General features: G+C 60.2%; 92 protein-coding genes and 1 pseudogene (2 of these 93 running past the window's edge). 46 read left to right on the top strand and 47 right to left on the bottom strand.

Features of this window, described 5'->3' with window-relative positions:
- The 4 genes in view from gyrB to dnaA are tightly spaced (at most 38 nt apart) and all read right to left on the bottom strand, a layout consistent with a single transcriptional unit that may run on beyond the window.
- Window positions 1-973, bottom strand: partial view of a DNA topoisomerase (ATP-hydrolyzing) subunit B gene (gyrB, locus tag P3S72_RS00990; protein ID WP_276195575.1) — the beginning only. 1,445 nt of this gene lie to the left of the window's left edge; the window shows 973 of its 2,418 coding nt (coding positions 1-973); its start codon is at window positions 971-973; its stop codon lies off the left edge, out of view.
- Between the two features lie 4 nt (window positions 974-977).
- Complete coding sequence (gene recF / locus P3S72_RS00985) at window positions 978-2,081, bottom strand: DNA replication/repair protein RecF (protein WP_010565854.1); 1,104 nt, start codon at window positions 2,079-2,081, stop codon at window positions 978-980.
- A gap of 20 nt (window positions 2,082-2,101) precedes the next feature.
- Window positions 2,102-3,205, bottom strand: a complete 1,104-nt coding sequence (gene dnaN, locus P3S72_RS00980) for a DNA polymerase III subunit beta (RefSeq protein WP_276195574.1) — start codon at window positions 3,203-3,205, stop codon at window positions 2,102-2,104.
- A gap of 38 nt (window positions 3,206-3,243) precedes the next feature.
- Window positions 3,244-4,761 carry a chromosomal replication initiator protein DnaA gene (gene dnaA / locus P3S72_RS00975; RefSeq protein ID WP_247396743.1) on the bottom strand — a complete coding sequence of 506 codons (1,518 nt, stop codon included), beginning with the start codon at window positions 4,759-4,761 and terminating at the stop codon, window positions 3,244-3,246.
- A 585-nt stretch (window positions 4,762-5,346) separates the two neighbouring features.
- On the opposite strand from dnaA, the gene rpmH reads away from it, so the two are divergent.
- The 22 genes from rpmH to P3S72_RS00865 all read left to right on the top strand — a co-directional run bounded on the left by rpmH (window position 5,347) and on the right by P3S72_RS00865 (window position 26,080).
- Entirely contained in the window at window positions 5,347-5,481 is a 135-nt protein-coding gene (gene rpmH / locus P3S72_RS00970) for a 50S ribosomal protein L34 (protein ID WP_003213577.1), read from the top strand.
- Between the two features lie 13 nt (window positions 5,482-5,494).
- Window positions 5,495-5,902: a ribonuclease P protein component gene (rnpA, locus tag P3S72_RS00965; protein WP_276198016.1), complete on the top strand. Its 408-nt coding sequence runs from the start codon at window positions 5,495-5,497 to the stop codon at window positions 5,900-5,902.
- Entirely contained in the window at window positions 5,895-6,140 is a 246-nt protein-coding gene (gene yidD / locus P3S72_RS00960; protein WP_003213574.1) for a membrane protein insertion efficiency factor YidD, read from the top strand. The genes rnpA and yidD overlap by 8 nt, the downstream gene beginning before the upstream one ends.
- A 2-nt stretch (window positions 6,141-6,142) precedes the next feature.
- A complete protein-coding gene (gene yidC / locus P3S72_RS00955; protein ID WP_276195573.1) occupies window positions 6,143-7,825 on the top strand; it encodes a membrane protein insertase YidC in 1,683 nt (560 codons plus the stop codon).
- Between the two features lie 79 nt (window positions 7,826-7,904).
- Window positions 7,905-9,275: a tRNA uridine-5-carboxymethylaminomethyl(34) synthesis GTPase MnmE gene (gene mnmE, locus P3S72_RS00950; RefSeq protein ID WP_276195572.1), complete on the top strand. Its 1,371-nt coding sequence runs from the start codon at window positions 7,905-7,907 to the stop codon at window positions 9,273-9,275.
- 551 nt (window positions 9,276-9,826) lie between these two features.
- Window positions 9,827-11,719, top strand: a complete 1,893-nt coding sequence (gene mnmG, locus P3S72_RS00945) for a tRNA uridine-5-carboxymethylaminomethyl(34) synthesis enzyme MnmG (RefSeq protein WP_276195571.1) — start codon at window positions 9,827-9,829, stop codon at window positions 11,717-11,719.
- Window positions 11,716-12,360: a 16S rRNA (guanine(527)-N(7))-methyltransferase RsmG gene (gene rsmG / locus P3S72_RS00940; RefSeq protein ID WP_276195570.1), complete on the top strand. Its 645-nt coding sequence runs from the start codon at window positions 11,716-11,718 to the stop codon at window positions 12,358-12,360. The genes mnmG and rsmG overlap by 4 nt, the downstream gene beginning before the upstream one ends.
- 18 nt (window positions 12,361-12,378) lie before the next feature.
- Entirely contained in the window at window positions 12,379-13,176 is a 798-nt protein-coding gene (locus P3S72_RS00935) for a ParA family protein (RefSeq protein ID WP_276195569.1), read from the top strand.
- Window positions 13,177-13,185: 9 nt separating this feature from the next.
- Complete coding sequence (locus P3S72_RS00930) at window positions 13,186-14,058, top strand: ParB/RepB/Spo0J family partition protein (RefSeq protein WP_253400231.1); 873 nt, start codon at window positions 13,186-13,188, stop codon at window positions 14,056-14,058.
- 148 nt (window positions 14,059-14,206) lie between these two features.
- The gene (locus P3S72_RS00925) at window positions 14,207-14,614 is read left to right on the top strand and encodes a F0F1 ATP synthase subunit I (RefSeq protein WP_247396726.1); all 408 of its coding nucleotides are present in this window, start codon (window positions 14,207-14,209) and stop codon (window positions 14,612-14,614) included.
- A gap of 16 nt (window positions 14,615-14,630) precedes the next feature.
- Window positions 14,631-15,500 carry a F0F1 ATP synthase subunit A gene (gene atpB, locus P3S72_RS00920; protein ID WP_128591039.1) on the top strand — a complete coding sequence of 290 codons (870 nt, stop codon included), beginning with the start codon at window positions 14,631-14,633 and terminating at the stop codon, window positions 15,498-15,500.
- Window positions 15,501-15,633: 133 nt separating this feature from the next.
- Window positions 15,634-15,891, top strand: coding sequence for a F0F1 ATP synthase subunit C (gene atpE, locus P3S72_RS00915; RefSeq protein ID WP_002555987.1), 258 nt, complete (start codon window positions 15,634-15,636; stop codon window positions 15,889-15,891).
- A 57-nt stretch (window positions 15,892-15,948) separates the two neighbouring features.
- Window positions 15,949-16,419: a F0F1 ATP synthase subunit B gene (locus P3S72_RS00910; protein WP_015886647.1), complete on the top strand. Its 471-nt coding sequence runs from the start codon at window positions 15,949-15,951 to the stop codon at window positions 16,417-16,419.
- A 12-nt stretch (window positions 16,420-16,431) separates the two neighbouring features.
- The gene (locus P3S72_RS00905; protein WP_276195565.1) at window positions 16,432-16,968 is read left to right on the top strand and encodes a F0F1 ATP synthase subunit delta; all 537 of its coding nucleotides are present in this window, start codon (window positions 16,432-16,434) and stop codon (window positions 16,966-16,968) included.
- 21 nt (window positions 16,969-16,989) lie between these two features.
- Window positions 16,990-18,534, top strand: coding sequence for a F0F1 ATP synthase subunit alpha (gene atpA, locus P3S72_RS00900; protein WP_010565869.1), 1,545 nt, complete (start codon window positions 16,990-16,992; stop codon window positions 18,532-18,534).
- Window positions 18,535-18,584: 50 nt separating this feature from the next.
- Window positions 18,585-19,445, top strand: coding sequence for a F0F1 ATP synthase subunit gamma (gene atpG / locus P3S72_RS00895; protein ID WP_154741459.1), 861 nt, complete (start codon window positions 18,585-18,587; stop codon window positions 19,443-19,445).
- 27 nt (window positions 19,446-19,472) lie between these two features.
- On the top strand, window positions 19,473-20,852 hold the full coding sequence (atpD, locus tag P3S72_RS00890; protein WP_247406935.1) for a F0F1 ATP synthase subunit beta: 1,380 nt from the start codon (window positions 19,473-19,475) through the stop codon (window positions 20,850-20,852).
- Between the two features lie 44 nt (window positions 20,853-20,896).
- A complete protein-coding gene (locus P3S72_RS00885; RefSeq protein WP_247406932.1) occupies window positions 20,897-21,322 on the top strand; it encodes a F0F1 ATP synthase subunit epsilon in 426 nt (141 codons plus the stop codon).
- A 115-nt stretch (window positions 21,323-21,437) separates the two neighbouring features.
- Window positions 21,438-22,805, top strand: a complete 1,368-nt coding sequence (glmU, locus tag P3S72_RS00880) for a bifunctional UDP-N-acetylglucosamine diphosphorylase/glucosamine-1-phosphate N-acetyltransferase GlmU (protein WP_276195564.1) — start codon at window positions 21,438-21,440, stop codon at window positions 22,803-22,805.
- 229 nt (window positions 22,806-23,034) lie between these two features.
- A complete protein-coding gene (locus P3S72_RS00875) occupies window positions 23,035-23,802 on the top strand; it encodes a DeoR family transcriptional regulator (RefSeq protein ID WP_253400228.1) in 768 nt (255 codons plus the stop codon).
- 10 nt (window positions 23,803-23,812) lie between these two features.
- Complete coding sequence (glmS, locus tag P3S72_RS00870) at window positions 23,813-25,645, top strand: glutamine--fructose-6-phosphate transaminase (isomerizing) (protein ID WP_247408019.1); 1,833 nt, start codon at window positions 23,813-23,815, stop codon at window positions 25,643-25,645.
- 69 nt (window positions 25,646-25,714) lie between these two features.
- Window positions 25,715-26,080, top strand: a complete 366-nt coding sequence (locus P3S72_RS00865; RefSeq protein WP_276195563.1) for a hypothetical protein — start codon at window positions 25,715-25,717, stop codon at window positions 26,078-26,080.
- A gap of 364 nt (window positions 26,081-26,444) precedes the next feature.
- Here P3S72_RS00865 and P3S72_RS00860 read toward each other — a convergent pair whose 3' ends face one another.
- Window positions 26,445-26,669, bottom strand: a complete 225-nt coding sequence (locus tag P3S72_RS00860; RefSeq protein ID WP_276195562.1) for a hypothetical protein — start codon at window positions 26,667-26,669, stop codon at window positions 26,445-26,447.
- A 215-nt stretch (window positions 26,670-26,884) separates the two neighbouring features.
- On the opposite strand from P3S72_RS00860, the gene P3S72_RS00855 reads away from it, so the two are divergent.
- Entirely contained in the window at window positions 26,885-27,283 is a 399-nt protein-coding gene (locus tag P3S72_RS00855; RefSeq protein ID WP_096480654.1) for a helix-turn-helix domain-containing protein, read from the top strand.
- A 58-nt stretch (window positions 27,284-27,341) separates the two neighbouring features.
- Here P3S72_RS00855 and P3S72_RS00850 read toward each other — a convergent pair whose 3' ends face one another.
- The 11 genes from P3S72_RS00850 to P3S72_RS00800 all read right to left on the bottom strand — a co-directional run bounded on the left by P3S72_RS00850 (window position 27,342) and on the right by P3S72_RS00800 (window position 47,236).
- Window positions 27,342-27,872 carry a contact-dependent growth inhibition system immunity protein gene (locus P3S72_RS00850; protein ID WP_276195561.1) on the bottom strand — a complete coding sequence of 177 codons (531 nt, stop codon included), beginning with the start codon at window positions 27,870-27,872 and terminating at the stop codon, window positions 27,342-27,344.
- 1 nt (window position 27,873) lies between these two features.
- Window positions 27,874-28,248, bottom strand: a complete 375-nt coding sequence (locus tag P3S72_RS00845) for a hypothetical protein (protein ID WP_177000244.1) — start codon at window positions 28,246-28,248, stop codon at window positions 27,874-27,876.
- Between the two features lie 639 nt (window positions 28,249-28,887).
- Window positions 28,888-29,238, bottom strand: coding sequence for a hypothetical protein (locus tag P3S72_RS00840; protein WP_276195560.1), 351 nt, complete (start codon window positions 29,236-29,238; stop codon window positions 28,888-28,890).
- 1 nt (window position 29,239) lies between these two features.
- Window positions 29,240-30,523 carry a deaminase domain-containing protein gene (locus P3S72_RS00835; RefSeq protein WP_276195559.1) on the bottom strand — a complete coding sequence of 428 codons (1,284 nt, stop codon included), beginning with the start codon at window positions 30,521-30,523 and terminating at the stop codon, window positions 29,240-29,242.
- A gap of 287 nt (window positions 30,524-30,810) precedes the next feature.
- Window positions 30,811-31,251 carry a hypothetical protein gene (locus P3S72_RS00830; RefSeq protein WP_276195558.1) on the bottom strand — a complete coding sequence of 147 codons (441 nt, stop codon included), beginning with the start codon at window positions 31,249-31,251 and terminating at the stop codon, window positions 30,811-30,813.
- 63 nt (window positions 31,252-31,314) lie between these two features.
- Entirely contained in the window at window positions 31,315-31,842 is a 528-nt protein-coding gene (locus tag P3S72_RS00825) for a hypothetical protein (RefSeq protein WP_276195557.1), read from the bottom strand.
- 368 nt (window positions 31,843-32,210) lie between these two features.
- Window positions 32,211-32,609 carry a hypothetical protein gene (locus P3S72_RS00820; RefSeq protein ID WP_226501951.1) on the bottom strand — a complete coding sequence of 133 codons (399 nt, stop codon included), beginning with the start codon at window positions 32,607-32,609 and terminating at the stop codon, window positions 32,211-32,213.
- On the bottom strand, window positions 32,606-32,947 hold the full coding sequence (locus tag P3S72_RS00815; RefSeq protein WP_276195556.1) for a hypothetical protein: 342 nt from the start codon (window positions 32,945-32,947) through the stop codon (window positions 32,606-32,608). The genes P3S72_RS00820 and P3S72_RS00815 overlap by 4 nt, the downstream gene beginning before the upstream one ends.
- Before the next feature lie 49 nt (window positions 32,948-32,996).
- Entirely contained in the window at window positions 32,997-33,251 is a 255-nt protein-coding gene (locus P3S72_RS00810; RefSeq protein WP_276195555.1) for a MafI family immunity protein, read from the bottom strand.
- 5 nt (window positions 33,252-33,256) lie between these two features.
- Window positions 33,257-45,559 (bottom strand): hemagglutinin repeat-containing protein, encoded by a 12,303-nt coding sequence (locus tag P3S72_RS00805; RefSeq protein ID WP_276195554.1) that lies wholly within the window; start codon window positions 45,557-45,559, stop codon window positions 33,257-33,259.
- 24 nt (window positions 45,560-45,583) lie between these two features.
- Complete coding sequence (locus P3S72_RS00800) at window positions 45,584-47,236, bottom strand: ShlB/FhaC/HecB family hemolysin secretion/activation protein (RefSeq protein ID WP_276198015.1); 1,653 nt, start codon at window positions 47,234-47,236, stop codon at window positions 45,584-45,586.
- Between the two features lie 281 nt (window positions 47,237-47,517).
- Between P3S72_RS00800 and P3S72_RS00795 the strand changes: the two are divergent.
- Window positions 47,518-47,702 (top strand): annotated as a pseudogene (locus P3S72_RS00795) (hypothetical protein); the annotation flags it as partial.
- 181 nt (window positions 47,703-47,883) lie between these two features.
- On the opposite strand, the gene pbpC reads toward P3S72_RS00795, so the two are convergent.
- The 8 genes from pbpC to P3S72_RS00755 form a co-directional block, all read right to left on the bottom strand.
- Window positions 47,884-50,181: a penicillin-binding protein 1C gene (pbpC, locus tag P3S72_RS00790; protein WP_276195553.1), complete on the bottom strand. Its 2,298-nt coding sequence runs from the start codon at window positions 50,179-50,181 to the stop codon at window positions 47,884-47,886.
- Entirely contained in the window at window positions 50,162-55,963 is a 5,802-nt protein-coding gene (locus tag P3S72_RS00785; protein WP_276195552.1) for an alpha-2-macroglobulin, read from the bottom strand. Before P3S72_RS00785 ends, pbpC begins: the two co-directional genes overlap by 20 nt.
- Window positions 55,964-56,106: 143 nt before the next feature.
- Window positions 56,107-57,039 carry a phosphatidate cytidylyltransferase gene (locus P3S72_RS00780; RefSeq protein WP_247408497.1) on the bottom strand — a complete coding sequence of 311 codons (933 nt, stop codon included), beginning with the start codon at window positions 57,037-57,039 and terminating at the stop codon, window positions 56,107-56,109.
- A 1-nt stretch (window position 57,040) separates the two neighbouring features.
- Window positions 57,041-57,661 carry a lysophospholipid acyltransferase family protein gene (locus P3S72_RS00775; RefSeq protein WP_276195551.1) on the bottom strand — a complete coding sequence of 207 codons (621 nt, stop codon included), beginning with the start codon at window positions 57,659-57,661 and terminating at the stop codon, window positions 57,041-57,043.
- Between the two features lie 9 nt (window positions 57,662-57,670).
- Window positions 57,671-58,114 carry a hypothetical protein gene (locus P3S72_RS00770; protein ID WP_276195550.1) on the bottom strand — a complete coding sequence of 148 codons (444 nt, stop codon included), beginning with the start codon at window positions 58,112-58,114 and terminating at the stop codon, window positions 57,671-57,673.
- A complete protein-coding gene (locus P3S72_RS00765) occupies window positions 58,104-59,402 on the bottom strand; it encodes a phosphatase PAP2/dual specificity phosphatase family protein (RefSeq protein ID WP_276195549.1) in 1,299 nt (432 codons plus the stop codon). The genes P3S72_RS00770 and P3S72_RS00765 overlap by 11 nt, the downstream gene beginning before the upstream one ends.
- Before the next feature lie 2 nt (window positions 59,403-59,404).
- A complete protein-coding gene (locus P3S72_RS00760) occupies window positions 59,405-61,159 on the bottom strand; it encodes a bifunctional alpha/beta hydrolase/class I SAM-dependent methyltransferase (protein ID WP_276195548.1) in 1,755 nt (584 codons plus the stop codon).
- A 10-nt stretch (window positions 61,160-61,169) separates the two neighbouring features.
- Window positions 61,170-61,793: a CDP-alcohol phosphatidyltransferase family protein gene (locus P3S72_RS00755; RefSeq protein ID WP_276195547.1), complete on the bottom strand. Its 624-nt coding sequence runs from the start codon at window positions 61,791-61,793 to the stop codon at window positions 61,170-61,172.
- Between the two features lie 319 nt (window positions 61,794-62,112).
- Here P3S72_RS00755 and P3S72_RS00750 point away from each other — a divergent pair, with 319 nt between their 5' ends.
- The 8 genes from P3S72_RS00750 to cfaB all read left to right on the top strand — a co-directional run bounded on the left by P3S72_RS00750 (window position 62,113) and on the right by cfaB (window position 71,282).
- Window positions 62,113-64,038, top strand: a complete 1,926-nt coding sequence (locus P3S72_RS00750) for a protease modulator HflK (RefSeq protein WP_276195546.1) — start codon at window positions 62,113-62,115, stop codon at window positions 64,036-64,038.
- Window positions 64,039-64,050: 12 nt separating this feature from the next.
- A complete protein-coding gene (locus P3S72_RS00745) occupies window positions 64,051-65,040 on the top strand; it encodes a protease modulator HflC (RefSeq protein ID WP_276195545.1) in 990 nt (329 codons plus the stop codon).
- Window positions 65,037-66,071, top strand: a complete 1,035-nt coding sequence (locus P3S72_RS00740) for a protease modulator HflK (RefSeq protein ID WP_276195544.1) — start codon at window positions 65,037-65,039, stop codon at window positions 66,069-66,071. Before P3S72_RS00745 ends, P3S72_RS00740 begins: the two co-directional genes overlap by 4 nt.
- On the top strand, window positions 66,068-67,954 hold the full coding sequence (locus P3S72_RS00735; protein ID WP_276195543.1) for a cation-translocating P-type ATPase: 1,887 nt from the start codon (window positions 66,068-66,070) through the stop codon (window positions 67,952-67,954). Before P3S72_RS00740 ends, P3S72_RS00735 begins: the two co-directional genes overlap by 4 nt.
- 115 nt (window positions 67,955-68,069) lie before the next feature.
- The gene (locus P3S72_RS00730; protein WP_247404852.1) at window positions 68,070-68,321 is read left to right on the top strand and encodes a hypothetical protein; all 252 of its coding nucleotides are present in this window, start codon (window positions 68,070-68,072) and stop codon (window positions 68,319-68,321) included.
- Window positions 68,322-68,385: 64 nt separating this feature from the next.
- Window positions 68,386-69,231, top strand: coding sequence for a DUF692 domain-containing protein (locus P3S72_RS00725; RefSeq protein WP_247404855.1), 846 nt, complete (start codon window positions 68,386-68,388; stop codon window positions 69,229-69,231).
- The gene (locus tag P3S72_RS00720) at window positions 69,222-70,010 is read left to right on the top strand and encodes a DNA-binding domain-containing protein (RefSeq protein ID WP_276195542.1); all 789 of its coding nucleotides are present in this window, start codon (window positions 69,222-69,224) and stop codon (window positions 70,008-70,010) included. The genes P3S72_RS00725 and P3S72_RS00720 overlap by 10 nt, the downstream gene beginning before the upstream one ends.
- Before the next feature lie 87 nt (window positions 70,011-70,097).
- Window positions 70,098-71,282: a C17 cyclopropane fatty acid synthase CfaB gene (gene cfaB, locus P3S72_RS00715; protein WP_276195541.1), complete on the top strand. Its 1,185-nt coding sequence runs from the start codon at window positions 70,098-70,100 to the stop codon at window positions 71,280-71,282.
- 623 nt (window positions 71,283-71,905) lie between these two features.
- On the opposite strand, the gene cls is transcribed toward cfaB, so the two are convergent.
- Window positions 71,906-73,345, bottom strand: coding sequence for a cardiolipin synthase (cls, locus tag P3S72_RS00710; protein WP_276195540.1), 1,440 nt, complete (start codon window positions 73,343-73,345; stop codon window positions 71,906-71,908).
- Window positions 73,346-73,475: 130 nt separating this feature from the next.
- On the opposite strand from cls, the gene P3S72_RS00705 reads away from it, so the two are divergent.
- Window positions 73,476-73,997, top strand: coding sequence for a DUF3617 domain-containing protein (locus P3S72_RS00705; protein ID WP_276195539.1), 522 nt, complete (start codon window positions 73,476-73,478; stop codon window positions 73,995-73,997).
- A gap of 84 nt (window positions 73,998-74,081) precedes the next feature.
- On the opposite strand, the gene P3S72_RS00700 is transcribed toward P3S72_RS00705, so the two are convergent.
- Genes P3S72_RS00700 through folE2 form a run of 4 tightly spaced genes read right to left on the bottom strand, consistent with a single transcriptional unit; the run spans window position 74,082 to window position 77,393 of the window.
- Window positions 74,082-74,960 (bottom strand): metal ABC transporter substrate-binding protein, encoded by an 879-nt coding sequence (locus P3S72_RS00700; RefSeq protein ID WP_253400201.1) that lies wholly within the window; start codon window positions 74,958-74,960, stop codon window positions 74,082-74,084.
- An 11-nt stretch (window positions 74,961-74,971) separates the two neighbouring features.
- Window positions 74,972-75,838, bottom strand: coding sequence for a metal ABC transporter permease (locus tag P3S72_RS00695; RefSeq protein ID WP_276195538.1), 867 nt, complete (start codon window positions 75,836-75,838; stop codon window positions 74,972-74,974).
- Window positions 75,838-76,506 carry an ATP-binding cassette domain-containing protein gene (locus P3S72_RS00690; RefSeq protein ID WP_276195537.1) on the bottom strand — a complete coding sequence of 223 codons (669 nt, stop codon included), beginning with the start codon at window positions 76,504-76,506 and terminating at the stop codon, window positions 75,838-75,840. The genes P3S72_RS00695 and P3S72_RS00690 overlap by 1 nt, the downstream gene beginning before the upstream one ends.
- On the bottom strand, window positions 76,503-77,393 hold the full coding sequence (gene folE2, locus P3S72_RS00685) for a GTP cyclohydrolase FolE2 (protein ID WP_276195536.1): 891 nt from the start codon (window positions 77,391-77,393) through the stop codon (window positions 76,503-76,505). Before folE2 ends, P3S72_RS00690 begins: the two co-directional genes overlap by 4 nt.
- 128 nt (window positions 77,394-77,521) lie before the next feature.
- Between folE2 and P3S72_RS00680 the strand changes: the two genes are divergently transcribed.
- The gene (locus P3S72_RS00680; RefSeq protein ID WP_276195535.1) at window positions 77,522-78,724 is read left to right on the top strand and encodes an N-acetylmuramoyl-L-alanine amidase; all 1,203 of its coding nucleotides are present in this window, start codon (window positions 77,522-77,524) and stop codon (window positions 78,722-78,724) included.
- On the opposite strand, the gene P3S72_RS00675 is transcribed toward P3S72_RS00680, so the two are convergent.
- Window positions 78,721-79,089, bottom strand: a complete 369-nt coding sequence (locus P3S72_RS00675) for a glutamine synthetase (RefSeq protein ID WP_276195534.1) — start codon at window positions 79,087-79,089, stop codon at window positions 78,721-78,723. The two genes, P3S72_RS00680 and P3S72_RS00675, sit on opposite strands and share 4 nt — an antisense overlap.
- Before the next feature lie 139 nt (window positions 79,090-79,228).
- On the opposite strand from P3S72_RS00675, the gene zigA reads away from it, so the two are divergent.
- The 3 genes from zigA to P3S72_RS00660 are packed head-to-tail and all read left to right on the top strand — an operon-like array spanning window position 79,229 to window position 82,088.
- Window positions 79,229-80,437, top strand: coding sequence for a zinc metallochaperone GTPase ZigA (zigA, locus tag P3S72_RS00670; RefSeq protein WP_276195533.1), 1,209 nt, complete (start codon window positions 79,229-79,231; stop codon window positions 80,435-80,437).
- On the top strand, window positions 80,437-81,081 hold the full coding sequence (locus P3S72_RS00665) for a DUF1826 domain-containing protein (protein ID WP_276195532.1): 645 nt from the start codon (window positions 80,437-80,439) through the stop codon (window positions 81,079-81,081). Before zigA ends, P3S72_RS00665 begins: the two co-directional genes overlap by 1 nt.
- A gap of 44 nt (window positions 81,082-81,125) precedes the next feature.
- Entirely contained in the window at window positions 81,126-82,088 is a 963-nt protein-coding gene (locus tag P3S72_RS00660) for a CobW-like GTP-binding protein (protein ID WP_276195531.1), read from the top strand.
- Here the strand turns inward: P3S72_RS00660 and P3S72_RS00655 are convergent.
- Window positions 82,082-82,474 (bottom strand): DUF3301 domain-containing protein, encoded by a 393-nt coding sequence (locus P3S72_RS00655; protein WP_017850040.1) that lies wholly within the window; start codon window positions 82,472-82,474, stop codon window positions 82,082-82,084. The two genes, P3S72_RS00660 and P3S72_RS00655, sit on opposite strands and share 7 nt — an antisense overlap.
- A 117-nt stretch (window positions 82,475-82,591) precedes the next feature.
- Between P3S72_RS00655 and pdxY the strand changes: the two genes are divergently transcribed.
- Window positions 82,592-83,464, top strand: coding sequence for a pyridoxal kinase PdxY (gene pdxY / locus P3S72_RS00650; RefSeq protein WP_247402955.1), 873 nt, complete (start codon window positions 82,592-82,594; stop codon window positions 83,462-83,464).
- Between the two features lie 130 nt (window positions 83,465-83,594).
- On the opposite strand, the gene P3S72_RS00645 is transcribed toward pdxY, so the two are convergent.
- On the bottom strand, window positions 83,595-84,080 hold the full coding sequence (locus P3S72_RS00645; protein WP_276195530.1) for an acyl-CoA thioesterase: 486 nt from the start codon (window positions 84,078-84,080) through the stop codon (window positions 83,595-83,597).
- A 289-nt stretch (window positions 84,081-84,369) separates the two neighbouring features.
- Between P3S72_RS00645 and P3S72_RS00640 the strand changes: the two genes are divergently transcribed.
- Entirely contained in the window at window positions 84,370-86,121 is a 1,752-nt protein-coding gene (locus tag P3S72_RS00640) for a cation:proton antiporter (protein ID WP_276195529.1), read from the top strand.
- A gap of 74 nt (window positions 86,122-86,195) precedes the next feature.
- Here the strand turns inward: P3S72_RS00640 and P3S72_RS00635 are convergent, their stop codons facing one another.
- The 3 genes from P3S72_RS00635 to uvrD all read right to left on the bottom strand — a co-directional run bounded on the left by P3S72_RS00635 (window position 86,196) and on the right by uvrD (window position 89,980).
- On the bottom strand, window positions 86,196-86,603 hold the full coding sequence (locus tag P3S72_RS00635; protein ID WP_003213456.1) for an SMI1/KNR4 family protein: 408 nt from the start codon (window positions 86,601-86,603) through the stop codon (window positions 86,196-86,198).
- A gap of 134 nt (window positions 86,604-86,737) precedes the next feature.
- Window positions 86,738-87,607, bottom strand: coding sequence for a Tim44 domain-containing protein (locus P3S72_RS00630; protein WP_276195528.1), 870 nt, complete (start codon window positions 87,605-87,607; stop codon window positions 86,738-86,740).
- A gap of 189 nt (window positions 87,608-87,796) precedes the next feature.
- Complete coding sequence (uvrD, locus tag P3S72_RS00625) at window positions 87,797-89,980, bottom strand: DNA helicase II (protein WP_276195527.1); 2,184 nt, start codon at window positions 89,978-89,980, stop codon at window positions 87,797-87,799.
- Window positions 89,981-90,259: 279 nt separating this feature from the next.
- Between uvrD and P3S72_RS00620 the strand changes: the two genes are divergently transcribed.
- The 3 genes from P3S72_RS00620 (at window position 90,260) to P3S72_RS00610 (ending at window position 94,618) form a co-directional block, all read left to right on the top strand.
- Window positions 90,260-93,133 (top strand): EAL domain-containing protein, encoded by a 2,874-nt coding sequence (locus P3S72_RS00620; RefSeq protein WP_276195526.1) that lies wholly within the window; start codon window positions 90,260-90,262, stop codon window positions 93,131-93,133.
- 162 nt (window positions 93,134-93,295) lie between these two features.
- Window positions 93,296-94,162 (top strand): transcriptional regulator HexR, encoded by an 867-nt coding sequence (hexR, locus tag P3S72_RS00615; RefSeq protein ID WP_276195525.1) that lies wholly within the window; start codon window positions 93,296-93,298, stop codon window positions 94,160-94,162.
- Between the two features lie 258 nt (window positions 94,163-94,420).
- A complete protein-coding gene (locus P3S72_RS00610; protein WP_079444958.1) occupies window positions 94,421-94,618 on the top strand; it encodes a hypothetical protein in 198 nt (65 codons plus the stop codon).
- On the opposite strand, the gene P3S72_RS00605 is transcribed toward P3S72_RS00610, so the two are convergent.
- The gene (locus tag P3S72_RS00605; protein ID WP_276195524.1) at window positions 94,548-95,522 is read right to left on the bottom strand and encodes a LysR family transcriptional regulator; all 975 of its coding nucleotides are present in this window, start codon (window positions 95,520-95,522) and stop codon (window positions 94,548-94,550) included. The two genes, P3S72_RS00610 and P3S72_RS00605, sit on opposite strands and share 71 nt — an antisense overlap.
- A gap of 196 nt (window positions 95,523-95,718) precedes the next feature.
- Between P3S72_RS00605 and P3S72_RS00600 the strand changes: the two genes are divergently transcribed.
- Both P3S72_RS00600 and oadA read left to right on the top strand, forming a co-directional pair.
- Window positions 95,719-97,134 carry an acetyl-CoA carboxylase biotin carboxylase subunit gene (locus tag P3S72_RS00600; RefSeq protein ID WP_276195523.1) on the top strand — a complete coding sequence of 472 codons (1,416 nt, stop codon included), beginning with the start codon at window positions 95,719-95,721 and terminating at the stop codon, window positions 97,132-97,134.
- 11 nt (window positions 97,135-97,145) lie between these two features.
- Window positions 97,146-98,954 (top strand): sodium-extruding oxaloacetate decarboxylase subunit alpha, encoded by a 1,809-nt coding sequence (oadA, locus tag P3S72_RS00595; protein WP_247405731.1) that lies wholly within the window; start codon window positions 97,146-97,148, stop codon window positions 98,952-98,954.
- An 89-nt stretch (window positions 98,955-99,043) separates the two neighbouring features.
- On the opposite strand, the gene P3S72_RS00590 is transcribed toward oadA, so the two are convergent.
- The 3 genes from P3S72_RS00590 to P3S72_RS00580 form a co-directional block, all read right to left on the bottom strand.
- Entirely contained in the window at window positions 99,044-100,336 is a 1,293-nt protein-coding gene (locus P3S72_RS00590) for an autotransporter outer membrane beta-barrel domain-containing protein (RefSeq protein WP_276195522.1), read from the bottom strand.
- A gap of 133 nt (window positions 100,337-100,469) precedes the next feature.
- A complete protein-coding gene (locus P3S72_RS00585) occupies window positions 100,470-101,300 on the bottom strand; it encodes an amino acid ABC transporter permease (RefSeq protein WP_276195521.1) in 831 nt (276 codons plus the stop codon).
- Complete coding sequence (locus P3S72_RS00580) at window positions 101,297-102,118, bottom strand: ABC transporter substrate-binding protein (RefSeq protein WP_276195520.1); 822 nt, start codon at window positions 102,116-102,118, stop codon at window positions 101,297-101,299. Before P3S72_RS00580 ends, P3S72_RS00585 begins: the two co-directional genes overlap by 4 nt.
- A gap of 113 nt (window positions 102,119-102,231) precedes the next feature.
- Between P3S72_RS00580 and P3S72_RS00575 the strand changes: the two genes are divergently transcribed.
- Window positions 102,232-103,134 (top strand): homocysteine S-methyltransferase family protein, encoded by a 903-nt coding sequence (locus P3S72_RS00575; protein WP_276195519.1) that lies wholly within the window; start codon window positions 102,232-102,234, stop codon window positions 103,132-103,134.
- A 607-nt stretch (window positions 103,135-103,741) separates the two neighbouring features.
- Here P3S72_RS00575 and P3S72_RS00570 read toward each other — a convergent pair.
- From P3S72_RS00570 to P3S72_RS00560, 3 genes are read right to left on the bottom strand one after another with little or no spacing between them, the layout of a single operon-like run.
- Window positions 103,742-104,413: a GNAT family protein gene (locus tag P3S72_RS00570; RefSeq protein ID WP_276195518.1), complete on the bottom strand. Its 672-nt coding sequence runs from the start codon at window positions 104,411-104,413 to the stop codon at window positions 103,742-103,744.
- 10 nt (window positions 104,414-104,423) lie between these two features.
- Complete coding sequence (locus tag P3S72_RS00565; protein ID WP_247407830.1) at window positions 104,424-104,870, bottom strand: GNAT family N-acetyltransferase; 447 nt, start codon at window positions 104,868-104,870, stop codon at window positions 104,424-104,426.
- Window positions 104,867-105,505 (bottom strand): FMN-binding negative transcriptional regulator, encoded by a 639-nt coding sequence (locus tag P3S72_RS00560; protein WP_276195517.1) that lies wholly within the window; start codon window positions 105,503-105,505, stop codon window positions 104,867-104,869. The genes P3S72_RS00565 and P3S72_RS00560 overlap by 4 nt, the downstream gene beginning before the upstream one ends.
- A gap of 102 nt (window positions 105,506-105,607) precedes the next feature.
- Here P3S72_RS00560 and P3S72_RS00555 point away from each other — a divergent pair, with 102 nt between their 5' ends.
- The gene (locus P3S72_RS00555) at window positions 105,608-107,158 is read left to right on the top strand and encodes a PLP-dependent aminotransferase family protein (RefSeq protein WP_276195516.1); all 1,551 of its coding nucleotides are present in this window, start codon (window positions 105,608-105,610) and stop codon (window positions 107,156-107,158) included.
- On the opposite strand, the gene P3S72_RS00550 is transcribed toward P3S72_RS00555, so the two are convergent.
- From P3S72_RS00550 to P3S72_RS00530, 5 genes are all read right to left on the bottom strand, one after another.
- Complete coding sequence (locus tag P3S72_RS00550; RefSeq protein WP_276195515.1) at window positions 107,143-111,714, bottom strand: DUF6543 domain-containing protein; 4,572 nt, start codon at window positions 111,712-111,714, stop codon at window positions 107,143-107,145. The genes P3S72_RS00555 and P3S72_RS00550 overlap by 16 nt on opposite strands.
- 111 nt (window positions 111,715-111,825) lie before the next feature.
- The gene (locus P3S72_RS00545) at window positions 111,826-112,917 is read right to left on the bottom strand and encodes a polyamine ABC transporter substrate-binding protein (RefSeq protein WP_276195514.1); all 1,092 of its coding nucleotides are present in this window, start codon (window positions 112,915-112,917) and stop codon (window positions 111,826-111,828) included.
- Window positions 112,914-113,948, bottom strand: coding sequence for a histone deacetylase family protein (locus P3S72_RS00540; protein WP_276195513.1), 1,035 nt, complete (start codon window positions 113,946-113,948; stop codon window positions 112,914-112,916). Before P3S72_RS00540 ends, P3S72_RS00545 begins: the two co-directional genes overlap by 4 nt.
- 133 nt (window positions 113,949-114,081) lie before the next feature.
- Window positions 114,082-115,074, bottom strand: a complete 993-nt coding sequence (locus tag P3S72_RS00535) for an AraC family transcriptional regulator (protein ID WP_276195512.1) — start codon at window positions 115,072-115,074, stop codon at window positions 114,082-114,084.
- Window positions 115,075-115,133: 59 nt separating this feature from the next.
- On the bottom strand, window positions 115,134-115,343 hold the end of the coding sequence (locus P3S72_RS00530) for a DUF6543 domain-containing protein (protein ID WP_276195511.1). The gene runs 4,383 nt beyond the window's last position; 210 of the gene's 4,593 nt are visible here — the last part of the coding sequence; the start codon falls outside the window, past its right edge; the stop codon is at window positions 115,134-115,136.

Below are 115,343 nucleotides of genomic sequence, written 5' to 3'. Positions count from 1 at the left end.
AAATAATCGCAGTCAGACCTTCACGGGCATCGTCACCGGTGGTGGCAACTTTATGCTTCTTGGCCAGGCCTTCGGCTTCGATGTAGGTGTTCAGGTTACGCGTCAGTGCGGAACGGAAACCCACCAGGTGAGTACCGCCGTCGCGCTGTGGAATGTTGTTGGTGAAGCACAACAGGTTCTCGTTGAAGCTGTCGTTCCACTGCAGGGCGATTTCCACGCCGATGCCGTCTTCGCGCTGAACATTGAAGTGGAACACCTGGTTGACCGCAGTCTTGTTGGTGTTCAGGTATTCAACGAACGCACGCAGGCCGCCTTCGTATTTGAACAGCTCTTCCTTGCCGCTGCGCTCATCCTTGAGGACGATGCCAACACCGGAGTTGAGGAAGGACAGTTCACGAATCCGCTTGGCCAGGATGTCCCAGCTAAAGTGAATGTTCTTGAAGGTTTCAGCCGATGGCTTGAAGTGGATCTGCGTACCGGTAGATTCACTCTCGCCAACGATCCTCATCGGTTCTTGTGGAACACCATGGATGTAGGTCTGTTCCCAGATTTTGCCGCTACGGCGCACCGTTAGGATCAGCTCTTTGGACAGTGCGTTCACCACCGACACACCGACACCGTGCAGACCGCCGGAGACTTTATAGGAGTTGTCGTCGAACTTACCGCCGGCGTGGAGCACGGTCATGATGACCTCTGCCGCCGAAACGCCTTCTTCTTTATGCACGTCTACCGGAATGCCACGACCGTTGTCGCGCACGGTGATGGACTCATCCGGATGAATGATAATGCTGATGTCGTCGCAGTGACCGGCCAGAGCTTCGTCGATGGAGTTGTCGACCACCTCGAACACCATGTGGTGCAGACCGCTACCATCATCGGTGTCGCCAATGTACATACCGGGACGTTTGCGTACGGCATCCAAACCTTTCAGCACTTTAATGCTGGTCGAGTCGTACGTGTGTTCTTCGCTCATGCCTTCACTCCCGATGGTCGTGGGTCTGGGTGATACGGCCTTGTTCCACGTGGAACAAAGCGACTGGCGTTTCCGTCTGCCAGCCTTCCCTCAATAATTCGTGGTCTACACAGGTGATAAACACCTGGCAGCGTAAGTCTTCCAACAAGCGGCATAACGCACGGCGGTGTTGCTCGTCGAGTTCTGACGGCAAATCATCCACCAGATAAATACATTGACCGCGCCGGGCTTGGCTAACCAAGTGCCCTTGGGCGATACGCAATGCACACACCACCAACTTTTGCTGGCCGCGGGACAAGATATCCGCGGCATTATGTGCGCCTAACCGAAGACGCAAATCAGCGCGCTGGGGGCCGGCCTGGGTGTGGCCGATTTGCTGATCCCGCTGCAAGGACGTGGCGAGCACTGCGCTCAGTTCACGCTCTTTGTCCCAACCGCGGTAGTAGCTCAGCGTCAGCCCTTCGAGGTCTAACAACTCACTCAAGGTCTGCTCAAAGACTGGTTTCAAGGCTTTGATATAGGCACGGCGGTATTCATCTATTTCATCGCTGGCCAGGCACAGTTCCCGGTCCCAGGCTGCTTGTGAAGCGGCGTCAAGTGTACCATGCCGCAGCCATGAGTTCCGCTGCCGCAAGGCCTTCTGCAGGCGCTGCCAAGTGGCCATGAAGCGCGGTTCCACGTGGAACACTCCCCAATCGAGGAACTGCCTACGGATTTTCGGCGCGCCTTCCAGCAAACGGAAACTGTCAGGGTTGATCAACTGCAGCGGCAGGATTTCTGCCAACTGCGCCGCACTGCGGGCATTTTGCCCATCGATGCGGATCTGAAACTCGCCGCCGCGATCACGGGATATCCCCAGGCTGCTGTGGCCACCTTCAGCCAATTCGACCTGACCAAACACCGTACACGCCAATTGTTCGTACTGAATCACCGGCAACAGGCGGGCACTGCGGAAAGACCGAGCGAGCCCCAGCAGATGGATGGCTTCCAGCACGCTGGTTTTGCCACTGCCGTTGGCGCCATGGAGAATATTGATGCGGGGGGAGGGGGAGAAGGTCACCGGGTGCAGATTGCGCACCGCGGTGACCGAGACGCGACTGAGGGACATCTAGCTTCTGCTGAGCATGATTACAGACGCATCGGCATAACAACGTAAGCCGAGTCATCGTTGTCGGATTCTTGCACCAGTGCACTGCTGTTGGAGTCGGACAGAATCAGGCGAACCTGTTCGGTGGTCATCACACCCAGCACGTCCAACAAGTAGCTCACGTTGAAGCCGATTTCCAGCGAACCGCCGTTGTACTCGACGCCCACTTCTTCTTCCGCTTCTTCCTGTTCTGGGTTGTTGGCCTGGATCTTCAGTTGGCCGTTAGCCAATTGCAGGCGAATACCCCGGTACTTTTCGTTCGACAGAATCGCGGTACGGCTGAACGCCTCACGCAGGGCCTGGCGATCACCTACCACTAACTTGTCGCCACCTTTAGGCAGTACACGCTCGTAATCCGGGAACTTGCCGTCAACCAGCTTGGAGGTGAAGGTGAACTCGCCGGTGGTGGCACGGATGTGGTGCTGACCCAGGACAATGCTGACGTTGCCATCCGGCTCGGTGAGCAGGCGCGCCAGTTCGAGGATACCTTTGCGCGGCACGATCACCTGGTGACGGTCCGGCTGACCGATATCGGCCTTCATCGAACACATGGCCAGGCGGTGACCGTCGGTGGCCACGGCGCGAATAATGCCTTCCGATACTTCCAGCAACATACCGTTGAGGTAATAACGCACGTCCTGCTGGGCCATGGCGAAGCTGGTGCGCTCGATCAAACGGCGCAGTTTGCTTTGCTCCAGGCTACAGGTCAGCGAACCTGGGCCTTCTTCAACGGTAGGGAAGTCATTGGCCGGCAGGGTCGACAAGGTGAAGCGGCTGCGACCGGCCTTGACCACCAGCTTCTGCTCATCGACCTTGATGTCGATCAGCGCGTCGTTGGGCAAGCTCTTGCAGATATCCATCAGCTTGCGCGCGGGCACAGTGATCTCGCCAGGTTCTGCGGGCTCTTCCAGCTGAACACGACCCACCAGCTCGACTTCCAGGTCGGTGCCGGTCAGGGACAATTGCTGGCCTTCGACAACCAGTAATACGTTGGAAAGTACCGGCAAGGTCTGTCGGCGCTCGACGACGCCTGCGACCAGTTGCAGGGGTTTCAACAGGGCTTCGCGTTGAATGGTGAAGTGCATGGTCTAGTCCCTTGCCTTAATAAGCTGCGCTGGTGTCATCAAGTAGTCAGTGTACGCAGCAGGTTCTTGTAGTCCTCGCGAATATCCGCGTCGGATTCCTTAAGTTCGTTGATCTTGCGGCATGCGTGCAAGACCGTGGTGTGGTCGCGACCACCAAAGACATCGCCGATTTCCGGCAGGCTGTGGTTGGTCAACTCTTTGGAGAGTGCCATGGCCACCTGGCGCGGACGTGCCACCGAGCGCGAACGGCGCTTGGACAGCAGGTCGGAAATCTTGATCTTGTAGTACTCGGCCACGGTGCGCTGGATGTTATCCACACTCACCAGTTTGTCCTGCAGTGCCAGCAGGTCTTTCAGGGATTCGCGAATCAGCTCAATGGTGATGTCGCGGCCCATGAAGTGCGAGTGCGCGATGACCCGCTTGAGTGCGCCTTCCAGCTCACGCACGTTGGAGCGAATGCGTTGGGCGATGAAGAACGCCGCGTCGTGGGGCAGATCGACTTTCGCCTGATCGGCCTTTTTCATCAAGATCGCTACGCGGGTTTCCAGTTCCGGCGGCTCGACAGCCACGGTCAGGCCCCAGCCAAAGCGCGACTTCAAGCGTTCTTCCAGGCCTTCGATTTCCTTCGGATAGCGGTCGCTGGTCAAGATGACCTGCTGGCCGCCCTCGAGCAGGGCGTTGAAGGTGTGGAAAAACTCTTCCTGGGAACGTTCCTTGCGCGCGAAGAACTGAATGTCATCGATCAGCAAGGCATCCACGGAGCGATAGAACCGCTTGAATTCGTTGATAGCGTTGAGCTGCAGGGCCTTGACCATGTCAGCCACGAAGCGCTCCGAGTGCAGGTACACCACCTTGGCATTCGGGTTCTTCTTTAATAGATGGTTACCCACCGCATGCATCAAGTGCGTCTTACCCAGGCCAACGCCACCATAAAGGAACAGTGGGTTGTAACCATGCTTGGGGTTGTCTGCCACTTGCCAGGCGGCCGCACGGGCCAACTGGTTGGATTTACCCTCGACGAAGTTCTCAAAGGTAAAGGTACGGTTGAGGTAGCTGGTGTGCTTGAGCGCGCCTTCAACCTGCACGGTGCGCTGTTCGGCGCGAACCGGTGCTTGCTGGGAACTGGCACCCGCCATCGGATCGAAGCTGTCGCGGGACGGCTCTACGTTGGCCGGCGCGTTTTTCTGCGCCGAGGCTTTCGAAGCCGTCGACGCAGGAGTCGGCGTGTGGTTGACCGGTGCGGCCGCCGCCTGGGATTGCGACGCAGCCGCGGCCAATGGCGCATTCGGCGCAGCACGAGGGGCGGAGCTACGTTTGCTGCCTATTAACAGAGAGAGCACGGGCGCGAGGCCGTTGCCATGTTCATCGAGCAATTCGAGAACGCGGCTCAGGTATTTCTCGTTGACCCAGTCGAGAACAAAACGATTAGGTGCGTAGACACGCAACTCGTCGCCTTCGGCTTCGACCTGTAGTGGACGGATCCAGGTGTTGAATTGCTGGGCAGGCAGCTCATCGCGCAAAAGCTCCACGCACTGCTGCCAAAGTTCCACTGACACGGATATCCCCTAAGTTGAAAGCCGGTGAGGCAAAAACAGCCGCCATTGTAGCGGTCGGCCGTCCACTTATCCACATGTAGGTTGCGCACAGGCCAGCCAAAATCAACGTGTTAACGCGAATAAAGGCGACCAATGGTCTGTGCATAAGCTCTGTGGATAAGCGCCCCTAAGCTCGTTGCACAAGTGGGGTCGAAAGTCTGTGGGTAACTGGCCTGTGGATAACAACCCATTCCACCCACAGCTTATCCGACAGCGCAGCACAGGCAGAGCACCGTTTCTCCCCCGTGTTGTCATTCTCTGTACATCAAGTAGAATATGGCCTTGAGGTAGTTATCCACAGAAGATTGCCTGCCTAGCTTTTATAAGCTTTACAGAAAAGCTTTAAATAACTTCCTTCTTTATTTTTATATCTATGGCATTGCCTCTGTACGGCGGTCGGACAGAAAAGCGCTGATGGCCTGCAAAGAACTAATTCAAGGAAAAGCTGGTTGGAAATTGACCTAGAGGCTTGCTTTCTCTAGAATCGCCGGTCTCTTAAAACGGGGGCCATTCCGGCCCGTTGTGGACGAACCAGGTAACAACGCCATGAAACGTACTTTCCAACCAAGCACCATCAAACGCGCCCGTACTCACGGCTTCCGTGCTCGCATGGCTACCAAGAACGGCCGTGCTGTCCTGTCGCGTCGCCGCGCCAAAGGTCGTGCGCGTCTGGCAGTTTGATAATCCGGTACTGGTGGTGAGTCAGGACTTCAGTCGGGAAAAGCGTCTGCTAACCCCCCGGCACTTCAAGGCAGTCTTTGACTCCCCCACCGGCAAGGTTCCGGGGAAAAATCTCCTGCTCCTTGCGCGTAACAACGATCTGGATCACCCCCGTCTCGGGTTGGTGATCGGCAAGAAGAGCGTAAAGCTCTCCGTTGAGCGCAATCGCCTCAAGCGTCTGATGCGCGAATCGTTTCGCCTCCACCAGGACACTCTGGTTGGTTGGGATATTGTTATCGTCGCGCGCAAAGGCTTGGGGGACGTAGAAAACCCCGAATTGATTCAGCATTTCGGCAAGCTCTGGAAACGTTTGGCGCGTACCCGCACGCCAGCACCAGCAGTCAGCACCGAAACTGTAGGGGTAGACAGCACCGATGCGTAAACTGGCCCTCGTTCCGATCCAGTTTTACCGTTATGCCATTAGTCCTCTGATGGCCAACCACTGTCGTTTCTACCCCAGTTGTTCCTGCTACGCGTTAGAGGCCATAGAAAATCATGGTCTTCTGCGCGGTGGCTGGCTGACCTTTCGTCGTTTAGGTCGCTGTCATCCGTGGAATCCCGGTGGTTATGACCCGGTTCCACCTATCCCTACCTCCCGTTCTTCTTCGATGGCCGAGTAATCATGGATATTAAACGCACGATCCTGATCGTCGCCCTGGCAATCGTGTCCTACGTCATGGTTCTTAAGTGGAACCAGGACTACGGCCAAGCTGCCCTGCCGACTCAGAATGTTGCTACCAATCAGGCTGCGCCGGCTATACCGGACACCCCGCTGGGTAACAATGCGTCCGCGAGTGCCGATGTTCCCAGCGCGAATGGCGAGACCAGCACCCCTGTAGAAACGCCAGTTGTCACCAATAAAGACCTCATCCACGTAAAAACGGATGTGCTCGACCTGGCTATCGATCCACAAGGTGGTGATATCGCGCAGTTGAAACTGCCGCTGTATCCACGTCGCCAAGACCATCCGGATGTTCCGTTCCAGCTGTTCGATAACGGCGGCGAACGTGTTTATCTGGCACAAAGCGGCCTGACCGGCACCAACGGTCCGGATGCACGTGCTACCGGTCGTCCGGTTTATTCGACCGAACAGAAGACTTATCAACTGGCTGATGGCCAGAACCAATTGAACGTCGACCTGAAATTCAGCCTCGACGGCGTCAATTACATCAAACGCTTCAGTTTCACCCGCGGTTTGTACGACTTGAAGGTCACTTACCTGATCGACAACGAAAGCAACAAACCGTGGAGCGGCAACCTGTTTGCCCAGCTCAAGCGTGATGGCAGCTCGGATCCTTCTTCCAGCACCGCCACCGGCACCGCGACTTACCTGGGCGCCGCCCTGTGGACAAGTAACGAGCCGTACAAAAAAGTGTCGATGAAAGATATCGACAAGGGCGCGCTGAAAGAAACCGTTCAAGGTGGTTGGGTTGCCTGGTTGCAACACTACTTCGTGACCGCCTGGATTCCGAACAAGGGTGAAGCCAATCTGGTTCAAACCCGCAAGGACAGCCAGGGCAACTACATCATTGGCTTTACTGGCCCGGCGTTGACCGTCGCACCAGGTGCCAAGGCTGAAACCAGCGCGACCCTGTACGCCGGTCCGAAAAGCCAGGCAGTGCTCAAAGAGTTATCCCCAGGTCTGGAATTGACTGTGGATTACGGCATCCTGTGGTTCATTGCCCAGCCGATCTTCTGGCTGCTGCAACATATCCACAGCATCGTTGGCAACTGGGGCTTCTCGATCATCTTCCTGACGATGCTGATCAAGGGGATCTTCTTCCCACTGTCGGCCGCCAGCTACAAGTCGATGGCGCGCATGCGTGCCGTGGCCCCGAAACTGGCCGCGCTGAAAGAACAACATGGTGATGACCGGCAGAAAATGTCGCAGGCCATGATGGAGCTGTACAAGAAAGAGAAGATCAACCCGCTGGGTGGATGCTTGCCGATTCTGGTACAGATGCCGGTGTTCCTGTCGCTGTACTGGGTACTCCTGGAAAGCGTGGAAATGCGCCAGGCGCCGTTCATGCTGTGGATAACTGACCTGTCGATCAAAGACCCGTTCTTTATCCTGCCGATCATCATGGGCGCGACCATGTTCATCCAGCAGCGCCTGAACCCGACGCCGCCGGACCCGATGCAGGCCAAGGTGATGAAAATGATGCCAATCATCTTCACTTTCTTCTTCCTGTGGTTCCCGGCTGGTCTGGTGCTGTACTGGGTGGTCAACAACGTGTTGTCGATCTCTCAACAGTGGTACATCACGCGTAAGATCGAAGCGGCTACCAAAAAAGCCGAGGCGTAACTTACTCTGTGGATAACCACTCAAGACGCCCCCTAGTGGGGCGTTTTGCTTTCCGTCACTTTTGTTCTGGAACCTGCTGATGAGCGCTCCTCGTGAAACCATCGCTGCTGTCGCTACCGCACAAGGTCGCGGCGGAGTCGGCATCGTTCGAATTTCCGGGCCGCTCGCCGGCATGGCTGCCAAGGCCATCAGCGGTCGTGAGTTGAAGCCGCGCTATGCCCATTACGGCGCGTTTCTGGATGCGGACAACCAGGTGCTGGACGAAGGCCTGGCCCTCTATTTCCCTGGCCCGAATTCGTTTACCGGTGAAGATGTCCTTGAACTGCAGGGCCACGGCGGCCCCGTCGTACTGGATATGTTGCTGCAGCGCTGCCTGCAACTGGGCTGCCGTCTGGCCCGGCCGGGGGAATTCAGCGAGCGCGCGTTTCTCAACGACAAACTCGACCTGGCCCAGGCCGAAGCCATTGCCGATTTGATCGAGGCCAGTTCTGCACAGGCGGCGCGCAATGCCTTGCGCTCGCTGCAGGGGGCATTTTCCCTGCGTGTGCATAACCTGACCGAGCAACTGATCAACCTGCGCATCTATGTGGAAGCGGCAATTGATTTTCCGGAAGAGGAAATCGACTTCCTCGCCGATGGCCATGTGTTGGCGATGCTGGATAAAGTCCGCGACGAGTTATCCACAGTGCTGCGCGAAGCCGGGCAGGGCGCTCTGTTACGTGACGGTATGACCGTGGTGATCGCCGGGCGGCCCAACGCCGGCAAATCCAGCCTGCTCAATGCCCTAGCGGGCCGTGAGGCGGCGATCGTTACTGAGATTGCCGGCACCACCCGGGATATCTTGCGCGAACATATCCACATCGACGGCATGCCGCTGCACGTCGTCGACACCGCCGGCCTGCGTGACACCGACGACCAAGTGGAAAAGATCGGAGTGGAGCGTGCCCTCAAGGCGATAGGCGAAGCAGACCGCGTGCTGCTGGTGGTAGACGCCACCGCGCCCGAGGCATTGGACCCTTTCGCCCTGTGGCCGGAATTCCTCGAACAACGGCCTGACCCGGCCAAAGTTACCTTGATCCGTAACAAGGCCGATCTCACCGGTGAAGCCATTGCCATGGAAACCAGCGAGGATGGCCACGTTACTATCAGCCTGAGCGCCAAGTCGGCTGGGGAGGGCCTGGAGTTGCTGCGCGAACACCTCAAAGCCTGCATGGGCTATGAGCAGACGTCGGAAAGCAGCTTCAGTGCCCGTCGCAGGCACCTGGAGGCGCTGCGCCATGCCAGCACGGCGCTGGAGCACGGTAGGGCACAACTGACCTTGGCGGGGGCCGGTGAGCTGCTGGCTGAGGATTTACGCCAGGCACAGCAACTGTTGGGCGAGATCACCGGTGCGTTCAGCTCGGATGACCTGCTGGGACGGATCTTTTCCAGCTTCTGTATCGGTAAATAGTCCTTCGTTGTCCACAGACAGGCCATTCGAGCCTGTCTGTTGCTCTTGTTTCAGCCACCTCCCTCTCATTTTTTATTCATAACCAAGCCTTTGGTGGCTTCGCCGTGGGCGCAATTTGCGTTGGCGCGTCTATTTTTGTGGATTAAGCCCTGTGAATAACCGCCCCTGTGCTCGGTTGATAACAGGGCTTGAAACCTGAGTAAAAAACCCTCTGTGGATAACCACCTGTTTAATCCACAGGCTTAGAGCACTTATCCACGCCACTCATGGGCACATGACCACAGACTTTTGAATCTCTGTACACAACGTGAATTAAGGGTTGTAGAGATCTATCCACAGAAAGTAGGCTCAGTAGAAATAAACATAAAAACAAAGATTTAATATATTTCTCTCTTTTAATTTCTATTGTCTGTGATTCATCCACAGCTGGTTAAATTTTGTGCAAAGGGTTCTTTAGGAGGGGCTAAGTCCCTATACTGGCCGCCAAAGCTCTAAAACCAGCTCAACCAATCAATTCCTAATTACCTACATAAGCAGGCACGAGGTGCGTGGTGGATTTCCCTTCCCGTTTTGAAGTGATCGTCATCGGCGGCGGTCATGCCGGTACCGAGGCAGCACTGGCCTCAGCACGCATGGGCGTAAAAACCCTGTTGCTGACGCACAACGTGGAAACCCTTGGTGCCATGAGTTGTAACCCTGCCATTGGCGGCATCGGCAAAAGCCATCTGGTCAAGGAAATCGACGCCCTTGGCGGTGTCATGGCGATGGCCACCGACAAAGGTGGTATCCAATTTCGTGTGCTGAACAGCCGCAAAGGCCCTGCCGTCCGTGCGACCCGGGCACAAGCCGACCGCATCCTGTACAAGGCCGCGGTGCGCGAAACCCTGGAAAACCAGGCGAACCTGTGGATATTTCAACAGGCCGCCGATGACCTGATCGTCGAACAGGACCAGGTACGCGGTGTTGTCACCCAGATGGGCCTGCGGTTCTTAGCGGAATCCGTGGTGTTGACCACCGGCACCTTCCTCGGCGGACTTATCCACATCGGCATGCAGAACTATTCCGGTGGCCGAGCCGGCGATCCGCCGTCGATTGCCCTGGCACAACGCCTACGCGAACTGCCGCTGCGGGTCGGTCGCCTGAAAACCGGTACGCCGCCGCGAATCGATGGCCGTTCCGTAGATTTCTCGGTGATGACCGAGCAGGCCGGTGATACGCCGATTCCGGTGATGTCGTTCATGGGCTCGAAAGAGCAGCACCCGAAACAGGTGAGCTGCTGGATTACCCACACCAACGCCCGAACCCACGAAATCATCGCGGCAAACCTCGACCGTTCGCCGATGTATTCCGGGGTGATCGAAGGTATCGGGCCACGTTACTGCCCGTCGATTGAAGACAAGATCCACCGCTTTGCCGACAAGGAAAGCCACCAGGTCTTCATCGAGCCCGAAGGCTTGACCACTCACGAGCTGTACCCGAACGGGATATCCACATCCCTGCCGTTCGACGTGCAAATCCAGATCGTGCAATCGATTCGCGGTATGGAAAACGCGCATATCGTGCGTCCCGGCTACGCCATCGAGTACGACTACTTCGACCCGCGAGACCTGAAATACAGCCTGGAAACCAAAGTGATCGGCGGCCTGTTCTTCGCCGGGCAAATCAACGGCACCACCGGTTACGAAGAAGCCGGCGCCCAAGGTTTGCTGGCCGGGACCAACGCCGCGTTGCGCGCACAGGGCAAAGACAGCTGGTGCCCGCGTCGCGATGAAGCGTACATCGGCGTGTTGGTTGACGACCTGATCACCCTGGGCACCCAGGAACCGTACCGAATGTTCACATCGCGGGCGGAATACCGTCTGATCCTGCGGGAAGACAACGCCGACCTGCGCCTGACCGAAAAAGGCCGCGAGCTGGGCTTGGTGGATGACGCACGTTGGGCGGCTTTCTGCAAAAAACGCGAAAGCATCGACCTGGAAGAGCAACGCCTGAAAAGTACCTGGGTTCGTCCGGGCACTGAGCAGGGCGACGCGATCGCCGAAAAATTCGGCACGCCGCTGACCCACGAGTACAACCTACTGAACCTGCTGTCCCGTCCGGAAATCGACTACGTCGGTCTGGTCGAAGTGACCGGCGGTGGTGCAGACGATCCGCAGGTCGCCGAACAGGTCGAGATCAAAACCAAGTACGCCGGTTACATTGATCGCCAGCAAGATGAGATCGCTCGTCTGCGCGCCAGTGAAGACATCAAGCTGCCTGTGGATATCGATTACACCGGGATTTCCGGGCTGTCGAAAGAAATCCAAAGCAAGCTGGGGATAACTCGGCCGGAAACCTTGGGCCAGGCTTCACGTATTCCCGGCGTCACCCCGGCAGCCATTTCGCTGTTGATGATTCATTTGAAAAAACGCGGCGCGGGCCGTCAGTTGGAGCAAAGCGCTTGAGTTCGTTGGTCACCTCGCAACACGCCGAAGAGTTATCCACAGGAGCACGCCAGTTGGGCGTCGACCTGAGCGCCGCCCAGCATGAGTTGCTGCTGGGCTACCTGGCCCTGTTGATCAAATGGAACAAGGCTTACAACCTCACGGCAGTGCGCGACCCCGACGAAATGGTCTCGCGCCACCTACTCGACAGCCTGAGCGTGATGCCGTTCATCGAAAACGGCCGCTGGCTCGACGTGGGCAGCGGCGGCGGCATGCCCGGGATTCCCATGGCCATCCTGTTTCCCGAGTCGCAAGTGACGTGCCTGGACAGTAACGGCAAGAAGACCCGCTTCCTGACCCAGGTCAAACTCGAGCTGAAGCTGGACAACCTGCAAGTTATCCACAGTCGCGTCGAAGCCTTCACGCCGCAGCAGCCTTTCAACGGAATTGTTTCCCGGGCTTTCAGCAGCATGGAGAACTTCAGCAACTGGACCCGCCACTTAGGCGACCGTGACACCCGTTGGCTGGCAATGAAGGGCGTTCATCCAAGCGACGAGCTGCTAGCATTGCCGGCAGACTTCCACCTCGATAGCGAACACGCCTTGGCCGTACCCGGTTGCCAAGGCCAACGCCATCTGCTGATACTGCGCCGCACGGCATGATTGGGAACACAAGCAAGAATGGCTAAGGTATTCGCGATAGCGAACCAGAAAGGTGGCGTGGGTAAAACCACCACCTGCATCAACCTCGCAGCATCCCTGGTCGCGACCAAGCGCCGGGTGCTGTTGATCGATCTCGATCCACAGGGCAACGCCACCATGGGTAGCGGTGTGGATAAACACGGCCTGGAAAACTCGGTCTACGACTTGCTGATTGGCGAGTGCGACCTGGGCCAGGCCATGCACTATTCCGAACACGGCGGTTATCAACTGTTGCCGGCCAACCGCGATTTGACGGCGGCGGAAGTGGTGCTTTTGGAAATGCAGATGAAAGAAAGCCGTCTGCGCAGCGCCTTGGCGCCGATCCGCGAGAATTACGATTACATCCTGATCGACTGCCCGCCGTCGCTGTCGATGCTGACGCTCAATGCGCTGGTGGCCGCCGATGGCGTGATTATTCCGATGCAGTGTGAGTATTTCGCCCTTGAAGGCTTGAGCGACCTTGTGGATAACATCAAGCGCATTGCCGAACTGCTGAACCCGAACCTGAAAGTCGAAGGGCTGCTGCGGACCATGTATGACCCGCGCCTGAGCCTGATGAACGATGTATCGGCGCAGCTCAAGGAACACTTCGGCGATCAGCTATACGACACCGTGATCCCACGCAACATCCGCCTGGCCGAAGCGCCAAGCTATGGCATGCCCGCGCTGGCTTACGACAAGTCCTCCCGTGGTGCCATTGCCTACTTGGCATTGGCCGGCGAGATGGTTCGTCGTCAACGCCGCAACTCCCGTACCACTGCAGCCCAGCCAACTTAAGGAAACCCCATGGCCGTCAAGAAACGAGGTCTCGGACGTGGACTGGATGCACTGCTGAGTGGTCCGACTGTCACGACCCTTGAAGAACAAGCGGTACAGGCCGACGAGCGCGAGCTGCAGCATCTGCCGCTGGACCTGATCCAGCGCGGCAAATACCAGCCACGCCGTGACATGGACCCCCAGGCGCTGGAAGAACTGGCCAATTCGATCAAGGCCCAGGGTGTGATGCAGCCGATCGTGGTACGCCCGATTGGCGGCGGCCGCTTTGAAATCATCGCTGGCGAACGCCGCTGGCGCGCGAGCCAACAGGCCGGCAAGGAAACCATCCCGGCGATGGTGCGCGATGTGTCGGATGAAACCGCCATCGCCATGGCGTTGATCGAGAACATCCAGCGCGAAGACCTCAATCCGATCGAAGAAGCGATCGCCTTGCAGCGTTTGCAGCAGGAGTTTCAGCTGACCCAACAACAAGTGGCCGATGCCGTGGGTAAATCCCGCGTGACCGTGTCTAACCTGTTGCGCCTGATCGCACTGCCGGAAGTCATCAAGACGATGCTTTCCCACGGCGACCTGGAAATGGGTCATGCGCGTGCTTTGCTCGGTTTACCGGAAAATCAACAGGTTGAAGGGGCGCGACACGTTGTCGCACGAGGCCTCACCGTTCGTCAGACCGAGGCCCTGGTTCGGCAGTGGCTCAGTGGCAAACCTGCACCGGTCGAAACGGCCAAACCTGATCCGGATATCGCGCGTCTCGAACAGCGCCTGGCCGAGCGCCTGGGCTCTGCGGTGCAGATTCGGCATGGGAAGAAAGGCAAGGGCCAATTGGTCATCGGCTATAACTCGCTTGATGAGCTTCAGGGCGTGCTTGCCCACATTCGCTGAAACAATTGCTTATGTAGCGCGTGATCGGAAATCACTACCTGACAGTTGAATAGGGGCAGAACCGCCCCTATACTCTGCGCGCATTTTGTCGGCACAAATTATGCCAAGTTATTGATTTCCGGCAGCCGACCATTGAGGAGCAAGAGTGGTGGAAACCCGCACGCCAAACACGTCGTCGTTCCATCGCTTGGCGGTTTTCCCGGTGCTAATGGCGCAATTTGTCATTTTGCTGATCGCCGCACTGGCGCTTTGGTATTGGCATGGAGTCGTAGCCGGGTACTCGGGACTCTGCGGAGGCCTGATAGCCTTGCTGCCCAATATGTATTTTGCTCATAGGGCCTTTCGGTTTTCCGGCGCCCGAGCAGCCCAGGCTATCGTCCGGTCTTTTTATGCCGGCGAGGCGGGGAAATTGATTTTGACGGCAGTGCTGTTTGCACTGACCTTTGCAGGTGTGAAGCCATTGGCGCCGCTGGCTGTATTCGGCGTCTTCGTGTTGACCCAACTGGTCAACTGGTTCGCTCCCCTGCTAATGAAAACAAGACTTTCGAAACCTTAGGGCGTTTGAGGCAACCATGGCAGAAACAACCGCTTCGGGCTATATCCAGCACCACTTGCAGAACCTGACCTTCGGTCAGCTTCCCAACGGCGGCTGGGGCTTCGCCCACACCGCAGCAGAAGCCAAAGAAATGGGCTTCTGGGCTTTCCACCTGGATACTTTGGGTTGGTCGGTCGCATTGGGTCTGATCTTCGTCCTGATTTTCCGCATGGCGGCAAAGAAGGCGACTTCCGGTCAACCAGGTGCCCTGCAGAACTTCGTTGAAGTATTGGTCGAATTCGTCGATGGCAGCGTGAAAGACAGCTTCCATGGCCGTAGCCCGGTGATTGCACCGCTGGCACTGACCATCTTCGTCTGGGTGTTCCTGATGAACGCCGTCGACCTGATTCCGGTCGACTGGATTCCTCAGTTGGCCATCCTGATCACCGGCGATCACCACATTCCATTCCGTGCGGTGTCCACCACTGACCCTAACGCCACCCTGGGCATGGCCCTGTCGGTGTTTGCGTTGATCATTTTCTACAGCATCAAGGTCAAGGGCATCGGCGGCTTCATCGGCGAACTGACCCTGCACCCGTTCGGCAGCAAGAACATCTTCGTTCAAGCCCTGCTGATCCCGGTGAACTTCCTGCTGGAATTCGTGACCCTGATCGCCAAGCCGATCTCCCTGGCTTTGCGACTGTTCGGCAACATGTATGCCGGCGAGCTGGTGTTCATTCTGATCGCTGTGATGTTCGGCAGCGGTCTGCTCTGGCTTAGCGGCCTGGGCATTGTTCTGCAGTGGGCGTGGGCTGTGTTCCACATCCTGATCATCACCCTGCAGGCGTTTATCTTCATGATGCTGACCATCGTCTACCTGTCGATGGCGCACGAAGAGAACCATTAAGACCAGTCTCGACTAGTCTGATGTCCTTCCCGGTAAAACGGGAAGGTGGCCTGAAAGGGCTATGAAACGATTTGTTTTACCGCTTTAAAATCTAAAAAACCTAAACCATACGACGTAAAAGTCGGGAGGAAAGATGGAAACTGTAGTTGGTCTAACCGCTATCGCTGTTGCACTGTTGATCGGCCTGGGCGCCCTGGGTACTGCCATTGGTTTCGGCCTGCTTGGCGGCAAATTCCTGGAAGGCGCAGCGCGTCAGCCAGAAATGGTCCCAATGCTGCAAGTTAAAATGTTCATCGTCGCCGGTCTGCTCGACGCCGTGACTATGATCGGCGTTGGTATCGCTCTGTTCTTCACCTTCGCGAACCCCTTCGTTGGTCAACTCGCTGGCTAATCACTCGAATTTTCGAGTTGATTGGGGTGATGGACAACGAATGAGCGAGGTGTTGGCGTGAACATTAATGCAACCCTGATTGGCCAATCCGTTGCGTTCTTCATTTTTGTAGTGTTTTGCATGAAGTTCGTGTGGCCTCCGGTCATCGCGGCTTTGCACGAACGTCAGAAGAAGATCGCGGATGGTTTGGACGCTGCCAGCCGTGCAGCTCGCGACCTGGAGTTGGCCCAAGAGAAAGTGGGTCATCAACTGCGCGATGCTAAAGCACAGGCAGCTGAAATCATTGAGCAAGCCAAGAAACGCGGCAACCAGATCGTCGAAGAGGCTGTTGAAAAAGCCCGCGTCGAAGCTGACCGTGTGAAGGCTTCGGCTCATGCCGAGATCGAACAGGAACTGAACGGCGTCAAAGACGCGCTGCGCGCCCAACTGGGTGCTCTGGCGGTCGGCGGTGCCGAGAAAATCCTCGGTGCCACAATCGATCAAAACGCGCACGCGGAGCTGGTTAATAAACTGGCTGCTGAAATTTAAGCGAGGGCGATCATGGCAGAATTGACCACGTTGGCCCGACCTTACGCTAAGGCAGCCTTCGAGCACGCCCAGGCCCACCAGCAACTGGCCTCTTGGTCAGCCATGCTCGGCCTGGCTGCAGCAGTGTCACAAAACGACACCATGCAGCGCGTGCTCAAGGCCCCGCGCCTGACGAGCGCAGACAAGGCCGCCACGTTTATTGACGTGTGCGGCGACAAGTTCGATGTGAAAGTGCAGAACTTCATCCACGTCGTTGCCGAAAACGACCGTCTCCCGCTTTTGCCGGAGATTGCCGCTCTGTTCGACCTGTACAAGGCCGAGCAAGAGAAGTCGGTAGACGTTGAAGTGACCAGTGCTTTTGCATTGAACCAAGAACAGCAAGACAAACTCGCCAAGGTTCTCAGTGCACGACTCGACCGGGAAGTGCGCCTGCAAGTTGCGGAAGACAAATCCCTCATTGGGGGCATTGTCATTCGCGCCGGCGACCTGGTTATCGATGGCTCGGTTCGCGGCAAACTCGCGAGCCTTGCCGAAGCATTGAAATCTTGAGTTTGAAGGGGCAGCAGAGCAATGCAGCAACTCAATCCTTCCGAAATAAGTGAAATTATCAAGGGCCGCATCGACAAGCTCGATGTGACCTCCCAAGCCCGTAACGAAGGCACTGTCGTCAGCGTATCTGACGGCATCGTGCGGATTCACGGTCTGGCCGACGTCATGTACGGCGAGATGATCGAGTTTCCGGGCGGCGTCTACGGTATGGCCCTCAACCTGGAGCAAGACTCCGTAGGTGCCGTTGTATTGGGCGCGTACACCAGTCTGGCTGAAGGCATGAGCGCCAAGTGCACCGGCCGCATCCTGGAGGTTCCGGTTGGTAAGGAACTGCTGGGTCGCGTAGTCGACGCACTGGGTAACCCAGTTGACGGCAAAGGTCCGCTGAACAACACCGAGACCGATGCGGTCGAGAAAGTTGCTCCAGGCGTGATCTGGCGTAAGTCGGTAGACCAGCCTGTACAGACTGGCTACAAGGCGGTCGATGCCATGATCCCAGTCGGCCGTGGCCAGCGTGAGCTGATCATCGGTGACCGTCAGATCGGTAAAACCGCTCTGGCGATCGACGCGATCATCAACCAGAAGAACAGCGGCATTTATTGCGTCTACGTAGCGATCGGTCAGAAACAATCGACCATCGCCAACGTGGTTCGCAAGCTGGAAGAAAACGGCGCCCTGGCCAACACGATCATCGTGGCTGCCAGTGCTTCGGAATCTCCTGCGCTGCAATTCCTGGCACCGTACTCCGGTTGCACCATGGGTGAATTCTTCCGCGACCGCGGTGAAGACGCGCTGATCGTTTATGACGATCTGTCCAAGCAAGCAGTGGCTTACCGCCAGATTTCCCTGCTGCTGCGCCGTCCACCAGGCCGTGAAGCCTACCCAGGCGACGTGTTCTATCTCCACTCCCGTCTGCTGGAGCGCGCATCCCGCGTTTCGGAAGAATACGTAGAGAAGTTCACCAACGGCGCAGTGACCGGCAAAACCGGTTCCCTGACCGCATTGCCGATCATCGAAACCCAGGCTGGCGACGTTTCCGCGTTCGTTCCGACCAACGTGATTTCCATCACCGACGGTCAGATCTTCCTGGAATCGGCCATGTTCAACTCGGGCATCCGCCCTGCAGTGAACGCCGGTGTTTCGGTATCCCGTGTGGGTGGTGCCGCTCAGACCAAGATCATCAAGAAGCTCTCCGGTGGTATCCGTACCGCTCTGGCTCAGTACCGTGAACTGGCGGCATTCGCCCAGTTCGCTTCTGACCTGGACGAAGCGACCCGTAAGCAACTTGAGCATGGTCAGCGCGTTACCGAGCTGATGAAGCAGAAGCAATACGCCCCAATGTCGATCGCTGACATGGCGTTGTCGCTGTATGCCGCTGAGCGTGGGTTCCTGACCGACGTTGAAATCGCCAAGGTCGGCAGCTTTGAACAAGCGCTGATTGCTTACTTCAACCGCGATCACGCCGAATTGATGGCGAAGATCAACGTGAAGGGTGACTTCAATGACGATATCGACGCTGGCATGAAAGCCGGTATCGAGAAGTTCAAGGCCACCCAAACCTGGTAAGCCGCAGCGGGAGCCGCAAGGCTCCCGCTTGCTAACCTGATAGGTGTTACATGGCAGGCGCAAAAGAGATTCGCAGTAAGATTGCGAGCATCAAAAGCACGCAAAAAATTACCAGCGCCATGGAAAAAGTGGCGGTCAGCAAAATGCGCAGGGCACAAATGCGTATGGCTGCTAGCCGTCCTTATGCGGAGCGTATCCGCCAGGTAATTGGGCATCTGGCCAACGCCAACCCGGAATACCGCCACCCGTTCATGATCGACCGCGAAGTTAAGCGTGTGGGTTATGTGGTTGTGAGCAGTGACCGTGGTTTGTGCGGTGGTTTGAATACCAACCTGTTCAAGGCCCTGGTCAAGGACATGGCGGTAAACCGCGAAAACGGCGTCGAGATCGATCTGTGTGTAGTTGGTAGCAAGGGTGCGGCCTTTTTCCGCAACTTCGGCGGTAACGTCGTTGCAGCTATCAGCCACCTGGGTGAAGAGCCGTCGATCAATGATTTGATCGGCAGTGTGAAGGTGATGCTGGATGCGTACCTGGAAGGCCGGATTGACCGCCTGTCCGTGGTATCCAACAAGTTCATCAACACCATGACCCAGCAGCCAACCGTGGAGCAATTGATTCCACTGGTGGCGACTCCGGATCAGGAACTCAAGCACCACTGGGACTACCTCTACGAACCAGACGCCAAAGAGCTGCTTGACGGCTTGATGGTGCGCTACGTGGAGTCGCAGGTGTACCAGGCGGTGGTCGAGAACAACGCAGCTGAACAAGCGGCGCGGATGATCGCGATGAAAAACGCTACCGATAACGCCGGTGATCTGATCAGCGATTTGCAGCTGATCTACAACAAGGCGCGTCAGGCTGCGATCACCCAAGAGATCTCGGAAATCGTCGGCGGCGCTGCCGCGGTTTAACGGTTCAAATATTCAGAGGATCCAGCTATGAGTAGCGGACGTATCGTTCAAATCATCGGCGCCGTTATCGACGTGGAATTTCCACGCGACAGCGTACCGAGCATCTACAACGCTTTGAAAGTACAAAGCGATGCAGGCACCACTCTGGAAGTTCAGCAGCAGCTGGGCGACGGCGTGGTTCGTACCATTGCAATGGGTTCTACCGAGGGCTTGAAGCGCGGTCTGGGTGTTCTGGACACTGGCGCTGCCATCTCCGTACCGGTCGGTAAAGCGACCCTGGGCCGGATCATGGACGTACTGGGTAACCCGATTGACGAAGCTGGCCCGATCGACACCGAAGAGCGCTGGGGCATTCACCGTCCAGCACCTTCGTTCGCGGACCAAGCGGGCGGCAACGACCTGCTGGAAACCGGCATCAAGGTTATCGACCTGGTTTGCCCGTTCGCCAAGGGCGGTAAAGTCGGTCTGTTCGGTGGTGCCGGTGTAGGCAAGACCGTAAACATGATGGAACTGATCCGTAACATCGCCATCGAGCACAGCGGTTATTCCGTGTTCGCCGGTGTGGGTGAGCGTACTCGTGAGGGTAACGACTTCTACCACGAGATGAAGGACTCCAACGTTCTGGACAAAGTGGCACTGGTTTACGGTCAGATGAACGAGCCGCCGGGAAACCGTCTGCGCGTAGCACTGACTGGCCTGACCATGGCCGAGAAGTTCCGTGACGAAGGTAACGACGTTCTGCTGTTCGTCGACAACATCTATCGTTACACCCTGGCCGGTACTGAAGTATCCGCACTGCTGGGCCGTATGCCTTCGGCAGTAGGTTACCAGCCGACCCTGGCTGAAGAGATGGGCGTTCTGCAAGAACGTATCACTTCGACCAAGGAAGGTTCGATCACTTCGATCCAAGCGGTATACGTACCTGCGGATGACTTGACCGACCCGTCGCCAGCGACCACCTTCGCCCACTTGGACGCCACCGTCGTTCTGTCCCGTGACATCGCTTCCCTGGGTATCTACCCAGCGGTCGATCCACTCGACTCGACTTCGCGCCAGCTGGACCCGAACGTGATCGGCCAGGAGCATTACGACACCGCTCGCGGCGTTCAGTACGTGCTGCAGCGTTACAAAGAACTGAAGGACATCATTGCGATCCTGGGTATGGACGAGCTGTCGGAAACCGACAAGCAGTTGGTATCCCGCGCTCGTAAGATCCAGCGCTTCTTGTCGCAGCCGTTCTTCGTGGCTGAAGTCTTCACCGGTGCTTCGGGTAAGTACGTTTCCCTGAAAGACACCATTGCTGGCTTCAAAGGCATCCTCAACGGTGACTACGACCACCTGCCAGAACAAGCGTTCTACATGGTCGGCGGCATCGAAGAAGCGATCGAGAAAGCCAAGAAACTGTAATCCCGGCGCCCGGCAACGGGCGCTCATCAGGTTGAGGCAATCAGATGGCTATGACAGTCCATTGCGATATCGTCAGCGCGGAAGGGGAAATCTTCTCCGGTCTGGTAGAAATGGTGATTGCACACGGCGAACTCGGTGACTTGGGTATTGCCATGGGCCACACGCCATTGATCACCAGCTTGAAGCCAGGTCCGATCACTCTGACCAAGCAAGGCGGGGAACGGGAGGTGTTTTACATCTCCGGTGGTTTCCTCGAGGTTCAGCCGAACATGGTCAAGGTACTTGCCGACACCGTGCAACGTGCTGCTGATCTGGATGAAGCCTCCGCTCAGGCGGCCGTTAAGGCAGCCGAGAAGGCCCTGAACGAAAAAGGCGCAGATTTCGACTACGGTTCTGCTGCTGCTCGTCTGGCCGAGGCCGCAGCTCAGCTGCGTACCGTCCAGCAGATCCGCAAGAAGTTTGGCGGCTAAGCCGTTAAGCCTCATGCGTGATTGATTAAAAAGGGTAGCCTCGGCTACCCTTTTTCTTTTTTTGCAAAACACTTCTCTGGTCTGAAGCCGGACCGCCCAGGATTGGTAGCCATTCATGTCTCTAGAAATCGTCATTCTCGCCGCAGGCCAGGGCACCCGCATGCGCTCGGCCTTGCCCAAGGTGCTGCATCCGGTGGCCGGTAACTCCATGCTTGGCCATGTTATCCACAGCGCCAGGCAGCTCGACCCGCAACGCATCCACGTCGTCATCGGCCACGGTGCCGATGTGGTGCGTGAGCGCTTGGCCGCGGATGACCTGAATTTCGTATTGCAAGACAAGCAACTGGGCACCGGCCACGCAACCGCCCAAGCCGTGCCGTTCATCAAAGCCGACACGGTGCTGATCCTCTACGGCGACGTGCCCCTGATCGAAGTGGAAACCCTGCAACGCCTGCTCAAGCACGTCGTGCCTGGCCAGATGGGCCTGCTCACCGTCGAACTCGATGACCCTACCGGCTACGGCCGCATCGTGCGCAACACCGACGGCAAGGTCGCGGCGATCGTCGAGCACAAGGATGCCAGCGACGCCCAACGCGCTATCACCGAAGGCAACACCGGGATTCTCGCAGTGCCGGCCGATCGCCTGGCGGACTGGATGAGCCGTCTGTCCAACAACAACGTCCAGGGCGAGTACTACCTGACCGACGTGATCGAAATGGCCGTCAGCGATGGCTTGCTGGTCGCCACCGAACAGCCCCACGACCCGATGGAAGTGCAGGGCGCCAACGACCGCAAGCAATTGGCCGAGCTCGAGCGTCACTACCAACTGCGCGAAGGCCGCCGCCTGATGGCCCAGGGCGTGACCCTGCGTGACCCGGCACGCTTCGATGTGCGTGGTGAAGTCACGGTGGGCCGGGATGTGCTGATCGACATCAACGTGATTCTTGAAGGTCGCGTGATTATTGAAGACGATGTGGTGATTGGCCCGAACTGCGTGATCAAGGACAGCACCTTGCGCAAGGGTGTGGTGATCAAGGCCAACAGCCATATCGACGGTGCGGTGATGGGCGAGGGCAGCGATGCCGGTCCGTTTGCACGCCTGCGTCCTGGCAGCGTGTTGGAAGCCAAGGCCCATGTGGGTAACTTTGTCGAATTGAAAAACGCCCATCTGGGCGAAGGCGCCAAGGCCGGTCACCTGACGTACCTGGGCGATGCGGTGATTGGCGCGCGGACCAACGTCGGCGCCGGCACCATCACCTGCAACTACGATGGCGCCAACAAATACCAGACCACTATTGGTGAAGACGTATTTATCGGCTCTAACAATTCGCTGATTGCCCCCGTGACTATTGGCGATGGCTCGAACACCGCTGCCGGCTCAACCATCAATCAGGATGTGGATAAGTCCCAACTAGCCGTAGCCCGCGCCCGCCAGCGCAACATCGACGGTTGGAAACGCCCGGTAAAAATCAAAAAGAGCTGAGTTATCCACAGGCTTATCTGCAACAAATAGCCAATGTGGGAGGGGCTTGCCCCCGATGGCGGAGGTCCAGTCAAAGCACTTAATGACTGACACACTGCTATCGGGGGCAAGCCCCCTCCCACATTAGCCCTCCGCCAGTTTCAAAAATTTGCAGCATGCTGCTTGACGAACTTTCGCCTATAGGTTTCTATTGCCTTCGTTATCTTTCGAAACGAAACTTATAATCACCATGTCGAAACGAAATACACCCCAAAGACGCCACAACATCCTGACCTTGCTCAATGAACGGGGCGAAGTCAGCGTGGACGAATTGGCCAAGCGTTTCGAAACCTCGGAAGTCACCATCCGCAAGGACCTGGCCGCCCTCGAAAGCAACGGCCTGTTGTTACGCCGTTACGGTGGCGCGATCACCATGCCCCAGGAACTCGTCGGCGACCCCGCCCAGCCCATCTCAGCCTACAAGCGCGCCATCGCGCGTGCCGCCGTGATGCGCCTGCGCGAGCACGCCCGCATCATCATCGACAGCGGCAGCACCACCGCCGCCATGATCCCCGAACTGGGCCACCAGCCCGGCCTGGTGGTGATGACCAACTCCCTGCACGTGGCCCGCGCCTTGAGCGAGTTGGAACACGAGCCGGTGCTGCTGATGACCGGTGGCACCTGGGACCCGCATTCGGACTCGTTCCAGGGCCAGGTTGCCGAGCAGGTGCTGCGTTCCTACGACTTTGATCAACTGTTCATCGGCGCCGACGGCATCGATCTGCAGCGCGGCACCACCACGTTCAACGAACTGCTAGGCCTGAGCCGCGTGATGGCCGAGGTCGCCCGTGAAGTGGTGGTGATGGTCGAATCCGACAAGATCGGCCGCAAGATTCCCAACCTGGAACTGCCCTGGAGCAGCGTCCATACCCTGATCACCGATGATCGCCTGCCGCATGAGGCCCGCGACCAGATCCAAGCCCGCGGCATTACGCTGATATGCGCGGCAATCATCTAGGAGAAACACCATGTGTGGCATTGTTGGCGCAGTCGCTGAACGTAACATCACCCCCATCCTGATCGAAGGCCTCAAACGCCTGGAATACCGCGGCTATGACAGCGCCGGTGTGGCGGTCTTCACCAACGCCGGCAAGCTGGAGCGCCTGCGTCGGCCGGGCAAGGTAAGCGAGTTGGACCAAGCCCTGGCCGGCGAACCGCTGGTCGGCCGCCTGGGCATCGCCCATACCCGTTGGGCCACCCACGGTGCGCCGTGCGAACGTAACGCCCATCCGCACTTCTCCGGCGACGTGGCCGTGGTACACAACGGCATCATCGAAAACCACGAAGTGCTGCGTGAACAGTTGAAGGGCCTGGGTTACGTGTTCACCTCGGACACCGACACCGAAGTCATCGCCCACCTGCTCAACCACAAGCTCAAGGACTACAGCGACCTGACCACCGCCCTCAAGGCCACGGTCAAGGAACTGCACGGCGCCTACGGCCTGGCCGTGATCTGCGCGAGCCAACCCGACCGCGTCGTTGCCGCACGCAGTGGCAGCCCGCTGGTGATCGGCCTGGGCCTGGGGGAAAACTTCCTCGCCTCCGACCAACTGGCCCTGCGCCAGGTCACCGACCGCTTCATGTACTTGGAAGAAGGCGATATTGCCGACATCCGCCGTGACAGCGTGGCGATCTGGGACGTAAACGGCAATTCCGTCGAGCGCGAAGCCGTGCAATACCGCGACGGCGCTGAAGCGGCCGACAAGGGCGCGTTCCGCCACTTCATGCTCAAGGAAATCCACGAGCAACCGGCCGTGGTGCAACGCACCCTGGAAGGTCGCCTTGGCGACAAGCAAGTGCTGGTCAACGCCTTCGGCCCGCAAGCCGCTGAGCTGTTCGCCAAGGTGCGCAATGTCCAGATCGTGGCCTGCGGCACCAGCTACCACGCCGGGATGGTTGCGCGTTACTGGCTGGAAGAACTGGCCGGTATTCCGTGCCAGGTCGAAGTCGCCAGCGAATTCCGCTACCGCAAGGTGGTGGTGCAGCCCGACAGCCTATTCGTGACCATCTCCCAGTCCGGTGAAACTGCCGACACCCTGGCCGCCCTGCGCAACGCCAAAGAGCTCGGCTTCCTCGCCAGCCTGGCGATCTGCAACGTCAGCATCAGCTCCCTGGTGCGTGAGTCCGACCTGACCCTGCTGACCCAGGCCGGTCGCGAAATCGGTGTTGCCTCCACCAAAGCCTTCACCACCCAACTGGTCGGCCTGCTGCTGCTGACCCTGTCCCTGGGCCAAGTGCGTGGCACCCTGGCCCCCGGCGTCGAAGCCACCCTGGTGGAAGAACTGCGCCGCCTGCCGACCCGCCTCGGCGAAGCGCTGGCGATGGACAGCACCGTAGAAAAAGTCGCCGAGCTGTTCGCCGACAAGAACCACACGCTGTTCCTTGGCCGTGGTGCGCAATACCCGGTGGCGATGGAAGGCGCCCTCAAGCTCAAGGAAATTTCGTACATCCACGCCGAAGCCTACCCGGCCGGCGAACTGAAACACGGCCCATTGGCCCTGGTGGATGACGACATGCCAGTGGTCACCGTCGCGCCGAACAACGAATTGCTGGAGAAGCTCAAGTCCAACCTGCAGGAAGTGCGCGCCCGTGGCGGCCAACTGATCGTCTTCGCCGACGAGAAAGCCGGCATGGTCAACGGCGAAGGCACCTACGTCATCAACATGCCGCACATCCACGACACTCTGTCGCCGATCCTCTACACCCTCCCGCTGCAATTGCTGTCGTACTACGTCGCCGTGCTCAAGGGCACCGACGTTGACCAGCCGCGCAACCTGGCGAAGTCGGTGACGGTGGAGTAATACGGCAAGCGCCTGGAGGCCCGCTGGGTCTCCAGGCTCGACCCAGCCCCACGAACGGACGCGACATTCATGGACACTCCCTTCTCCCCAATCCACGCCCGTTTGAACAATCGCCACTTTACGGTCGCGAACAACGCCCACGGGCTCTCCGGTGCCGGCACGGTGTTTCATTACCTTGTCGAAGGCGATGCCATTTCCGGCACTTACCAAGGCGGTCGAATCCGCACGGGCACGCAGGTCGGGCGCGTGACAGGCGCCGATACCATCGAGTTGCTGTATCAATGCCTGACGCTTGAGGGCGAGCTGCTGGCCGGCTGGTCGCGTGGCACGGTAGGCGTGGATCAGGCCGGGCGTACCACGTTGAGCTTCGTGTGGGGATGGTTGTCGGGCGCGAAGGGCGGTGGGGAGTCGAGCTACGTGGAGACTAGTGCTTAGCGGTTAAGCGCGTTCGCCAGCCCCCGGCTCGCGCTGCGCCCCTGATCATCACTGACCCGGGAGAAATAGGGGGCAGACCACCATTAAAAATCAAACCAACAAATAAAAAATCGTGGTCTGACCCTGTTTTCCCTGAAATATTTTAATGCTCAGCTCATCAATCATTTTCTGAGCTCTATTTGCCTAAGCCTACATGGGTACTTTCCAGCGCGGAGTTAAACCATTTTGACTTAAAAATTCAAACTGCCTAGCCGCCCCAGGGGTTGTTACGAAAACACGTCCACCAGCTCCGACACCATTGGTAATAGCCACCCCTCCATTTTGCATCCACAGAGAAACTTCTTCAGGGGCAACCCGAAACGAATTATTTCAATTTCAGTTGAGGATTACCTTGTCCTGCCAAAGCTTTGGTCACGCAAAGCATCCAATCTTTCCAAACGGCTGGGTCGGCTGTCTCCCCATCGGAAAGATAACTCATTCCGCCCAATAAAGAGCCTAATTCGTCCGACTTTGTTCGCTGATACAGATCCACAAGAAACTCATACATCGCAAGATATGCGAGTTCAGGCGATAAATTTTCGGTACTCATTGCTATTTTCCTTTCGATAGTCCGGAAAAATAGGGGTCAGACCATCATTATACGACTAAGAACAAATAGCCTTCGGACGACCCACCACTACTCGGATAACTCTATTTTTTAAAGAACGGAACAATAGCCACGAATACTCCTTCAATGCAAAACGTGGTCTGACCCCTATTCCTCCGTTAATGGCTGTCCTATTACAGATCTCGTCGACGACAGCCATGAGCATCACCAGCGAAGAACGTGAATTTTTCATTGCTCTGGGCGAGCGAATTGCCCGCCTGCGCAAAGAACACGGCATCACCCAAACCCAACTGGCTGAACGGCTGGGCGTGTCCCAGCAGACCATCCAAGCCTATGAGTCCGGCAAGCGGCGGATTCAGGTAGCGGCGCTGCCAGAACTGGCCCGACTCCTTTCGACCACACTCGAAGAGCTGTTTGGTCAGCAGCAGGAAACCACTGTGCGTAAACGTGGGCCGGCTCCGAAATGGCAGCAGCAATTGGAGGCCATCGACCAACTACCCAAGAGCCAACAGAAATTCGTTGCGCAGATGCTTGATGCCCTGATCGCTCAGGCCACGACTAAAGCGAGCAGCGAAGGACGGGAGGTTTTGCAGTAAGCAGATAAAACAACACCGGCACGAGGCCGGTGTCAGATCAACTCGAAACCTCTACACATTAGGTGCACCGACTAAAAGCCAAGCGTAAGGCCGCACCTACATCGGAAGGACTACTACCGCAGGGGATAATGACATAGTCACTCTCACTTAGTCCCTTACCACTCCAGGCTTCTAGCTTTTCGTGATGACTAGGACGAATAGTTATCTGCCCCCTCTTACTTTCAATACTGCATTTTTTCATATCTTTAAATAATGCACGCTTAGTCTTGTAGCCATAGCGCTCCAAAGTACTGCCAACCCATTGATCATATCGTTGATTGGTCAAGTTGTAGTCGTATAACTCCATATCAAAAGTAGCTTCAGGATGAATCCAAACATCCTTTCGCGGCTCGGGAAGCACAAATCGGCTATGAGCCAAGGCGTCAAGCACAGCAAAGCCTAGCTCTTTATCGGCAGCGTCAGGGCTGAAAAAATGCTCCACACCTTGCGGATCCGCTTGGCTACTTCGATAGCCAGAAAAAGTTTTTACGGAAATAAAATCCTTATTTATTTTCGCATCTGCCCAAGCTGTTTTTACGACATCACTCATCTTAATCCACCTTGGTAATTTTTACCGTAACGCCTTTGCCCTGACCATACTCAATAGCTCTATTAATTTGATCCCACTGAGCACTCGTCGTAGATTTTGGAACTGCCACTTGCAATTCACGACTAGTAATTTGACTAGAGGATACTGTTACGTCCTTCAAACCGTACTCAGTAAACCCTGCGGCGGTATCAATATTTCCTTTGAGCGATGAATAAACCTGACTTGGATTGGCAATTTTAGCCGCAGTGGTCGTATCAAGTGTTTTTGCACTGGTCGCAACACCGGTCGTTCTATCAAAAAAGTCAAACGTCTTGAAGTTCGGCGGTAGTCGAGAGCCAGCTGGCAGTTGCGTCCCAAGGTAATCCTCCCAAGGCATTCCCCCTTGCCCCACTCAATCCCAGTAGTAGCACGGTCTACGGCCCCGCCAGTTGCTTTTGCACCAACAAATAGAGCATTTAGTTATTTTTTAGTTGCCTGACCGGATCCCAATCATTAGGTTTTAGTTGATGCTTGCTCCACCATTGCATCCCCTCAGAAACCCACTTTCCGCGTAAATCGGAATGAGTGGTTGTCGAGTCATCATACCCAAACTCCGTCCCGCAGCATGGGCAAATATTGTACGAGGCACAGCCAAAACTGTCATACGCCGGCTCATCAAGATCAGGATATCTGCATACCGGACATACATATGTTTGATTGTTATTGGGCATTAAAATAGTCCAAGTTTTAACCCTTACCATGCACTGCTGGATCAGGCTTGTAGTACGTGCGAATACTTCCCCCACTTGATACGACACCAAATTCATCAGTGCCAGGGTTGTAACGCACGATATCTCCATTAGGTCTTGCCTTTTCAAGCACGCCCGCAGGCTTCGACGCTGTTAAGAACTTATCAGCTTGTGCTTGGTACTCAAGCGTATTTTTCGCGCCAAAGTCACCACCGTGACGTGCAAAGTGGTCATCAAGCTTGGCTTGGTCGGCAAACTTCGCTCCGTTTCCTGTCGCTTTTGCACCTTCAGATCAGCTTCAAAATTTTCAGGTCATGTAGAAACAACTCTGATTCATCATCAGGCACTCCGGCCAGAAGGTTATCAACTCCATCTTTGACGATTTGATCTTCAATCAATTGACGCGCACGAGAATACCAATCTTGGTGCCACCCGCCAGATAGAACCAACAGGATGACTCGCCACATGAAGATCTCAACTGGGCGCTCAAAGACGTTTTCAAATTGATAATCAACGTATCCCATGATCTGTTCATGAGGCCACCCCTTCATAACCGCGTGATCTCGGCATCCCTCGTAATAGCATTCCAGTGCCCACAACTTAAGAGTTTCATATTTAACACGCTCTTCGTGCAGCATCTCAGAGTCCTTTTTTGGTCGGACGAATTACACCACCATTATCGAACACATTGACAGTAATGTTCGGATACTTAGCTTTGAATAAATCAATAACATTTGAGCAGCTTGCACATGGTGGACGCTCTGTGAGCAAGTTAATATTTCCCATAACCGATGTGTTGTCCCCCAATTGTGCCGCGATATTGTTCAAAATTTTCGCCTCCGAATCTACCGCTCTATTGAGCATTTGAGGGGGATTACTTCCTGTCGGTACAACCGTGCTTGGGAATGTCTCGGGGACCTCACCGACAAATCCTAACGCCTGCTGATCAGCAGTGGCTACACCAATACGGCTGGACGCTGCCATTGTCGGTTGAATGCCGGGAATGTCGATCTGTGCAACTCCCACGTTACCACTGGTCTTAGCGCTGCCTGTTAACGTGGCGCGCAAGTCAGCAACCTGCTGCGTCAGCGCTGCTTGCGTGTCAACCGACACGATTTCTTTTGCACCTTGCACCGCACCAGTTGCATCGGCAGCGGCGGCTACCTCCTTCGCCGCCACACTCCCAAATCCTCCCATGCCCAGCGCTGTACCGCCAGTGGTCGCAGCCCCAAAGGGCAACTCAACCGCCGCAATGCCAAGCTCCGTACAAATTGTCGGGTTCATGCCGCAAGCGAGCATCAACTCCGGCCCCAGTAGCACAACCCCTGCAGCAACCCCGGTACCCGACAACACAGCGACGACAGGTCCGCTTTCATTCATGATTTTTTGGCTGTAGTTCGACCGGCATACATCTGCTGCCACGCCGCCACAACTTTGCTCTGCGTAGTCGCGATAGCGCTTCTCTGCAAGCAGGCGACTGCCTAGCTCATTGTTCTCTGTTGCGTTTTTGCCTGATTGAGCGCCAGCCGCCGCCCCTGCCAAGTCGCCGCCCACCGCGCCACCGATAAAACCTGCCGCCAGTGTTGAGAGCGCCGAGATTGTCTGTTTCTGCGCCTCGCTCAAATCCTCACGTTTAATAGACGGATACAACTGAGCAGCAATCAACTCTCCTGTAGCGGCGCCCGCCGCCCCCGCCGCAGCTGAATTCCCCTGAGTCTTGGCAACTACTGCACCAAGCACCGCCTGCGCCATGATCCTAGCGGTGTCGTTGTCCTCCGTTTGCTGCTTAATAAAATTCGCAAGATAGGGGGCAGAAGCCCCCGCTAGGGCTGATCCGATGTCGCCTCCTGCCAATCCTTGCAGGGCCGCCGTCACGGCTTGAGTCGCACGTTGATAGTCGCCCCCCGTGCCGTATGGCTCCATAGCCTCCTTATAGGACTTCGCTGCCCGTATCTGCTCTTGGGTAGGCTTTTCATTACCCTGACTGGCCAGCTCTTTGCGCGCGACTTTTTCGGCATAAAAATAGGGGTCAGACCATCCTTATACGACTAGGAACAAATAGCCTTCGGACGACCCACCACTACTCGGATAACTCTATTTTTTAAAGAACGGAACAATAGCCACGAATACTCCTTCAATGCAAAACGTGGTCTGACCCCTATTCCTCCCAAGAGTGCGCCGGATATCAGCCAAAGCAAAACGCCTGCTGATTAAGACTTTGGCAAAACCGAAAGTACTGCTTTAAAAATATTAGTTCCATCATCAACGGCTGATGATGCCTCATATATTGCTTCGGTCGCTGCCATAAGCGAATCCTCTCCACCAGCTAAGGACAGCGCCGATACAGCGCGAGCGTGGCTAAACAGCTGAAGGCCTTCTACATTTAAGCTTTGCCCTTCGTCCAGGCTGTCTTGCAAGTCAAAATACTTCTCATCTAACTGTGCAGCTAAAGCATCTAGCCCAGAAACCTGATCAGTCGTGAGTTTATTACCAGATTGTAGATACCTAAGAGACTCGGCAACAATAGACACTTCTACTGGGCAGGCCTGTAAAGCAAGTTCGCAAGCCACTTTTACAGCACGTCTTCGTTGTTCCTCACGGACTACCTTAAGTTTTTCTACAAGACTTTCCTCAACCATTTCTAAACGCATAATTATTATTTAGCCTCTGGCAGTGGTTTTAATGGCGCGGACACATCCTGTGCGCTCTTTAAACTACGACTGCCAGAATGTCAGACAGACACCATATTCATCGAGAAGATCGTCAGCAATTTCAAACTGAAATACCTTCTCTGGAAAGGCATCGGATAACGCGCGCTTCCAATATCTAGTGATCTGTTCAGCAAATAAATGACAAAGACGATAATCTTCTTCCGACAGGCCCACTTTAAATACGGGTCGACCCGGTGCATCCTCCCACTTTGAAAAGAACTGATTTATTGAAAAAATATTTCTGTATCGTTCAACGTCTCTACGCGATGTACTTTGTTCCAACACACTAGATTCGGTCTCAACCAGCCCGTTCAAATGAAATTTTTGCGGATCGTATTGCTGAGCGTTAGGCAGCCAGAAAATGTGACCATTGACCTCAATAAAATCAGGAGAGAGCAAACCCAGAACAGAAATTGCCTGTTCTAATGAAACCAAGTGCCCTACATATGAAAAAAACTCCCCGGAGCCAATATCTGAAATAAACAGACTCAACGACTCTTTAGAAATATTACCCTGATAAACTTTCATCATTTCAACCCCAAGCTATCAAGAACCGACTGAGGAACATTCCCCCTCAAAAACTTTTGTATCACTTCCCTTCTTGGGGAAATATGTTCCATTCGGAGCTTGGTTCCATTCGACCACCTTAATCCGAGAGCTAGACACATCATATAGTGCACGCCCCTCAGGACCGTAGACAACAACATGCCCATTTCCAAGATTCGCATAAGAATCGGGAGTTTGCCCTTGCAATGGATACTGAACACCACCACGCGTTCCCGTGACCGTCACATTCGTTTCCCTGAGTCCCTTGGTATAATCTAAATCAATAGTATTACCGGCAGAGTCCGTAATGAACCTGGGTGTATTTGGAGCGTTAGTAGTTGCTTTTGCACCAACTATCCTTTAGGAGATATCTGCCTCACCCAATCCTCTCTAAGCCCAACCAAAATATTCATAACATTAGAGTAAGTCAAGAATGGTAAAAATAACGCAAAATTGGACAAGCCACATTTCACATCTAAGGGAACGTAAAAATCAACATCCCCCGAGCGACTCGAATTCGAAAAAAGTTCTACATTCAGGTGACTTTCAATACTAGAAATATCAGCAAACAACACCTTATTCGCAACTTCATTATTTCCAAAGAAAAAACCGTCAACATATACATCTAACCTTCCACCCTCTATCCCAGTAGAAAATAAAATGTCACCATCTTCAGCTTCCTCATGAAAGAACCCACGACCTAAGGCTTCAACATCTTTCATCCTTTTTTCAAGTGTTCGACGAACCTTCATTGTCCAACCCCTTTTAAAAGATCCCTCAAGCCTTCCTTAGTCGCGGGAAAGCTAAAGGAAAAATTCTGATTTACATTATCAAAACTACCTGTCCCAAGCTTAGAGCCTTCTGGGGATGCATAGCGACCTGTCAGAGTAATTTTTTCTGCACCTTGGGACTGAGCATAAGCAAGCATTTTCTTCAATGGTCCTGCTAATTCAGCGGCCCCATCAGCACCAACGCCAATGAATCCTTTCGAAGTACCTATCGCAAACTCATCAAATGTTATTTCACTTCCGCTCATGGTGACTCTTGGAGAGTAGATGGTTCCCACACCATTAGCTGCATCAAAAGACACTTTACCTAATTCCTTAGGTATTTCTTTTGCACCAAATAATTTTTATTTTTTATTTCTTCAATCCCAACAAATGCTTAAATGGACCTTCACCCAAATCAAGTCCAATATCTAGAACTAGTCGAACAGCCTCATTATATTCTTCGTCCGTGATAGAGATATCATATTCGCAAATATGATCGCACAAAATCTCAAAAGCCAGACTCTCTTCGTTATACGCGACATAATCCAAGGCTCCTTGGAGAAGGTCGGAATCCAATCGACCTTCAAACCTTCGTCCAAACTTAATGATACGATCTGCAAACATAAATTCTACTTAATAGGCTTGTAGGGTGGAATAGGGGCATCATCAGGGAAGGCAGTAATCACCTTTCCTGTAGCCGGTTGGTATACAACTCGCACTCGCACGCCATCACGAGTTTCATAAGCAACCCATTTAGCAGCATCTCCTTTAGCTGTATAAGCCCCACCGGTTCCAGTTTGCGCGTACCACTTAGTGCTCGGAGATGTCGTGATATCGCCAATCGCGTCAACAATTTTATCTCCTGACCAACTTTCAGGAAAGACTGTCTTTCCTTCCTGTCCTGGCCACATATGTCCACCGCTGCCTGGCTTATCGCCGTACAAAATGTGTTGCTTTGCTTCTGGAGAAAGAATGTCAACGTAGTCCTTTCCAAGACCTTTTGCACCTTGCACCGCACCAGTTGCATCGGCAGCGGCGGCTACCTCCTTCGCCGCCGCACTCCCAAATCCTCCCATGCCCAGCGCTGTACCGCCAGTGGTCGCAGCCCCAAAGGGCAACTCAACCGCCGCAATGCCAAGCTCCGTACAAATTGTCGGGTTCATGCCGCAAGCGAGCATCAACTCCGGCCCCAGTAGCACAACCCCTGCAGCAACCCCGGTACCCGACAACACAGCGACGACAGGTCCGCTTTCATTCATGATTTTTTGGCTGTAGTTCGACCGGCATACATCTGCTGCCACGCCGCCACAACTTTGCTCTGCGTAGTCGCGATAGCGCTTCTCTGCAAGCAGGCGACTGCCTAGCTCATTGTTCTCTGTTGCGTTTTTGCCTGATTGAGCGCCAGCCGCCGCCCCTGCCAAGTCGCCGCCCACCGCGCCACCGATAAAACCTGCCGCCAGTGTTGAGAGCGCCGAGATTGTCTGTTTCTGCGCCTCGCTCAAATCCTCACGTTTAATAGACGGATACAACTGAGCAGCAATCAACTCTCCTGTAGCGGCGCCCGCCGCCCCCGCCGCAGCTGAATTCCCCTGAGTCTTGGCAACTACTGCACCAAGCACCGCCTGCGCCATGATCCTAGCGGTGTCGTTGTCCTCCGTTTGCTGCTTAATAAAATTCGCAAGATAGGGGGCAGAAGCCCCCGCTAGGGCTGATCCGATGTCGCCTCCTGCCAATCCTTGCAGGGCCGCCGTCACGGCTTGAGTCGCACGTTGATAGTCGCCCCCCGTGCCGTATGGCTCCATAGCCTCCTTATAGGACTTCGCTGCCCGTATCTGCTCCTGGGTAGGCTTTTCATTACCCTGACTCGCCAACTCTTTGCGCGCGACTTTTTCCGCATTGAGCTCACCCTGGGTGCGAACGATGTCCGAGACCTGAGTACCTATCTCACTGATCAGTTTTACCTGTTGTAGGCGCTTCTGCTCTTTCTCTTTATCGAAGATTGGGCTGATGCTGTCGTTGGCATGTTCGACGTCGTGGCTAAGGGTCGCCACATTTTGCTGTTGTTTGGCAGGGTCGCGAATATCGAGGGTGCCATTGGAGACGGCCGATGAGGTCGTACCGCTGGCGCTGCCACCATGGTTGTAAGCGATCAAAGTACCGCTGGGCATATTGCTGGTAAAACCGCCACTGCCGTCACTGGAACTGCTGACGCTGGCACTTTGCATTTGGCTCTTGTATTCGGCCTCGTTCTTGATATCACTCCAGCCGAGAGTACCTGTACTCAGCCGATTCTTATCGACCTCTGCGGTACTTGCTATGACGCTTCCATCAAGTTGTGTGTGATTACCCACATCAACCTGATAACCACCTTTACCCGCGTATAAGCCGGTCTGCTCCTGCACGCTTTGGTACTTGGAGTCGATCTTGGTTTGGCTGACGCTAAGACTGGCTGAACCGCCTGTACCGATGATCGTGACACTCACGCCGCCACTCACATCAGTTTGCTTGGACTTATAATTGTCGGTGTCTTGAAGGCTCTGCAGTGTCAGGTCGCGACCAACACTGGCAGCGATCTTGTCAGCACTGACTTGTGCGCCCTTAAGGGCCGTGTCTCGTCCACTGACCAGGTTAGCCTGATGTCCTGCATCCAGCGTGGTTTCAGTCCATGTGGTGCCGGTACCTTTTTCATTACCTGTGCCTTTATTAGCGTTGGCGAAGATACTCAGGCCACCGCCTTGAGGGCCGACCCCCAAACTAATCCCGATTGCGCCACCGCCACTATTGTTTTTGCCGTCCAACTTTTGGCTATTGGCGGCTGCTTCAAGACGGATATCCCGCTCAGCGGCCAGCGAAATGTCGTTGACTGCTTTGAGGTTACTGCCTTGAACACGGATATCACCGTCTACCCCAGGAGTACCGTTACCGACGGCGACAATGCCGAGATTGTTGCCGCTGGTCAGGCTACTGCCTTGGCTAATCGTTTGTTCTTGGGTTTGTTTTGAACTCGACTTCTGCGCACCGAGGGAGATGCTAATACCGACAAACTGCCCAGCGTTGTCAGCAGTCATTTCGCCGCTCTGCTGAGCAGCCTGCCAAGCCTGAACACCGGTTAACCCTGCTTTGATACCTTGCAAGGCGGATACACGGCTGTCGTCTTCCTGCTTGGCTTGCTTGGCCGTTTGATAAGCGGTATTGACCGCACTGCCGACAGTTCCGGAGAGTGCCAGCGTCAACCCACCGCTTTTGCTTTTAGAGGTTTGCTCGCTCTTGTTGTTATTTTCGGCAGCAATAATGTTGACGTTTTGGCCAATGAGGTTGATGTCCTTGCCTGCAATAACATCAGAACCTTTTATGGTCAGATCTTTACCGGCCTGAATATCGACGCTGCCAAGCACGCTGCCGACGGTACTGGCCTTACTACTCTCAGTAGTGCTGCTCGAGGTATTTTGAAGGCTAGTCGAACCTATGGTGAAACCTATACCACCAGTCCCCAACAGACCGGATTTTTTACTCGACGTAGAATGGCTTTGTTCGAAGGTTTCCGTCGCCCCGTCAATCACCACATTGCGTCCGGCAATCAGGCCGGTGGCGTTGGTGGAAGCTACGTCACTGGCGGTAGTGCCAATGTCCCGACCGGCACGGACGACCACCGTGTCGGCACTGATGGAGGAGCCCTGTTGAGTGATAGAACTGCTGCTGTCGATGCGTGTCTTCTGGCTGCTGGACAACAAACCGCTACTGGTCTTGGTTTTGCGGTAGTAGCTGTAATCGCTGTTTTGCGCCGCGTTCAGGTCTAGATCGTTTCCTGCGTACAGGTAAGCTTCCTTCCCGGCACTTACACGACTGGCACTTACCAACAAATCCTGGCCAGCGTTCAAGGCGACGTTGCCTCCGGCAGTCACTGTCGTGGAAACCTGCTGAACGTGATCCTCCTGACTCGTCACCTTCTTCGTCTTACCATACGAATGCTGCTCATCCGCCGCCGAAGCCAGGGTCAGATCACCCACCGCACTCATGCTCACATCACGCTTGGCAGCAATCTGACTGGCAATCGCGGTGACATCCCGGCCAGCGCTGACCTTCAAGTCTTGCCCTGCATCGACGGTCGAGCCGTATTGGGTAATGGTCTGGTTCGTATGCAAACCACGCACGCCGCTGGTGACTTGTTCAGCAGAGACAAGATTGACGTCACGTCCGGCAGCGATCGCGGTGTCCGTGCCGCTTTTGAGCACGCCGCCGGTGTTGTTGACGTCTCGCCCGGCGTTGACGGTCAGGCCGTTGGCGGCTTCGATACGGGCGGCGTTGTCGACGAAGTCAGTGCGTTCGGTTCGGTAGCTGCTGCTGCTTTCGTGGGTGGTGACAGTGCGTTCGTTGATCACGTCGCGGCCGGCCGTCAGTGAGACGTCGCGACCGGCGATGACACCGCCGGCCTTGTTGATCAAGTCGTTGCCGGCCAGCAGGTCGAGACGATTGCCCGCTTCGACCAGGCCGCTGTTCACCAGGTCGTTGCCGGCTGTGGCGGAGAGGTTGTTGGTGGCTTTCAACGTGCCGGCGTTGTTCAGGTCTTTGCCGGCGATCAGGGTCACGTCACGGCCCTGGATTAGGGCGCCGTTGGCGGCCAGGCGATTGTTGGCGTTGGCCAGGTACAGCACCGGCACCAGCACTTGCTCGCCGTTCACCTCGGCGTTTTCCATCCAGACAATGTCGTGGGTCAGGGCCGCGACTTGCTCGGAGGTCAAGCTGACACCAAGCGACAGGTTGAGCTCCTGTTTGCTGGCGACGGCGTTGTTCATCAAATACTTGAACATGCCCTCGTCGGAGGTCTGGCCGTCGATGAAGCGCTGGCCGGTTCGGGCGACTACGGCTTGCTGAATCAGGCTCTGTTCATAGAGACCATCACCCAGGCGCTTGGCGCTTTGATCGGGGTCGTAACCGAGGTTGGACAACAGGTAGTCCGAGCTCATGAACTGCTTGAGGTCGGTGAGTACTGGGTTGGTTTCGATCAGGTATTTCTGCGGTTTGGACTGACCGCTGCTGGCGGGCAAGCCCTGGACGCGATTAACGGTAAACGCCGTGGAACGACTGGGCAGTGCTGAGCTATCCGCGTCAGCGGCCGGCGTGCTGGCATTGAATGCGCGGGCCCCAGCGCTCACGTTTGGCGTCTGACGATCTGTCGCGCTCAGGTCTACGCTGCTGGCCGAAGCCTGAGCGTTGTTGCCCAGTTGAATGTTGCGGGACTGAACATTGGGCAGTGCTTGCTGACGCAGGTCCGGATTGACGGCGCCGCCGCCCATGGTCCAGCTCTGCGCGCCGGTCTTCGCTGGGGCGCTGCTGTCTTGAGCGCTCAAGCGGAACAGGCCGTTTTGCCCGGTGGGCAACGCGAAGCCCGGCAAGGCCAGCGGGTTGACTTGCTGCTGGGAGAGGTTGGGCGGCAATTGCTGGTTGAGGCTGATGCGCGTGGAGAACGCACTGCCCGCCGCCCCCGTATCGGTGCGCGGACCGCTGCCTACATAGGTATAACCAGGGCGTACGGCACCGTTACCGATAGTGTTCTGAGCGTTGACGTTGACCGCGCCGCCGGCCTGGATGATCGCCGCGTAGCTCTGGTCGCCGGAAGCCAGCTTGCGGGAGCTGCCCAATCCCGGCAGTTCAGTTTCGGTCATGCCAATAAAGTTGGCCATCCCGCCCAGAAGGCCACTCAGGTTAGCGGCGTTATAGCCGCTGCTTTGATACCAGTACTGGTTCGTGAAGGCATTCGCGGCGTCGTACCAGCTGCCCGCGTCGCGGACTCGCTCGGACCTATAGATACGGGTAGTTTCGGTTTCACCGGTTTCAACGCCGCTGTTGGTCAGGTTGACCAGTGTGGCGCTCAAGTTGCCCCCCGTTGCGATGGTGCTGCTCTGGTTCAGCAGGTCACCACCGTTCAGGGTAAGGTCGCCGCCAGCCGTGATGCTGGCCGCAGCGCTGGCCGCAGTGACCTCAAGTTTCTCGCGCTGGACGATCTCCCAAACGTGGTTCTGTTTTCCGCTACAGTCACCGGCGTTGTACCCTTCGATGCAGGTCACTTCTCCGATCCTGGCGGTGTAGATGCCTGCGTTGTTGACGGTGAGCACGTCCCGAGTGTTCTGGATGGTGCTCGCCGAGAGGCTCATGCTGCCGTCGCTCTGAATCGACGCGGAATTATTGAGGATGCTGGTGGCCTGGGCGCCTTGGCCGTCACGGTCAATCGTGAGGTTGCCCAAGCTGTAGATGTTGGCGTAGTTGTTGTTCAGTGCATTGACCCGCAGGCCCATGTTGCCGCCACTGAAGATCAGCCCGCGATCATTGACCAGCGTGCCGGTGGTCACGGTCAGCGTTTGAGCGCTGCCCAGCGTACCCTGGTTGTTGATGCCCCCAGCGTTGACGGTCAGGTTAGTCGCCGACGTCAGGCGACCGACGTTACTCAGTTGGCCGCCGACTGACACCGTGGTATCCCCGCCGCCGGCAATGCTCGAAGCCGCGTTCAGGCTCACTTGCCCGGCACTCAGTCCGAGTGTCCCAAGGCTGCTGAGCCGGCCATTGCCTGCGTATGTGCCACCGAGGTTCAGGCTCAGCGCACCGTCACTGGCGATCAGTCCGTCGTTGGTCCAATTGCCGCCGCTACCGACGAGGCTGGTGGACGCCAACAGTTGGCCGCTGGCGGTCTGGGTGAAGTTATTGACGTTGACGTTCAGGCGCGCGGCCTGGATGACGTTGCTGTTGCTCCAGCTATCGGCGTTAAGCGTCAGGCCGCCGCGAGTGACGATCGAGCCGCCGGCGCCCGTGACGTTAGTGGTGGAGATGTCGAACGTGCCGTCGCCCACATGCAGCAAGCTGCCGCCATCATTGAGAAAGCCACTTGCAGCCAGGCTCAGGTCGGTGTTGGCGCTTTCCAGCGTGCCGTTGCGGTTGTCAAACAGCCCGCCAATCTGGAAGTCGGTTTTACCGCTGCTGCCCAGGGCACGCAGTTGGCCAGTCTGGTTATCGAGGCTCGCGGCCTTGATCGCCAGGGTGCTGTCGCTTTCGATGATGCCCAGCCGGTTATTCAGTGCGCCACTGAGGTTGAGGTCGATCTGCTGACCGGCAATCTGGCCATCATTGTCGCCGCTGTTGTCAAAATCGTTGCCGGTGACGTTGATCTTGCCTTTGGCGTACAGGCCGCCGTTACGGTTGTCGAAGTTGCCGGTGGTGATGATCGCGTCACCGCTTTGCGCCGAAACCCGTCCGCCGTAGTTATCGATGCCACCCAAGGCGGTCAGGTTCAAGCGCTGTGCCTGGGTCACGCCGCCCTGACGGTTGTTGTTCAGGTCATAGCCGTTTTTCAGCACGCCGGTCAGGTGCGTGGTGAACGCTGCTTGCAGGCTGGAAAGCACGCCGCCGCGGTTGTCGAGGTTGTTGGCGTTGATCGACAGGTCACCGGCCTTGGCGATAATCCGGCCGCTCTGGTTGTCGATATCGCCGCCCGTGATGACAGTCAACGCGCCCTGGCTTTGCAAGGTGCCTTTGGCGTTGGCGAGGTTGGCCGCCTGGATATTCAAGTCGCCAGTCTGGCTGTAGATCAAGCCGTCGGCGCTGTTCTGCAGGGCGCCCGGCGTGGTGAGCGTCAGCAGATCGTTGGCCGCGACGGTACCGCGATTACGGTTGTCCAGGCCGCCGGTGAGCAGCGTCATCAAGCCTTGGCTGGCGAGCTGGCCGCCCTGGTTATCGATTTGCGTTGAGCGCTGAACCCGCAGCGGGCCGACGCTGGCCAGTTTGCCATTGGTGTTGGTCAGCGCGCCGAGCAAGTCGAGGGTCACCGCCGCGTTGCCGACCAGATTGCCACCGGTGTTATCCAGCGCGGTGCCGGTGAAGCTAAGGCCCTGCTGGGCGTTGATGGTGCCGCCGGCATTCCCCAGCGTCATCGCCTGAATCACCAGCGCCGCGCCGCTGTCGATCAAACCGCCTTGGGCGTTTGTCAGCAGACCGCTGAGGGTCAGGGTCTGGGCGCCGCCACTGGAGATCACACCACCGTTGCTGTTATCCAGATTCGCGGCGTTGAGATTGAGGTCTTTCCGGCTGACGATTGCGCCTTCGCCGCTATTGAGTACTTCACCGCTGACGGCGACGGAAACATCGCCGTCGCGACTCGACAGCGTACCTTTGTTGCGGTTATCCAGGCCGTTGCTGGTCAGGCTCAGGCCCTGCCAGCCAGACAGCAAACCACCGAGGTTTTGCACGGTGTCGGCATTCACTGTCAGCACGTTGTTGCTGATCAGTTTTGCGCCGGTGTTGTCGAGTGCCCGCGCGCTGAGATCGAGGCTTTGAGTGCTGGAGATTTCGCCGTTGCGGTTACTCAGGTCGCGTAAGTGCTGAATGCTCAACACACCTACGGTGGTGATCAGGCCGCCGCTGTTGTTCAGGTCTGCTGTGGCCGCACCAAAATCGATGGCAATTGCGCTGCCCAAAAGTGAGCCGCTCTGGTTATTGAGGCCGCGGCTGTTAATGGTCAGACCGTTGGTGGCGTTGATCAGCCCTTCATTCTGGTTATTCAGAAGTCCGTCGAGGCTCAAGTCCAGATTGGCACGACTGGTCAGCGTCCCGCCGCTGTTGTCCAGGCTGGTGGCTTTGACGTCGAGTGTGGCGGCAGCTATCAGCCCTTTGAGGTTGGTCAGTGCCTGATCGACGCGCAGGGTCAGGGCCTGATTGCTCAGTAACTTGCCATTGCTGTTGTTCAGGTTGCGAGCGGTCACGTTGAACGCTTGGGCGCTGGAGATTTCACCGCCATCGTTGTTGATGTCGGTGAGATTTTTGAGCATCAGCAACGGCGCACTGATCAACCCGTTCTGGTTGTTCAATTGGCCCTGGTTCACGTCCAGCGTCAGGGCGGCGTTGCTGTACAGTTGGCCGCCCTGTTGATCCAGGCCAGTGATGCTCGCGGTCAGAGCGCCGGAACTGGCGATACGGCCGCCGTCCTGGTTGGTCAGTTGGCCGGTCGTCAGGTCCAGCGTATCGCCGCTGTTCAACCGTCCGTTGTGGCTGTTATCCAGCGCTCCGGTGTTCACGCTCACCGCGCCTTTGCCACTGATGCTGCCTTTGTTGCTGTTGTCGAGGCCGGCACTGTTGATCGCCAGGCCTGCATCGGTAACGATCTCACCACCCTGGTTGAGCACGACGCCTGTGGCGGTCACTGTCAGCGGGCCTGCAGCAGACAGGCTGCCGAAGGTATTGGTCAGGCTGGCTGCGGTCACGTCCAGCACACCTTCAGCACTCAGCAGGCCTTGGCTGTTGGTCAGAGCGCCGGAGAGTCCGGCCTTGAGGTTTTTCTGGCTCAACAGCGAGCCGCCGCTGTTGTCGAGATCCTGCCCGATCAACGTCAGGTCAGACTTGCCCGACAGCAAACCTTTGGCGCGGTTGATGACATGATCGACTGTCAGCGCCAGCGCGCCCTGCGCAACCACCTGACCGCCATCGCTGTTGTCCAGGCGGTTGCTCACCAAGGTGATGTCGGATGCACTCGACAACTCGCCCCCACGGTTATCGATGGAGCCGACGCTCAAGTTCAGTGCGTTGTTTGCTCCGACAAGGCCGCCGTTGCGGTTGTCGAGGCTGGTACCGGTCAGTGTCAGGCCACCGGTTGCAATCAGTTGTCCGCCCTGGTTATTGACGTTTGCGACGTTGGTCGTGACATCGGCTTTACCGGCGATCTGGCCACGGCTGTTGTCCACGCTGTCGGCGCTGATCTGCACATTACCGTCAGCAATCAGGGTGCCGTCCTGGTTGACGACCTGACCGTCTACCGTTACCCCGAGGGTGCCGCGGCTGCTGATCAGACCGCCACTGTTGTCGAGATACTCGCTGCGCACGTCCAGCGTCTGGGCCGACATCAGGCCTTTGATGCTAGTCAACCGCTGATCAATGCGCAGTGTCAGGCTCTGGTTACTGATGAGTTTGCCGTTGCTGTTGTCCAGGTTGCTGGCAAGCAAGCTGAACGCCTGGGCGCTGGAGATTTCACCGTTCTGGTTGTTGACGTCCTTGAGGTTTTTCAACATCAGCAGCGGCGCGTTGATCAGGCCGTTCTGGTTGTTCAACTGACCGTGGTTCAAGTCGAGGCTCAGGGAGGTTTTGCTGAACAGTTGACCAGCCTGCTGATCGAACCCGGTGACACTGGCGGTCAACGCTTTATCGCTGGCGATTCGGCTGGCAACCCCGTTACTCACCTGAGCCGCGCTCAGGTCAAGGGTGTCGCTGCTGATCAATTGCCCGCCCTGAGTGTTGTCGAACGTCCCGGTCGTTACAACCGTCGCACGCTTGCCGCTGATCAGGCCTTTTTGGCTGTTGTCGAGGCTGGCGCTGTTGAGGGTCAAGGTGCTGTCTGCGCTGATCGAGCCCCCCCGATTCTTCAGCATGCCCAAGGTGGTCAACGTCAAGGCACCGGCACTCGACAGGCTACCGCGAGTGCTGTCGAGACTCGCCGCATTGACGGTCAACGTACCTTCACTGCTGATCAGGCCCTCGACGTTACTCAAGGCATTGTCGAGACGAATATCCAGGCCTTGTTGGGTGACGAGACTGCCACCGCTGTTGTCCAGGCTCTGGCCGGCAACCGTCGTTGCGCCTTTGCTGAATAGCTGGCCTTGGGTCTGGTTGATGATCTGTGCCACACGCAGGCCTAGATCGGTGCCGGCGAGGATCTTGCCGTTATCACTGTTGTTCAGTTGCGAGCCTTGCAGGCTGACATCGACGGCGCTGGAGATTTCCCCGCCACGGTTGTCCACCGCATCGACGTTGAGTTTCAGCGCTTTTGTGGCGCCTACCAGGCCACCGCCACTGTTATCCAGTACCTTGCCGTTCAGGGTCAACGCGCCTTGGGCGACCAGTTCTCCCCCCAGGTTGGTGAACTGCGCAACGTTGGCGATCAGATCGGTTTGGCTGGCGATGCGACCGCCACTGTTATCGGTACTGGCTGCGTCCAGACGCATTGGCCCCACTGCGCTCAACAGGCCACCGCGGTTGTCCAGTTGAGTGCCGGTGAAATTGATCGCGGCCTGACTGTTGAGCAGCCCTTTTTGGCGGTTATCCAGTTGCCCGACGTTCAATTGCAAATCGTTGGCGGCGCGTACTTTACCGGTGCGGTTGTCCAGCGAATCGCTGCGCAGCGTCAGTCGGTCCTTGCCGGACAGGCTGCCATTACGGTTGTCGAGGCTGCCAGTCTGCAGGTCAACCACGCCTTTGGCGCTGAGGTCACCGTTCTGGTTATCGAATAGGCCCGCAATGCGTGCGGTCAGGTCGCCATCGCTGACAAGGCTGCCGTTATGGCTGCTGTCCAGACTGGCGGCAGTGATACTGACGTTCTTGCCGGAACCTAGCACACCGTTCTGGTTATTCAGTGCACCGATCAGCCCAATGTTCAGTGCAACGTCACCGGTCACCTGACCATCGCTGTTATCCAGTGACGAGGCATTCACCGTGGTGTTGCCGGCGCTGGAAAGCTCGCCATTGTGGTTGTTCAATTGCCCAACATTGGCGGTCAGGTTGCCTTGGCTGGTGATGACTCCCAGCGTGTTGAGCACCTGATTAGCGGCGAGATTCAGCGTACCGTTCCCCAGCACCCGACCGCTGTTCTGGTTATCCAGCGTGCCGGCGTTGACCGTGGTGGTTTGCCCACTCAACGTCCCGCCCTGGTTGGTCAGGGTTTGCGTTGTACTGACCGTTAGGGTGCGGCTGGCCGCCACGCTTTTACCGCTGTTGTTGAGGTTCTGTGCGATGAGGCTGACGTCACCATTGGCGTTGCGGCTGTTGTCGGCGTTAACTCCGGCTTCGATGATTCCGTTGTTGGTCAGTTGCCCGCCGGCGGTGAGGGTGATGCTGTCCCGAGCGGCGAGGGATTGTTGGTTGCTCAGGTCGCCTTGGGTTTGCACGTTGACGACCGTGCCGGCGTAGACCGGGCCCTGGGCGTCGAGGCTGGCGGCTTTGACGTTGACCGCGCCACTGGCAGCGGTCTGGGCCATGCTCAGTTGGCCGTTGACATCGAGTTGAATATCCCCGCCGCTGGCGGCCATATTGCCGGCCAGTTTCACCCCGACCCCAGCCTCGGTGCCAACCAGTTTGATCGCCCCGGCGTACATGCCGCCCAGTGCAGAGGAGTCGATGGCCAGTTCCGGTTTGGCGCTGCCATCGTTGGCGCGAGCAGTGGCGTTGAGGCTATCGGCGTTAACGTCGTTGCGACCGGCAATGACCGTCAGGTTATTCGCCTGGATTTCGGCGTTGATGGTTGCGCTGCGAGTGATGATCTCGAAACGATCGACATTGTTGGCGTTCAGCCCGGCACCGTCGATGGCGACGCTGCCCTGATCGACCTGATAGTGGTCCAGTCGGCCCGCAGCATCCAATACCGGTTTGCCGGTGGTGAGGGTGACGCGCGGAGTGTTGATGAAGCCGCAACCGTTGCAACTGATGCCATACGGGTTTGCGACAATCACACGGGCCGATTGCCCTGCAACTTCGGTATAGCCGCGCAACTGGCTCGGGCTGCCACCTACGACTTCGTTGAGGATGGTCTGCGCCGCGACACCCTTGGTCAGGTTGGGGTTGCCGACGATGATGCCGCCCAGTTGCGTCATGCCGGTTTGTGCCGTGACGTTATTGAGAATGACACCTTGGGTGCCGACGTTGTAGTCGTGAAACTGGTTATGCGACAACCCTGCGCCATTGGGTGTGGCGATTTGCACAATCGGCACGCCGTTGCCCGCCTGCCCGAGGCTGGTGCCCGGCGTCGCCACCACAATCCCTTCGGCCTGAGCCCACATCGGTTGCCAGAACATGACGTTGGCCAACAGAAGCGCCAACCAACGTTTGGGCAGGCCACAGAACTGCCCTCTGGTTTTCACGGCCGCAGAAGGCTGGCGCGCGAGGAATGCGTACTGGCGAACGTCCATGTCGAAAGTCTCAAATTGGCGAAATTAGAGGAATAAATCCATACGGAAATAGATCGGCGCTTCGCGCTCGGTCAACGCTTGCGGGCGCTCCAGGGAGTGGGCAAACGTCACGCTGACGGCCAGGTGCTGGCCGCGAGCAAACAGCTCTACCGAGTTGCTGGACAACCGCCCATGCTGATCACCGTTGTAGCGATTAGCGCTGATCACGCCTTGGTCATAACCGAGGCTGGTGCCGTATTCGGCAAATACCGGGTGCAACCATTCAAACGTGACCGGGCGGCTCCAGCGCAGGTCGTTGCGCCAATAGCCACCGCTGTCGCCGGACAAGGATTGGTCCTTGTAGCCGCGGATCGACGACAGACCGCCGAGGCTGGTGCGCTGCGGGCTGAACAGCACGTCTTCGCTGTGCTGGCCGGTCATCAGGCTGCTGAAACTGAACGACTCACCCCACAGCTTGAAAGGCTGCAAGTAGCTCGCGGTGGCGGTGTATTTGCGGTAGCGCGCGTCCGGTTCGCCAGGGCCCGGATGGCCATTACCCTGGGCATCCAACGCGCCGATGCCTTGCTGCATCCCCAGGTCGAAGTTGATGAACGCACCGCCAATTCGCCGGCCGTGGTTGATGCCGAACTGCGCTTCACTGATGCGGTTACTGCTCAGTACCAGCTTGCTGTCTTCAATGAAATTGTTGGTACGCAGGTACGACAGGCCGGTGCTGACGGAGGTTTTGCTCACGGCGTCGCGATGGATCACCCGCTCAACGCGTAACTGATGGTTTTCGCTGTCGCCGGTCTGCTTGAAATTGAAGCCATTGGATTGTGCCTGCGAGCGGTACTCGCTCTGGCTGTAGGTGTATGTGAAGTTCCACCAGCCCCAAGGCAAGCTGTAATTGAGCATCGCGTTGTTGGACGTGTGCTGGTGATCGCTCACCGCATCGTGGCCGCCGCGTAGACTCAATTGGTCCGCCAGGCCCAGTGGGTTGTCCCAATCAAACGTGGTGCCCCACTGTTGCTCGCCGGTGCTGCGCTGGCCGTCGTTGCTGCGCGATAAACCTGCCCGCCATGGTGTTTGAGGCGTGTTCCTGACCAGCACTTCGCTGCCCCCGACGGCTTTACCCGGGGAAAGCTCCATCTGCGCCTGGTTCGATGGCAAGCGGTTCAACTGATCGACCATCTGCTCGATTTCGCGAAGATTGACGAGCTCACCAGTCTTGCCGGGAAACGCCATGCCTAACTCGCGCTTAGAAAATTGACTGTCTTGCGCCCCCCGCAGCCCTTCGAGTTTGCCCTCGACGACCAGCACCTTCAGATGACCGGCGGATAAGTCTTGCTGTGGCAAGTAAGCGCGACTGGTGACCAACCCTTTTTCGATGTAGTAATCGGTAATGACCTTAAGCAACTCATTGAGCTGAGTGACGCCAAGGCACTTGTCGATAAATGGCTTGAGCAGCCTTGCGCGCTCGCTGATGGAAAGACTGTCGGCGCCGTTGAGTTCTATGTCCTTGATAGGAAAACAACGGGCATCGGCAGGGGCTGTGGGCTTGGCAGGGACGGTGGCTTTGCCAGGCAAGTCCTTGAGTTCGTCAAGGCGGCGCTGTTGTTCTTCAAGCAGACGATCCTGGCGATCACGGATCAGGTCAGTGACGCCTGGGGCGTTTTGCAACGTGGCGGCTTGAGCCATCCCGGCGGCGCTCAGACAAAAAAATGCGGACATCAGGTTGAGCCTGGTCCCACGTAGCAAACACCACATTTCCAGATCCCTCTGTATGGCTTTGTGCCATTAATTGGCGGCGATCCTATGGTGGCGATTTAATGGCGTCAATTAAATTGTGAAATTATATTTCAAGGCGAAAACGGGAAAACACCCGCTGTTCGGGCGATGTCTTTTGGTATCAATTACTTAACCCAGAAAATAATTCGGTGCGTCCATTGCTTGAATCGCAGGTAAAAAAACGCCATTAGCTTGTCGAAAGCAATGCCATTTCCGGTACTTACCAAGGCGGTCGAATCCGCATGGGCACGCAGGTCGGGCGCGTGGCACGGTAGGCCTGGATCAGGCCGGGCGGACCACCTTGAGATTCGTTTGGGGATGGTTGTCGGGCGCGACGGGCGGTGGGGAGTCCTTCTATGTCGAGCGTGTTGAATAGGTCAAAAATAATCAGAAAAAAAATCGGAAAAAGGTGAGGAAAATGACGCAGAAGTTCATATCCGGAAACCAGTGGCTGGAACCTATCTGGCCATCTCCTGGGCTCCCGGTCTGGTTTGCGCAGCTGATATTTCCAGATCTTCATCGGCGCTTTTACTGAGCCAGGCGACAGAGGCGCCCGATCACGGCACAAACTCCACCCTCAGCCCCCGGCTCGCACTGCGCCCCTGATCGTCACTGACCCGCAACCGATACTCCCCCGACTTGCCCGGTCGCCAATTCAGCGTGGATTGCGGCGGGGCTTGGCCGATCAGGGTCTGGTCGGCAAACCAGTACAACGTCGTCGCGTCGCTGGCCGCATTGGCATTCAGCGCAATGCTCTCCTGCGGCTGGGACAGGCGCAGTTGATAGCTCACCTGGGTCAGCGGCGAGCGGATCTGCGGGGCTTCGCTCTGGTCGCTGATGCGGTTGGGCTGGCAGTTTTTCATCACGTTGGGCGGCGTGCGTCGCGCCAGGCCGGCGGCGCGGTACAGGCGTTGTACGTCGCTGGGCCAGAACTCGAAGACTTCTTCGCGGGTGTACTGCGGGTCGAACGGCGGGCAGGCGGCTTTGCCGGTGCGGGTGTCGATCAGCACCGGGCGGTGCAGGGCGGACACGCGAATCGGTGAGACGCCGGGGATGTACCAGGTCTTGCGGGTTTGCGGGCACCAGCGGTTGGGCAACTCGCCGGAGGCCGCGCAGACGTCGATGCGGATCAGGCCGGGCGGCGGCTTGTCGGGTTTGATCTGCACGTTGGGCAAGGCCAGGGGCAGGGCGTCGGCAATGCGGAAGAACAGCGGCGCGGCGGTCTTGGCGCCGATGAACGCCGGGTTTGGTCGCCCGTCGAAGTTACCCACCCACACCACCAGCACGTAGGGGCCGACCAGGCCGGCGCTCCACGCATCGTGAAAGCCCCAGGAGGTGCCGGTTTTCCAGGCGGTGCGCCAATGCCGGCCGGGCAGGCCATCCGGGCGCGGGTTGCGGCGCAGCATGTCGCGCACCATGAAGGCGGCTTGGGGCGTCAGCAGCGCTGGGCCGCTGGCCTGGGGCTGTTCCTGCACATAGCGTAAGGCCCGCAGGTGCCCGTCGCCGGCCAGCATCAGATACAGCCGCGCCAGCTCTTCGGGCGTCATCTCGCCGCCGCCGAGGGCCAGGGCCAGGCCGTAATGGCTTTCTCCGCGCAGGCCCTTGATGCCGGCGCGTTGCAACAAGCCGTATAACGACGGCGACTTCACCTGGCTGGCCAGCCACACGGCTGGGATATTGCGGCTACGGATCAACGCGTCGCGCGCCGTCAGTGGCCCTACAAAACTGCCGTCGAAATTCTCCGGTTGGAAGTAGCCGAAGTTACTGGGTAAATCCTTGAGGATGCTCATGGGGTGGATCACCCCTTGGTCCAGCGCCAGCCCATAGAGGAACGGCTTGAGCGTCGACCCCGGCGAACGCCGCGCCAGCACGCCATTGACCTGGCCATGGATGCCTGTGGATAAGTAATCCGCCGAGCCCACCAGCGCCTTGACGCTCTGGTCGCGGCTGTCGATCAGGATCGCCGTGGCGTTTTCCACCCCCGTACCGCGCCGCTCGGCGATAAAGCCGCTGATCAGGCGTTCGAGCAATTGTTGCAAGGGCAGGTTGAGGGTGCTGTTCAACTCGTTACCCGCCTGGGACGCGAGCAACTGTTCGCTCAAGTGCGGCGCCAGAAACGGGATCTGCTGGCGGTTGCGCGCCTCAAGGGGCAAGTCCAGCAGGCTGTCGTTGCGCGGGTCCTGTGGATAAGTTGCGCGCCAGTCGTTCATCAAGCGCAGCCGCGCGTTTTGCAGCGAGGGCCCGAAGCGCGCCCGCCGCCCGGGCTGCTGGGGAATTACCGCGAGTGCCAGCGCTTGGGACAACGACAACTGCGCCGCCGACTTGCCGAAGTAGATGCGACTCGCCGCCTCGGCGCCTTCGATATTGCCGCCCATGGGCGCCAGGTTCAGGTAGGCCTCAAGGATGTCGTGCTTGCTGTAACGCGCCTCCAGCCACAGCGCCAGGGCTATCTGTTGCAACTTGCCCGGCACCTGGCGGGTGTTAAGGTCCCACAGGCGCCGCGCCAGTTGCATGCTCAGCGTCGAGCCGCCCTGGCGCTGGCCGCCGCTGTAAGTGGCCATGGCCGCCCGCAGCAACGCCGGGGGATTGATCCCCGGGTGCCAGTAGAAATTGCGGTCTTCCTTGAGCAGCAAGGCCTCGATCAATGACGGAGAAAACCGCTCCAGCGGTAGCCATAAGCGATATTGCCCGTCATCCGCCAAGGTCATGCGCAACAGCGAGCCATCGTCGGCCAGCACCACCCTCGACGATGTCACCGCCTGTTCCAGCGGGGCATGCGGCCACAGCCGCAGCCCCGCCAGCAGTACCGCCGCTGCCAGCAGCGGCGTCAGGCGCTTAAGGCTTGGTAATTTCAAGCTGGCCTACTTTGCCGCGCCCTTGCAGGGTGGTTTCGTACATGCCTTCGGCGTAGGCCGGTGGCGTATTGAAGGTGCCTGCGTTGGTGGCGCGCACGCGGTACACGAAAGTGCCTACGTCACGCAGCGCAGTGCCGTACAACACCACCCGATCATCGCGCACGTCCACGTAGTCCGGCTGCCAGTTGCTCAGCTCGGTTTCGCCGATCGGCGCTTGCCAGGCGTCAGACGGTTCGCTGTCTTCTACGTAGTCAGCTTCCTCGCCTTCACTGTCATTGGCGCTGGCGGCTTCCGGCTCCGGTGGCAAGTTATACACGGGCTCGACGCCACCGGGCAGCAGGTCGACCACCGCCACTTGCTGGACTTGATCGCGGTCGGTCGCCCTCAGGCGCAGGCGCACCAGGAACTCATCGCCCACCGGGACTTTGCTCACCGGCTCGCCTTTGAGGTCGAGGTACTCGTGGATAATTTCCAGGCCATTGTTGATCGGCTTGAGCTTGGCGCCTTTATCAAAGCCGGCTTCGCTGAGCATGTAGAAGGCTGCCGGGCCGTCGGATTTTTCCATCAGCAACTTTTGCGTGGCGCCAGGCACGGCGGCGCGCGGTGGCTGGCCGGCCATCTCCAGCAGTTGTTGCTGCTTGTCGCCCAGCCACGCGCTGGCTTTGAGGGTCATGTCGCTTTGCGCACGCTGGCCATAGTTGTCCAGGGCGCGCAGTAACAGCGCCGCCGACAGCGAGTTGTAACGTTGCTCGTTAAGGCGCTTGCCGAGTTTATCCAGCAGTGCTGTCGGCACATCGTCCAGCAGCTCGGGGAAGTGCCGCGCCAGCAGGTGCAGGTGTTCGGCGTCATGCACCAACGGGTCGTAATACAGGCCGTCGCTGTTCCACTTATCCACAAGCGAACGCCATGGGATCTTACGGAACAGCGTATCGGCCTGGCGATCCTGCTTGAGCAGCTTGTAGCTGGCGGCCAGGTAGGCGGCGCCCAGATCGTTCTGCCAAGTGTCCTTGAAGTAGCTCTCGTAGCGCTCACGGATGTCGCTCAACGCGCCGCTCACCAGAGTTCCCTGACGGCTCAGCAGGTAACTGGCGTAGGCACGGTTGCGCAATTCCGACAGGCCTTCGCTCGGGCCGTTGGCCAGGTCCGTCAGATAAGTATTGGCCCGTACCAGCAGGTCTTCCGGCACCGGCAGCCCGCGTTCCTTGGCTTCGATCAGGAAGTCGGTGGCGTACAGGCTGGCATACGGCGCCACGTCGGGGTTGGCGGCCCACAAGCCGAAACCACCGGCCTGGTTCTGGCGCTGGCGCAACATCCGCACCGCGCTGGCAAAGGCTTGTTCGGCCTCGGGCGCGTTGCCACCCCAGATCAACGCCGGCATGGCCTTGGACACCAACTGCTCGGTGCAGGCGTAGCCGTAGTCATCCAGGTAATGCTTGAGGCCGTTGGCCCACACCAGCGGCGATGCCGCCACACCCAATTGCACATCACGCAGTTGGCTGAACAGTTCGCGGGTGGGCTTTAGCTCTTTGCTGGCGCTGTCGAAACGGCCCAGGCTCAAGGCCACACGATGTTCGCTCAGGGGGCGGATCGAGGTGGTTTCCGCCACCTGAATGCGCTTGCCGTTCGGCAACACGGCGATAAAGCGCAGATCCGCCGAGCCGAGGGTGTCGCCGACCTTGATCTTGAACTCGGCGGTGCCTTCCTTGCGCGGTTGCAGTGACAAGGTGCTGCCTTTGTCGCCCTGCACGTTGAGGCCGTCGCTGGTCTGCACTTCAAACTTCACATCCGCCGCCGCATCGAGGTTGCTGAACACCCCGGCGCTCACGTTGAACACATCCCCCGGCGCCACGAAAGCCGGTACGTTTGGCGTGATCACGAGCGGTCCGCGCACCTCGGTTGTGGCCTCGCTGACGCCCACGCTGTCGGCATCCACCGCGACTGCGAACAGGTGCAGCTTGCCGTTAAAACTGTCGGGCACCTGGTAATGCAGCACGGTGTCGCCGGCCGGCAAGTCCACCAGCCCGGACCACCAGGCCACGGGCGGCTGATGTTTACGCTTGAACGGGTTGAGGTGATTGGCCAGCGCGCCTTCGGTATCGCCACCGGGTGCTGCCCCACTGAGCAGGCGGCTGAATTCCGGCAGGATCAGGTCAAGAATCTGACTGGTGCCGACTTCAAGCGCACGCTTCTGGAAGAAGAAGCCCAACGGGTCCGGCGTCTGGTAGCGCGCCACTTGCAGGATGCCTTCGTCCACCGCATACACCACCGCACGGCCCGGGCGGTCGGCGTTGACCTTGATCTCCAGGGTCTGCCCCGGTTCGATCTGCGCCGGGCCGTCAACCTTCAAGGGCATGCGCCGCGCATCCAGGTTGATGCTGAACGGCACCACGCCATAGGACAGCGGGCTCATGTAAACCTCGGACGAACCGATGTCCCGCACGAACTGCACGTTGACGTAGGCATTGCCCTCAAGCCCTGCGGGCACGCGGATATGTTGCACGCTGTTGGTGCTGTCGGCCTTGAACCACTGCTGGGTGTAGACCTTGTCGCGCTCGATGGTGATCAAGCCCGCCCCGGTGTACGGCGCGCGGACACTGATAGCGATCTCATCCCCCGTCGCGTAACTGTGTTTATCCAGGCGCAGTTGCAGCTCGGCGTTGCGCTCCAGGGAGCGCGAGGTGTTGCCGCGCCCGGCCACGCTGTAGTCGATCTGGTTCAGCAGCTTGCCGTTGGCGTCTTTGAGTTGCAGGGTGAAATCGCCGGGAGTGGCGGTGTTCAGGGGTTGCTTGGCGCCGTCCTTGGTCATCACCAGCGGCGAGGTAGGCTGGCTGATGTTTTTGATCCGCGATTCATATTTGTAGGTACCGTTGGACTGTTTCACCAGCACCGAGACGTAGCGGTGCTCGACCACTTCGCTGGTCAGGCCGTCCACCGCCAGCGGCGTGAGATCCGGCGCGACGGCCAACCATTGCACCTGGCGTGGGGCGTCCTTGGCGACATACGACAGTGAGTCCTGACTTTTCACACCCACCAGGTAGGGCGCAGACGACACCAGCAACGCACTTTGCGCTGCCACATTGCGCCCGCCTTCGGCCTCGAACACCTGGGTCATCACCTGCAAGCGGTAAGTGCTGTTGGCGAAGCGTTGCAGGTTGAGGTCGAGCACGGCTTGGCCGTTGTCATCGACGGTGCTCTCGGCGAGGTCTTCGGTGCTGGCCTCTTCCAGCGCGTCGTTGAGGCGGAAGCGGTAATCGGGGTAACGCTCAAATGCCGCGAGCGTCGGGCTCAGGGACATCTTCGCCGTCACGCGCCGGCCGGCCGCCGGGGCACCGAACAGGTGCATTGCGCTGACCTTGGCCAGCACCTGGTCCGGTGCAATCCAGCCCTGCACTGGCGTGTCGTGCAGGCTCAGGCTGACCTTCATGCGGTCCGGTTCGAAGTCGCGGACCTTGAAGCTGACGCTGCCCAGGTCGGTGCGTGTCTGTTTCTCGCCGAGCAGTTGCAAGGTCGCGGTGTAATCCCCGGCGGGGGCCGCTTCGCTGCTGGGGAAATCAAAGGTTTCAAAACCGCTGGCGGACAGCTTCAGCGGCTGGCGAATCACTTCCAGGCCGCGCGGGTCGGTGATTTGCAGCTCCACCGGCAGGCCTTGCAGGGCGCCTTTCCAGTTGCCGCTGCGCACGATCATGCCCAGGTGCGCGGTTTCGCCGGGCCGGTACAGGCCACGGTCGGTGAACAGGTAGGCGCTGAGGCGATCGATCGCACCGTCTTCTTGCAAACCACCTACGTCAAAGCGCGACAAATCCAGCTGCTGGGACTGACGGGCAATCGGCAGGAAAGATTGGTCATTGCCGCGACTGACCACATACATCAGTGGCGTTTTCTCACGGCGCAGTTCATCGAGTTTGGCGAAATGCGCGTGGCCTTCGGCGTCGGTGTGGCCGCTGGCGACCGGCAAACCGTTACGGCCGATGATGTCGACTTGCGCGTCGGCCACCGGCGAACCGTTGCCGATGGACTGCACATACACGTCATGGCTGCCGTCGCTGGAGCGCTTGGCGATGATCCCGAGGTCCGTCACCACGATAAAGCGCAGGTCGCTGGTGCTGCTGCGGGAGTAGTCGAATGTGCGCTCGGCCGGGTCATCCTGTGGGCTGAGCTTGAGTACGAAAATACCGCGTCGGCCGCCGTTGGCGCTCAGGTAGCGGCTGAGATCGACGTTGTCGTAGACGGTTTTCGCCGGGTCGTTGGACGACAGCGGAATATCCAGTGATTGACGCTCGACCATGCGGTCGAAGTACTCATTGCCGAAGTTCGGCCGCGCAAAGCTGCCGCTGCTCTGGTCCACCAAATGTTGTAACTGGTTGGGCAGCAGGCGAGCAATTTCCACATGGGCACCGGGTACGCCACGGGCCATGAAGCCCAGGCGTTTTTCGCCGGTGAGGCTGAGCAAGGCGCCGTCAGACAGGAACTGCAGCGTGCGCGGATAGGCCGGCATGCTGATCAGCGACGCCGTAGGGTTTTTCGCCAGGTAGCCGCCGATGGCTTCCAGGTTGGCGGGCACGCGCACATACAGCGCCCGACCGGCCGGGGCCTTGAACTTGAACGCGTGCAGGGTGTTGAGCGGTTCGACGCTGGGCACGTGGGTCAGGTTGACCTTGGTACTACGGGCCAGCAGCGCGTCGTCGATGTCGTTGCTGTTATAGGGGCGCGTGTCGTCCTCAGCTTTTTCCGGCAACAGCCACGCCTGGACCTTACCGGCGATGGTGTCATCGGCCACGGCGCTGGAGCTGCTGAACATCAACACCGGCTCGGGTTCGCCGCGTTCGTTGTCGACAAAGCTCACTTCGGCAGCGGTAAACGTCAGGCGGTAGCGGCCGGGCACGGTGACTTCGGCCACCAATGGCGCGTTGCTGGCGTTGCCACCGTCACGGGCTTTGATGCCTTCGTCGAGCTTGGCGCTGACGGGCGTGCTTTCCAGTGGGGTGGCCAGGGCGGCGGAGCGTACATAGGCGTTGAGCTTGGTCTCGTCGAAGGTGATTTCCGGCCGATTGGGCAATTGGGCGTCGCGGTAGGCGAGGCCTTTGCCGAGAATGATCGAAACCCGCTTGCGCAGGCTTTCTTCGTCGACCGGGTGAGAAAAGCGGAAAGTCGCCACCAGTTGTTTCAGCGTCGGGTTGGACGGGTCCTGATACAACTCGTTCTGTGAAAGGCTGGCGCGAAACGGCTGGGTGGAGAACTGGCCGCTGTACTCGTTGAGCAACACGCCGTCGGCGAGCAGGTTTTTCTTCGCCAAATCGAAGGTGTAATGGGCGTCGATGGGCCAGTCTTTTTCCGGAGTGAACAGCAACGTGTGGTCATCGGACCAGCGCCAGGCACCGGCCACAGCGGGTTTAAGGGTAATGCCTGCGGTGACCGGCTTGCCTATCGCCGCCAAGGGGGCGACGGACTCGGCAAAACGCACCTGCAGGTTATCCACAACGACGGGTTGCTGGGTGTAGTCAGTCAGGTTGGGTTTGTGCAGCGAATAACCCACGGTGTGCGGCTGCGGCAGGTTGGAGTACCAATGCCAGCCATAGAACCCGGCGGCGGCCAGCAGCACCAGGCCCAACACCCCGGCACCGGCCTGGCGCGGGTAAGCGCGGGCCTTGCTCGCCAGGTTCAGCCCGCCACGGCCGATGGCACGCAGCCAGAACGGCGGCCGCCATTGGCCGAACAGGGCACCCACCACAGTCATTAACGCACCGAACAAGCGGCGACAGATCGCTTTTAACGCGTCAAACATGGTGAGCATCCCTGGCTAAGTGCGACGTATCTTACACGCGTCTTTAAGACAAACGATGAGGTCGATACGTCGCATCGTGGGGGATGTTTATGGGAGGCTGACATTCACATGTTGATCTTCGTCAGGCTTGAGGGCGCTGTTTGTCAGGTCCACCAATAGCGCACCAGATGAAAGAAGATCGGCGCCGCAAAGCACACCGAATCCAGCCGATCGAGCATCCCGCCGTGCCCTTCGATCATATGCCCCCAGTCCTTCACGCCACGGTCGCGTTTGATCGCCGACATCACAATGCCGCCGGCAAACCCCAGCAGGTTGATCAGCAGCGCAATCAGGAACGACTGCCACGGGTTGAACGGCGTGGTCCACCACAGCGCGGCGCCGATCAGGGAGGAGAGCAGGATGCCGCCGACAAAGCCTTCAACGGTTTTCGACGGTGACAGGTTGGGCGCGATCTTGTGTTTGCCGAACAGCTTGCCGCACACGTACTGCAGCACGTCCGACAGTTGCACCACGATCACCAGGTAGGCGATCAACAGCAGGTTGCGGCCTTCATAGCCGGGGATGTCGAGGGTGAGCAGGGCGGGCACGAAGGACACGCAGAACACCGCGATCATCAGGCCCCATTGCACCTTCGACGCACGCTCCAGGAAGTGCGTGCTGTCGCCGCCGAGGGAGGCGAGGATCGGTAGCAGCAGGAACACGTACACCGGGATGAAGATCGAGAACAGCCCGTACCAGTCGGCATAGATCAGCAGGTATTGCAGCGGCAGCGCCAGGTAAAACGCGGCCACCAGGGCCGGGTAGTCGCTGCGCCGGGTGGGGGTGAGGGTGAGGAATTCGCGCAGGGCGTAGAACGAGACGGCGTAGAACAGCAGGATCACTGCGCCGGTGCCGAGCCAGAAGGCGATGCCGATCACCACCACCATCACCCACCAGGCGTTGATGCGGGCGTTGAGGTTGTCGATCACCGCATTCGGCGTGCCACGGGTGCGCAGCTTGAGGATCAGGCCGATCAGCGAGGCGAGTACCAGGATCGCGCCGATCCCACCGAACAGCATCAGGGTTTGGCTATCCATGTCAGAAATGCTCCGGGGCGAGGGCGAGCAGGGCGTCGCGGGTGCGGGCAAGGAAGGCCGCTTTGTCTTCGCCGTCTTCCAATTGCAGTGGGGCGCCGAAGCTGGTGGTACACAGCAAAGGCAGTGGCAGGACGCGGCCCTTGGGCATGACCCGGTTGAGGTTGGCAATCCACACTGGGATCAATTCGGCCTGTGGGTAACTTTTTGCCAGGTGATACAGGCCGCTTTTAAACGGCAGCAAGCCATCCTCCAGATTGCGTGTGCCTTCGGGAAAGATGATCAGCGAGTCGCCGCCTTCCAGCGCGGCGAGCATGGGCTGCAAGGGGTTATCCACAGGGTCTTTGCGTTCACGGTCGATCAACACGCCGTTGAATACGCGGCGGATGATGTAGCGGCGTAGCGCACTTTTATTCCAGTAGTCACTGCCAGCCACCGGGCGCGTGAATTTGCGCAGGTTCTGCGGCAGCGATGCCCACAGCAACACGAAGTCGCCGTGGCTGCTGTGGTTGGCGAAGTAGATGCGTTGCACCGGCACCGGCGCGCAGCCCAGCCACAGGCTACGGGCGCCGGTGACGGTGCGGGCCATCGAGGTAATCAGGGTGGCAACCACGGGTTCAAACATGGGGATTCCTTATCCGGCGAAAGGTAGCCAAGGGCTGGCGAGGATCACGCCCAGGGTCAGCAGCACTTGCGCGCCGAGCAGCCAGGCTTGCTTGCGCAGCAGTTTGAGGGCGCCGCGACGGCGTTCGGTCCAGGGCCGACCGGCGCGTTTGGGCGACTGCAGGCCGAGGGTTTGCAGGGCCTGGTCGAGGTCCGGGGTGCGTTCGGTGTCGCGGGCGAGCAGGGTGAACAGGTCGGCGTCGAAGGCCACGCGCAGTGCCCAGTACTTCTGCAGCAGGCCGAGGATAATCATCCACAGGCTGAGCAGCAGGCAGATCGGCGCGACGCTGGCCATCAACAGTTGCGCCAGGCCGAATAACACGCCCAGCAGCGTCAGGCCTGTGGATAACTGATCCAGTGAGCGGCCACGGCGCAGCAGGCTGGCGACGACCTGAAGTTCCATATCAGCAGGCATGGGGCAAGGCCTCCAAGGCATGGCGATGAGCGGGATGCAGGACCACCTGGGTCCGTGCTGTACGAATAATAGCCAGTGCTTGATCCACCGTGGCGGCGCGTCCGCTGTGCAGCAGCCAGGCGGCGACGGCGGTAGCGCTGCGCGAATAGCCGAGGGCGCAGCACACCAGCACGGCGCCGCTGGCGCGCAGGCGTTCGATGGCTTGCGCCGCTTGCAGGCATTCGGCGGGTGTCGGCGCGATCAGGTCGAGTACGGGGATGCCTTGATAGGCGCGGCCCTGTGGATTAATCGGCAATTCCGCGCACAAATCGACGATGGCCGTGAATGAACCTTGCTCGCGCACGGTAGGCAGCCGCCCGAGCCAGACGTTATCCACAATTAGGTCGGGTTGTGGATGCGTGCGTGTCCACCACCGCGAATTGAGCCACGCCGCCGCCAGATACGGTGCATACAGCCAACGCGCGGCGGGGGTCAGTTGACCGTCGGCACGTTTCTGGAAACCTGGCGCGCCGAGAGCGACGTAATTCGCCATGATCAGCCCCAGGGACAACGCCGGCCACAGTAGCCACAGCCACCCGCCGCCGAGGGTAAACGCGAGGGTGATCAGCCCCAGCGCGCCCAGGCCGTAGCGCAGCCCCAGCCGCCAGCGCGTGGAATCGCGGGTCAGCCGCGCATTCAACAGCGGGCTCGGGTGTTCCAGCGGCCACAGCCACACGCACAGCCAACCCGCCAGGGCGCCTGTGGGTAAGTCGATAAAGTGGTGTTGATAAGTGGTCAGCACCGAAACCCCGATCAACCCGAACCAGCCGTGTACCAGCCAGCGCCAGGCGCCCTGGGTGTGACGTTGGTACATGATCCACAGGATCACCAGCAGCGCGATATGCAGCGACGGTGCCTGGTTGAACGGTTTGTCGAAACCGGCCAGCACGGCGAACAGCCAGCCGAACACGCCGTCCAGCTCCGGCCTTTCGAAGGTGAAGCGCAGCGGCCAGATCAGGAAGCAGCTCACGGCGATGAGCTGCGCACTCAGCAGGCGCAGCGCATGTTGCTTCAGTTCATGGCGGCTGTTGGGCAGCAGCAGGGATAAACCGTAGAGCAGGTCGATAGTCCAGTAGGGCACGATGGTCCAGGCCCAGAACGGCATGTGGGTTTCCCAATCGAACACCAGTGTGCCGACGTCGCTGCGCTGGCTGGTGACCCATGTGGCAAAGCCATAGGTGCTGAAAAACAGCGGCGCCAACAGCAACAGCCACAGGAACGCGGGCTTTAACAGGCCGGGTTCGCGCATGTTCAGATCTTCTGCGCCAGGGACACGGTAAAGATGCCCCACTCATCCACCCGCTGGGTGATCTTGCGGAAACCGGCGGCTTCCACCAGTTGATCCATTTCTGCCTGGCTGCGCCGGCGCATCACCCAGGCCTGGCCCTGGCGATGGCTGGTCAGCGCGCGGGCGATCAGTTCCAACTGCGGGTGCCACGGCTGGCCGGTGTAGACCAGATAACCGCCGGGCTCCACGGCTTCGGCCAGGCCCGCCAGCGAACCGCCGACCATGGCGTTATCGGCAAACAATTCATACAGCCCGGAGACCACCGCCAACGTCGGCTTGGGCGCCAGCGCCGCCAAGTCCGCGCGGTCGAACGCATCGCCTTTGACGAATTGCGCGATATCCCCCAGGCCTTTCTCGCGAATCAGTGCGCCACCATCGCGCACGTTGATGTCGCTGTAGTCGCGCAGCAGGATCGATTCCGGTAGCGGCGAAACGCCCTGCAAGGCTTCGAGAATGTAGCGACCGTGGCCGGCGGCGATATCGACGATGCGCACTTCGCGGTCCGCTGTGCGCAACTGGGTCATGGCCAGGCGCAGCAGCTCTTCGACATTCAGCTTGCGCTGGCGAATGCCGCGCCAGCCGATGGAGTTGAGGTAGTTGGTGTCGATCATCCGGCCCAGCCGGCCTTTGCCGGTGGGCGTGTTGCGGTACACGTAGTCCAGGGTGCTGCCGGAGTCGAAACCGGTGTCGAAGCCCAGCTTCACGCCGTCCGACAGGTTCTTACCGAGGCCCATGCTGGCGCGGGTCATACGCCAGTACAGGTCGCGCAGGGAATTGCGCGGCAGCGGTGCGGCGAGGGATTCGGATTCGGCGCAGGTGGCGCCCAGCTTGTCGGCATCGAGCAGCGAGGCGCGGTCCAGCGGGTGCGCGAAGTTCTGCAGGATAAAACGCCGGGCGCTGCTCACGGCCACGGCGCGGTCGCGCTCGCCGAGGGTGTCGTGGAAGAAGCCTGGGAGGATATGCAGCTCTTTTTTCAGGCTGCCGAGGCGGTCGAAAAACTGTTGTTGGGGTTTGCGATGCACCACGAAATCGGAGCCGGAGATCAGCAGTTGGGTCGGCACCTGGATCGCCTGGGCATCGGCGACAACCCGGTCGGCCGCTTCGTACAGACCGAGTAGCACATTCACCGAAATCGCCTTGGTGATCAGCGGGTCGCTGTCGTAGGACGCGACGCGCTCCGGGTCGTGGCTGAGGAACTTGGCCTTGACGTAACTGTTGACGAAAAAGTTGCCGCGAAACTTGCGCATCAGCGCCAGGCCCGGCCGGGCGAAGGGCACGTACAGTTTGACGTTGAACGCCGGGGAGGCGAGCACGAGCGCGCGGATTTTCGGCGCGTAGTCGTGGACCCAGGTGGCTGCAATCACCGCGCCGACGCTTTGGGCGATGACTGCAGTATTTTCGGCCTCGACGCCGTAAGTGACGCCGATGTGGTCGCAGAAAGTCTGCACGTCGCGGGCGCTGGTGGCGAAGCTGGGGCTGTCGCCGCGCTCGCCGGGAGATTGGCCGTGGCCACGGGCGTCCCAGGCGAAGAAGTCGAACTGTGGCAGGTTCAGTTCATCGACCAGGTGGGCGATGCGCCCCGAATGCTCATGGCCGCGATGGAACAGCAGGATCGCCTTGCGCGGCTCGCCGTCCGCTGGGGCGGTAGCCGGCCAGTGCCGGTAGAAAAGCTCGACGCTATCATGGGTACTGAAGGTGTGTTCTTGCTGTTCGCGCATCGCAAAATCCTTATGCAGAAGGGGAAATGTGTTGTTCTTCTTTGAGGCCCTGACGCACCCGGTTGACCAGGGTGTAGGCGAGCAGGGCGGCGACCAGCCACATCACCGTATCGACCCAGCCGGCGCCGAGCCAGCCCAGCGCCACGCCGGTGGCCAGCACGCCGAGGACGAATGCCCGATCACTTTTGCCCATCGGCCCGTCGTAGCGCCGTGACGCGCCGACCATCGGCCCGAGCACCCCGGCGTATTCGCTGAACACCGCCAGCAAGGTCACCAGCAGCACCGGCGCCAGGCTGACGCCGGGGAGCAGTGCAAAGGGCAGGATCAGCGCGCTGTCGGCGATCACGTCGCACAGTTCATTGAGGTAGGCGCCCAGGCGCGACTGCTGGCCGAATTCCCGGGCGAGCATGCCGTCGATGGCGTTGAGGGCCATGCGCACGATCATCCACAGCGGGATCAGCGCAAACACCCAGAGGTGCTGGGCAAAGCCGGCGATCAGCAGGCCGACCAGCAGGGAGATGACCCCGGCCAGCACGGTGATCTGGTTGGCGGTGGTGCCGTTGTCATAGAGGCGCTGCACGAGGGGGCGCAGCAGGTTTTGAAACCGCGGTTTGAGCTGATAGATCGAAATCATGGGGGTGACGCTTCCTTGTCCGTGAGCCCGCGAAAAACTGGTCGAGAGTGTGCCGATTAATCGTCACCTGCACCAGTGATAGCGTGTGTTTATGGGGGTTTAGTCACGCTCCGGAGCGCGATGAAGAACAAATGTGGGAGGGGGCTTGCCCCCGATGGCGGCGGACCCGCCAACCCATGCATCAACTGACCCAGAGCCATCGGGGGTAAGCCCCCTCCCACAGTGGGTCTGTGTGGCATGTGAATACGGTGTTTAACGAACACAAATTTCACGCATTGTGTTATATCGTAACGAATTATGTACAGGCGGGCATGAGTGGATGCAAGTGGATCTAGAAGCTGACGGCGCTTCGGTTGAAGGCCTGCCGCGTTTTCAGCAAGGGCTGTTCCATGCCCGTCGATTGAGGCAAGCCGGTATCAGCCTGACTGCGTTGGCCATCAGCGGCTGGGTGCTGGCGCTGTTTGTTGCGCTGTTTGCACCGGTGTCGATCTGGCCGGTGGTGTTGATTAACTGCGCGTGCGCGTTGCTGGTGCTGGTGGCCGGGTTGCAGTCGGCGTGGTGGGTTGCCGATTGGCGTGCCCAGGCGCTGGAAGCGTCGGCGCCCGACTTACTCGCAGCAGAGGGCGAACCCGCCGGCTGGCAGGCGCGCCTGGTGGGGCGTTTCGGCAGAGGGTTGCTGGCCCAGATCGGTGCGCCGGTGTTGTGGCTCGGCGGTTGGTCGTTGTTCGCGCTGGTCAGCATCATTGAGTTCTGGAACCTGGGCTTGCCGGCGGCAGCGGTCGGCCAATCCGCAAGTATCGGCGCCGCGCTGGCCTTGGCATTGGCCTTTGGCCTGCTAGTGTTCGAGCGGCGCCTGGCCCAGGAAACCGCCGCGCAATGGCCGGAAGCCGCGCAGTTGGCGCAACTAAGCCGGGTGGCGATTAGTTGTCTGCTGATCAGTGCGATTTGCCTGCTGTTTGCCAGTGCGGCGTCGGTGTGGCCGCTGCGCCTGGCGACGCTAGCTGGGCTGTTGCCGGCGCTGGTCGCGCTGGAGTTTCTGTTAAGGGCTGTGCTGTCGCTGTTCAGCCCGCGCCAACCGCGCCTCGAACCGCGCTTGATGGCGCAGAGTTTTATCGCCGGGCTGCTGCGCTGGCCGCCGCAACCGCTGCAGGCCTTGCAGCACGAATTGCACAACCGCTTCGGCATCGACCTGCGCCAGATCTGGGCGTTTACCTACATGCGCCGGGCGTTTCTGCCGGTGCTGCTGGTGGTGCTGGCCGTCGGCTGGGCGCTGACGGGGGTGCATGAAGTGCCCCTGCAAGGCCGTGGGATTTATGAGCGCTTCGGCAAACCGGTGCACGTCTTCGGCCCGGGTCTGCACGCCGGGTTGCCGTGGCCGTTGGGCCGCGTGCTGAACGTGGAAAACGGCGTGGTGCATGAGCTGGCGACCAGCGTCAGCGAAGCCGCCAGCCCGGAGCTCGCAGCGGCCGAAGGCCCGGCGCCGCCGATCGCCAACCGCCTATGGGACGCCAGCCATGTGAATGACAAATCCCAGGTGATCGCCAGCAGCCGCGGCGACAAACAGAGCTTCCAGATCGTCAATATGGATGTGCGCTTCGTCTACCGTATCGGCCTGACCGACCAGGCCGCGCTTGCCGCCACCTATAACAGTGCGGATGTGCCGACCCTGATCCGCAGCACCGCCAGCCGTATCCTCGTGCATGACTTTGCCTCGCGCACCCTCGACGAATTGCTCGGCGAACAACGCACCGGCCTGGCCGAAGAGATCGGCCGCGCCGTGCAAGCGGACCTGCAAAAACTCGACAGCGGCGTGGAAATTCTCGCCACGGTGGTCGAAGCCATCCACCCACCGTCCGGTGCCGCCAACGCCTACCACGGCGTGCAAGCGGCGCAGATCGGCGCCCAGGCGCTGATCTCCCGCGAACGCGGCGCCGCCAGCGAACAAACCAACCAGGCCCTGCTGCAAGCCAGCACCGCCCGCGACCAGGCCCAGGCCACCGCGCGTGAGGTCAATGCCGGCGCCCAGGCGGCGGACCTGCGCTTTGCCGCCGAACAAAAGGCCTACGCCAGCGCCGGCAAAGCCTTCGTGCTGGAGCAGTACCTCGGCCAACTGACCCTGGGCCTGGCTCACGCCAAGCTGCTGATTCTGGATCATCGCCTGGGCGCCGACAGTGCGCCGACGATCGATCTGCGTTCTTTTTCCTTGCCGGCCGATCCCTCGGTGCCGCGTAAAGCCGTTCAATAAGGAGTCTGTCTGTTGAGCGCTCATTCTCACGATCATGGTCACCACCACCACGGCCACCATCACCACCACCACGGTGATGAACAACCCGCCGGCCCCTTCCCTTGGCGGCGCATGGCCTGGGCCGTGTTGCTGGTGCTGTTTGCGGTCGCGGCCGCGAGCCTGGTGCAGGTGCGGTCCGGCGAAGCCACGGTGATTACCCGTTTCGGCAACCCGTCGCGGGTGCTGCTGGAGCCGGGCCTGGGCTGGCGCTGGCCGGCGCCGTTCGAAGCGGCGATCCCGGTGGACCTGCGTCTGCGCACCACCTCCAGCGGTTTGCAGGATGTTGGTACCCGCGATGGCCTGCGCATCATCGTGCAGGCTTACGTGGCGTGGCAGGTGCAGGGCGATGCCGACAATGTGCAGCGCTTTATGCGCGCAGTGCAGAACCAGCCGGATGAAGCAGCGCGGCAGATTCGTACCTTTGTCGGCTCGGCGCTGGAAACCACAGCGGCCAGCTTCGACCTGTCCAGCCTGATCAATACCGATGCCAGCCAAGTGCGCATCGCCGATTTCGAAGCGCAGTTGCGTCAGCAGATCGATCAACAATTGCTCACCACCTATGGCGTGCGCGTGGCGCAGGTGGGCATCGAGCGGCTGACCTTGCCGTCGGTGACGCTCATCGCCACTGTCGACCGCATGCGCGCCGAGCGTGAAACCATCGCCACCGAACGCACCGCCGTGGGCAAGCGTGAGGCGGCGCAGATTCGCTCCGCCGCCGAGCGCGATGCGCGAATCGTGCAGGCCGATGCCACGGTGAAAGCCGCCGACATCGAAGCGCAATCGCGGGTCGAAGCGGCGCAGATTTATGGGCGGGCCTACGCGGGCAATCCCCAGCTGTACAACCTGCTGCGTTCGCTGGACACCCTGGGCACCGTGGTCACCCCGGGCACCAAGATCATCCTGCGCACCGACGCCGCGCCGTTCCGCGCACTGGTGGACGGGCCGAAGGACGTCCAGCCATGACCGAGCGTGACAGCCCGGACAGCCCGTGGATTCAGGCCGGGCGCCTGACGTTCATGGCGCTGTACGCGGTGACGGTGTTGGCCGCCCTGGCCTGGGCGTTTTCCAATGTGCGCCAGATCGACCCGCAAAATCGCGCCGTGGTGTTGCACTTCGGCGCGCTTGATCGGGTTCAGAATGCCGGGCTGTTGCTGGCGTGGCCGCAGCCGTTCGAGCAGGTCGTGCTGTTGCCGGCGGGGGACCGGGTGATCGAGCGGCGGATCGACAACCTGCTGCGTTCCGATGCCGCGGTGCAGGCCGACCGCGTGGCCAGTTTCGCCACGCCGTTGAGCGATGCCCTGGCCGGCTCCGGCTACCTGCTGACCGGCGACGCCGGCGTGGTGCAGCTGGATGTGCGGGTGTTCTACAAAGTCACCGAGCCTTATGCGTTTGTGTTGCAGGGCGAGCACGTGCTGCCGGCGCTGGATCGTCTGGTGACGCGCAGCGCCGTGGCCCTGACGGCGGCGCGGGATCTGGACACCATTCTGGTGGCGCGCCCCGAATTGATCGGCAGTGACAACGGCGCCGCCGAGCGCCGTGAACGGCTGCGCGGCGACTTGGTGCAAGGCATCAACAAGCGCCTGGCGCAGTTGACCGCCAGCGGCTTGGGAGTGGGTATCGAAGTCACCCGCGTCGATGTGCAATCGAGCCTGCCGAGCCCGGCGGTGAATGCCTTCAACGCGGTGCTCACCGCCAGTCAGCAAGCCGACAAAGCCGTGGCGAATGCACGGACCGACGCGGAAAAACTCACGCAAACCGCGAACCAGCAGGCTGACCGCCTGGTGCAAGTCGCCCACGCCCAGGCCAGCGAACGCCTGGCCAATGCCCAGGCGCAAACCGCTACTGTCGCCAGCCTGGCCCAGGTCAAAGACCCCGGCTTGCTGTTGCGCCTGTACCGCGAACGCTTGCCGAAGATTCTCGGCCAGGCCGGTTCCGTGACCACGGTCGATCCCAAAGACGACTCCCGCTTGATCATTCAGGGAGCCGAACAATGAGCGCGCCCATGCTGACATCCGCCGAGCAGCGCAGCGCCGCCCGGCAATTGACCCTGGCCATGCTCGCCCTCGGCTTGCTCGTGCTGGGCCTGGTGTGGCGCTGGCTGGCGCCGGACCAGAGCGGCGTCAGCCAGTTGCTGCTCGGTGTGGCCTCGCTGCTGGTGGCCGTGCCGGTGATGCGCTCGGCCTGGTACAGCCTGCGTTTTCCCAGCCTGCATGGCATCACCGACCAGCTCATCGCCCTGGCGATGCTCGGCGCGTGGGCCACGGGCGATCTGCTGACCGCCGCCTTGCTGCCGATCATCATGATCTTCGGCCATGTGCTGGAAGAGCGCAGCGTGATCGGCTCTCAGGAAGCGATCCATGCCCTCGGCAAACTGACCCGCAGCCACGCGCGCCTGGTGCAGGCGGACGGCAGCATCAGCGAGGTCGACAACGGCACGCTGAACACCGGCGACATCGTCGAAGTGCGCGCCGGCGACCGCGTGCCCGCCGATGGCGTGGTGCTGTCCGGCCAGGCCAGCCTCGACACGGCGCCGATCACCGGCGAATCGGTGCCGCTGGAAGCCAGCGTCGGCGTGCAAGTGTTCGGCGGTGCGATCAACCTCGACGGGTTGTTGCGCCTGGAGGTGACCCGCACCGGCAACGAGTCGACCCTGGGCAAAGTCATCGCCCTGATGCAGAACGCCGAGCGCTCCAAGCCGCCGATCACGCGCCTGCTGGAGCGCTACGCCGGCAGCTATATGGTGTTGGTGCTGTTGCTGGCGGCGGTGACGTGGTTTGTCACCCATGACGCCCAAGCGATGCTCGCGGTGTTGGTGGCGGCGTGCCCGTGCGCGCTGGTGCTGTCGGCTCCGGCCACGGCGATTGCCGGGATTGCCGTGGCGGCGCGGCATGGGATTCTGATCCGCAGCTCGGCGTTCCTCGAAGAGTTGGCGGACCTGACCTCGCTGGTGGTCGACAAGACCGGCACCCTGACCTTTGGCACCCTGCGTTTGCAGTCCATCGAAACCACCGCGCCGGACCGCCAAGGGTTGTTGAACCTGGCGGCCAGCCTCGGGTCGGCCAGCAGCCACCCGGTCAGCCGCGCGTTGGCGGGGTTGGCGACGCAGGAACAGCTGTTGGTGCTCACCGACATCCGCGAACGCCAAGGCCTCGGCGTGGTGGCCCAGACCGCGCAGGGCGAAGCGGCGCTGGGCCGGCCGGAGCTGTTCGAGCAGTTGGGCATCGCCACCACCCGCGTCCCCGACCATGATGGCCCGATTGCCGGGCTGGCCTTGAACGGTGCGTTCCTTGCCTGGCTGTTGCTCGCTGACAGCGTCAAACCTGAAGCGCGCCAGGCCCTGCAAGAGCTGCGCGACCTGGGCCTGGGTCGCCAACTGCTGCTGACCGGCGACCGTCAAAGCGTGGCCGACAGCCTGGCCCTCGACGTGGGCATCAGCGATGTCGAAGCCCAGGCTCTGCCGGAAGACAAGCTCAACCGCGTATTGGGGGAGATCCGCAGCGGTTTCCGGCCGATGGTGGTGGGCGACGGCATCAACGATTCCCTGGCGCTCAAAGCGGGCGTGGTCGGTGTGGCCATGGGCGCGGGCGGTGCGGATATCGCGCTGGCCTCGGCGGATGTGGTGTTGATTGGCAGCGACTTGCGCCGCCTGGGCACGTGTGTGCGCTTGAGTCGTCAATGTCGGCACACGTTGCAGGTCAACGTGATCATCGGCCTGGGCTGGACGCTGGCCATCGTGGTGTTCGCCGCGTTTGGCTGGTTGGGGGCTGCTGGCGCGATGATCGCGGCGGTGTTGCACAACCTCAGCACCTTGCTGGTGCTGGGCAATGCCGGGCGTTTGCTGCGGTTTCAGGAGCCGTTGTCGAAGCTGGAGAAATAACTGTCAGATTTTTTTCGAGGGTGCTGTAACGGCAAGGGGGCACCTCACTCTAGTGGTATGTCGGGACTGAGCATGCCGCTCAGCCGACCTAACCACGCTCTATGAGGATGACCCCATGACCATCAAAAACGCCATTTCCGGTGCTGCCCTGGCGCTCGCTGCTGCCACCCTGTTTGCCGGTGTCACCACCCAGGTACAGGCCGCCGACGCTGCGGTGCATTGCTACGGCGTCACCTCCTGCAAAGGCATGAATGACTGCAAGACCGCTGAAAACGCCTGCAAGGGCCAAGCGGTTTGCAAGGGTCATGGCTTCAAGGCCATGACTAAGGCTGCGTGCGACAAGGCCGGTGGCAAAGTCGGCGAGTAATCGGCCCCCGCGTACCCCGCAGCGGCCACCTGCCGCTGCGGACACGTTTGCCCAGGAGTGTCTGATGTCCATGTCCCTTCCGAGCCTGGGTTACGGCCTGGGTCTACGCAGTGAGTACTACCAGCAGATCCTTGAACAATCGCCGGCCGTGGATTGGTTCGAAGTGATCTCCGAGAATTACCTGGTGCAGGGCGGTAAAGCCTTGTACTACCTGGACGCGATCGCCGAGCGCTACCCGCTGGTGATGCACGGTGTGTCCCTGTCCATCGGCGGGCCCCATGCCCTCGATATCGATTACCTCAAGCAGCTCCAGCAACTCGCCGCGCGCATCCAGCCGGCGTGGATCTCCGATCACCTGTGCTGGAGCCGTGGCAGCGCGCACCAATTGCATGACCTGCTGCCCCTGCCTTACACCGAAGAAAGCCTGTATCACGTGGCCAGTCGTGTGTTGCAGGTGCAGGATGTGTTGCAGCGCCCGCTGGTGCTGGAGAACGTCTCCAGCTATGTGCGCGCCAAGGCGGATGAATTCACCGAGTGGGAATTCCTCAACGCGCTGACCCAATTGACGGGGTGCCAGTTGCTGCTGGACGTCAATAATGTGTACGTCAGCTCGCGCAATCACGGTTTTGATGCCTGGACGTTCATTCACAACCTGCCGCCGCAGAGCATCCGCCAACTGCATTTGGCGGGGCATATGGACTACGGCGATTACGTGGTCGATACCCATGACCATCCGGTGTGTGATCCGGTGTGGGCGCTGTATCAACAGACCCTGGAGCACCTGGGCCCGGTCTCGACGTTGCTGGAGCGCGATGACCATTTTCCGCCGTTCGAAGAGCTGCTCAGCGAGTTGGACAAGGCCCGCACGCTGGGTGCGACCGCCTTGGCCAGGAGAACGTTATGCGCCTGACGGATTGGCAACTGGCCTTCGAAGAGCACTTATTGGCCGAAACCCCTGTGGCCGGCACTGGCTTTGCCGCCACGTTGCTGGGTGGTCCTACGCTGGATGTGGAAACGGGCCTGGCGATTTATCACAATGCCTACCTGTCGCGGTTGCAGGACGTGTTACGCCAAGACTTCGGCGCCCTCTGGTATTGGCTCGGGGATGACGAATTCGCCTCGTTGACCGAGGCCTACGTGCGTCGCTATCCCTCTGCCCACTACAGCTTGCGCTGGTTGGGCCAGCGGTTCGCGGCGTTTATCCAGGAGCACCTGGTGGCTGAGCAAAGCGCCCCGCTGTCTGAGCTGGCGCGGCTGGAGTGGGCCTTTACCCTGGCGTTCGATGCGCCGCCGGGTACGCCGCTGACCCTGGACGACATGGCGCGACTGTCACCGCACGACTGGCCGGGTTTGCAGGTCACCCTGGCGCCGACCGTTCAGCAGATACTCTGCCGCTTCAACAGCGTAGAGACCTGGCGCGCCGGCAAGGCCCAGTCGGACTTGCGCGCCGGCCAGCCCCTGGATACGCCGCAGATCTGCCTGGTGTGGCGCCATCAGCAGGTGTGCCGCTACCGCAGCCTGGAACCCGCAGAAACCTGCGCCTTGGCGGGTATGGTGACCACCGGCTGGTGTTTTTCAGAACTGTGCGCACAGTTGGCAGTCAGCTATGGAGAGGGTGCGCCCCTGCAAGCGGTCTCGTGGCTGAAACAGTGGATTCAGGACGGTTTGCTCGAACGCCGATTTTCATAAGCGCAGGTTATGAAATCGATAGCTTCCTACGTTGTCGTGGGATGGTCTACCCTCTTTCCAGACGTCTGAAACAAGGGGGGACTACTCATGCTCGCGCAACTTCCACCGGCCTTACAGAATCTTCAGCTACCGCTGCGTCTTCGACTCTGGGACGGCCATGAATTCAACCTGGGCCCCGAGCCCAGTGTGACCATCGTGGTGAAGGACCCCACGGTTGTGTCCACGCTTTTCCATCCCACGCTCGATTCATTGGGCGAAGCCTTCGTCGAGGGCAAGCTGGAGCTGGAAGGCTCCATCGCCGAGGTGATCCGGGTGTGTGACGAGTTGAGTTATGCCCTGATCGATGACGATGCGGACAATCATCCGGTGCGCTCGATCCACGACAAGGCCACTGACGCGGCGGCGATTTCCTACCATTACGACCTGTCCAACGCGTTCTACCAGCTGTGGCTCGACCAGGACATGGCGTATTCCTGCGGTTACTTCGAAACCGGCAGCGAATCCATCGACCAGGCTCAACAAGACAAATTCCGTCACCTGTGCCGCAAGTTGCGCTTGCAGCCGGGGGAGTATTTGCTCGATGTCGGCTGCGGTTGGGGCGGGCTGGCGCGGTATGCGGCGCGGGAGTTTGGGGTAAAAGTGTTTGGCATCACCCTGAGCAAGGAGCAACTGGCCCTGGCCAAAGAGCGCGTGAAAGCCGAGGGCCTGGATGATCAAGTGGACCTGCAACTGCTCGATTACCGCGACCTGCCCCAGGACGGCCGTTTCGACAAAGTGGTGAGCGTGGGGATGTTCGAACACGTCGGCCACGCCAACCTGGCGCAATACTGCAAGACCCTGTTTGGCGCGGTGCGCGAAGGCGGCCTGGTGATGAACCATGGCATCACCGCCAAGCACATTGACGGGCGCCCCGTGGGCCGTGGCGCCGGGGATTTTATCGAGCGCTACGTATTCCCCAACGGCGAACTGCCGCACCTGGCGATGATGACCGCCGAGCTCAGCGAAGCCGGGCTCGAAGTGGTCGACGTAGAAAGCCTGCGCATGCACTACGCACGCACCCTCGACCATTGGAGCGAACGCCTGGAAGACAACCTGGAAGCAGCGGCGAAGCTGGTGCCGCAGCAGGCATTGCGCATCTGGCGGTTGTACCTGGCCGGTTGCGCCTACGCGTTTGCGCGGGGCTGGATCAACCTGCACCAGATCCTGGCGGTAAAACCCTTCGCCGATGGCAGCCATGAACTGCCGTGGACGCGGGAAGACATCTACCGTTGAAGCATTTTCGCGCAGCCCCGTGGATGCAAAATGTGGGAGGGGGCTTGCCCCCGATTGCGGTGTGTCAGCTAGCGGATTGGGCACTGATTCACCGCCATCGGGGGCAAGCCCCCTCCCACATGTTTATCGCAGCGTCTGTTAGAGAATCGGTGAGATAAGCCGCGCGATCGGCATGCTGGCGGTAAAACCCCACGCCGATGGCAGCCATGAACTGCCGTGGACGCGGGAAGATATCTACCGCTGAAGCGTTCCCCGCAGCTCGGCGGATGCAAAATGTGGGAGGGGGCTTGCCCCCGATTGCGGTGTGTCAGCTAGCGGATTGGGCACTGATTCACCGCTATCGGGGCAAGCCCCCTCCCACATGTTTACCGCAGCGTCTGTTGGATAATCGGTGAGATAAACCGTGCGATCCGCATACTGGCAGTAAAACCCTTCGCCGATGGCAGCCATGAACTGCCGTGGACGCGGGAAGACATCTACCGTTGAAGCATTTTCGCGCAGCCCCGTGGATGCAAAATGTTGGAGGGGGCTTGCCCCCGATTGCGGTGTGTCAGCTAGCGGATTGGGCACTGATTCACCGCTATCGGGGCAAGCCCCCTCCCACATGTTTATCGCAGTGTCAGTTAGAGAATCGGTGAGATAAGCCGCGCGATCCGCATGCCCAGTTGTTGCAGGCGGCGGGTTTCGCGGCTTTCTTCCTGGCTGACTTCATGGGCCTGGGCGAAGTCATCGAGCAGCATGTGCTCCACTTGCTGGGCGAAGGCTTCATCGACGGTCAGCAACATCACCTCGAAGTTCAGCCGGAACGAACGGTTGTCCATATTCGCACTGCCGATGGCGCTGATTTCGCTGTCAACCAACACCACTTTCTGGTGCAGAAACCCCGGTCTATAGCGGAACACCCGCACCCCGGCGCGCACCGCTTCGATCGCGTAAAGGCTGGAGGCGGCATACACAATGCGGTGGTCGGGCCGCGACGGGAGCAACAGGCGCACGTCGACCCCGCGCAGCACCGCCAGGCGCAGGGCGGCAAACACCGCTTCATCCGGGATGAAATACGGGCTGGTGATCCACACGCGCTCGGTCGCGGCGTGGATGGCTTCGACAAAAAACAGCGAGCAGGTTTCATAAGGGTCGGCCGGGCCGCTGGCGAGCAATTGGCAGAGCACGCCGTCTTCGGGGTAAGTGTCCGGCAGGATCAGCGGCGGCAGTTCCCGCGCAGCCCAGAACCAGTCTTCGGCAAACGATTCCTGCAGGCACGCCACCACCGGGCCGATGACCTGCACATGGGTATCGCGCCACGGCGCCAGTGGCGGTTTTTTGCCCAGGTATTCGTCGCCGACGTTATGCCCGCCGACAAACCCGGTGATGCCATCCACCACCACGATCTTGCGGTGGTTGCGGAAGTTGACCTGGAAGCGATTGAGCCAGCCGCTGCGGGTGGCGAACGCCTTGACCTGCACCCCGGCGTCGCGCAGCGATTGCACATAGCGAGAGGGCAGGGCGTGGCTGCCGATGCGGTCGTAGAGCACGTAGACGGCTACGCCCTGGGCGACTTTTTCCTTCAGCAAGGCATGCAACTGCCTGCCGAGTTCATCGTCATGAATGATGAAGAACTGGAACAGCACGGCGGTTTTGGCGCCGCGAATCGCGTCGAAGATCGCACTGAAGGTGGCGTCACCATTGATCAGCAAGCGCACTTCATTGTTCGCCAGGCACGGCATGCGGCCCAGCTTGGGCATCGCCCGCAGCGAGGCGTAGGCGCTGGAGTTGCGTGCGGCCAGGGCTTCCTCGACCCACGGGCGCCAGTTCAGTTCGTTGATTGCGGTGTGCATTTCCTGGTTGGCCTGGCGCCGCGCCTGGATGTACGCATCGAAGGTGCTGCGGCCGAAGATCAGGTAAGGAATCAGCGTCAGGTAGGGTACGAACATCAGCGATAAGGCCCAGGCAATCGAGCCTTGGGCGGTCCTGACGGTCAGCACCGCATGGATCGCGGCAAGCGTTCCGAGAAAATGCAGCGTGGCGATAAAGTAGGCGAGCAGGTGCGGGCCAAAAAAATCCATGGACGATGTCACTCCAGGCAATCCAGTGCCTAACAGACCATGTTCGGTCAGGAATGTCGCTATTTTCTTTGCCGTGCAACACTGGCACTTTTGTGGCGTCTAACGCCCACAATTGCCCAGGAGTTACTCGATGAATGCTCGTCTGCTAGGTTTGGCCATGGTTATTGGTTTGTCACTGCCCGTGGCGGCACAGGCGCAGATGCTGGCGCCGGGCTTGTGGGAATTGACTACGAGCAACATGAAAGTGGATAACCAGGACCTGCCGGACCTGTCGCTGATTCTCGGTCAGCTCAAGCAACAGATGACCCCGGAACAGCGCGCCATGCTGGAAAAACAAGGCATCGCCATGGCCGGCAAAGGCGTCCAGGTGTGCCTCACCCCCGCCCAGGTCGCCTCCGACTCGATCCCGCTGACCGACCCGCAGTCGGGCTGCAAACAGCAAGTGACCGACAAGAGCGGCAACCAGTGGAAGTTTCGTTTCAGTTGCCCGAAAGCCCAGGGTACCGGCGTGGCCACCTTCCAGAGTCAGAAAGAGTTCACCACCACGGTCAACGGCACCTTCAACGCGACCGGCATTCAGCAGAAGGGCAGCCTGGACAGCCACGCCCAGTGGCTGGGGGATAACTGCGGCACCGTCAAACCGCGCGCTTAACCCCGACCATCAGGTGTAGCCCCTGGCCGTTGTGTCAGGCCAGGCGGGCAAACTAGACAGTCACGCCGGACGCGTTCTTGCGGATCATGGTTTGCCCAACGCCGCGCACAGGGTGTTGAGGTTGTATTCGAACAGCCCGATAAAGGTGCTGGCCGGGCCTTCTGCGGCGAGGGCGTCGGAGTACAGCGTGCCGCCGATCTGTGCGCCGCTTTCGCTGGCGATCTGTTTGAGCAGGCGCGAGTCCTTGATGTTTTCAATGAACACGGCTTTGACTTTGTCCTTGCGGATCTGGGTGATCAGCGCGGCGACTTCAGCGGCTGAAGGCTCACGCTCGGTGGACAAACCCTGGGGCGCCAGGAACTGGATGCCATAGGCCTGGCCCAGGTAGCCGAAGGCGTCGTGGGAGGTGACGATACGGCGGTTGCCCGCTGGCAACGCGCCGAACTTGGCCTTGGCCTCGGCGAGCAGGCGGTAGATGTCTTTCAGGTACGCCTGGCTGTTGCGCAGGTAGTCGGCCTGGTTGGCCGGGTCGGCGGCCACCAGCGCCTTGGTGATGTTGTTCACATAGATTTCGGCATTGGCCAGGTTATGCCAGGCGTGCGGGTCCGGGATGGTTTCGCCGTCTTCCTCCATGGTGTGGGAGATCACGCCTTTGCTGGCGGTGACCACGGTGGCGCGGGTTTCGGTGCTGGCCACCAGGCGGTCCAGCCACGGCTCGAAGCCGAGACCATTTTTGATGATCAGCTTGGCCTTGAGCAGCGCCTTGGCGTCGTCCGGGCTCGGCTCGTAGGTATGCGCGTCGGCGTCGGGGCCGACCATGTTGCTGATCTGGATGTGCTCACCGCCGATCTGGTGAGTGATGTCATCGAGAATACTGAAGCTGGTCACCACCTGGAGTTTGTCGGCGGCCTGGGCCATGGACAACGGCAGTAGCAGACTGAACAGCACGAATAGAGCGCGCATCGGGAAACACCTCATTGGGATGACAGCAAGGGAGGGCGGCGCAGCAAGCCATGCACCGGACCGAAAACCACGGACAGCAGGTACCCACCACCAGCCACCAGCACAATCGCCGGGCCGCTGGGCAGTGAGTAATAGAACGACAGCAACAAACCAAGCCACACCGACAGGCAGCCCAGCACTGCCGATACCGCGATCAACACCGGCAAGCGCCGGCTCCAGAACCGCGACGCGATGGCCGGCAGCATCATCAATCCCACCACCATCAGCGCGCCGATGGCTTGGAAACCGATCACCAGGTTCAGCACCACCAGGGTCAAAAACAGCCCGTGGGCCAGCGGGCCGAGGCGGCTGACGGTTTGCAGGAACAGCGGGTCGAGGGTGTCCAGCAGCAGCGGTTTGTAGATCAGCGCCATGGCGACCAGGCTGAAGCCAGAGACCCAGAGCATGCCGGTCAAGGTGGTGTCGTCGACGGCCAGTGCGGAGCCGAACAATAGGTGCAGCAGGTCCAGGCGTTTGCCGGCAAGGCCGAGGATCAGCACGCCGGCGGCGAGGGAGATGGGGTAGATGGCGGCCAGGCTGGCGTCTTCGCGCAGGCCGGTGCGACGGGTGATCCACGCTGCCAACCCAGCCATGCTCAGGCCGGCGCCGAGGCCGCCAATGGTCAGCGCGGGCAGGCTCAGGCCGGCGAACCAGAAACCCAGGGCGGCGCCGGGCAGGATGCCGTGGGCGACGGCGTCACCGATCAGGCTCATGCGCCGCAGGATCAGAAACACCCCCAGCGGTGCGGTGCTGCAGGCGAGTACCAGGCCGCCGATCAGGGCGCGGCGCATGAAGATGAAGTCGACAAAGGGCAGCCACAGGTGCGCGGTGAGATGCATCAGGCCACCTGCATGTGCGGTTGCGGTCGGATCAGTTCTTTGCTCGGCCCGAACAGGCAGCCCGTGCTTTTGATCTGCACCACTTGCTGGGTGTGTTGACGCACGGAGGCCAAGTCATGACAGACCACGACCAGCGTGCGACCTGCGGCGTGCCAGGCGTGGATGTGTTTCCAGCACAAAGCCTGGCCGTCTTCGTCGAGTGCCGCGTGGGGTTCGTCGAGCAACAGCACCGGCGCGTCGGCCAGGCTCATGCGGGCGAGCAGGGCGCGTTGCAATTCGCCGCCGGACAACGCCATCAACGGGCGCTGTTCCAAGCCGCCCAGGCACCAGTCTTCCAGCACCGCCTGCAAACGCTGGCTGCGTTGCGGCGCACTGAGCTGCGAGCCCCAGAAGCCGGCGGCGACCAGTTCTTGCAGGCTGATCGGGAACTGACGGTCGAGGTGCTGTTGCTGCGGCAGGAACGACAGGCCGCCACGGCGTGGAATGTCCAAGGTGACTTTCCCTGCCAGGGGTTTTTGCAGGCCGGCGATGACTTTGAGCAGGCTGCTTTTGCCCGTGCCGTTGGCGCCGATCACACCGGTGAGGCTGCCCGTTTCCAGGCGCAAGTCCAGCGCAGGGGTCAGTGGTTGGCCAGGGGCGCCCCAGCGTAAAGCCGTACAGGTGATCATGCTGAGTGCCTCGTCCAGCGGCTTTCGGCCACGGCATCGTGCGCGTGCAGGCTTTCGGCGTGGATTACTTTGAGGTGGAAGGCTTGGACGGCATCCGAGCGTTTCAAGGCGAGGTTCAAGCGGCGGGCGGCGTCTTCGCAGAACATCAGGTTCTGCCCGTTGGCCAGGGCGAAGGCTTGTTCGTCCGCACGTTTTACCGCGGTTTGCACGGCGGTGCCGAGCGCGGCCTCCGCCGTGTTGATCAAATCGGTCAATGCCAGGTGCTCGCCGCGCAACTGGACGCGCAGTTGCGCGCTGCTGCGCTGGCTGTGGGGCGTGGCGACAATGCCATTGGCGCTGCCGAGCCAGGTCAGCACGTCGGCCTGCTGCAACGGTGTGTTGCCGAAGTCTTCGAGAAATTGCTGCTGAATCAACTGCCTGGCGAGGGCCGCTGAGCACGGACAGGTTGAGGAATAAGTAACGTCAATTTTTAGTTCCACGTGGAACATCTGGTTTTCCACACGCGCTTCGATGCTCACCGGGTAGCCTTTCCAGCCGGCCAGTGGACTGACCAATGCCGGGCGTTTGAGCAGCAGATCGGTGTGGATACGCAGGTAGGCGTTATTAGATAAACCTTCATGACTGTCGAGAAAACGCTGCAGTACCTTACGCAGAAGTGCCGGCGTCAATGGCTGCTGCTCGAGCCTCTCCAGCGCCAGGTACAGGCGTGACATATGAATGCCACGAGCCGTGCCGTCGTCCAGGCTGACGCCGGCGTCAGCAGTGGCGGCCAGGCGGTGGCCGTCGAGCAAAATGGGCAGGGCGATGCCGCACATGCCCACCCAGTCGAGCGGCAAGGCTTGGCGTGAAGCCTGCGCGGCGATATCCGGCAGAGTCAGCGCATTCATGAGCAGGTCCATCGTTGGCGATAAAAAGACATGTTATATTATAACTATTGAGTCGACGATGAATTTTCTGTTCTGGTCTTTTTTCAGTCATGTCGAGTAAGGACGCTCCTTTATCTGCGGTATTTGTCATGCACAGACGTCAGCTCCTTAACCTGCTCCTGGTCAGCCCGCTGTTCATCTTGCCCTTCACCGCGTCGGCCACACAGATTCGCAACGCCCGCCTGTGGCGCTCGGACGACAAGCTGCGACTGGTCTTCGACCTCAGTGGCCCGGTGAACTACAAGACTTTTTCCCTGACCGCGCCGGAACGCCTGATCATCGACCTGAGCGGCGCCGGGCTCAGTGGCGACTTCTCTCAGTTGGCCTTGAAGAACAGCGGGATCACCTCGATTCGCTCCGGGCACTTTGGCAAGGCGGATACGCGCATCGTGCTGGACCTCGCCACGCCGATGCAGCTCACCAGCTTTTTGTTGCCGCCCGGGGATGGGCAAGGGCACCGGCTGGTGCTTGATCTCAGCAGCGCCACTCAGGTTCCTCACCCGATAGCGGCCGCACCCAAACCGCCGGTCGACAGGGCGCACCCCAAGCGCGACATCATCGTGGTGGTCGATCCCGGCCACGGCGGCAAAGACCCCGGCGCTATTGGTTCCAAGGGCCAGCGCGAAAAAGACGTGGTGCTGTCCATTGCCCAATTGCTGGCCAAACGCTTGAAGCGCGAGAAAGGTTTCGATGTGAAGCTGGTGCGCAACGATGACTTCTTCGTGCCGCTGCGCAAGCGCGTGGAGATCGCCCACAAACACAACGCCGACATGTTTATCTCGGTGCATGCGGATGCGGCACCACGGATCACCGCGTCGGGGGCGTCGGTGTATGCCTTGTCCGAAGGCGGTGCCACCTCGGCCACGGCGCGTTTCATGGCGCAACGGGAAAACGGCGCCGACCTGCTGGGCGCCACCAGTCTGCTGAACCTCAAGGACAAGGACCCGATGCTGGCCGGGGTGATTCTCGACATGTCGATGAACGCCACCATCGCCTCCAGCCTGCAACTGGGCAGCTCGATCCTGGGTAGCCTGGAAGGCATCACCTCGTTGCATCAGAAGCGCGTGGAACAAGCCGGGTTCGCGGTGCTCAAGTCACCGGACGTGCCGTCGATCCTGGTGGAAACCGGGTTTATCTCCAATGCGCGGGACAGTGCGCGGCTGGTCACGGCGCGGCATCAACAGGCGGTGGCGGAGGGGTTGTTCGTCGGCCTGCAGCGCTATTTCCAGAAGAACCCGCCGGTGAACAGCTACATGGCTTGGGTCCAGGAACAGAAAAACAACCAGGCCTAACAGCCGGTCACGCGGCTGCAGGTGAACGTGGCGCTGGCGCCACCGGAGCTGGAAAACCGGTTGATCGTGGTCCAGCCCACGCGCCGCGTGTAGCCGACCCACGCCTCGCCGTCCGAGGCCAAGCCGGTGAAGAACGTCAGTTGCCCGTAACGGCTGTTGGTCTGAGCCCAGTGGCGCTGGCCGATCACTGCGAAACCACGCAAATACGTGGTGCTGCCGACCGTCGCCACGTTGTAGGCGTTGCCCAGTGGGTCGACGCAAGCCAGCAGGGTGGCGCTGCGCGTGCAGTTCGCCGACAGGCTCGGTACTTGGGCGCAGGCTTCGGCCGTGATGAACAACAGCAGGCTGCACAGTAGATATTTCATAGGGTTTCTCGACGTAGACAGGTGCCAGCATTGCCCCGTTGGTCATGATGGGCAAGCGGGGGATTGGCTTATTTGTATTGTTATAATATAACATTAAATACAGCCCGGCTTAAGCGGGCGATCTGATGAGAATGACCTGATGCCCAATCGCCTTCCCGTTACCGTGTTGTCCGGCTTTCTCGGCGCCGGTAAAAGTACGCTGCTCAACTATGTCCTGCGCAATCGCGACAACCTGCGGGTGGCGGTGATCGTCAACGACATGAGCGAAATCAATATCGACGGCGGCGAGGTGCAGCGCGACGTCACCCTCAACCGCGCCGAAGAAAAGCTGGTGGAGATGAGCAACGGCTGCATCTGCTGCACCTTGCGCGAAGACCTGCTCGAAGAGGTCGGAAAACTCGCCAGGGAAGGTCGCTTCGATTACCTGCTGATCGAATCCACCGGCATCTCCGAACCGTTGCCCGTGGCCGAAACCTTCACCTTTCGCGATGAAAACGAGCAGAGCCTGGCCGATGTCGCGCGGCTGGACACCATGGTCACCGTGGTCGATGGCATGAACTTCCTGCTCGACTACCAGGCCGCCGAAAGCCTGGCTTCACGCGGCGAAACCCTCGGCGAAGACGACGAACGCTCAATCACTGACCTGTTGATCGAGCAGATCGAATTTGCCGACGTCATCTTGATCAGCAAGATCGACCTGATCGGCCGCCACGAGCGTGAGGAACTGATGGCCATCCTCGAACGCCTGAACGCCCAGGCGGAAATCATCCCGATGGTCATGGGCGAAGTGCCGCTGAACAAAATCCTCAACACCGGCCGCTTCGATTTCGACCGCGCCGCCCAGGCCCCCGGCTGGCTGCAGGAGCTGCGCGGCGAGCATGTGCCGGAAACCGAAGAGTACGGCATCGCCTCTACGGCTTACCGCGCGCGCCGACCGTTCCATCCGCAGCGCTTTTTCGCGTTTATCGACCGCCCTTGGGTGAACGGCAAACTCCTGCGTTCCAAGGGTTTTTTCTGGCTGGCCAGTAAGCATCAGGACGCCGGCAGTTGGTCCCAGGCTGGGGGCTTGATGCGCCATGGCTTTGCCGGGCGTTGGTGGCGCTTTGTGCCGAAAAGCCAGTGGCCGCAGGACGAAGAAAGCGTCGCGGCGATCATGGGCAATTGGCAACCGAGCAGCGGCGACTGCCGCCAGGAACTGGTGTTCATCGGGCAGAACATCGACTTCGCGCAGATGCGTGACGAGTTGGACGCCTGCCTGCTCACCGATGCAGAAATGGCCCAGGGCGTCGACGCGTGGTCCTTGCTGGCCGATCCTTTTGGCCCTTGGTATGAAGAGGCGGCCGCCTGATGCTGGCACCGCTCATTCCCCTGCGCCCGGTGATCCGCCAGACCTGCGGCGACACCCCGCTGACGCTGTCCGAGATCCTTGAAGACGGCGTCAACCTGGCGCTGTGGCAGCGCCAACTGCCGTTGCACATCGCCGAATTCGGCGTCTTGCTGATGGCGCTCAACGAAACGTTGGCCGAGTCGCTGGTCATCGAGTTGGGCAGCGAAGACGCGGTGCCGAACGTGCAGGGTTTAGCCGCAAATTGCTGTGATCTTGAAGGTTATGAAGGGTTTATCGCCGATGTGTCGTGGCTGGTCAGCGCGTTTGCCTGCCTGCTCGGCGCCCGGCGTATCGGCGTGCGTTTGCGCTTGCTGGACAAAGCCATGTGCCCGCGCTTTCACGTCGATCATGTGCCGGTGCGGCTGATCACCACGTATGCCGGCATCGGCAGCCAATGGTTGCGCGAAGGCGTGATGGACCGCCGCCAGTTGGGCCACGCGGATGCCGAGCCCAGCGAGCGTATCGAGCAGATTCACTGCGGCGAAGTGGCGTTGCTCAAGGGCACGAAGTGGCATGGCAACGAAGGGCACGGGCTGATTCACCGTTCGCCGTCGCTTAAAACCGGTGAACGACGGTTAATTCTGACGCTGGATTGGCTGGCATAACCGCGTAGGATCAAACGCTCTACACGGCCTGAATGATGCCCTCTATGCTTCAGAACATTCCCACCCATGTGATTGCCGGCCCCTTGGGCGCCGGCAAGACCAGCCTGATCAAACACCTGCTTGCCCAACGCCCGGCCAACGAGCGCTGGGCGGTGTTGATCAACGAATTCGGGCAGATCGGCCTGGATGCGGCCTTACTGACCCAGGCGGATGACGGCATTGCCCTGGGCGAAGTGGCGGGTGGCTGCTTGTGTTGTGTGAATGGTGCACCGTTCCAGGTCGGACTTGGCCGCTTGCTGCGTAAGGCCAAGCCGGACCGCCTGTTTATCGAGCCCTCGGGGCTCGGGCACCCGGCGCAGGTGCTCAAGCAATTGCGCGAGGTGCCATGGTTAGGCGTGCTGGCGGTTCAGCCTTGTGTGCTGGTGCTGGATGCGCAAGCCCTGGCGGCGGGCAAACCCTTGCCTGACGCACAGCGCGAAGCACTTACCAGCGCCGGCCTGTTGGTCCTGAACAAGGATGAGGCGCTGGACGGGGCACAGCGCAAGGCGATCGAACGGCAGTTACCCGAGGTTCCGGTTTACTGGACGCGTCAGGCGCAATTGCCGTTGCAACGCTTGCCAGGCCTGAATGCGCGGGCTGCCGTGGCTGTGGATAACTTCGTGGCACCCAGAGGCTTGGCGCAAATGCACGCTGTGTGGAGCGACCCCACGCTGCCGATCTGCTTGAGTCAGGCCCAGGAGGGCGGCTGGAGCATTGGTTGGCGCTGGCATCCGAGTCAGTCATTCGATCGCCGGCGGCTGGCACAATGGCTGGCAAGCCTTGATTGGCGCCGCGCCAAACTGGTTATCCACAGCAGCGACGGCTGGATCTCCGGCAACGCGGTGGATAACCGCCCACTCGTCTGGCAACCCAGCGAATGGCGGCGTGATTCGCGTATCGAATTGATTTTCAGCGCGCCACAGGACGTGGCCGCGCTACAGCAAGCGCTCGCAGCCTGCCGTCATTGACGGTGCTTGGCGTGGTCCTGGCGCCACTGGCTGAGTTCGATCACGTCGGCGCTGGGCAGCGGCGTCTTGATCTCGAACGGGTACGGCGCCAGTTCGATCTGTGCGCTGTGGGCGCCGAACTGGGTGATGGTCCCGGGGTGGCGGGTTTCGCCGGTCACAGTGAATTCGAAATTGTAGATGCGCGCCAGGCGCCGCCGGCCTTTGGCATCCTTCACAAAACCGATGCGTTTCAATGCCACGGCACCGTCGAGCAGCTCGATATCGAGCTTGGCGCAATGCTGTTTGACCCGCTCCAGCGCACGCTCGCGCAGGCCGTGGTTGTGCCATACCCAGGCGGCGCCGGTCGCCAGCAGCATCAACACGAAGATGTTTCCCAGGGTCAGCATGCGAAAAACTCCAACAAAGTGAGAGCAGCTTAACTGTGTCGCTGGTCTGTCGTACAGGCTGCGTTTGGTCGCATACTGCGCGACCAGAATTTCAATGGTTTTACGGAAATCTCCCGCATGAAACGCACACCTCATCTGCTTGCGATCCAGTCTCATGTGGTCTTTGGCCACGCCGGAAACAGCGCCGCCGTTTTCCCCATGCAGCGGGTCGGGGTGAACGTGTGGCCGCTCAACACGGTGCAATTTTCCAACCACACCCAGTATGGCCAGTGGGCGGGTGAAGTGTTAGCGCCGCAGCAGATTCCAGCGCTGGTGGAAGGTATTGCGGCCATCGGTGAATTGGGCAATTGCGACGCCATACTCTCCGGCTACCTGGGCAGCGCGGCCCAAGGCCGGGCGATCCTCACCGGCGTTGCGCGCATCAAGGCGATCAATCCCAAGGCTTTGTACCTGTGCGACCCGGTGATGGGCCATCCGGAAAAGGGCTGCATCGTTCCGCAGGAAGTCAGTGATTTTCTGCTCGACGAAGCCGCCGCCATGGCCGACTTCCTGTGCCCCAACCAGTTGGAACTGGACAGCTTCGCCGGACGCAAGCCGCAATCGCTGTTCGACTGCCTGGGCATGGCCAAAGCCTTGCTGGCACGCGGGCCCAAGGCCGTGCTGGTCAAGCACCTGGATTACCCGGGTAAGTTGCCGGATGGCTTTGAAATGCTGCTGGTGACGGCCGACGGCTGCTGGCACCTGCGTCGGCCGCTGCTGGCGTTTCCCCGGCAGCCGGTGGGCGTGGGCGACCTGACGTCGGGGTTGTTCCTGGCGCGGGTGTTGTTGGGCGACAGCCTGCTGGCTGCTTTCGAGTTCACCGCAGCGGCGGTGCATGAAGTGTTGTTGGAAACCCAGGCCTGCGCCAGTTATGAACTGGAGCTGGTACGTGCCCAGGATCGTATTGCCCATCCCCGTGTGCGCTTCGAAGCCACGCCGATCGACCTGTAATTACACAAAACCCAATGTGGGAGGGGGCTTGCTCCCGATAGTTGTGTGTCAGTCAATGCATATGTGACTGAACCACCGCTATCGGGAGCAAGCCCCCTCCCACATTTTGATTGGGTTTGCAGTCCGGGACTTACAGCGCGTCGGCTTTGATTTCCTGGTAGCGCTTTTCCAGCTCCTGGCGAATCTGCCGGCGTTGCTGCGCCTGCGCAAACCGGCGGCGGTCTTCGCTGTTGTGCGGTTGCAGTGGCGGCACGGCGGCGGGTTTGCGCTGGTCGTCCACGGCCACCATGGTGAAGAAGCAGCTGTTGGTATGGCGCACGGAGCGCTCGCGGATGTTCTCGGTCACCACCTTGATGCCCACCTCCATTGAGGTGTGGCCGGTGTAGTTGACCGATGCGAGGAAGGTCACCAGCTCGCCGACGTGGATCGGTTCGCGAAAAATCACCTGGTCCACCGACAATGTCACCACGTAACGCCCGGCGTAACGGCTCGCGCAGGCGTAGGCCACTTCGTCGAGGTATTTGAGCAGGGTGCCGCCGTGGACATTGCCGGAAAAGTTGGCCATATCAGGGGTCATCAATACCGTCATCGACAGTTGGGCGTTTCCGGGTTCCATAGCTCACTCACGGGTTAGGCATTGGTTGGGGTGGCACCTCTGCGGGTGCTGGGGTCTTTGCAGCGCCCTCCCTTACGGGACGCCGGTGGGCGGCTTGCCGTCACGCCTGCAGCGATCTGTTTCCATATATTGCACCGGCTTTGCGGCGGAAGTGGTGGTGTTAACCTTCAAAAGTCCTTCTCGGGGCATTTCTTACGATAAAGGCAGACTTTTCCTTCCGCTCTTTGCGAAGTTTCAAAGGCGCGGGGGACGTGGGAAAAGCGCCAGTACCCTCAAGGAGCCCCTCGCCATGCACGCCATCAGCTTTATCCAGGATCTGGCCGTGATCATGCTGGTGGCCGGGGTCGTGACTATCCTGTGTCATCGCCTCAAGCAGCCGGTGGTGCTCGGTTACATCGTCGCCGGCTTCATCATCGGCCCCCACACCCCGCCGTTCGGCCTGATCCACGATGAAGACACGATCAAGACCCTCGCCGAGCTGGGTGTGATCTTCCTGATGTTCTGCCTGGGCCTGGAGTTCAGCCTGCGCAAGCTGTTCAAGGTGGGAGCCACGGCGTTTATCGCGGCCTTCCTGGAAATCGTCCTGATGATCTGGATCGGCTACGAGATCGGCCGTTGGTTCGACTGGAACACCATGGACGCGCTGTTCCTCGGCGCGATCCTGGCGATCTCCTCGACCACCATCATCGTCAAGGCGCTCAACGACCTGAAGCTGAAAGACCAGCGCTTCGCCCAACTGATTTTCGGCGTGTTGATCGTCGAGGACATCCTCGGCATCGGCATCATTGCCTTGCTGTCGAGCATCGCCGTCAGTGGCACGGTCAGCTCCGGCGAGGTGTTCTCGACAGTGGGCAAGCTCTCGCTGTTCATGATTGTCGCGCTGGTCATCGGAATTTTGCTGGTGCCGCGCTTGCTGGCCTACGTGGCCAAGTTCGACAGCAATGAAATGCTGCTGATCACCGTGCTGGGCCTGTGTTTCGGCTTTTGCCTGTTGGTGGTCAAGCTGGAATACAGCATGGTGCTGGGGGCGTTCCTGATCGGCGCGATCATGGCCGAATCGCGCCAGTTGATTAAGATCGAGCGCCTGATCGAACCGGTTCGCGACATGTTCAGCGCGATCTTCTTTGTCGCCATTGGCTTGATGATCGACCCCCAGATCCTGCTGCAATATGCCTGGCCGATCGCGGTGATCAGCGTGGCCGTGGTGCTGGGCAAGATGTTGTCCTGCGGCCTGGGGGCATTTATCGCCGGCAACGACGGGCGCACATCGTTGCGCGTAGGGATGGGGCTGTCACAGATTGGTGAGTTTTCCTTCATCATCGCTGCGCTGGGGATGACCTTGCAGGTGACCAGTGACTTCCTCTATCCAGTAGCGGTGGCGGTGTCGGCGATCACCACGTTGCTTACCCCGTACCTGATTCGCGGCGCCGACCCGTTGTCGTTGAAGATTGCCGCCGCGATGCCCAAGCGCATGAGCCGGGTGTTCGGCATGTACGGCGAATGGCTGCGCAGTATTCAGCCCCAGGGCGAAGGGGCGCTGCTGGCGTCGATGATCCGCAAAATCGTGCTGCAAGTGGGGGTGAACCTGGCGTTAGTGGTGGCGATCTTCTTTACCGGCAGCTACTTCGCGCTGCGTATCGGCGGGTATCTGGAGGGCTGGATCAGCGATCCGAGCTGGCAGAAGGCGTTGATCTGGGGCGCGGCGTTACTGTTGTCGCTGCCGTTCCTGATTGCGGCGTACCGCAAGCTCAAGGCGCTGTCGATGCTGCTGGCGGAGATGAGCGTCAAGCCGGAAATGGCCGGGCGGCATACCCAGCGCGTGCGTCGGGTGATCGCCGAGGTGATCCCGATTTTGTCGCTGCTGGTGATCTTCCTGCTATTGGCCGCCTTGTCGGCCAGCATTCTGCCGACCAACAAGTTGCTGGTGCTGATCGCCGTGGTCGCGGCGGCGGTGGCGGCGGTGCTCTGGCGGTGGTTCATCCGCGTGCATACGCGGATGCAGGTCGCCTTGCTGGAGACCCTGGATAACCATAAGGATTGAGGGGTTAGACGGGGGCTGGTTCGCAGCCCAGCGCGAGCAAGCTCGCGCGCCCCAACACGCTCGCAGTGCGGGTGTCAGCTTTCCAGCCAGACGTCCCGCGCCCAGTGCCACACCGATTCCCAGGTTTCTTCGGTGACGAGTTCTTCTTCGCCGGACCACAGCACCACGGTGCCGTCTTCTTCGACGCAGTAGTAGTCGTCGCCGTCCTGGCAGATTGGGATCATGCTGCGGTCAACGCCTGCATCCCAGGCGTTGGCCGCCACATCCGGCAGGTAGGTGTGGGACTGCGGGTCGGTGACGGTTACCGGCTCCAGGCTGCCGTACACCACGTCGCTGACGGTTAGCAGGAATTCGCGGAAGACAAACGGGATGTCGATGAACAGCTGTTCTTCGATTTCCACCAGTTGGTCTTCGTCAGGCAGTTCCAGAGGAACCGGAACCGGTTCGTTGGCTTCACGCAATTGTTCGATAACTTCTTCCACGGCCGGGATCCTCGTGCTAAATGGCGCGGTTTATAGGGGCGTTTTATACAGTAGCTCGCTATAAGTGCAACCGTGAAATAGAAAACCCCGGAACATGTCCGGGGTTTTGCTTACGGCTTGCTCAAGCGCTGGCATCAGCCGTTCTGGCGGATACCGGCGACCAGCCAAGGCTGGTTCTCGCCTTGAGGACGTTCCATGTTCCAGCTTTCGCTGAACACTTCGCCCTGGTCGAAACGCGAGGTTTTCGACACGCCGCTGAACGTCAGGGTGGCGATGGTCTTGTCGGCGCGATCATCCACACCTTCCAACTGTACGCGCAGGTCGTCGATGTAGGTCGACTGGAACGCATCGCCCAGGTCGGCGCGTTCGCGCTTGAGGAACTCCAGCAGTTGCGGGGTCACGAACTCGGCGATCTTGTCCATTTCGTTGGCGTCCCAGTGCTGCTGCAGGGACTGGAAGTGGCTGCGGGCCGCTTCGACGAAACGTTCTTCGTTGAACCAGGCCGGTGCATTGATCACCGGACGGGCGGCGGCAGGCGCTGCCGAACCACCGAAGATCGAACCTGCGGCTGGCTTTTGCTCGAACACTTCACGCTGCATCGGCGCGCCGGCTGGAGCCATGTGCTCCTGCTGCTTGCGACGACGGGCGGCGATAAAACGGAAGATCAGGAAGGCGATGACCGCCATGATCAGGATGTCGAAGATCTGCATGCCCTGGAAGCCGCCGCCCATGAACATGGAGGCGAGCAAGCCACCGGCGGCGATACCGGCCAGCGGGCCCAACCAACGCGAAGCACCGCCGGCCTTGGCCGCAGCGCCAGCGGCACCGGCCGCGCCTGCAGTGGCGGCAGCACCGCCGACACCGGCGGATGGGGCCATTTGGCTGGTCTGGTGAGTCGGTGCCGAGCCCATGCTTTTGCCGCCACCGAAGCGCTTGGCGTTGGCGTCGAGGCTCATCGTCAGGCCGATGCACAACGCCATGGCGATGCTAAGAAAACGTTTCATAAAGGGAATTCCCATTTGTGGATTGCACGCGCGCCATGTTGCACAGGTGTGGTGACAGTGGCTAGCGACATAATGTTTCGGGCTTTTGCGTAAGACCGATCCAGAATGGTCTGTAGGACTTGTTACGGATATTGGCCCGCCCGCCTTAAAAACAAGGGCGGGCCAATAACCTTCATGTTTAAAAGTGTTTCAGACGGCTTCGAGTTTCGCGTAACCCATCATCAGCCACTTGCTGCCCTCGGCAAAGTTTACCTGCACCCGTGCCTGGGCGCCGGCGCCTTCGAAGTTGAGGATCACCCCTTCACCGAAGATCGCGTGTTTGACCAACTGGCCAAGGCTGAACGGGGTTTCCGGGATCTCGGAACCTGCAAACAGGCTGCTGGAGTTCTGCTGCTGGCCCCCACCGAACGGGCGGCTGACGCTGTTGGACAGGCGCACTTCCTGGATCAGACCCTTCGGCACCTCACGCACGAAGCGCGACACCTTGTTGTAGGTCTCGCTTCCGTACAGGCGGCGGGTCTCGGCGTAGGTCATCACCAGGTTCTGCATCGCCCGGGTAATGCCCACGTAGGCCAGGCGGCGTTCTTCCTCAAGGCGGCCGGGCTCTTCCAGGCTCATCTTGTGGGGGAACAGGCCTTCTTCCATGCCCACCAGGAACACGTAAGGAAACTCCAGGCCCTTGGCGCTGTGCAAGGTCATCAGTTGGATGCTGTCTTCATGCTCATCGGCCTGGGTATCGCCGGCTTCCAGCGACGCATGGCCGAGGAACGCGGCGAGCGGGGTCAGCTCTTCATCGGCCTCGGTGTTTTCAAATGCGCGGGCGGCGCTGACCAGTTCCTCAAGGTTTTCGACCCGGGCCTGGCCTTTCTCGCCTTTTTCCGCTTCGTGATAGGCAATCAGCCCGGACTGCTCGATCACGGTCTGGGTCATCAAATGCAGGGGCATTTCTGCGCACTTGGCCGTCAGGTTTTCGATCAGCTCGACAAACACCCCCAACGCCCCGGCGGCACGGCCGGTCAGGCCTTTGTTGGCGATCAGCAAGCGCATGGCTTCCCACATCGACACATCGGCATGGCGGGCATGGTCGCGAATCGCTTCAACGGTTTTTTCGCCGATGCCACGGGCCGGGATATTGATCACCCGCTCCAGCGCCGCATCGTTGCCACGGCCTTCCAGCAAACGCAGGTAGGCCATGGCGTTCTTGATTTCGGCGCGCTCGAAGAAGCGCTGGCCGCCGTAAATGCGGTACGGGATGCGCTCGCGCAGCAAGGCTTCTTCCAGCACCCGCGATTGGGCGTTGGAACGGTACAGAATCGCGATGTCGCTGCGGGCCAGGCCGGTTTTCAATGCGCTTTCGATGGTTTCCACCACGTAGCGCGCTTCGTCGTGCTCGTTGAACGCCGCGTACAGGTTGATCGCTTCGCCTTCGCCGCCGTCGGTCCACAGCTCTTTGCCCAGGCGCCCGGTGTTATTGGCGATCAAGGCGTTGGCGGCCTTGAGGATACCGGCGGTGGAGCGGTAGTTCTGCTCCAGGCGGATGGTGACCGCGTCCGGGAAGTCTTCGGAATACTGGTAGATGTTCTCGATTTTCGCGCCGCGCCAGCCGTAGATCGACTGGTCGTCGTCGCCCACCACCATCAGGCTGTCGCCGCCCTTGGCTAACAGGCGCAACCAGGCGTACTGCACGGCGTTGGTGTCCTGGAACTCGTCCACCAAGATATGCCGGAAGCGTTTCTGGTAATGGGCCAGCAGGCCGGGGTTATCGCGCCACAGGTAGAGGGCGCGCAGCAGCAACTCGGAGAAGTCGATCACGCCGGCGCGCGCGCAGGCGGCCTCGTAGGCTTCATAAATGCTGCGCATGGTGGCCAGGAACAAATCGCCGCTGGCCTGGATATGTTGCGGGCGCAGGCCTTCGTCTTTCTGGCCGTTGATGAACCACTGGGCCTGGCGCGCCGGCCAACGCTGTTCGTCGAGGCCCAGCTCGCGGATCACGCGCTTGACCAGGCGTTGCTGGTCATCGCTGTCGAGGATCTGGAAGGTCTGGGCGAGGCCCGCTTCCTGCCAATGCGCCCGCAACAGGCGGTGCGCCAGGCCGTGGAAGGTGCCCACCCACATGCCGGCCGGGCTGATGCCCATCAACTGCTCGATGCGGTGGCGCATCTCGGCAGCGGCCTTATTGGTGAAGGTCACCGACAAGATGGAATGCGGGGACGCGTTCTCGACCTGGATCAACCAGGCGATACGGTGCACCAGCACTCGGGTTTTACCGGAGCCAGCACCGGCCAGGACCAACTGACGGCCAACGGGGGCCGCTACGGCCTGGCGTTGGGCATCGTTGAGGGAGTTCAGCAAAAGGGAGAGATCATCGCGCATCGGCGCATTCTATGGCCCGCGGGGGAGTGGGGCAAATCCCAATGCCGGGTGGTCGACGGAAAACATCCATGGCAATCCTGGACGGGTGGGCATTCTGGCGGCGCTGATGACCGGTCGGTCATGGGCCGCAGGCCGCGCAGCGCCTCGCTCAAGCTGTCTGGCCCCGAGGTTTGCGTGGCACGCCCCGGTGGTTTTTATGACGCGCAGCAGTTTGGCCCAGGCGCTTGCTTGTGTATGCTCCGTCGACGTTTCGGGCTCACCATTATAAGAACACCGCCTATGACCCTTAGCACCGACCTGTTTGGCCCCACGGCGGCGCCCGCGCAGGTTATCCGAAAACACTACGCTACCGAGATGGCGGTCGAACGCACGCGCCTGCTCTACCAGGGTTCGCTGCTGCCGACCTTATTGATGCTGGTCAACGGCCTGGTCTGCGCCTGGTTGATCTGGAACCCCAAACACTACCTACTCGACAGCATCTGGCTGGTCTGGCTGCTGGCGCTGGTGGCGTTGCGCGTGATCCAGGTGGCCGCCTTTGACTCGGCGATGCCCAGCCGCCAGGCCCAACCGATCTGGCGGCGCATGTTCATGCTCGGCTCAGCGGTCAGCGGCCTGACCCTGGCCACCGCCGCCATTGCCCTGGTGCCAGCGGACAGCTTTATGCAGCAGGCTTGGGTGTTCGGCCTGATCGGCGCGGCGACGTTGTCCGCCAGCGTCGCCTATGCGGTGAGCCTGTCGGCGTTCCTGTCATTCGCGCTGCCGTGCCTGGTGCCGGCCATCGTCTATCTCTTCTGGAACGGCGCCGAGCAACAACAGGGGTGGGGGGTGCTCGGCCTGATCCTGCTGGGGTCTTTGAGTGTGGTGGCGTGGCAGGTCAATCGCCTGATCCAGCACGGGCTGTTGCGGCGCTTTCAAAACCAGGCGCTGATCGAGCATTTGCAACAGGCGCAGCAGCGCAGTGAACAGTTGAATCAGGACCTGGTGCGCGAAGTCGAGCAGCGCCGCCAGGTTGAGCAGGAACTGCGTGAAGCGCAAATCGGCCTGCAGGACCGCGTGGCGCAACGCAGCCAGGAGTTGGACGCCGCCAGCCTGGCGCTGAATAAAAGCGAAGCGCGCCTGGCGATGGCGCTGCAAGCCAGCGAATTGGGCCTGTGGGACTGGAACCTGCAAACCGATGAAGTCCACCACACCCAGCTCAAGGAGCTGTTCGGCCTGGAGCCCGAGTACGTCACGGCGATGCTCAGCCACCTCAAGCCGCGCCTGCATCCCGACGACTTGCCGCTGCTCAAGCGTGCGCTGGTGGAGCACCTCAAGGGCCGCAGCGAGGATTATCAGGTGGAATACCGGGTGCGCCATGGCGATGGCCATTGGGTGTGGATCGAAGACCGTGGCCGCGCCGTGGAGCGTTCGCGCAGCGGTCGCGTGACCCGCATGCTTGGCACGCGCCGCGACATCAGCGCGAGCAAAGTGTTGGAAGAACAGCAACGCTTGGCCTCGACCGTATTCGAAGCGGCCAGCGAAGGTATTGTGATTCTGGACCCGGACTACGCGCTGATCGCCGTCAACCAGGCCTTCAGTCGGGTCACCGGCTTTGATATCGACGACATGCTCGGACGCAATGTGGTGGAGTTGCCGTGCAGCCGCGATGCCCGGCGGCATTTCCCGGTCATCCGCCAGGCGCTGCTCAGTCACGGCACCTGGCAGGGCGAGTTGGTAGAGACCCGCAAGAATGGCGAGCTGTACCCGCAGTGGCTGCAACTGAACGTGGTGCGCGATATTCGAGGAAACGTCAGCCATATCGTGGGCTTCTTCGCCGATCTATCGGCGCGGCGTGAATCCGAGGAGCGTATGCGCTACCTCACGCACTATGACGAGTTGACCGGCCTGGCCAACCGCTCGCTGTTTCGTGAACGGCTGCGCGAAGCGCACCAGCGGGTGCGGCAAGGCGGGCGCAGTCTGGCGTTGCTGCATATCAACCTCGACCGTTTCAAGTTGCTCAACGACAGCCTGGGCCATGACGTCGCCGACCAATTGTTGCAAAAAATGGCGCGCCGACTGATCAACGCCTTGCCCGAAGCCGACACCATTGCGCGTTTGTCCGGGGATGAGTTCGCCGTGCTCTTCGATGCCTACGGCAACCTCTCAAGCCTGGCGCGCGTGGCCACGCGCCTGCTGGCCAAGTTGCGCGTGCCGGTGACGGTGGACGGGCATGAATTGGTGGTCAGCGCCTCGATGGGTGTCAGCCTGCTCCCGGATAATGCGCGGGAAATTTCGGCGTTGGTCAGCCAGGCGAACATGGCCATGCAGCACGCCAAGCACTTGGGCGGGAATAATTTTCAGTTCTACACCGACAGCCTGCAAGCCAGCACCCTGGAGCGTTTGCAGCTGGAAAACCAGTTGCGCAAGGCCCTCGACGAGCATCAGTTGTCGGTGTTCTACCAACCGAAATTGTGTTTGGCCACCGGCAAGCTGAACGCCGCCGAGGCGTTGATTCGTTGGGAGCATCCGCAGTGGGGCATGGTGCCGCCAGGCGACTTCATCGGCCTGGCCGAAGAAACCGGGCTGATCGTGCCGTTGGGCGAGTTCGTCCTGCGCCAGGCCTGCTGGCAGGCCTGTGAGTGGCAGCGTCAGGGGCTGGCGCCGATACGCGTGTCGGTGAACCTGTCGGTGCATCAACTGCGTCAAGGCAAGCTGGTCAGCCTGGTCCGCCAGGTGCTGGAAGAAACCGGCCTGGACCCGCAATACCTTGAGCTTGAGCTGACCGAAAGCCAGTTGCTCGACAGTGTCGAGCACATCATCGCCACCTTCCAGCAACTGCGCGACCTGGGGGTGAAGTTGGCCATCGACGATTTCGGTACCGGCTACTCGTCTCTCAGTTACCTCAAGCGCATCCCCGTGGACTACGTGAAGATCGACCAGACCTTTATCCGCGGCCTCGGCCAGGGGCGGGAAGACGCGGCCATTACCCGCGCGATCATCGCCATGGCCCACGGTTTGGCGCTCAAGGTGGTGGCTGAAGGGGTGGAAGATCAGCAGCAGTTGGATTTCCTGCGTGGGGAGCATTGCGACGAGGTGCAGGGCTACTTGATCAGTCGGCCGATGGCGGCCGAAGGGCTGGCAGAGTTGTTACGAAAAAATGCAGATTTTTCCTAGGGACGTGCCTTCAGCCTTTGTGGCTACAACTTGGCTGCCCTTAGATTCAAAGGGCAGCAGGGCGATTTAGTGATGCATCGGACGGGCAAAACGGCAATTCTTGTAGTATAACTACAAACTTGCTACATCCCTGGCATTGGCCAACAACAAGAGTCCTGTCCTTTGAACCTGTTGCAACATATCGCCCAGTCGCGCCACCTGTTACGCAAATCGGAACTCAAGGTTGCCGACCACGTGCTGCTTGACCCTGCGGCCGTAATGCACAGTTCCATGGCTGACCTGGCCCACAGCGTGGGCATCAGTGAGCCGACCATCGTGCGCTTCTGCCGCGCCATCGGTTGTTCCGGCTTCCAGGACCTGAAACTCAAACTGGCCCAAAGCCTGGCCGCCGGCGCGAGCTTCGGTCAGTTTGCGATTCACGAAGACGACTCTGTCGCTGACTACAGCCTCAAGATCTTCGACACCACGCTGCACACCCTGATGGACGTGCGCGAGAAGCTCGACCCGGTGGAGCTGCAGAAGGCGGTGACGGCGATGTCCCAGGCCCAGCGTGTCGAGTTCTACGGTTTTGGTGCGTCGGGTGCGGTTGCGGCCGATGCCCAGCACAAGTTCTTCCGACTGCTGCTGACGGCGGCGGCCTACAGCGACCCGCACATGCAGGCGATGTCGGCCGTGACGTTGAAGCCGACCGACGTAGCCATCTGTATCTCCCAGTCCGGCCGCTCCAAAGACTTGCTGATCACCGCCAACCTGGTGCGTGAAAGCGGCGCCACGCTGATCACCCTGTGCCCGAGCCAGACGCCGTTGGCGGAACTGTCCACTATCAACCTGGCGATCGATGTTCACGAAGACACCGAAATCTACACCCCGTTGACCTCGCGCATCGCCCACCTGGTGGTGATCGACGTGCTGGCGATGGGCGTGGCCATGGCGCGCGGGCCGAGCCTGGTCAACCACCTCAAGAGCGTGAAGCGTAGCTTGCGCAGCCTGCGTCTCTCGCCCAAGTCCGTTAAAGCCCTCGACGACTAAGCGCCATACAGCGATCCAAATGTGGGAGGGGGCTTGCTCCCGATGGCGGAGTGTCAGTCACTGAATGCTTTGACTGAACCACCGCCATCGGGGGCAAGCCCCCTCCCACATTAGGTTCGGTGGTGTGGAGCAAGCTCCCTCCCACATTTGCATTTCTTGCCTGCCCAGAAGATTCATCGTCCTGTCATCCCCGCGCCGCCAAACCGTCATCCCCCACGCCCATCCTGAACTCCCCGCACTCGCATTGGGAGACTCCAAATGGCCCGGCCCTACGAAGATAGCAACAGCTCCGTCAAGACCCGTCGTCAGCAGGAAGACCAGCGCCGCATGGCGTTCCGTCGCGCAATCGAAGACCGCTGTGATCAACGCCAATTGCTGCAAAGCATCACGGACTACCCGGAACTGCACTGGCAGGCACCCGCGGCTGCCCAGCGAAGCGCTCAGCCAGCACGCTGATCTGCACCCGCTCGCTGCGGATAAAGCCCAGGAACGCATGGGCCACCGGTGACAGGCGCTTGGCCTTGGCCTGCACCAGGCACCAACTGCGGTACAGCGGCAGCTCTTCCACCGGCAGCTCCTTGAGCCCGCCGGTGGCCAGTTCCAGGTTCAGGGCGTGGCGCGTCAACAAGGCCACGCCCAACCCGGCCACTACGCACTCACGCTGCGCCTCGGCGGAGGCGACTTCCACCGTCTGGGTGAAGTGCACGCGTTTTTCCTTGAAGTATTCCTCGCACGCCAGCCGCGTGCCGGAGCCCGGTTCGCGCAGCAGCAGCGTGTAAGGCTCCAGGTCTTTCAGGCGCAGCGGCCCCTGCAGGCTCAAGGGGTGGTCGGGCGGCGCCACGGCGACAATCGGATTGTTGAGGAACGGCAGGAATTCGAGGCCCATGTCCTGGGGCACCATGGACATGATCACCAGGTCATCACGGTTGTCCGACAGTCGGCGGATCACTTGGGCGCGGTTGACCACCGTCAGATGCAACTGCACCTCAGGATGCAGGCGCTTGAACGCGGCAAACAGGTGCGGCACGAAGTACTTGGCGCTGGATTCCACCGCCAGTTTCAACTGACCCTGCAGCGAGCCTTGCATGTCCGACAACTGCATATCGAGGTTTTCCAGGCGCCCGAAAATATCGCGGCTGGCCCGTTGCAGGGCTTCGGCCGCCTCGGTCATGTAGAGCTTCTTGCCGACGTAATCGAACAGTGGCTGGCCGATCAGCTCTTCCAACTGGCGAATTTGTAGGCTAACGGCCGGTTGGGTTAGGGACATTTCCTCAGCCGCACGGCTGTAGGAGCGCAAATCACACACCTCATTGAAAATCTGAAGTTGACGTAATGTCAGCCTCATCAATGACTTACGCATTTTTTAAAACCCCTCGGTCGCGTTCAATCGGCCAACTATAAGTCTTTACTTATGCACGACCCAATAATTATTGATTTTTGTTAATCTCTCAACGGGCTTAGTGTGTGTCTCGCGACTGGCTTGAAACATTTAGTCACGCGCCGACCCGGGTCTAGCGGGTCGAAGAACGCAGCAATCGGCTCAAGGGAATTTCCAAGTGATAAAAAAGATCCTGATCGCCAACCGTGGTGAAATTGCCGTCCGAATCGTGCGTGCGTGCGCCGAGATGGGCATTCGCTCGGTCGCGGTCTATTCCGACGCCGACCGCCACGCGTTGCACGTCAAGCGTGCCGACGAGGCCCACAGCATCGGGGCCGAGCCCCTGGCCGGTTACCTGAACCCGCGCAAGCTGGTGAACCTGGCCGTGGAAACCGGTTGCGATGCGTTGCACCCTGGTTACGGCTTCCTGTCGGAAAACGCCGAATTGGCGGATATTTGCGCCGAACGTGGGATTAAATTCATCGGTCCATCGGCGGAAGTGATTCGCCGCATGGGTGACAAGACCGAAGCGCGCCGCAGCATGATCAAGGCCGGCGTACCGGTCACTCCCGGCACGGAAGGCAACGTCGCCGACATCGCCGAAGCCCTCGTCGAAGGCGACCGCATCGGTTACCCGGTGATGCTCAAGGCCACCTCCGGCGGTGGCGGTCGCGGCATTCGTCGTTGCAACAGCCGCGAAGAATTGGAGCAAGCCTTCCCGCGTGTGATTTCCGAAGCCACCAAGGCCTTCGGTTCGGCGGAAGTGTTCCTGGAAAAATGCATCGTCAATCCCAAGCACATCGAAGCGCAGATCCTCGGTGACAGCTTTGGCAACGTGGTGCATCTGTTCGAGCGCGATTGCTCGATCCAGCGCCGCAACCAGAAGCTCATCGAAATCGCCCCGAGCCCGCAACTGACCCCTGAACAGCGCGCCTACATCGGCGACCTGTCGGTGCGCGCGGCCAAGGCCGTGGGTTACGAGAACGCCGGCACCGTGGAGTTCCTGCTCGCCGAGGGCGAGGTGTACTTCATGGAGATGAACACCCGGGTGCAGGTGGAACACACCATCACCGAAGAAATCACCGGGATCGACATCGTTCGCGAGCAGATCCGCATCGCCTCGGGCCTGCCGCTGTCGGTGAAGCAGGAAGACATCCAGCACCGTGGTTTTGCGTTGCAGTTCCGCATCAACGCCGAAGACCCGAAGAACAACTTCCTGCCCAGCTTTGGCAAGATCACCCGTTACTACGCGCCCGGCGGCCCCGGCGTGCGCACCGACACGGCGATCTATACCGGCTACACCATCCCGCCGTTCTACGACTCCATGTGCCTGAAACTGGTGGTGTGGGCGTTGACCTGGGAAGAAGCCATGGACCGTGGCCTGCGTGCCCTGGATGACATGCGCCTGCAAGGCGTGAAAACCACCGCCGCCTACTACCAGGAAATCCTGCGCAACCCGGAATTTCGCAGCGGCCAGTTCAACACCAGTTTTGTGGAAAGCCACCCCGAGCTGACCAACTACTCGATCAAGCGCAAACCCGAAGAGCTGGCCCTGGCCATCGCCGCCGCCATCGCCGCCCACGCAGGCCTGTGAGGAATATAACAATGAGCAAGAAGATCTTTGTCACCGACACCATCCTGCGCGACGCCCACCAATCGTTGCTGGCCACCCGCATGCGCACCGAAGACATGCTGCCGATCTGCGACAAGCTCGACCAAGTCGGCTACTGGTCCCTGGAAGTCTGGGGCGGCGCGACCTTCGACGCCTGCGTGCGCTTTCTGAAAGAAGACCCGTGGGAGCGCCTGCGCAAACTGCGCGCCGCGTTGCCTAACACCCGCCTGCAAATGCTGCTGCGCGGCCAGAACCTGCTGGGCTACCGCCACTACAGCGACGACGTGGTCAAAGCCTTCGTCGCCAAGGCCGCCGTCAACGGTATCGACGTGTTCCGCATCTTCGACGCGATGAACGACGTGCGTAACCTGCGCGTGGCCATCGAAGCGGTCAAAGCCGCCGGCAAACATGCCCAGGGCACCATTGCCTACACCACCAGCCCGGTACACACCATCGACGCGTTTGTGGCCCAGGCCAAGCAAATGGAGTCCATGGGTTGCGACTCGGTGGCGATCAAGGACATGGCCGGCCTGCTGACGCCGTATGCCACTGGCGAGTTGGTCAAAGCGCTGAAAGCCGAGCAGAGCCTGCCGGTGTTCATCCATTCGCACGACACGGCGGGGTTGGCCGCGATGTGCCAACTCAAGGCCATCGAAAACGGTGCCGACCACATCGACACCGCCATCTCCAGCTTCGCCTGGGGCACCAGCCATCCTGGTACCGAGTCGATGGTCGCGGCCCTTAAAGGCAGCGAATTCGACACCGGCCTCGACCTGGAACTGTTGCAGGAAATCGGCCTGTACTTCTATGCCGTGCGTAAGAAGTACCACCAGTTCGAAAGCGAATTCACCTCGGTCGACACCCGCGTGCAAGTCAACCAGGTGCCGGGCGGGATGATTTCCAACCTGGCCAACCAGCTCAAAGAGCAGGGCGCACTCAACCGCATGGGCGAAGTGCTGGCTGAAATTCCGCGCGTGCGTGAAGACCTTGGTTTCCCCCCGCTGGTCACCCCAACCTCGCAGATCGTCGGCACCCAGGCGTTCTTCAACGTGCTGGCCGGCGAGCGCTACAAGACCATCACCAACGAAGTGAAGCTCTACCTGCAAGGCGGCTACGGCAAGGCGCCGGGCACGGTGAACGAGCAACTGCGTCGCCAGGCCATCGGCAGCGAAGACGTGATCGACGTGCGCCCGGCCGACCTGCTCAAGCCGGAAATGACCAGGCTGCGCGGTGAAATCGGTGCGTTGGCCAAGTCTGAAGAAGATGTGCTGACCTACGCCATGTTCCCGGACATTGGCCGCAAGTTCCTCGAAGAACGCGACGCCGGCACCCTGACCCCTGAAGTGCTGCTGCCGATCCCGGAAGCCGGCGGCGTGGCCCGTGTCGGTGGCGAAGGCGTGCCGACCGAGTTCGTCATCGACGTCCACGGCGAAAGCTACCGCGTCGACATCACGGGGGTCGGCGTGAAGGCTGAAGGCAAGCGTCACTTCTACCTGTCCATCGACGGCATGCCCGAAGAAGTGGTGTTCGAACCGCTCAACGAGTTCGTCGGCGGTGGCGGCAGCAAGCGCAAGCAAGCCACCGAGCCAGGCCATGTGAGCACCACGATGCCGGGCAATATCGTCGACGTGCTGGTCAAGCCAGGCGACGTGGTCAAGGCCGGCCAGGCGGTGCTGATTACTGAAGCGATGAAGATGGAAACCGAAGTGCAGGCAGCGATTGCCGGCAAGGTGACCGCCGTTCACGTGGCCAAGGGCGACCGGGTGAACCCTGGCGAAATCCTGATTGAAATCGAAGGCTGATCCAGCCTTCGACACTACCGCTTAATCCTCGGGGGAGCAGGTGCTCCCCTTTTTTTTGCGCGCCATTTGGCCGTCGGGTGCTGCGGGGGTCAGAACTTCATTTGCCACTGGCCCATCAGGCCCTGATTGCGGCTATGGTTGCCTGTTTCGTTGGCGTAGGTCAGGCCCACGGTGTGTTGCGGCGACAGTGCGAGGTCCAGGCCGGCCTCGACGTTCAGGCTATTGCGGTCCAGCGACGTGCCCTGGAGGGTAAAGCCGTCGCTTTGCACCGGCGTATAGCGAAAGGATTGGCGGACCTGGCTGTCGACATCGCCGTAGAGGTGTTTCCAACGGGTGCTGAGGTGGGGTGTCAGGCTCATCTGATTATCGAACCGATACAGCGACGCCAGGCGAAGGCCAAAAGTGCTGCTCAGATTCTGTTGGTTTTGTGAGCCGACGTTCAGCGCGCTCAGGCCACCCCGCTCCTTGAAACCGTCGCGGTGATAGCGCTGGTAACCGAGGCCGGCGAAGGGTTCCACGCTGAAATCCGCACTGCCCAATTGGTAACCCATTTCGGAGAAGACGGTTTGGCTGTGGGCGGTGTAATTACCCCTGAGCTGCTCGGCGTAATCGAGCAGCTTGACGCTGCGCTTGTTCTGCCCGTCATGGCTGCTGTAGATCGCCCCCAGGCGCAGGGCCAACGGGCCGTCCTGACGCACGGCGTAGCCGCCCAGGTGCCAGCTGTCGAGGTCGGCGGAGAAACGCTGGGCGTCGAGGTGGCTGCTGGATTTGGCGCCCATCACGCCGACACGCCAGGCGTGGTCCAGCGCCCAGTCGGCACCCAGCAACAGGCCTTGGGTACCGTGTTTCAGGCCGGCGCTGCCGGCTTTTTTGTCGAGCGTGCCGTCATTGCCCAGGCCCTTGAGCCAGAAGTGGCCATCGTCGTCGGCGGGCAGGGTGCGCAGGATCGAAAGCAGTTGGTCGCTCAGTTGCTGCGTGGTGTTTTGGGTCGCAGCGGCGAGGTTGGCGTTCTGGCTGCCGGCCAATTGCTCAAGGGCCGCGCCGATGCCGCCGGGATGATTGGCGAGCGCGGCATCGAACTTTTCCAGCTCTTTGATCTGTTCGGAGGTCAATTTGCCGGACGCCAGCAATTGAACCAGCGCGGGTTCCAGGGCCTTGGCGACCTGCAAGCCATTGTGCGTGGTGGCTTGCCCAGTGAGGTAACCGTCGATGGGTTCGGCTTTTTCAGGCGACGCGTCGGCCCACTCAGCATCAAGCGCGTCATAGGGTTGGAAATGATACGGCCGGTATTCGATATCGCCCCGCGCCTGGGCCTGTTGAAGGCTGGCGGCGCTGATCGCAAGCGCCATGACAAGTACAAGTCGTTGGTGTGTAAAGGACATGTGATCCCAACCTCTGATGAATGAGGCCGGAAATTTAGCGAGATGGCGGGGCGATAACTGTCAGGCTCTCGACCCCTGGTTTGCGGGAGTTGTCTCTAGTGCAGAGCGATTAAAAACTCATCTGAACAAGTCCTCACCCCCGTCGCACATACCCCTTGCCGTAATGCCGCTCCATGCGCGCCTGGATCAGTTCCAGGCCGAGGGACATCACCCAGTAAATGATCGCCGCCGTGGTGAGCATTTCGATATAGCGATAGCTGGAACGGCCGTAGGACTGCGCGAGGAACATCACTTCCCACACGCCCATCACCGAGATCAGGGACGAGTCCTTGAGCATTGAGATGAACTGGTTGGTGGCGGGCGGGATGATGGTGCGCATGGCCTGGGGCAGGGTGACGTGCCAGAAGATCGCACTGTCGCGCATGCCCAGGGCCAGGGCGGCTTCCCGTTGGCCGTGGGGTACGCCGAGGATACCGGCGCGGAAGATCTCGCTCAGGTAGGCGCCATAGTTCAGCGACAGCGCGATGATCCCGGCGACGATGGCGCCCGGCACCAGGCCCAGTTGCGGCAGGCCCAGATAGATCAGCAGGATCTGGATCAGCAGCGGCGTACCGCGAAAGAACGAGGCATAGAAACTCGCGACGCCAAAGGCCACCGCGCTTTTCGACAGGCGCCCCAGCGCAGTGATAAAGCCCAGTACCGACGAAGCCGCGATCGAGCACAGGCACAGAAACAAGGTCAGCGCCGCGCCTTGCAGAAACCCGTTGGGCGCCAGGTGCACGCCGACCAGGTTGGGCAGCTTGTCGAGGATGATCGAGAACTTCAGGTCAAAGCTCAGGAAGAAACTGGCGAACAGGCAAAACAGCGCGGCCCAAGTCAGGTACAGGCGCGTGCGAAAACCGAAGAGTCGCTGTAGCCGCGACGCGCTGGTCGGCGGCTTGGGCGGAGTGGGGAGTGCGGTCATTGGCTGATGTCGGCACCGATCCATTTTTGCGACAACTTGCTCAAGGTGCCGTCCTGTTTCAGTTGTGCAAAGACTTCACGGACTTTGCTGTCCCACTGCGGGTCGCCTTTTTCGATGGCCACCGAGTTGGGCTCGGCGTACAGCGCTTCGCCGACCAGCTTGAAGCGCTTGTCCTGGCTCAGGCGCGGTTGGGCGGTGACCAGGTTGGTGAGGATCGCATCCAGGCGCACGCCGGCGCCCAGGCCCAGGTCCTGGAAGGCCACGTTGTCGGTGTCGTAGGGGGCAATCTGCACGTTCTCGAACGGGTACTGCAGTTGGGTGTCTTCGGCGCCTTCGATTACCAGGTTTTTGTTCAGGTAGCTCTCGTAGCTGGAGGCGCTGGTGAGGCCGACTTTCTTGCCGCTCAGGTCTTTGGCACCGTGGATGCGCTCGTCCTTGGCATTGACCACGATCACCGCAGGCGAGGCGTAGTACTCCACCGGGAAGTCGAACACTTCAGCGCGGGCCTTGCTTGGGGTCATCGAGCAGATGCAAATGTCGTAACGCCCGCTCCAGCGACCGGCGGCGATCACGTCCCAGGAAGGGGTCTCCAGGCGCAGTTTCACGCCGAGTTTTTGCGCGACGGCCTTGGCCACGTCGACGTCGAAACCGTCGAGCTGGTTCTGCTCGTTGAGGAACGAGAAGGGTGGGTAGCTTTCCATCAGCACACCGACCAGTTCGTGGTTTTTCTCAACCCGGTCCAGGGTTGCACCGCCGAAGGCTTGGGTGGAGGCAGCCAGCATGGTCAGGCCCAGGGCCAGTAGCGGTTTTAGTTTCAAGAGAGACACCCGAATCAAAAAGAAGTTGTTATGGAGCGAATTTACCGTATTAAATAGTTATAAGGGCGACTCTCATAGTGAGTTATTTTCATAAGCTTATGAGTAAAAAGTATATGGCCGCAGCACGCACAGTAATTCTCGATGGTGGCATGGGCCGCGAACTGCAACGCCGAGGCGCGCCGTTCCGGCAGCCGGAGTGGTCAGCGCTGGCATTGAGTGAAGCACCGCAGGCGGTGGAGGCGGTACACGCGGCTTACATCCAGAGCGGCGCCAACGTGATCACCAGCAACAGCTACGCCGTTGTACCGTTTCATATTGGCGAAGCGCGGTTTGCTGCCGAGGGCCAGGCCCTGGCGGCGTTGGCCGGTGAATTGGCGCGGCGTGCGGTGGTGGCATCCGGCCAAGCGGTACGTGTGGCAGGTTCCCTGCCGCCGCTGTTTGGTTCTTATCGGCCCGACCTGTTTGAAGCCGATCGGGTCAGCGAGCTGCTGACGCCCCTGGTGACTGGCTTGGCGCCTTATGTTGACCTGTGGCTGGCGGAAACCCAGAGTTCGATCGTCGAGGCGCGGGCTATCCATGCCGGTCTGCCGGCGGACGGCAAACCGTTCTGGCTGTCGTTTACCCTGAAGGACGAAGACACCGACGAGGTGCCGCGCCTGCGTTCCGGCGAGCCGGTGGCAGAGGCGGCCGAAGCGGCTGCGCAACTGGGGGTGCAGGTGCTGTTGTTCAACTGCAGCCAACCGGAAGTGATTGGCGCGGCGATTGACGCGGCACGCCAGACCTTCGAGCGCCTGGGGGTGGCGATCCAGATCGGCGCCTACGCCAACGCCTTCCCGCCGCAGCCCAAGGAGGCCACGGCCAACGACGGCCTCGACCCGTTGCGCGAAGACCTTGACCCGCCGGGCTACCTGCAATGGGCGGCCGATTGGCAGAAGCGCGGCGCCAGCCATTTAGGCGGTTGCTGCGGGATCGGGCCGGAGCATATTGCGGTGCTGGCCAAGCAGCTTGCCGACTGACACCCCGTGCGGATGGCGCTGACGACCGAGTGTGGGAGGGCGCTTGCCCCGATAGCCATGGGTATCTACACCATTTTATGGGTAGTTCGACGGACCTGTGGCGAGGGAGCTTGCCCCCGTGGCGGCCTGTGGGCCGACCCTTTATTCGGGTTGGAATGAGTACATATCCATTATTCAGGTAACGGCCGCTATGGGTTCCGCCCTTACGGCGGCTCACTTTTGAAAAGCGCAAAAGTAAGCAAAACGCTCTTGCCCCACCACTCGGTGCCTCGCCTAGGCTCGGCATGCCCGAACGCAGGCTTGAATCCGTGGGCCGCCGTCATGGGCCATCCCTGGCCCAGGACGGCTAACCCGGCGTCCTGCCGGGTTGCCCACGGATTCAAGCCTGCGTTCGGCCAGCGTGGTTAACGGGGCGCCTAAGATCAAAATCAAAAACAGAGCAAAAGCAAAGCAACCGCTCGCGATACGACTGGGGTTGTCAGCGCCATCGGATGTGTAGATACCTATGCCGCGATAGCGGTAGGCCAGTCGAAAATCAATCTCGACTGACCCACCGCCTCGCGGGCAAGCCCGCTCTCATATTTTGCTGCTGCGCTGTCTGTGGGATTTAGGCGCGGCACTCCGCCAGGCTTTTCAATTGCCCCGAACCTGCCTGGTTGGCCTCCGACAGCCATTGCTCAAACCCCGCCCCGATCGGCGGCCATTCCGAGTCCAGAATCGAATACCACGCCGTGTCCCGGTTCTGCCCCTTGACGACCATGTGCTGGCGGAACACCCCTTCAAAACTGAACCCCAGCCGCTCGGCGGCATATTTGGAGCGGGCATTGCCGTTGTTGCACTTCCACTCCAGCCGGCGGTAGCCCAGTTCGAAAGCATGCTTGGCCAATAGATACACGGCTTCGGTGCTTTTCGGCGAGCGCTGCATCGGCGCGCCGAAGGTGACGTGGCCGATTTCGATGCGCCCGTGGGCCGGGACGATGGACATCAGGCTGAGGATGCCCTGCACATCGCCGCTGGCGCGGTCGATCACGCTGAAGAAATACGGCTCGTTGTGCTGGGCATGGTTGTTGAGCCAGGCATCGAACGCGGCGCGGTCGCTGAACGGGCCATACGGCAAATAGTCCCACAGCTTGGGGTCGGCGCCGGGGCCTTCGAGGGCGTGCCACAGACCGTCGGCGTGGCGCGCCGGGTCGAGTTTTTCCAGGCGAATGAAACGCCCTTCGAGCAGTTGTACCGTGGGCGCCGGGACGCCTTGCCAGTCGGCGAGAGAGGTGGACATGCTGCGCTCCTTAAAGGCCTTTGCGAAATTGGATGAAACCAGGGCGTTCGGCGATGCGTTCGTACAGTTGGATCGCGGTGGCATTGGTCTCGTGGGTCAGCCAATGGACCTTGCAGCAGCCGTCGGCTTTGGCCGTGGCGTAGACGAATTCGATCAATGTGCGGCCAACCCCGGTGCCGCGCTGGGCCGGGTCCACCAATAGGTCTTGCAGGTAGCAGGAGTTTTCAATGCTCCAGTTGGAGCGGTGGTAGATGAAGTTGACCATGCCCACCGCTTTGCCGTCTTGCCAGGCGAGCGCGGAATGGGTCGGCTCACGGGCGTCGAGCAGGCGTTGCCAGGTGCTCTGGCTGACGGCGTCCGGCAGTTCGGTGTTGTAGAACTGCAAATACGCGTGCCACAGCGGCAGCCAGGCGGCGTGGTCGGCGGCGGTGACCGGGCGGATGTCGATCGGGCTCATTCTGGGGTTCCTTGAGGAATAAAACGGGCGAGGGTCTGGTCGCGCACGTCAAGGCTGGTGGCCAGCCCTTCGCGCACGCCCTGGATGTCGGCGGCACTGCGGTTCTGGCTGAGTTTGCGTGTGCCGATCAGGCGTTCGATGGGCAAGGCGAAACCGACGATGGCCTTGAGCATGCCTTCAATGTAGTCGGCCGGCGCGTCGCTGACTTTCCAGGGCTGGGCGCGGCGGCCTTCGTGGCGGTCGGTGAGGGCGCTGACCACGCCGAGCAGGCGCTCGGCGTCGGTAAACACGTCGGCCGTGCCGTAGGCGTGCACCGCCAGGTAATTCCAGGTGGGCACCACTTTGCCGTGCTCGGCCTTGGCCGGGTAAAACGCCGGGCTGACATAGGCGTCGGCCCCGGCAAAAATCACCAGCGCTTCGCCGCCGTTCTGCAGGTCGTGCCACTGCGGGTTGGCCTTGGCCAGGTGGCCGTAGAGCGTACCGTTCGGGCCCTCGTTCGGGTTGAGCAGCAGCGGAAGGTGGCTGGCTTGCAGGCCGTGCTCACCCATGGTCACCACCTGCGCCAGGCGTGTGTGCTGGATCAGTTGTTGCAGTTCGGGTAAATCGTCGAGGGCAAAGGCGCGCGGTATGTACATGAAAGTATTCCTTGGCGAATGCCTGCATCCTAGGCAGGCTAATGGTTCGTTGTAAGAGCCATCTAGGACCCATTTTATAGGTCCAATTACGGAGCCTGCCCTATGTCGCCCCCTGCGCCGCCGCTGTCGTTCAACCCTGCGGGAATCGAGCTGGATCGTCGTCAGGGGCTGACCCGCCAGCTGTATGAAGCCCTGCGCCAGCGGGTGCTGGACGGGCGACTGGCCAGCGGCACGCGCTTGCCCGCCACGCGCGACCTGGCCGCGGCGTTATCGATTTCGCGCAACAGCGTGGTACGCGCCTACGATCAGCTGTATGCCGAGGGCTTCACGCAAAGCCGCGTGGGCGACGGGACTTATGTCGCCCAACTGCCCAGCTCAAAAAAACTATCCACAAAACTGTCCACAGGGTTTTCAACAGGCTTATCCCCAGCCTTATCCACAATCGACCCTAAAAAAGCCGATATTCCGCGTGAAAAAGTTATCCACAGCGCGGCCCTGGAGCGCCTCGAAAACAACCATTTGCCCCTGCCGCCCACCGGTCCACCACGGGCGTTCCGGGTGGGGGTTCCGGCCTTCGATCTGTTCCCGTTTGACGTCTGGGCCAAGCTGAGTGCGGCTTTTTGGCGCAAGCCGGACCTCGAACGCCTGTGTTATGGCAACCCGGCCGGGGACGAGCGATTGCGTGGGCTGATCGCCGCTTACCTGCGCAGTTCGCGGGGCATGCAATGCACGGCTGAGCAAATTGTGATCACCAGTGGTGCACAGCAGGCAATTAGCCTTTGTGCACAGTTGCTGGTGACCCCCGGCGATAGCGTGGCGATTGAAAATCCCGGCTACCGCGCCGCCGGTCATGCGTTCGCCCTGGCCGGTGCGCAGCTGCAGGGTGTGGCGGTGGACAGCGAGGGGATCGACTGCAGCGTATTGAACCGCCTCGATAACTGCCGCCTGGCGTATGTCACCCCGTCCCATCAGTACCCGCTGGGCGTGGTCATGAGCCTGGCCCGGCGCCTGGAGTTGCTGGCCTGGGCCGAACGCAGCGGTGGCTGGATCGTCGAGGATGACTACGACGGCGAGTACCGTTACAGCGGCGCGCCGCTGGCCCCGCTGGCGGCCCTGGATCGCAGCGGGCGGGTGCTGTATGTGGGGACGTTCGGCAAAGTCGCGTTCCCGGCGCTGCGCCTGGGTTATCTGGTGTTGCCGCCGACGCTGGTCGACGCGTTCGCCCAGCGCCGCGCCGTGGATGTGCGGCATTCGGAGGTCAGCACCCAGGCGGTGATGGCGGAATTCATGGCGGCGGGGCACTTCCAGCGGCATATCCGGCGCATGCGCCGCGCTGCGCTCAGCCGGCGTAACGCACTGCTGGAGGGCTGGCCGGGCGAGCTGCCGGGGGTGGGCAGCCTGCCCAATAGTGCCGCAGGCCTGCACCTCACCGTGCGGGTGGACAGCCTCGCCCGCGAACAACAACTGGTGGCGCAGGCCCGCGCGGTGGGCGTGGAGGTCAATGGCCTGAGCAGCTATTGGCTGACGCAGGCCGGGCCACCGGCCGATCAGCGCGCCGGCCTGGTGCTGGGTTTTGCCGCGGTGCCTGAAGCCGCGATCCGCCAGGCGCTCGGGCGGTTGCGCGAGGCCTGGACAGGTCAGGCTGCGGGCTGAGGCGGCTTGGCTTTAAGGAACAGCGAGCGGGCCAGATGCAGGCCGATTTCACTGCGGTACACGGCGATGTCGCTCAAGGGTTCGAACCGGCCACCCATCAGTCGCTGTTGCCGATTTTTCAGGTGGGCTGCGGTGTAGGCTTCCTCCGGCCCGGTGAGGGTGGGGTAGTGAAAGTGCGCGTACCACAACGGGCGTTTGGTGTTGGCGTCCACTACTGCATATTCCTGCAGGAAACCCTTGTCGCGCCCCCTGAGTCGGGTGCGGGGGCCGACAGGCGGGTCGACCGTCACGGCGCCCTCGCGCAAGAGCAATTCGACGTGCGCCGCCTCCGGTGGCCGGCGCTTGAGCACCTCGATCATGACCCGCTTGCCTTCCCGGTAGAGCCGGGTGATCGCCTCATTGAGGCTGCGGTTAGTCAACGCGGCTGATGGCGAGGCGCTTTCTGTCTGGTTGCTGGAGGTCAGCGCCTCTTCGATATCCTGGCTGGCCCGTTCGAGTTTTTTGGCGTGCTGGTGGAAGCGTTCTTCGATTTCCACCGGCAGTTGTCGGGTTTCCTTCGCCCAGGCTTCCTTGTTGGCGATAAAGGCGCCGACCCCATCGACCAGCGCCTGACCGTCGCTGATGCTGATTGCCAAGTTACGCGCCTGGGTGCGGGTAACGGGTTTGGGCTTCAGTTCGCGTTCGACCCAAACACCCGGCTCTTTCTCATGGAAGGTTGCAATCACCTTGCCGGTCAGGGGTTCCTTCACGTCGACCAGGGTCTTGCCGTCTTCGGCGGGGCTTTCACGCTCATCGCCGACCACCACACCCTTGGAGCGCGTCTTGATGTATTTTTTCTTCGCCCTCGGGGCCGGGCGCGACGGGCCTGCGGTGGGCTCCATGGCTCTACGTTCGCGAAGCAGGGTCGTCAGTTGCTTCTCAGTGAGTTGCGCGAATTCGTCAACCTGCTTGCGCAGGCTTTCCAGATGAGGCTTGTTGAGGTCGTTGGGAAATTCCGCCGGCAGATCCACCAGGTTCTGGTCCACCCTGGAAAACTGATCCATCAGGCTATCCAGGGTCTCGATCAACTGAGCCGGCGGCGCTACGTTGCCCGGCTTCATGGCGCCTCTGGCGCTTTGGACCGCCAGTTCCGCCACATCGACGATACGGTGCAAGGCTTCTCTGGCATCGGCGCGTGTGGCCGATTGGCTTTCTGACACGCACAGGAAGTGGCCCAGGGTAATCCTGAACGCCTTGAGATCATCAACGGCATACGTGGGCAGGTGCGGTTCGTAGAGTTGGATCAGCTTGACCCCTGGCACGCCCAGGGTGCGGGCCTCCTTGAAGCGCGCCTGCAGATAGTCCATCCGCTCCACCATGGCCTGCGTCGCGGCGTACATGGCGCGGTAGTGAGCGGCAGGCAAGGCGTCTTCTTCAAAACCCTCGGTGTCGAGGTGGCCATGTATGGCTTCCAGTTGTTCGCGAAACGGGATCTGTTGTTCGCTGATGGCGGAGCTCGCCAGAAATAGCTGATGTTCCAGGTAGCCGACCATGGCGTTCTGATAGTTGGGCACCGTGTCGAGAATATTCAGGGATTTGAGCTGGGAAATCGGCACGTCGATCTCTTTGAGGCGTGTATCCACTTGTTCGAGAAAGGTGGTTCTGGCGACTGCTTTGGCGTCGTCCGCTGTGCGGTCGATGGCGCCTTGCAGGGCCTCAATATCGCGTTGGCGTTGGGGGCGCTCGCTGTCGAAGGTCGCCAGATGCTGGCGTAAATCGTTGATTTTAGGTGGCCTGAGGGCTTCGCCTTTTTTGCGCCGGCTGCGCAGGCCGCCTGCACGGAGGCGCAAGCGCGTGTCGACGAACCATTGACCCAGGCGATTGGCAATCAGCGGGGGGCCGCGTCGGCCGGGTTGGTGCGGATCGATGATCAACACGGCGTCGTTTTCGTCGACGATGACTTCAAACCAGCGTGTACCCACCGGGGCGTACCAGTGGGTGTCTTTGGCGTAGAGATGCTGATGGGGGCCTTCCACTGTCTGTTGTGTGCCCAATTGATCGGGCTTGGGCAGCGCGAAACCGTCCAGGAACGTACCCAGGCTCAGTGCGCTGCGGTTCAAGGCGCCACTGATGTGCAGGGTGTGTTCGTGGTCGACGGGCAGTTCTGCCGTCGTGATATCCGGCTTTTGGACGACCTCTACCGTGGTCTCCTGCGCCTGCAATGCCGGCGGCTTGGCAGGTTTCTCGATGGGCGATTCAGGCTGGTGGGCCGTGGCGACATGCGTCGCCAACACCACGCCGAGCGTCAGCAAGATATCTACCAGCGCCGAGAGCCCGGCTGAACGGTCACCGATCTCATTGGCGTCGACCATCTGTTGCAGGTCATCCATCAATTGCCAGATCCAGGTCGCGGCGCCCGCGGCGCGGCCCATGAACGGCAGCACGGTATTGAACATCAGCCACCCGGCATGCTTGAAACTCTCCCAGCGCGCCTCGGCATTCGACACCGATTGGCGGTCGGCCAGGGTGACCAGCGCGTCGGCAGTGGCTTGGAACAGTGTGGCAAAGTTGTCGTTGCGCACCACTTCCCGCCCCAGTTCGATGGGCCCGGTCATCACCAGTGCGTTCAGCGGGTCGTTCAGCATGCTGGTAAATACCCAAGGCGAGGGCAGGCTGCCGGGAAACACAAACTGTGCATAAACCGTTCGCACCTTGTCGGGCAGCCAGGCCAGGACCGATTGGCGCAAGGGCGTGTCTTGTTTGATCGCGTACAGCAGGTTGGTCGGTGACGGGAACTGCATCAACGGTTGGTTGGACAGCGGACGATAGAGCAGACAGGGGCCCTTTTTTGGGTCTTGAGGGCCGATGACGAACATGTTGCCGACGACGTCGACGGCCGAGCTCAGGCGGCGTTTGGGGAGCAGGGACAAGCGGCGGATGACCACCGCCATGCCGTCGACCACACGCGCTGCGCTGTCTGGATTCATCGCTGCGCAGACATAGCGATAGCCCTGTTCGCTCAGGCCATGGAAACGGCGGACCTTATAGTGCAACGCCAGTAACGGTAATTGCAGGCGTAACTGAGCGGTGTAGAGATGTTGCCGCCGCGTGGACTCGGCCGGGTCGTCGAGCAATGTGCGCTTGACCAGGGCCGGGTAGTACACGCCGACGTTCGCCTGGGTAATCAAGCGTTCCAGGTAGGACGCCGTCATCCAGGCGGGTACGGCGCTGCCGCTTTCATAACGGACGGTTTTGTTGCCCAAGGGCAGGGCTATCAGGTTTTCCAGGGCCAACTCGGCCAGAGTAAAGGTTTGGGTCTGGGTATTTCCCGGCACAATCAGGGTGCCCCAGACCTGCACGCTGGTGACGCTGATCCGCACGCTGTCCAGCGTCGTGCGGGCCACGCTGGGGTGGTCCTTGACCATCAGGGTGTGGATCGCATCCAGGGCAAAATCGCCGATGTGCTTGATCCCGTCATCAAAGGCTTTACCGGCGTGCCGCAGGTGCAGGGCCGCCAGGTCCATCATGTAGCGCCCGTAGGTGGCCTGGTCCGACGAGGATGCGCTAAGTATCCAGTCGGGCAAGGCACGATGAACCCAGCCGATTCTGTTTTGATTCAGCGGGGCGCGAAGGGCGATTTCGCTGCCTGGCTTGTCTTGCATCATGGTTGGGATCAGCTCATCGCTGTCGAGCGCGATTACGCCGATCGCCTGAATCTGCAAGGAAATAAACGCACAGGCCTGCTGTTCGAAAAAGTCCCCGGAGGGTTGGAACAATCGCCAGTGGAGCTTGGCCGCCTGTGGATTGGCGACTTGAATGCTCAGGGCATCGCCAAGCGCTGGCAGGCTTTTGAAGGCGGCGAACCCATCGGCGATCGAATAGCTGAGGATGATGTCACGCTCGCCAAGACGCCCGACCAGCACCGCCAATGCCGACAGAGTGAGGTGTTTGACCTGGGTGGCGTGCTCCAGGTCGACGTCGATCAGATAAGCCTTGGTCGCGTATTTGTCCTGGGGCAAGCGCTGGGCGTAATCCGGGTGGTGAAAAACGCTCCTGGCGACGTTGCATTCATCCTCGTCCCAGCCTTCCACGCTGTCGACATTCCAGATCGCGCGTAAGGCGTTGGCAAAGGTGCGCCAACGTGGGCCGTTGTGGTGGTCGCTTTCGTTCCAGTACGCGAGCTGTTGCTCCTGGTACGCGACGCGCAGCAAGGGTGCCAGCTCATTGATCAGGCGGCCGACGGCATCTACTTTGATCGGTAGATGCACGTTCGGCCCGGCGGCAGATTGATAGATCAGGTAGTGCTCGCCGTCGATCCAGGTCACCGGCACGCCGGACGTTGCACTGCGGTACAACGCGCCGGTCAGCGACTGAAATTTCGGGGCGCCGGGCAGGATCGCCCCGGCAGTGATCTGCCAGTGCGGCGTCACTACAACGGTCAGGTCGGGGTCGATGTCGAGATCCGGGTACAGCCCGCGCAAGCTCGAGCGCAGGGTGGCGGCCGCGACTTCGCGCAAGGAGGGGCCGGTGGTCAGTTGAGTCAACAGGTCATTGGCATTGGGGGGCGATGAGGGCAAGGGAGGGCTCCTGACGGGCGCGGTGAGGAGGGCTGCTGGATGCAACCCGAGACCTCGACCACGTTAGAGCGCAGGCCCGTCAGGCGGTGGTAGTTAGATAGCGGGGCGCCCCTAGGTCCCCGATTTGATCTTGGTCCAGGCCCGTGTCCTGGCGCGCTCGGCGTCGCGGCCCAGGGGTTTCAAGGTATACAGTGTGGCCATCGCCGCCTCGGTGGGGTACAGGTTGGGGTTGTGGCGGATCGCAGGGTCGACCAGTTCCGTCGCGTCTTTGTTCGGGTTGGGATAACCGACGAAGTCGCTGATCGGCGCGATCACCTGCGGTTGCAGCAGGTAGTTGATGAAGGTGTAGGCGTCCTGCGGGTTTTTCGCGCCTTTGGGCAGCGCGAGCATGTCGAACCAGATCGGTGCGCCTTCCTTGGGCAGGCGCATGTCCACGATCACGCCGTTCTTGGCTTCCTTGGCGCGGTTGGCGGCCTGGGAGAAGCTGCCTGAGTAACCGACGGCCACGCAGATGTCACCGTTGGCGATATCGGCCATGTATTTGGAGGAGTGGAAGTAGGTGATGTACGGGCGGATTTTCATCAGCAGCGCTTCGGCTTTTTCATAGTCCTTGGGGTTGTTGCTGTTGGGGTCCAGGCCCAGGTGTTGCAGGGCCAGCGGCAGGATCTCGGACGGCGAATCGAGCAGCGCGACGCCGCACTGCTTGAGCTTGCTGATGTTCTCTTCCTTGAAGATCAGGTCCCAGCTGTCCACCGGCGCATCGGCGCCGAGCGCGGCCTTGACCTTGTCGGGGTTGAAGCCGATCAGGATGGTGCCGTACATGTAGGGCACGGCGAACTTGTTGCCGGGGTCGTTGGCCTCGATCAGCTTCATCAGCTTGGGGTCGAGGTGGTTCCAGTTCGGCAGTTGGCTGCGGTCCAGGGGCTGGAACACCCCAGCTTCGATCTGCTTGGCGAGGAACACGTTGGACGGCACCACCACGTCGTACCCGGAATTGCCGGTGAGCAGCTTGGCTTCCAGCGCCTCGTTGGTGTCGAAGATGTCGTACACCAGTTTGACGTTGGGGTTTTGCGCCTTGAAGTCTTCCAGCGCCTTGGGCGTGATGTAGTCGAACCAGTTGTAGACCCGCAGGGTTTTCTCTTCGGCATGGGCCGCGCCGCCGAGAACGGCGGCGCAGAGGACGAGCGACTTGAGCATGTTCATTGGATGGACCCCTCAAAACCTTCGAGAACGTTGACGGCGTTGATGCCGATTTCTGCTACGGCGTAGCCGCCTTCCATCACAAACAGCGTGGGTTTGCCCAGGCGTGCGATGCGTGCGCCCATGGCCAGGTAGTCCGGGCTGTCGAGCTTGAACTGCGAGATGGGGTCGTCCTTGAACGTGTCCACGCCCAGGGACACGACGACGATGTCGGCGGCGTAACGCTCGATTTCTGTGCAAGCCTCGTCAAGCGCTGCGCTCCAGTGCGGCCAGTCGGAACCGGCCGGCAACGGATAGTTGAAGTTGAAGCCTTCCCCGGCGCCTTCTCCGCGTTCGTCGGCGTAGCCGAGGAAAAACGGGAACTCTGCCTCCGGGTGCCCGTGGATCGAGGTAAAGAGCACGTCGTTGCGCGCGTAAAAGATCGATTGAGTGCCGTTGCCGTGGTGGTAGTCCACGTCGAGGATCGCCACCTTCCGCTGGCCCTGGTCGAGAAACGCCTGGGCGGCGATGGCGGCGTTGTTGAGGTAGCAATAACCGCCCATCAAGTCGCCGGCGGCATGGTGCCCCGGCGGGCGGCACAAGGCGAACGCACTGTGGGCGCCGCGCTGGATCGCTTGTTGCGCGGTCAACGCGACCTGGGCGGCGCTGTAGGCGGCTTGCCAGGTGCCGGCGGTAATCGGTGCGCCGCCGTCGAAGCTGTAGTAACCGAGTTGGCCGTGCAGGCTGGTGGGCAACACGTGGCGCAAGGTGCGGGCGGGCCAGGTGTAGGGCAACAGGTCGCCGTCCTCGCCGAATGCGGTCCAGCGTTGCCAGGCGCCTTGGAAGAAGTCCAGGTAGTCGCGGCTGTGCACACGTTCAAGCGGCGCCAGGCCAAAGTCCTGCGGCGCAAGGACCGGGCCCAGCCCACGCTCTTTGACCCGTTGCAGTACGTGGTCGGCGCGCGCGGGCATTTCAAAGCAGGGCATCAGTTGCCCGTCCATCAGTTCACAACGGCCGTGGTGCAGGTGGTGATCGTCCGAGTAGATCGTCAGCATTTTGTTGTTCTCCGCAGGCGGTATCGGTGCTTGCAGTCTTGCGGGCGACGCGCTTTATGAGAACGGCAGGAGCGGCCAAAAGGGGATAAATCGGGCCAAATTGTGTGTCCGCAATTCGCCCATTAATGGGGCGTCATGCGCGAAATTGGCTCGGCGCCACGCCGCTCCAGCGCACAAAGGCATGCCGGAAACTGGCGGTTTCGCTGAACCCCAGTTGCTCGGCGATGCGGTAGATCGGCAATTCATCCGTGGCCAGCCATTGCTTGGCCCGCTCGAAGCGCAGTTCGTCGAGCAGTTCCTGATAGCTGCACCCCAGGTCATGCAAGTGCCGGCGCAGGGTGCGCGGTGAACAGTTCATCTGCGCGGCCAGGCCTTCAATCCCCGGCGCGGCGCCGAGTTGGCTGGCGAGCAACTGGCGGATTCTGCCCAGCCACGCCTGTCGGCCGGTGAACTCCAGGTTCTGCTTGCGGCAACGCTCGGCCATGGCCTGGTGAGTCACGGCGTCGGCCAGCGGCAGGGGCTGGTCGAGCCAGTGCTTGTCGAAGGCGAACGCGTTGGTGCCGGCGTCAAACTGCAGCGGGCAGGCGAAACACTCGCTGTAGCGCGCCCGATAATCCGGCGCGTTGTATTCAAAGCGCGCGCCAAGCAGCGCCAGGGGCTGGCCGAGCAGGTCGTCGCAGATCACCTTCAGCGAGGCCAGGCACAGTTCGACGTTGAACATCTGCATGGCCGGGTTTTCCCGATAGTCACTGGCGGTGAACCAGATGCGCTCGCCATCCGCCTCCAGGCTCAGTTCGAAAAGTGTTCCCAGTAGCGCCGGATACCGCAGTGCCAGGCGCAAAGCGTCACCGAAGGTGGCACTCGTCAGCAGTGCGTAACCGAGCATGCCGTAGGCCGACACATGCATCTGGCGGCCCAGCGCCAGGCCGACATCCCGGCGCAGGGCCACGGCATTGGCGCATACGCGCATTTCCTGATTGGTGGTGATGCGCGTGTCGGCGCGGCTCAAGTCCGCGGCGCAGATGCCGCTGCCCGCGAGCAAGGCCTCGCTGGGCAGCCCTTCGGCCTTGAAGGTGTTGAGCACCAGCGACACCGCGTTGAGGGTGGTGAGATGAGCGTGCAGCATCGACGGCTCCAACGGGTCTGGTGCGGTGAAGGAGCAAGTTGTGTGCCGTCGTCTGCGTGTCAGGCCGGGTTGAAAAATAACGTTGCGGCCTGACTCTCGTTGATCTCGCTGCGGTGGAATGCCACGCGTTGTGTGCTGCTCAGGCCTTTGGTGGTATCGGCTGCCGCGCCAAGGCTGTGCTCTCGTGGTGTCTTGAGGCGTGCGCGGATAAACGACCGGGACGTGGTCCAGTCGGTCGAGTAGTGAAAATGCGCATACCACAGCACCTT

The organism is Pseudomonas sp. D3 (genome assembly GCF_029320995.1).
Classification (GTDB): Bacteria; Pseudomonadota; Gammaproteobacteria; order Pseudomonadales; family Pseudomonadaceae; genus Aquipseudomonas; species Aquipseudomonas paraveronii.
The sequence above is the reverse complement of the archived record's forward strand: the minus strand, read 5'-3'. Positions and strand labels throughout refer to the sequence as shown.

Bases quoted from the DNA above. Each gene is read 5' to 3' on its own strand.
- P3S72_RS00810 (WP_276195555.1), bottom strand. From the start codon at position 33,251: ATGTTTGCAGATCGTATCATTAAGTTTGGACGAAGGTTTGAAGGTCGA.
- P3S72_RS00935 (WP_276195569.1), top strand. From the start codon at position 12,379: ATGGCTAAGGTATTCGCGATAGCGAACCAGAAAGGTGGCGTGGGTAAA.
- glmS (WP_247408019.1), top strand. From the start codon at position 23,813: ATGTGTGGCATTGTTGGCGCAGTCGCTGAACGTAACATCACCCCCATC.
- folE2 (WP_276195536.1), bottom strand. From the start codon at position 77,393: ATGAATGCGCTGACTCTGCCGGATATCGCCGCGCAGGCTTCACGCCAA.
- zigA (WP_276195533.1), top strand. From the start codon at position 79,229: ATGCCCAATCGCCTTCCCGTTACCGTGTTGTCCGGCTTTCTCGGCGCC.
- P3S72_RS00695 (WP_276195538.1), bottom strand. From the start codon at position 75,838: ATGCATCTCACCGCGCACCTGTGGCTGCCCTTTGTCGACTTCATCTTC.
- P3S72_RS00610 (WP_079444958.1), top strand. From the start codon at position 94,421: ATGGCCCGGCCCTACGAAGATAGCAACAGCTCCGTCAAGACCCGTCGT.
- glmU (WP_276195564.1), top strand. From the start codon at position 21,438: ATGTCTCTAGAAATCGTCATTCTCGCCGCAGGCCAGGGCACCCGCATG.
- P3S72_RS00755 (WP_276195547.1), bottom strand. From the start codon at position 61,793: ATGATTTCGATCTATCAGCTCAAACCGCGGTTTCAAAACCTGCTGCGC.
- rpmH (WP_003213577.1), top strand. From the start codon at position 5,347: ATGAAACGTACTTTCCAACCAAGCACCATCAAACGCGCCCGTACTCAC.
- P3S72_RS00535 (WP_276195512.1), bottom strand. From the start codon at position 115,074: ATGCTGCACGCTCATCTCACCACCCTCAACGCGGTGTCGCTGGTGCTC.
- P3S72_RS00860 (WP_276195562.1), bottom strand. From the start codon at position 26,669: ATGAGTACCGAAAATTTATCGCCTGAACTCGCATATCTTGCGATGTAT.
- atpD (WP_247406935.1), top strand. From the start codon at position 19,473: ATGAGTAGCGGACGTATCGTTCAAATCATCGGCGCCGTTATCGACGTG.
- P3S72_RS00645 (WP_276195530.1), bottom strand. From the start codon at position 84,080: ATGGAACCCGGAAACGCCCAACTGTCGATGACGGTATTGATGACCCCT.
- P3S72_RS00575 (WP_276195519.1), top strand. From the start codon at position 102,232: ATGGCCGCAGCACGCACAGTAATTCTCGATGGTGGCATGGGCCGCGAA.
- P3S72_RS00835 (WP_276195559.1), bottom strand. From the start codon at position 30,523: ATGGAGCCATACGGCACGGGGGGCGACTATCAACGTGCGACTCAAGCC.
- P3S72_RS00875 (WP_253400228.1), top strand. From the start codon at position 23,035: ATGTCGAAACGAAATACACCCCAAAGACGCCACAACATCCTGACCTTG.
- recF (WP_010565854.1), bottom strand. From the start codon at position 2,081: ATGTCCCTCAGTCGCGTCTCGGTCACCGCGGTGCGCAATCTGCACCCG.
- P3S72_RS00930 (WP_253400231.1), top strand. From the start codon at position 13,186: ATGGCCGTCAAGAAACGAGGTCTCGGACGTGGACTGGATGCACTGCTG.
- P3S72_RS00570 (WP_276195518.1), bottom strand. From the start codon at position 104,413: ATGTCCACCTCTCTCGCCGACTGGCAAGGCGTCCCGGCGCCCACGGTA.
- P3S72_RS00840 (WP_276195560.1), bottom strand. From the start codon at position 29,238: ATGCTGCACGAAGAGCGTGTTAAATATGAAACTCTTAAGTTGTGGGCA.
- P3S72_RS00800 (WP_276198015.1), bottom strand. From the start codon at position 47,236: ATGGCTCAAGCCGCCACGTTGCAAAACGCCCCAGGCGTCACTGACCTG.
- P3S72_RS00560 (WP_276195517.1), bottom strand. From the start codon at position 105,505: ATGTACATACCGCGCGCCTTTGCCCTCGACGATTTACCCGAACTGCAA.
- P3S72_RS00725 (WP_247404855.1), top strand. From the start codon at position 68,386: ATGTCCATGTCCCTTCCGAGCCTGGGTTACGGCCTGGGTCTACGCAGT.
- P3S72_RS00750 (WP_276195546.1), top strand. From the start codon at position 62,113: ATGCAAGTGGATCTAGAAGCTGACGGCGCTTCGGTTGAAGGCCTGCCG.
- P3S72_RS00675 (WP_276195534.1), bottom strand. From the start codon at position 79,089: ATGAAATATCTACTGTGCAGCCTGCTGTTGTTCATCACGGCCGAAGCC.
- cfaB (WP_276195541.1), top strand. From the start codon at position 70,098: ATGCTCGCGCAACTTCCACCGGCCTTACAGAATCTTCAGCTACCGCTG.
- P3S72_RS00855 (WP_096480654.1), top strand. From the start codon at position 26,885: ATGAGCATCACCAGCGAAGAACGTGAATTTTTCATTGCTCTGGGCGAG.
- pdxY (WP_247402955.1), top strand. From the start codon at position 82,592: ATGAAACGCACACCTCATCTGCTTGCGATCCAGTCTCATGTGGTCTTT.
- P3S72_RS00655 (WP_017850040.1), bottom strand. From the start codon at position 82,474: ATGCTGACCCTGGGAAACATCTTCGTGTTGATGCTGCTGGCGACCGGC.
- P3S72_RS00680 (WP_276195535.1), top strand. From the start codon at position 77,522: ATGCACAGACGTCAGCTCCTTAACCTGCTCCTGGTCAGCCCGCTGTTC.
- P3S72_RS00770 (WP_276195550.1), bottom strand. From the start codon at position 58,114: ATGCCTGCTGATATGGAACTTCAGGTCGTCGCCAGCCTGCTGCGCCGT.
- P3S72_RS00565 (WP_247407830.1), bottom strand. From the start codon at position 104,870: ATGAGCCCGATCGACATCCGCCCGGTCACCGCCGCCGACCACGCCGCC.
- oadA (WP_247405731.1), top strand. From the start codon at position 97,146: ATGAGCAAGAAGATCTTTGTCACCGACACCATCCTGCGCGACGCCCAC.
- P3S72_RS00760 (WP_276195548.1), bottom strand. From the start codon at position 61,159: ATGCGCGAACAGCAAGAACACACCTTCAGTACCCATGATAGCGTCGAG.
- P3S72_RS00805 (WP_276195554.1), bottom strand. From the start codon at position 45,559: ATGGACGTTCGCCAGTACGCATTCCTCGCGCGCCAGCCTTCTGCGGCC.
- P3S72_RS00905 (WP_276195565.1), top strand. From the start codon at position 16,432: ATGGCAGAATTGACCACGTTGGCCCGACCTTACGCTAAGGCAGCCTTC.
- P3S72_RS00850 (WP_276195561.1), bottom strand. From the start codon at position 27,872: ATGAGTGATGTCGTAAAAACAGCTTGGGCAGATGCGAAAATAAATAAG.
- P3S72_RS00825 (WP_276195557.1), bottom strand. From the start codon at position 31,842: ATGATGAAAGTTTATCAGGGTAATATTTCTAAAGAGTCGTTGAGTCTG.
- P3S72_RS00640 (WP_276195529.1), top strand. From the start codon at position 84,370: ATGCACGCCATCAGCTTTATCCAGGATCTGGCCGTGATCATGCTGGTG.
- P3S72_RS00555 (WP_276195516.1), top strand. From the start codon at position 105,608: ATGTCGCCCCCTGCGCCGCCGCTGTCGTTCAACCCTGCGGGAATCGAG.
- P3S72_RS00865 (WP_276195563.1), top strand. From the start codon at position 25,715: ATGGACACTCCCTTCTCCCCAATCCACGCCCGTTTGAACAATCGCCAC.
- P3S72_RS00765 (WP_276195549.1), bottom strand. From the start codon at position 59,402: ATGCGCGAACCCGGCCTGTTAAAGCCCGCGTTCCTGTGGCTGTTGCTG.
- mnmE (WP_276195572.1), top strand. From the start codon at position 7,905: ATGAGCGCTCCTCGTGAAACCATCGCTGCTGTCGCTACCGCACAAGGT.
- atpA (WP_010565869.1), top strand. From the start codon at position 16,990: ATGCAGCAACTCAATCCTTCCGAAATAAGTGAAATTATCAAGGGCCGC.
- P3S72_RS00735 (WP_276195543.1), top strand. From the start codon at position 66,068: ATGAGCGCGCCCATGCTGACATCCGCCGAGCAGCGCAGCGCCGCCCGG.
- P3S72_RS00545 (WP_276195514.1), bottom strand. From the start codon at position 112,917: ATGAACATGCTCAAGTCGCTCGTCCTCTGCGCCGCCGTTCTCGGCGGC.
- atpE (WP_002555987.1), top strand. From the start codon at position 15,634: ATGGAAACTGTAGTTGGTCTAACCGCTATCGCTGTTGCACTGTTGATC.
- P3S72_RS00665 (WP_276195532.1), top strand. From the start codon at position 80,437: ATGCTGGCACCGCTCATTCCCCTGCGCCCGGTGATCCGCCAGACCTGC.
- dnaN (WP_276195574.1), bottom strand. From the start codon at position 3,205: ATGCACTTCACCATTCAACGCGAAGCCCTGTTGAAACCCCTGCAACTG.
- yidD (WP_003213574.1), top strand. From the start codon at position 5,895: ATGCGTAAACTGGCCCTCGTTCCGATCCAGTTTTACCGTTATGCCATT.
- P3S72_RS00630 (WP_276195528.1), bottom strand. From the start codon at position 87,607: ATGAAACGTTTTCTTAGCATCGCCATGGCGTTGTGCATCGGCCTGACG.
- uvrD (WP_276195527.1), bottom strand. From the start codon at position 89,980: ATGCGCGATGATCTCTCCCTTTTGCTGAACTCCCTCAACGATGCCCAA.
- P3S72_RS00585 (WP_276195521.1), bottom strand. From the start codon at position 101,300: ATGACCGCACTCCCCACTCCGCCCAAGCCGCCGACCAGCGCGTCGCGG.
- P3S72_RS00885 (WP_247406932.1), top strand. From the start codon at position 20,897: ATGGCTATGACAGTCCATTGCGATATCGTCAGCGCGGAAGGGGAAATC.
- P3S72_RS00785 (WP_276195552.1), bottom strand. From the start codon at position 55,963: ATGTTTGACGCGTTAAAAGCGATCTGTCGCCGCTTGTTCGGTGCGTTA.
- P3S72_RS00690 (WP_276195537.1), bottom strand. From the start codon at position 76,506: ATGATCACCTGTACGGCTTTACGCTGGGGCGCCCCTGGCCAACCACTG.
- yidC (WP_276195573.1), top strand. From the start codon at position 6,143: ATGGATATTAAACGCACGATCCTGATCGTCGCCCTGGCAATCGTGTCC.
- P3S72_RS00705 (WP_276195539.1), top strand. From the start codon at position 73,476: ATGAATGCTCGTCTGCTAGGTTTGGCCATGGTTATTGGTTTGTCACTG.
- P3S72_RS00830 (WP_276195558.1), bottom strand. From the start codon at position 31,251: ATGCGTTTAGAAATGGTTGAGGAAAGTCTTGTAGAAAAACTTAAGGTA.
- P3S72_RS00845 (WP_177000244.1), bottom strand. From the start codon at position 28,248: ATGCCTTGGGAGGATTACCTTGGGACGCAACTGCCAGCTGGCTCTCGA.
- P3S72_RS00780 (WP_247408497.1), bottom strand. From the start codon at position 57,039: ATGGATAGCCAAACCCTGATGCTGTTCGGTGGGATCGGCGCGATCCTG.
- P3S72_RS00620 (WP_276195526.1), top strand. From the start codon at position 90,260: ATGACCCTTAGCACCGACCTGTTTGGCCCCACGGCGGCGCCCGCGCAG.
- cls (WP_276195540.1), bottom strand. From the start codon at position 73,345: ATGGATTTTTTTGGCCCGCACCTGCTCGCCTACTTTATCGCCACGCTG.
- atpG (WP_154741459.1), top strand. From the start codon at position 18,585: ATGGCAGGCGCAAAAGAGATTCGCAGTAAGATTGCGAGCATCAAAAGC.
- P3S72_RS00740 (WP_276195544.1), top strand. From the start codon at position 65,037: ATGACCGAGCGTGACAGCCCGGACAGCCCGTGGATTCAGGCCGGGCGC.
- P3S72_RS00540 (WP_276195513.1), bottom strand. From the start codon at position 113,948: ATGCTGACGATCTACTCGGACGATCACCACCTGCACCACGGCCGTTGT.
- P3S72_RS00820 (WP_226501951.1), bottom strand. From the start codon at position 32,609: ATGAAGGTTCGTCGAACACTTGAAAAAAGGATGAAAGATGTTGAAGCC.
- P3S72_RS00605 (WP_276195524.1), bottom strand. From the start codon at position 95,522: ATGCGTAAGTCATTGATGAGGCTGACATTACGTCAACTTCAGATTTTC.
- atpB (WP_128591039.1), top strand. From the start codon at position 14,631: ATGGCAGAAACAACCGCTTCGGGCTATATCCAGCACCACTTGCAGAAC.
- P3S72_RS00720 (WP_276195542.1), top strand. From the start codon at position 69,222: ATGCGCCTGACGGATTGGCAACTGGCCTTCGAAGAGCACTTATTGGCC.
- P3S72_RS00775 (WP_276195551.1), bottom strand. From the start codon at position 57,661: ATGTTTGAACCCGTGGTTGCCACCCTGATTACCTCGATGGCCCGCACC.
- P3S72_RS00660 (WP_276195531.1), top strand. From the start codon at position 81,126: ATGCTTCAGAACATTCCCACCCATGTGATTGCCGGCCCCTTGGGCGCC.
- P3S72_RS00590 (WP_276195522.1), bottom strand. From the start codon at position 100,336: ATGTCCTTTACACACCAACGACTTGTACTTGTCATGGCGCTTGCGATC.
- P3S72_RS00730 (WP_247404852.1), top strand. From the start codon at position 68,070: ATGACCATCAAAAACGCCATTTCCGGTGCTGCCCTGGCGCTCGCTGCT.
- P3S72_RS00700 (WP_253400201.1), bottom strand. From the start codon at position 74,960: ATGCGCGCTCTATTCGTGCTGTTCAGTCTGCTACTGCCGTTGTCCATG.